99 protein-coding genes and 4 pseudogenes (1 of these 103 running past the window's edge) are annotated in these 115343 nt (G+C 68.0%); 44 read left to right on the forward strand and 59 right to left on the reverse strand.

What is annotated here, in order from left to right; genetic code table 11:
* Positions 1-956: hypothetical protein (locus IPI67_21075; GenBank protein MBK7582676.1), on the reverse strand; the 956-nt coding region annotated here is incomplete at its 3' end.
* 290 nt (positions 957-1246) lie between these two features.
* On the opposite strand from IPI67_21075, the gene IPI67_21080 reads away from it, so the two are divergent.
* A complete protein-coding gene (locus IPI67_21080) occupies positions 1247-2893 on the forward strand; it encodes an SUMF1/EgtB/PvdO family nonheme iron enzyme (protein MBK7582677.1) in 1647 nt (548 codons plus the stop codon).
* A gap of 55 nt (positions 2894-2948) precedes the next feature.
* Positions 2949-3212, forward strand: a complete 264-nt coding sequence (locus tag IPI67_21085) for a hypothetical protein (GenBank protein ID MBK7582678.1) — start codon at positions 2949-2951, stop codon at positions 3210-3212.
* A 43-nt stretch (positions 3213-3255) separates the two neighbouring features.
* Here IPI67_21085 and IPI67_21090 read toward each other — a convergent pair whose 3' ends face one another.
* Complete coding sequence (locus tag IPI67_21090; protein MBK7582679.1) at positions 3256-3852, reverse strand: ankyrin repeat domain-containing protein; 597 nt, start codon at positions 3850-3852, stop codon at positions 3256-3258.
* Between the two features lie 79 nt (positions 3853-3931).
* Between IPI67_21090 and IPI67_21095 the strand changes: the two genes are divergently transcribed.
* From IPI67_21095 to IPI67_21105, 3 genes are read left to right on the forward strand one after another with little or no spacing between them, the layout of a single operon-like run.
* Positions 3932-4096 (forward strand): hypothetical protein, encoded by a 165-nt coding sequence (locus IPI67_21095; protein ID MBK7582680.1) that lies wholly within the window; start codon positions 3932-3934, stop codon positions 4094-4096.
* The gene (locus tag IPI67_21100) at positions 4093-4914 is read left to right on the forward strand and encodes an NAD-dependent protein deacetylase (protein MBK7582681.1); all 822 of its coding nucleotides are present in this window, start codon (positions 4093-4095) and stop codon (positions 4912-4914) included. The genes IPI67_21095 and IPI67_21100 overlap by 4 nt, the downstream gene beginning before the upstream one ends.
* Positions 4915-4950: 36 nt before the next feature.
* Positions 4951-6036 carry a 3-deoxy-7-phosphoheptulonate synthase gene (locus tag IPI67_21105; GenBank protein ID MBK7582682.1) on the forward strand — a complete coding sequence of 362 codons (1086 nt, stop codon included), beginning with the start codon at positions 4951-4953 and terminating at the stop codon, positions 6034-6036.
* On the opposite strand, the gene IPI67_21110 is transcribed toward IPI67_21105, so the two are convergent.
* Positions 6015-6875 (reverse strand): hypothetical protein, encoded by an 861-nt coding sequence (locus IPI67_21110; protein MBK7582683.1) that lies wholly within the window; start codon positions 6873-6875, stop codon positions 6015-6017. The two genes, IPI67_21105 and IPI67_21110, sit on opposite strands and share 22 nt — an antisense overlap.
* A 110-nt stretch (positions 6876-6985) precedes the next feature.
* Here IPI67_21110 and IPI67_21115 point away from each other — a divergent pair, with 110 nt between their 5' ends.
* A complete protein-coding gene (locus IPI67_21115; protein MBK7582684.1) occupies positions 6986-9175 on the forward strand; it encodes a hypothetical protein in 2190 nt (729 codons plus the stop codon).
* 2 nt (positions 9176-9177) lie between these two features.
* On the opposite strand, the gene IPI67_21120 is transcribed toward IPI67_21115, so the two are convergent.
* The 6 genes and pseudogenes from IPI67_21120 to IPI67_21145 all read right to left on the reverse strand — a co-directional run bounded on the left by IPI67_21120 (position 9178) and on the right by IPI67_21145 (position 16092).
* Positions 9178-9546 carry a cupredoxin domain-containing protein gene (locus tag IPI67_21120; protein ID MBK7582685.1) on the reverse strand — a complete coding sequence of 123 codons (369 nt, stop codon included), beginning with the start codon at positions 9544-9546 and terminating at the stop codon, positions 9178-9180.
* 89 nt (positions 9547-9635) lie between these two features.
* Complete coding sequence (locus IPI67_21125) at positions 9636-11135, reverse strand: HEAT repeat domain-containing protein (GenBank protein ID MBK7582686.1); 1500 nt, start codon at positions 11133-11135, stop codon at positions 9636-9638.
* Between the two features lie 296 nt (positions 11136-11431).
* A pseudogene (locus tag IPI67_21130) lies at positions 11432-13189 on the reverse strand (DUF4215 domain-containing protein).
* A gap of 25 nt (positions 13190-13214) precedes the next feature.
* A complete protein-coding gene (locus tag IPI67_21135) occupies positions 13215-14249 on the reverse strand; it encodes a hypothetical protein (GenBank protein MBK7582687.1) in 1035 nt (344 codons plus the stop codon).
* Complete coding sequence (locus IPI67_21140; GenBank protein ID MBK7582688.1) at positions 14210-15583, reverse strand: protein kinase; 1374 nt, start codon at positions 15581-15583, stop codon at positions 14210-14212. The genes IPI67_21135 and IPI67_21140 overlap by 40 nt, the downstream gene beginning before the upstream one ends.
* Before the next feature lie 44 nt (positions 15584-15627).
* On the reverse strand, positions 15628-16092 hold the full coding sequence (locus IPI67_21145; protein ID MBK7582689.1) for a hypothetical protein: 465 nt from the start codon (positions 16090-16092) through the stop codon (positions 15628-15630).
* A gap of 196 nt (positions 16093-16288) precedes the next feature.
* Between IPI67_21145 and IPI67_21150 the strand changes: the two genes are divergently transcribed.
* From IPI67_21150 to IPI67_21160, 3 genes are read left to right on the forward strand one after another with little or no spacing between them, the layout of a single operon-like run.
* Positions 16289-17626 (forward strand): sigma 54-dependent Fis family transcriptional regulator, encoded by a 1338-nt coding sequence (locus IPI67_21150; protein ID MBK7582690.1) that lies wholly within the window; start codon positions 16289-16291, stop codon positions 17624-17626.
* On the forward strand, positions 17626-18279 hold the full coding sequence (locus tag IPI67_21155; GenBank protein MBK7582691.1) for a hypothetical protein: 654 nt from the start codon (positions 17626-17628) through the stop codon (positions 18277-18279). The genes IPI67_21150 and IPI67_21155 overlap by 1 nt, the downstream gene beginning before the upstream one ends.
* The gene (locus IPI67_21160; GenBank protein MBK7582692.1) at positions 18276-19754 is read left to right on the forward strand and encodes a hypothetical protein; all 1479 of its coding nucleotides are present in this window, start codon (positions 18276-18278) and stop codon (positions 19752-19754) included. The genes IPI67_21155 and IPI67_21160 overlap by 4 nt, the downstream gene beginning before the upstream one ends.
* A 153-nt stretch (positions 19755-19907) precedes the next feature.
* Here IPI67_21160 and IPI67_21165 read toward each other — a convergent pair whose 3' ends face one another.
* Positions 19908-21260, reverse strand: coding sequence for a hypothetical protein (locus IPI67_21165; protein ID MBK7582693.1), 1353 nt, complete (start codon positions 21258-21260; stop codon positions 19908-19910).
* 122 nt (positions 21261-21382) lie between these two features.
* Here IPI67_21165 and IPI67_21170 point away from each other — a divergent pair, with 122 nt between their 5' ends.
* Both IPI67_21170 and IPI67_21175 read left to right on the forward strand, forming a co-directional pair.
* On the forward strand, positions 21383-21739 hold the full coding sequence (locus IPI67_21170; protein MBK7582694.1) for a c-type cytochrome: 357 nt from the start codon (positions 21383-21385) through the stop codon (positions 21737-21739).
* Between the two features lie 4 nt (positions 21740-21743).
* Complete coding sequence (locus IPI67_21175) at positions 21744-22709, forward strand: c-type cytochrome (GenBank protein ID MBK7582695.1); 966 nt, start codon at positions 21744-21746, stop codon at positions 22707-22709.
* Here IPI67_21175 and IPI67_21180 read toward each other — a convergent pair.
* From IPI67_21180 to IPI67_21230, 11 genes are all read right to left on the reverse strand, one after another.
* The gene (locus IPI67_21180) at positions 22702-23382 is read right to left on the reverse strand and encodes a hypothetical protein (protein MBK7582696.1); all 681 of its coding nucleotides are present in this window, start codon (positions 23380-23382) and stop codon (positions 22702-22704) included. The two genes, IPI67_21175 and IPI67_21180, sit on opposite strands and share 8 nt — an antisense overlap.
* A 54-nt stretch (positions 23383-23436) precedes the next feature.
* Entirely contained in the window at positions 23437-26526 is a 3090-nt protein-coding gene (locus IPI67_21185; protein ID MBK7582697.1) for a protein kinase, read from the reverse strand.
* 75 nt (positions 26527-26601) lie between these two features.
* Entirely contained in the window at positions 26602-27768 is a 1167-nt protein-coding gene (locus IPI67_21190) for an ABC transporter permease (GenBank protein ID MBK7582698.1), read from the reverse strand.
* Positions 27765-28931 carry an ABC transporter permease gene (locus IPI67_21195; protein MBK7582699.1) on the reverse strand — a complete coding sequence of 389 codons (1167 nt, stop codon included), beginning with the start codon at positions 28929-28931 and terminating at the stop codon, positions 27765-27767. Before IPI67_21195 ends, IPI67_21190 begins: the two co-directional genes overlap by 4 nt.
* A 19-nt stretch (positions 28932-28950) precedes the next feature.
* Entirely contained in the window at positions 28951-29631 is a 681-nt protein-coding gene (locus tag IPI67_21200) for an ABC transporter ATP-binding protein (protein ID MBK7582700.1), read from the reverse strand.
* Positions 29628-30869: an efflux RND transporter periplasmic adaptor subunit gene (locus IPI67_21205; GenBank protein MBK7582701.1), complete on the reverse strand. Its 1242-nt coding sequence runs from the start codon at positions 30867-30869 to the stop codon at positions 29628-29630. The genes IPI67_21200 and IPI67_21205 overlap by 4 nt, the downstream gene beginning before the upstream one ends.
* Before the next feature lie 104 nt (positions 30870-30973).
* A complete protein-coding gene (locus IPI67_21210) occupies positions 30974-31303 on the reverse strand; it encodes a hypothetical protein (protein MBK7582702.1) in 330 nt (109 codons plus the stop codon).
* 41 nt (positions 31304-31344) lie between these two features.
* Positions 31345-32238 (reverse strand): hypothetical protein, encoded by an 894-nt coding sequence (locus IPI67_21215; protein ID MBK7582703.1) that lies wholly within the window; start codon positions 32236-32238, stop codon positions 31345-31347.
* Between the two features lie 8 nt (positions 32239-32246).
* Positions 32247-32903: a hypothetical protein gene (locus IPI67_21220; GenBank protein MBK7582704.1), complete on the reverse strand. Its 657-nt coding sequence runs from the start codon at positions 32901-32903 to the stop codon at positions 32247-32249.
* A gap of 89 nt (positions 32904-32992) precedes the next feature.
* Positions 32993-33685 carry a hypothetical protein gene (locus tag IPI67_21225; GenBank protein ID MBK7582705.1) on the reverse strand — a complete coding sequence of 231 codons (693 nt, stop codon included), beginning with the start codon at positions 33683-33685 and terminating at the stop codon, positions 32993-32995.
* A gap of 170 nt (positions 33686-33855) precedes the next feature.
* Positions 33856-35682, reverse strand: a complete 1827-nt coding sequence (locus IPI67_21230) for a sel1 repeat family protein (protein MBK7582706.1) — start codon at positions 35680-35682, stop codon at positions 33856-33858.
* An 83-nt stretch (positions 35683-35765) separates the two neighbouring features.
* Between IPI67_21230 and IPI67_21235 the strand changes: the two genes are divergently transcribed.
* Together IPI67_21235 and IPI67_21240 are read left to right on the forward strand one after the other, a co-directional pair.
* Entirely contained in the window at positions 35766-36728 is a 963-nt protein-coding gene (locus tag IPI67_21235; GenBank protein ID MBK7582707.1) for a hypothetical protein, read from the forward strand.
* 241 nt (positions 36729-36969) lie between these two features.
* Positions 36970-37791 carry a hypothetical protein gene (locus tag IPI67_21240; GenBank protein ID MBK7582708.1) on the forward strand — a complete coding sequence of 274 codons (822 nt, stop codon included), beginning with the start codon at positions 36970-36972 and terminating at the stop codon, positions 37789-37791.
* 46 nt (positions 37792-37837) lie between these two features.
* On the opposite strand, the gene IPI67_21245 is transcribed toward IPI67_21240, so the two are convergent.
* From IPI67_21245 to IPI67_21255, 3 genes are all read right to left on the reverse strand, one after another.
* Positions 37838-38536: a PDZ domain-containing protein gene (locus tag IPI67_21245; protein MBK7582709.1), complete on the reverse strand. Its 699-nt coding sequence runs from the start codon at positions 38534-38536 to the stop codon at positions 37838-37840.
* A gap of 61 nt (positions 38537-38597) precedes the next feature.
* A complete protein-coding gene (locus tag IPI67_21250; protein MBK7582710.1) occupies positions 38598-38900 on the reverse strand; it encodes a peroxiredoxin in 303 nt (100 codons plus the stop codon).
* 3 nt (positions 38901-38903) lie between these two features.
* Entirely contained in the window at positions 38904-39038 is a 135-nt protein-coding gene (locus IPI67_21255; protein ID MBK7582711.1) for a redoxin domain-containing protein, read from the reverse strand.
* 145 nt (positions 39039-39183) lie between these two features.
* On the opposite strand from IPI67_21255, the gene IPI67_21260 reads away from it, so the two are divergent.
* Complete coding sequence (locus IPI67_21260; GenBank protein MBK7582712.1) at positions 39184-39705, forward strand: VOC family protein; 522 nt, start codon at positions 39184-39186, stop codon at positions 39703-39705.
* A gap of 357 nt (positions 39706-40062) precedes the next feature.
* Positions 40063-40746 carry an SUMF1/EgtB/PvdO family nonheme iron enzyme gene (locus IPI67_21265; GenBank protein ID MBK7582713.1) on the forward strand — a complete coding sequence of 228 codons (684 nt, stop codon included), beginning with the start codon at positions 40063-40065 and terminating at the stop codon, positions 40744-40746.
* A 25-nt stretch (positions 40747-40771) separates the two neighbouring features.
* Here the strand turns inward: IPI67_21265 and IPI67_21270 are convergent, their stop codons facing one another.
* The 4 genes from IPI67_21270 to IPI67_21285 all read right to left on the reverse strand — a co-directional run bounded on the left by IPI67_21270 (position 40772) and on the right by IPI67_21285 (position 45127).
* Positions 40772-41278, reverse strand: a complete 507-nt coding sequence (locus IPI67_21270; protein ID MBK7582714.1) for a hypothetical protein — start codon at positions 41276-41278, stop codon at positions 40772-40774.
* Between the two features lie 7 nt (positions 41279-41285).
* Positions 41286-41876, reverse strand: coding sequence for a TlpA family protein disulfide reductase (locus IPI67_21275; protein MBK7582715.1), 591 nt, complete (start codon positions 41874-41876; stop codon positions 41286-41288).
* Positions 41873-44152 carry a glutamine--tRNA ligase/YqeY domain fusion protein gene (locus IPI67_21280; protein MBK7582716.1) on the reverse strand — a complete coding sequence of 760 codons (2280 nt, stop codon included), beginning with the start codon at positions 44150-44152 and terminating at the stop codon, positions 41873-41875. The genes IPI67_21275 and IPI67_21280 overlap by 4 nt, the downstream gene beginning before the upstream one ends.
* Positions 44153-44275: 123 nt before the next feature.
* Positions 44276-45127 carry a hypothetical protein gene (locus IPI67_21285; protein MBK7582717.1) on the reverse strand — a complete coding sequence of 284 codons (852 nt, stop codon included), beginning with the start codon at positions 45125-45127 and terminating at the stop codon, positions 44276-44278.
* A 201-nt stretch (positions 45128-45328) separates the two neighbouring features.
* On the opposite strand from IPI67_21285, the gene IPI67_21290 reads away from it, so the two are divergent.
* From IPI67_21290 to IPI67_21310, 5 genes are all read left to right on the forward strand, one after another.
* Entirely contained in the window at positions 45329-45982 is a 654-nt protein-coding gene (locus IPI67_21290; protein MBK7582718.1) for a hypothetical protein, read from the forward strand.
* Between the two features lie 112 nt (positions 45983-46094).
* A complete protein-coding gene (locus IPI67_21295) occupies positions 46095-47243 on the forward strand; it encodes a hypothetical protein (protein MBK7582719.1) in 1149 nt (382 codons plus the stop codon).
* Positions 47244-47561: 318 nt separating this feature from the next.
* Positions 47562-48641, forward strand: coding sequence for a DUF362 domain-containing protein (locus tag IPI67_21300; GenBank protein MBK7582720.1), 1080 nt, complete (start codon positions 47562-47564; stop codon positions 48639-48641).
* Between the two features lie 173 nt (positions 48642-48814).
* On the forward strand, positions 48815-49123 hold the full coding sequence (locus IPI67_21305) for a hypothetical protein (GenBank protein MBK7582721.1): 309 nt from the start codon (positions 48815-48817) through the stop codon (positions 49121-49123).
* 217 nt (positions 49124-49340) lie between these two features.
* Positions 49341-50258: a hypothetical protein gene (locus IPI67_21310; GenBank protein ID MBK7582722.1), complete on the forward strand. Its 918-nt coding sequence runs from the start codon at positions 49341-49343 to the stop codon at positions 50256-50258.
* 54 nt (positions 50259-50312) lie between these two features.
* Here the strand turns inward: IPI67_21310 and IPI67_21315 are convergent, their stop codons facing one another.
* The 3 genes and pseudogenes from IPI67_21315 to IPI67_21325 form a co-directional block, all read right to left on the reverse strand.
* Positions 50313-51590, reverse strand: coding sequence for a citrate synthase (locus IPI67_21315; GenBank protein MBK7582723.1), 1278 nt, complete (start codon positions 51588-51590; stop codon positions 50313-50315).
* Positions 51591-51805: 215 nt separating this feature from the next.
* Entirely contained in the window at positions 51806-52366 is a 561-nt protein-coding gene (locus IPI67_21320) for a CDP-alcohol phosphatidyltransferase family protein (GenBank protein MBK7582724.1), read from the reverse strand.
* Between the two features lie 22 nt (positions 52367-52388).
* A pseudogene (locus IPI67_21325) lies at positions 52389-52763 on the reverse strand (helicase).
* 157 nt (positions 52764-52920) lie between these two features.
* Here IPI67_21325 and IPI67_21330 point away from each other — a divergent pair.
* On the forward strand, positions 52921-53148 hold the full coding sequence (locus IPI67_21330) for a hypothetical protein (GenBank protein ID MBK7582725.1): 228 nt from the start codon (positions 52921-52923) through the stop codon (positions 53146-53148).
* A gap of 58 nt (positions 53149-53206) precedes the next feature.
* Positions 53207-53698, forward strand: coding sequence for a hypothetical protein (locus tag IPI67_21335; protein MBK7582726.1), 492 nt, complete (start codon positions 53207-53209; stop codon positions 53696-53698).
* A gap of 3 nt (positions 53699-53701) precedes the next feature.
* Here the strand turns inward: IPI67_21335 and IPI67_21340 are convergent, their stop codons facing one another.
* From IPI67_21340 to IPI67_21350, 3 genes and pseudogenes are all read right to left on the reverse strand, one after another.
* The gene (locus IPI67_21340) at positions 53702-55048 is read right to left on the reverse strand and encodes an AI-2E family transporter (GenBank protein ID MBK7582727.1); all 1347 of its coding nucleotides are present in this window, start codon (positions 55046-55048) and stop codon (positions 53702-53704) included.
* Between the two features lie 76 nt (positions 55049-55124).
* On the reverse strand, positions 55125-56255 hold the full coding sequence (locus IPI67_21345) for a hypothetical protein (GenBank protein MBK7582728.1): 1131 nt from the start codon (positions 56253-56255) through the stop codon (positions 55125-55127).
* A 70-nt stretch (positions 56256-56325) separates the two neighbouring features.
* Positions 56326-57173 (reverse strand): annotated as a pseudogene (locus tag IPI67_21350) (fibro-slime domain-containing protein).
* Positions 57174-57297: 124 nt separating this feature from the next.
* Here IPI67_21350 and rnhA point away from each other — a divergent pair.
* Together rnhA and IPI67_21360 are read left to right on the forward strand one after the other, a co-directional pair.
* Complete coding sequence (rnhA, locus tag IPI67_21355; protein MBK7582729.1) at positions 57298-57753, forward strand: ribonuclease HI; 456 nt, start codon at positions 57298-57300, stop codon at positions 57751-57753.
* 69 nt (positions 57754-57822) lie between these two features.
* Complete coding sequence (locus IPI67_21360; protein MBK7582730.1) at positions 57823-60822, forward strand: penicillin acylase family protein; 3000 nt, start codon at positions 57823-57825, stop codon at positions 60820-60822.
* A 108-nt stretch (positions 60823-60930) separates the two neighbouring features.
* Here IPI67_21360 and IPI67_21365 read toward each other — a convergent pair whose 3' ends face one another.
* Together IPI67_21365 and IPI67_21370 are read right to left on the reverse strand one after the other, a co-directional pair.
* Entirely contained in the window at positions 60931-61401 is a 471-nt protein-coding gene (locus IPI67_21365; GenBank protein MBK7582731.1) for a PH domain-containing protein, read from the reverse strand.
* A 19-nt stretch (positions 61402-61420) separates the two neighbouring features.
* Complete coding sequence (locus tag IPI67_21370; GenBank protein MBK7582732.1) at positions 61421-62200, reverse strand: tetratricopeptide repeat protein; 780 nt, start codon at positions 62198-62200, stop codon at positions 61421-61423.
* A gap of 38 nt (positions 62201-62238) precedes the next feature.
* Here IPI67_21370 and IPI67_21375 point away from each other — a divergent pair, with 38 nt between their 5' ends.
* The 4 genes from IPI67_21375 to upp all read left to right on the forward strand — a co-directional run bounded on the left by IPI67_21375 (position 62239) and on the right by upp (position 67508).
* Complete coding sequence (locus IPI67_21375; GenBank protein ID MBK7582733.1) at positions 62239-63873, forward strand: serine/threonine protein kinase; 1635 nt, start codon at positions 62239-62241, stop codon at positions 63871-63873.
* Between the two features lie 78 nt (positions 63874-63951).
* Entirely contained in the window at positions 63952-66027 is a 2076-nt protein-coding gene (locus IPI67_21380; protein MBK7582734.1) for a YgiQ family radical SAM protein, read from the forward strand.
* Positions 65984-66811: a diguanylate cyclase gene (locus IPI67_21385; protein ID MBK7582735.1), complete on the forward strand. Its 828-nt coding sequence runs from the start codon at positions 65984-65986 to the stop codon at positions 66809-66811. Before IPI67_21380 ends, IPI67_21385 begins: the two co-directional genes overlap by 44 nt.
* A 61-nt stretch (positions 66812-66872) precedes the next feature.
* The gene (upp, locus tag IPI67_21390; protein ID MBK7582736.1) at positions 66873-67508 is read left to right on the forward strand and encodes a uracil phosphoribosyltransferase; all 636 of its coding nucleotides are present in this window, start codon (positions 66873-66875) and stop codon (positions 67506-67508) included.
* Between the two features lie 37 nt (positions 67509-67545).
* Here upp and IPI67_21395 read toward each other — a convergent pair whose 3' ends face one another.
* Both IPI67_21395 and pap read right to left on the reverse strand, forming a co-directional pair.
* Positions 67546-68031, reverse strand: a complete 486-nt coding sequence (locus tag IPI67_21395) for a hypothetical protein (protein MBK7582737.1) — start codon at positions 68029-68031, stop codon at positions 67546-67548.
* 48 nt (positions 68032-68079) lie between these two features.
* Positions 68080-69549: a polyphosphate:AMP phosphotransferase gene (pap, locus tag IPI67_21400; protein ID MBK7582738.1), complete on the reverse strand. Its 1470-nt coding sequence runs from the start codon at positions 69547-69549 to the stop codon at positions 68080-68082.
* A gap of 187 nt (positions 69550-69736) precedes the next feature.
* On the opposite strand from pap, the gene IPI67_21405 reads away from it, so the two are divergent.
* The 3 genes from IPI67_21405 to IPI67_21415 are packed head-to-tail and all read left to right on the forward strand — an operon-like array spanning position 69737 to position 80508.
* Positions 69737-79678, forward strand: a complete 9942-nt coding sequence (locus IPI67_21405; GenBank protein ID MBK7582739.1) for a tetratricopeptide repeat protein — start codon at positions 69737-69739, stop codon at positions 79676-79678.
* A gap of 13 nt (positions 79679-79691) precedes the next feature.
* Complete coding sequence (locus IPI67_21410; protein MBK7582740.1) at positions 79692-80180, forward strand: tetratricopeptide repeat protein; 489 nt, start codon at positions 79692-79694, stop codon at positions 80178-80180.
* Between the two features lie 46 nt (positions 80181-80226).
* Positions 80227-80508, forward strand: coding sequence for a hypothetical protein (locus IPI67_21415; protein MBK7582741.1), 282 nt, complete (start codon positions 80227-80229; stop codon positions 80506-80508).
* A 24-nt stretch (positions 80509-80532) separates the two neighbouring features.
* Here IPI67_21415 and IPI67_21420 read toward each other — a convergent pair whose 3' ends face one another.
* Positions 80533-81633 (reverse strand): LysM peptidoglycan-binding domain-containing protein, encoded by a 1101-nt coding sequence (locus IPI67_21420; GenBank protein MBK7582742.1) that lies wholly within the window; start codon positions 81631-81633, stop codon positions 80533-80535.
* Between the two features lie 252 nt (positions 81634-81885).
* On the opposite strand from IPI67_21420, the gene IPI67_21425 reads away from it, so the two are divergent.
* The gene (locus IPI67_21425) at positions 81886-82482 is read left to right on the forward strand and encodes a CDP-alcohol phosphatidyltransferase family protein (GenBank protein MBK7582743.1); all 597 of its coding nucleotides are present in this window, start codon (positions 81886-81888) and stop codon (positions 82480-82482) included.
* A gap of 12 nt (positions 82483-82494) precedes the next feature.
* On the opposite strand, the gene IPI67_21430 is transcribed toward IPI67_21425, so the two are convergent.
* Complete coding sequence (locus IPI67_21430; GenBank protein MBK7582744.1) at positions 82495-83013, reverse strand: DUF4920 domain-containing protein; 519 nt, start codon at positions 83011-83013, stop codon at positions 82495-82497.
* Positions 83014-83171: 158 nt separating this feature from the next.
* Between IPI67_21430 and IPI67_21435 the strand changes: the two genes are divergently transcribed.
* Positions 83172-83699: a cytochrome c-type biogenesis protein CcmH gene (locus IPI67_21435; protein ID MBK7582745.1), complete on the forward strand. Its 528-nt coding sequence runs from the start codon at positions 83172-83174 to the stop codon at positions 83697-83699.
* Between the two features lie 13 nt (positions 83700-83712).
* Positions 83713-84723, forward strand: a complete 1011-nt coding sequence (locus tag IPI67_21440) for a prenyltransferase (protein MBK7582746.1) — start codon at positions 83713-83715, stop codon at positions 84721-84723.
* Here IPI67_21440 and IPI67_21445 read toward each other — a convergent pair.
* From IPI67_21445 to IPI67_21455, 3 genes are read right to left on the reverse strand one after another with little or no spacing between them, the layout of a single operon-like run.
* Complete coding sequence (locus IPI67_21445; protein ID MBK7582747.1) at positions 84695-85663, reverse strand: CPBP family intramembrane metalloprotease; 969 nt, start codon at positions 85661-85663, stop codon at positions 84695-84697. The genes IPI67_21440 and IPI67_21445 overlap by 29 nt on opposite strands.
* 4 nt (positions 85664-85667) lie before the next feature.
* On the reverse strand, positions 85668-86330 hold the full coding sequence (locus IPI67_21450) for an SDR family oxidoreductase (GenBank protein MBK7582748.1): 663 nt from the start codon (positions 86328-86330) through the stop codon (positions 85668-85670).
* Between the two features lie 19 nt (positions 86331-86349).
* Positions 86350-88470, reverse strand: a complete 2121-nt coding sequence (locus tag IPI67_21455) for a UvrD-helicase domain-containing protein (protein ID MBK7582749.1) — start codon at positions 88468-88470, stop codon at positions 86350-86352.
* Between the two features lie 117 nt (positions 88471-88587).
* Here IPI67_21455 and IPI67_21460 point away from each other — a divergent pair, with 117 nt between their 5' ends.
* From IPI67_21460 to IPI67_21475, 4 genes are read left to right on the forward strand one after another with little or no spacing between them, the layout of a single operon-like run.
* Positions 88588-88938 (forward strand): iron-containing alcohol dehydrogenase, encoded by a 351-nt coding sequence (locus IPI67_21460; GenBank protein MBK7582750.1) that lies wholly within the window; start codon positions 88588-88590, stop codon positions 88936-88938.
* A complete protein-coding gene (locus IPI67_21465; GenBank protein ID MBK7582751.1) occupies positions 88935-89795 on the forward strand; it encodes an alpha/beta fold hydrolase in 861 nt (286 codons plus the stop codon). The genes IPI67_21460 and IPI67_21465 overlap by 4 nt, the downstream gene beginning before the upstream one ends.
* A gap of 10 nt (positions 89796-89805) precedes the next feature.
* A complete protein-coding gene (locus IPI67_21470; protein MBK7582752.1) occupies positions 89806-90759 on the forward strand; it encodes a tetratricopeptide repeat protein in 954 nt (317 codons plus the stop codon).
* The gene (locus IPI67_21475; protein ID MBK7582753.1) at positions 90759-92522 is read left to right on the forward strand and encodes a serine/threonine protein kinase; all 1764 of its coding nucleotides are present in this window, start codon (positions 90759-90761) and stop codon (positions 92520-92522) included. Before IPI67_21470 ends, IPI67_21475 begins: the two co-directional genes overlap by 1 nt.
* A 16-nt stretch (positions 92523-92538) precedes the next feature.
* Here the strand turns inward: IPI67_21475 and IPI67_21480 are convergent, their stop codons facing one another.
* From IPI67_21480 to IPI67_21535, 12 genes are all read right to left on the reverse strand, one after another.
* A complete protein-coding gene (locus IPI67_21480; GenBank protein ID MBK7582754.1) occupies positions 92539-93861 on the reverse strand; it encodes a hypothetical protein in 1323 nt (440 codons plus the stop codon).
* Positions 93862-93892: 31 nt separating this feature from the next.
* Positions 93893-96361: a VCBS repeat-containing protein gene (locus tag IPI67_21485; GenBank protein MBK7582755.1), complete on the reverse strand. Its 2469-nt coding sequence runs from the start codon at positions 96359-96361 to the stop codon at positions 93893-93895.
* A 185-nt stretch (positions 96362-96546) separates the two neighbouring features.
* Positions 96547-97017 (reverse strand): CD225/dispanin family protein, encoded by a 471-nt coding sequence (locus tag IPI67_21490; protein MBK7582756.1) that lies wholly within the window; start codon positions 97015-97017, stop codon positions 96547-96549.
* Between the two features lie 233 nt (positions 97018-97250).
* On the reverse strand, positions 97251-98909 hold the full coding sequence (locus tag IPI67_21495; protein ID MBK7582757.1) for a hypothetical protein: 1659 nt from the start codon (positions 98907-98909) through the stop codon (positions 97251-97253).
* Complete coding sequence (locus tag IPI67_21500) at positions 98906-100198, reverse strand: hypothetical protein (GenBank protein MBK7582758.1); 1293 nt, start codon at positions 100196-100198, stop codon at positions 98906-98908. Before IPI67_21500 ends, IPI67_21495 begins: the two co-directional genes overlap by 4 nt.
* 11 nt (positions 100199-100209) lie before the next feature.
* The gene (locus IPI67_21505; GenBank protein ID MBK7582759.1) at positions 100210-100722 is read right to left on the reverse strand and encodes a Mov34/MPN/PAD-1 family protein; all 513 of its coding nucleotides are present in this window, start codon (positions 100720-100722) and stop codon (positions 100210-100212) included.
* On the reverse strand, positions 100716-101666 hold the full coding sequence (locus IPI67_21510) for a cysteine synthase family protein (protein ID MBK7582760.1): 951 nt from the start codon (positions 101664-101666) through the stop codon (positions 100716-100718). The genes IPI67_21505 and IPI67_21510 overlap by 7 nt, the downstream gene beginning before the upstream one ends.
* On the reverse strand, positions 101663-101956 hold the full coding sequence (locus IPI67_21515; protein MBK7582761.1) for a hypothetical protein: 294 nt from the start codon (positions 101954-101956) through the stop codon (positions 101663-101665). The genes IPI67_21510 and IPI67_21515 overlap by 4 nt, the downstream gene beginning before the upstream one ends.
* The gene (locus IPI67_21520; protein ID MBK7582762.1) at positions 101956-102228 is read right to left on the reverse strand and encodes a MoaD/ThiS family protein; all 273 of its coding nucleotides are present in this window, start codon (positions 102226-102228) and stop codon (positions 101956-101958) included. The genes IPI67_21515 and IPI67_21520 overlap by 1 nt, the downstream gene beginning before the upstream one ends.
* A gap of 9 nt (positions 102229-102237) precedes the next feature.
* Positions 102238-102987, reverse strand: a complete 750-nt coding sequence (locus tag IPI67_21525) for a HesA/MoeB/ThiF family protein (protein ID MBK7582763.1) — start codon at positions 102985-102987, stop codon at positions 102238-102240.
* On the reverse strand, positions 102968-103933 hold the full coding sequence (gene cysK, locus IPI67_21530; protein ID MBK7582764.1) for a cysteine synthase A: 966 nt from the start codon (positions 103931-103933) through the stop codon (positions 102968-102970). Before cysK ends, IPI67_21525 begins: the two co-directional genes overlap by 20 nt.
* Positions 103923-104411 carry an Rrf2 family transcriptional regulator gene (locus IPI67_21535; protein ID MBK7582765.1) on the reverse strand — a complete coding sequence of 163 codons (489 nt, stop codon included), beginning with the start codon at positions 104409-104411 and terminating at the stop codon, positions 103923-103925. Before IPI67_21535 ends, cysK begins: the two co-directional genes overlap by 11 nt.
* A gap of 36 nt (positions 104412-104447) precedes the next feature.
* Between IPI67_21535 and IPI67_21540 the strand changes: the two genes are divergently transcribed.
* The 3 genes from IPI67_21540 (at position 104448) to IPI67_21550 (ending at position 108020) form a co-directional block, all read left to right on the forward strand.
* Positions 104448-105779 carry a C69 family dipeptidase gene (locus tag IPI67_21540; protein ID MBK7582766.1) on the forward strand — a complete coding sequence of 444 codons (1332 nt, stop codon included), beginning with the start codon at positions 104448-104450 and terminating at the stop codon, positions 105777-105779.
* A 100-nt stretch (positions 105780-105879) separates the two neighbouring features.
* The gene (locus IPI67_21545; GenBank protein ID MBK7582767.1) at positions 105880-107550 is read left to right on the forward strand and encodes a hypothetical protein; all 1671 of its coding nucleotides are present in this window, start codon (positions 105880-105882) and stop codon (positions 107548-107550) included.
* Positions 107547-108020: a hypothetical protein gene (locus IPI67_21550; GenBank protein ID MBK7582768.1), complete on the forward strand. Its 474-nt coding sequence runs from the start codon at positions 107547-107549 to the stop codon at positions 108018-108020. Before IPI67_21545 ends, IPI67_21550 begins: the two co-directional genes overlap by 4 nt.
* Positions 108021-108057: 37 nt before the next feature.
* Here IPI67_21550 and IPI67_21555 read toward each other — a convergent pair whose 3' ends face one another.
* A complete protein-coding gene (locus IPI67_21555) occupies positions 108058-108882 on the reverse strand; it encodes a LysR family transcriptional regulator (protein ID MBK7582769.1) in 825 nt (274 codons plus the stop codon).
* 68 nt (positions 108883-108950) lie between these two features.
* Between IPI67_21555 and IPI67_21560 the strand changes: the two genes are divergently transcribed.
* A complete protein-coding gene (locus tag IPI67_21560) occupies positions 108951-109673 on the forward strand; it encodes a sulfite exporter TauE/SafE family protein (GenBank protein ID MBK7582770.1) in 723 nt (240 codons plus the stop codon).
* Between the two features lie 21 nt (positions 109674-109694).
* The gene (locus IPI67_21565; GenBank protein ID MBK7582771.1) at positions 109695-110186 is read left to right on the forward strand and encodes a hypothetical protein; all 492 of its coding nucleotides are present in this window, start codon (positions 109695-109697) and stop codon (positions 110184-110186) included.
* Between the two features lie 7 nt (positions 110187-110193).
* Here the strand turns inward: IPI67_21565 and IPI67_21570 are convergent, their stop codons facing one another.
* The 3 genes and pseudogenes from IPI67_21570 to IPI67_21580 form a co-directional block, all read right to left on the reverse strand.
* Positions 110194-111588 (reverse strand): MATE family efflux transporter, encoded by a 1395-nt coding sequence (locus IPI67_21570; GenBank protein MBK7582772.1) that lies wholly within the window; start codon positions 111586-111588, stop codon positions 110194-110196.
* A 302-nt stretch (positions 111589-111890) separates the two neighbouring features.
* Positions 111891-112856, reverse strand: a complete 966-nt coding sequence (locus tag IPI67_21575) for a hypothetical protein (GenBank protein MBK7582773.1) — start codon at positions 112854-112856, stop codon at positions 111891-111893.
* A 113-nt stretch (positions 112857-112969) separates the two neighbouring features.
* Positions 112970-114732 (reverse strand): annotated as a pseudogene (locus IPI67_21580) (long-chain fatty acid--CoA ligase).
* A gap of 136 nt (positions 114733-114868) precedes the next feature.
* On the opposite strand from IPI67_21580, the gene IPI67_21585 reads away from it, so the two are divergent.
* Positions 114869-115343, forward strand: the start of a protein-coding gene (locus tag IPI67_21585) for a hypothetical protein (protein MBK7582774.1). Its footprint extends 551 nt past the window's final position; 475 of the gene's 1026 nt are visible here — the first part of the coding sequence; it begins with the start codon at positions 114869-114871; its stop codon lies beyond the right edge, outside the window.

Here is a 115343-nt window from a genome sequence, read left to right on the forward strand (position 1 = left end):
GCGGACAGATTGGAGCTGGCGGCCTTCGCCTCGTCGAGGAACCGCGCCTCGATCATCATCTTCGCGTGCGTCTGTTTGTCAGCGTCGAACTGGCCGTTCACGTCGTACGTGTCGAGGTTCAAGCTCTCGAGCGTGTTAAGCACCGCCATGGCCTGGATGCGATTGGTGCCGCTCGTGGCGTTGCCGTACTCGCTGGTCCCGATGAAATCGAAATCGAAGTCACCCTTGTTGGGCAGGGTGACCGTGGCTCGGACCATGCCGAGGCCCGGGTGATACCAGACGGCGGCGTTGAGTGAGTCCCCGCCGATCAAGGTCTTGAGCGCGGGGTTGTCGGCGCTCCCGGTGCCCACGAATTTGCGGGTGCCGTGCAGCACCCCGGCCAGGGTGGTGAGGGTCTCGTTTGCACTCTCCAGGGTGATCGTCGCCGAGATCTTCACGGGCACGTCTTGGCCGAGCACCCGCAGGGTCGTGTCCACGGTGACCGGCACGGCCTGCCCAACGGTGCCAGCAAGATCGATCTTCAACGGTGTGCTGAGCTCGACGCTGGCCGACGGTTGCGTCGGGTCAGGGCTCGGCAAGATGTCTTGTGAATAGATCTCACCCCCGCCAAAGAGCAGGGTGTCGGCGTTCGGCTGGACGATCCAGGCCTCCGAGCCGCTGGGCGCCGCCCCGGAAAAGTCACCGATGCGGGTGCGCCACAGGCTGGTGCCTCCGATGGTCTTCTCTCCGACCACGTGGCTCTCGACGTCGCGATTGGTCCCGTCGGGGTTGGCCCGCTGGAACTTCGACACCGTTTGTTTGGACGGTGGCCCGTAGGTCGCCTTCGGCTCGTCTCCGGGTGCGTTCGTACTGGAAGAGTCGTCGCTGCCGCAGCCGAGCGTGGCACACGCCACCACGCTTACTGCCGCCAAAACTCGCCAAGGTTTTCCAACGCTCGAAAGCTCGATTCGGAACATGGTCGGACCCTTCCCGGCGCACGCGCCGCGGGTCCCGAGACAGGCCCCGCTGAGCCTCTTTGATAACAAGGTCCAAGGGCCGCGGCACGCCAGGAAAACGCGAAAATTCGACGTACTTGACGCCGGTCAAGCGCAGCCGTTACCGGGCCCGGAGCCGCGGGAGTTCCAGCGTCGAGGCCGGGCAAGGGCTCATGGCGTGCTCTGGTGGCGACGCTCTCGAGCGCACGGACGGGTTCGCCCGAGCGCACGCTTTTCGCGTGGCCCAATGCTCGACTGCTACCCTGGCATCCGTGCCGCGCCGACTGGTCCGAGTTGCCCTGCCGCTGCTCGTGCTGTGTGCGATGTGCGGCAAGAAGCGGGAGCCGACTGCGATGGACGATGCAGTCGGTGCGAGCGGCGGAAGCCATGCCGGGGTGGCGGCTGGTGCCGTCGACGCGGCGGCACCGAGCCCGAGCGACGCCGCGGCGGCGAGTGCCCCACCGTCGACGCGGTGCCCGAGTGAGATGGCGCTGATCGATGACCGGTTCTGCGTCGATCGCTGGGAGGCCTCGACCCAGAACCCCGACGGCACTGAGCACTCACCGCACCACGCGGTTGGGCCCCTCAAGGTACACGCGGTGAGTCGCCCCGGCGCGTCGCCGCAGGCCTATATCTCGGCGGAGGAAGGCGAGCTTGCCTGCAAACGCTCCGGTAAACACCTGTGCACGACCCAGGAGTGGCAGGACGCCTGTATGGGCACCACGCGACCCTACCGGATTTACCCCTACGGGACGGAGTTCGAGCAGGGAGCCTGCAACATCGCGCGTCGTTTGCATCCGGTCGTGCGCGTGCACGGGAAGTACCAACACGACTCGGTCATTCTCAACGATCCGAAGTTGAATCAGCTCGACGAGACCGTGGCGAAGACCGGTGAGTTTGCGAAGTGTACGACCCCCGAAGGAGTCCACGACATGCAGGGCAATCTGCTCGAGTGGACCGCGGGTGACAAGAAGGCGCTGCTGATGGGCGGGCACTACCTGGAGGCGAAGCTCCACGGCAAAGGGTGCCGCTACGTGACCGCCGGTCACGGGCCCGAGTATCACGACTTCACCACCGGCTTTCGCTGCTGCAAGAAGGCCGACCGGCTCGCGTCGGGCAGTGACGCGGGTGCGGTGTCCGCCGCGGACGCGGCTGCGCCGTCTGTTCCCGCCGCCGCCGACCTGCCGCGTGACCCGGAAGGGATGCGCGGCTTTGTCAGCGAAACGGGGCGCCTGCCGAAGCTCTCGCCGCCGGCCTACGAGTCCGAGAGTGCCAAGTGCCCCGTGGACATGAGCTTCGTCGAGGGCCTCCGCTGCTCGGTGCCGATGCAGTACTGCAAACGCTGGCTGCCGCGGCTCAGTGCGGGACAGAAGATCGCCTGTGCGGAGTTCGCCGAGCCCGTCGAGTGCAAGAGCTCGAAGGCGCGCATGAGTTACTGCATCGACACCTACGAGCTCACCCCTCCCGGGTACGCCTTCCCGCTGACCCACGTGAACTACGGTGAGGCGCAGAACCTGTGTCGACAGATGGACAAACGTCTGTGCTCGGAGAACGAATGGGAGTTTGCGTGTGAGGGACCGGAAGCGTTGCCGTACCCGTACGGCTACGTCAGAGAGGGCAAGCGCTGCAACCACGACTTCCCGGAAGAGCAGCTGGTCACGGGACCGGATCAGTTCATTGACCGGCGCGTGAAGCGAGACGCCCTGCCCGAATGCAAGAGCCCGTTCGGCGTCTTCAATCTGGTCGGAAACGTCGACGAGTGGACCACGCGAGAGGGACAGGACCCAGGCAAGCGCGCGATCTTACGCGGGGGATGGTGGCTCGTCGGGCGCAACCGCTGCCGCGCGGCGACGGCCAACCACGGCGAGACCTACGCCGGCGTGCAAACGGGGTTTCGGTGCTGCAAGGCCAACCGCTGAGCCAGCGGCGATTTTGCGCTGCCGACCGCGCCGGGTCGCGCCTAGACTGGGGTGCATGGCGAAGGTGGTCGTCAGTGTGAGCGTGAACGTGCGGGGCAAAGACGTTCCGCTCAGCCAGGTCAAGGACGCGTCGGTCGTGCGCGCGCTGAACGAGCTGGCGACTCAGGTGGCGCAGGGCCTGGCGGGCGTCTCCTGTCCCGAGCATCACCAGCCGCCCAGCGCGGTCCGGCTCGTGGTCGACAAGTCTGGCGCTGCGGATCTGCGCTACGACTCGTGCTGTCTCGCGCTCAGGGACGCGATCGGGAAGAAGCTCGGATAGGAAGCTCCGGTCGTGGGCGGGGCCTCGAGCTCTAGCCGCGCGCTCAGCGCCGCGTGAACTGTTTCAGCCGCTCCATGGCGGCCTTCTGCCCGAAGTGCTCGGCCCAGTCCCGCGCGGTGCGGCCGGCGTAGTCCGTGGCGCGGGCATCGGCCTGGTGTGCGATCAGGACGTCGAGGGCTCCGGTGTGCCCGAAGGCGGCGGCGGTCATCAATGCGGTCGTGCCGGAGGCGGTCTGGCGCGAGTGGGGTGCGTGGCGCGCGCTCGCGTCGGCGCCCCGCGACGCCAGCGTCCAGATGATCTCGCCGTGGCCGATGCTGGCGGTGTGCTCCGGCCACGGCCCGCCGCGTAGATCGGTCCGGTCCGGATCGGCGAGGTAGGCGTGCACCGCCGGATGGCCCGCGGCGGCGGCGATGAAGATCGGCGCCACCCCGTGGCGGTCGGATGCGTTCGGGTTCGCTCCGGCGTCGAGCAGGGCGACCACGACGTCGGTGGCGCCGCGGGCAACCGCGAGACACAAGGCATCCGGCGTCACCAGCGCGCCCTCCTGGATCAGCTCGAGCGCGCGGGGGAGATCTCCGACTGCGGCGGCCTCCTCGAGGATCGCCGCCAGGGAGGCCCGTGTTGCCCCCGTGTTGCTCATCCGCGTCAGGGTAGCGCGGGCACGGAAATCCGGCCGAATGAGCTGCAAGGGGGGGGCGACCGTGACATGCTCGGGGTTGATGCGGACGCTGGCCGTGCTCGGGTTTTTCGTTTGTTTTGGCTGCGGTGGCCCGTACACGTTCCGGGTGACGGACGTGTACGGACAGGTACTCACGGACTCCGGGATCGTGCACGCCGAAGCGACCGAGGTCGAAGGCGCCGCGCAGTTTCCTGCCTGCCCATGAGCATCAGCCAGCTCGTCGAGCTCTGCCGTGGGCGCGCGGTGTTGGCGCTGACCGGCGCTGGCTGCAGCACCGAGAGTGGCATCCCGGACTACCGCGGACCGGGGCGCCGCGGGCCTGCGCCCACGCCGGTGCAGTTCCAGGCCTTCAAGCGCGACCCGGAGACTCGGCGAAGGTACTGGGCGCGCAGTGTCGCCGGCTGGCAGCGGTTCCAGGGGGCGAGGCCGAACGGCGCACACCTGGCCCTCGCCGAGCTGGAGCAGCGAGCTCAGCTCGCCGGGCTCATCACCCAGAACGTCGACCGTTTGCACCACGCCGCCGGGAGTCGCCAGGTGATCGAGCTTCACGGTGCGCTCGAGCGGGTGCGGTGTCTCGACTGCGCGGCCCTCGAGGCGCGCAGGGCGCTTCAGCTTCGGCTGCTCGCGCTGAACCCGGGTTGGCCCGAGCTGCCCGCGACCGCGCTCCCGGACGGCGACGCCGAGCTCGAGTCGAGGGACGCTCTGGAGTTCGAGGTCGCCGCCTGCCTCGAGTGTGGCGGAGTGCTCAAACCGGACGTGGTCTTCTTCGGCGAGAACGTGCCGCGAACGACCGTCGATGCGGCTTACGAAATGATCGAGCGGGCCGACGCCCTGCTGGTGGTGGGCTCGTCCCTCAGCGTTTTTTCCGGCTACCGCTTCGTGCGCCGGGCTGCCGAGCGCGGGAAACCCATCGGCATCGTCAACCTCGGGCCGACCCGCGGCGACCCACTCGCCACACTCCGCGTCGACGGCTCCGCTGGCGAAGTTCTCGGTGCGCTCGAGCAGGCGCTCGGTTCGGCTTGACCTCCGAGGCAACTGGCCGCATCCCTCCCGTCTCCCATGTCAGCCAGCGAGCACGATTTCTCGGACGTCCCGGTCGAAAATACCAATCTGACCGGGTTTCTGCCGCTGGTCGCGCCGCGTCGGGTGAAGTCGGAGCTGGTTGCGTCGCCGGTGGTGCTCGAGCAGGTGCTCGCGACGCGGGCTGCCCTGCGCGACGTGATCTTCGGGCGAGATCTCCTGCGGCGCGTGGTGATCGTCGGCCCGTGCTCGATCCACGACCCGGATGCGGCGATCGAATACGCCACGCGGCTCGCGAAGGTCCGAGCGCAGACCCGCGAGCGACTGATCGTGATCATGCGTACCTACTTCGAGAAGCCGCGGACCACCGTCGGCTGGAAGGGTTTGATCAACGACCCGCACCTGGACGGCACTTGTGACATCGGCACCGGCCTCTACCGCGCGCGCCGCACCTTGCTCGCCATCAACGAGCTTGGTGTGCCGTGTGGCAGTGAGCTGCTCGATCCGATCACGCCGCAGTACGTGGCGGACTTGCTGTCGTGGGCCTCGATCGGCGCCCGGACGACGGAGAGCCAGACCCATCGAGAAATGGCCAGCGGAGTCAGCATGCCCGTGGGGTTCAAGAACGGGACCGATGGCAGCCTCGAAGCGTGTGTGAACGCCCTGATCTCGGCCGGCGCTTCGCACCATTTCTTGGGCATCAATTCGGATGGCGCCACCTGCGTGGTGCAGACGCGCGGCAACCCGGATCGCCACGTGGTGCTGCGGGGAGGAGCCGAACCCAACTACTTTCCGGACGACGTGCGTGCGGCGGCGGAGCGAGTCAGCGCCGCGGCGCCGGCCATCGTGCGTTCGATCATGGTCGACACCTCCCACGGCAACTCGATGAAGGACTACCGCCGCCAGCCGGAGGTCTGCCGGGCGGTGCTCGAACAGATGAAACAAGGGCAGATTGCGCTGATGGGGTTCCTGATCGAGAGCAACCTGGAGGAGGGGCGGCAGGACTGGAAACGTGGCGCGCCGCTCGCGCGCGGTGTATCGATCACGGACGGCTGCCTCGGGTGGAGCGCAACGGAGGAGCTGCTATTCGAGATCGCCGAGACTCAGCAGGCGCCGCAGACCTGACACGCGTCCGGGCAGCAGTCGCCACCGAGGGTGCAGAACGTGTCGCACCAGCAGCTGGAGGGGGATTGTTTGTTGCAGTACCCCTGGCAGCAGGGGGTGCCGGGGCAGCTGGTCGGATCGGGGTTCGTGCCGCCGCACTCGCGTTTGAACTTGCCGCTCGGGTCGGAGCCAGTGAAGCCGGTGCCACCACAGGAATAGAACTTGTTGACCGGATCCCAGCCGCACGGGTTGCCCTGACACGAGCCCGGACCGCCCTGGAGCTTGGCGCAGGCCCAGTAGTAGATCTCGTTGTTCGAGCCACAACAGCCGACGTCGCCATGGGCGTCGCCGCAGGTACTGGGGATGATGTTGCCGCCCGTGCCGCCGCCAACGCCGCCGGTTGCGCCAACGCCGCCGGTTGCGCCGACGCCGCCGCTTGCGCCAACGCCGCCGCTCGCACCAACGCCGCCGCTTGCGCCAACGCCGCCGCTTGCACCAACGCCGCCGCTTGCGCCAACGCCGCCGCTCGCGCCAACGCCGCCGCTTGCGCCAACGCCGCCGCTTGCGCCAACGCCGCCGCTTGCACCAACGCCGCCGCTTGCACCAACGCCGCCGCTTGCACCAACGCCGGCGCCCCCGGCGACCCCGCCGCCGCTGTTCGCACCGCCTTGCGCCCAGCCCGCCGCGCCCCCGATGCTGGCGCTTCCAGAGCCGGCGTTGCCGCCGCTGCTCTTGTAGCCACCGATGCCGGAGTCCGACAGATTGCCGCCGCCCAGATCGGCCTCACCCGTGGCGCAGCTCGCCAGGATCAGCGCCGAGAGCCCGAAGAGCGCACCCAAAGCTGCAAGCCGACCTGCCACGGCGGGAGCTTAGCAAGAGACCCGCTCCCGCGCGATGACAGCCGACGGCTCACGAACCCTGGAACCATCGACACAGGTCTGCTGTCCTGGTACGAGCCGTCGGAGCTCCCATGAGAATTTTAGCCTTCTCTTCGCTGATCGGGGCCTTGTCCCTGGTTTCCGGCTGCCATGCCCAGGTCGAGTCCGCCGCGCCGGCGTCGGTGCTGCCCCTCCGATCGCTGAAGTTGTACGAGACCGGGGTTGGCTACTTCGAGCGGTCCGGTCGCCTGAGTCAGGGAGAGCTGACGACCCTGCCGGTCCCGACCGGCCATCTCGATGATGCGCTGAAGACCCTGGTGGTCGCGGGTGATTCCGGCAACGTCACGCTGACCGGGGTCGAGTTCGCCAGCAGTCTGAGTCAAGGCATGGCCCGGGCACTGGCGGGGCTCCCCGCGAACGCCGACGAGGTGATGACGTACCGCACGCTGCTCTCGAGTCTGAAAGGCGCCGAGGTCGAGCTCGAGATCACGGGCAAGAAGAGCGAGACCCTGGTCGCACGTTTGATCGACGTGCTGGAGCCGCCGCCGGCTCCGGCCTCGCCCGCAGCCGCAGACGACGAGGACGACGATCGGAAGAAGCACAAACGGCGCGGGGAGGAGCCCGAGCCCAAGCGTCCGGAGCTGATCCTGCTCGTCGTGAGCAGTGCGGGCGAGCTGCGCAAGCTCGACACGGCCAACGTGCGCAGCGTGCGCCCGACGGATCCGTCCTATGCAACGCGCTTCGGCGCGGCGCTCGATGCCCTGTCGGTGCGAGCCGCGCAGAACCAGCGTGCGCTTCGCCTGCTGGCATCGAGCGACAAACCCGTGACGCTCGGCTATCTCGCCGAGGCGCCCATCTGGCGCATGACCTATCGCCTGGTGCTCGCTGACAACGGCGAGCGTGGCACCCTGCAAGGCTGGGCGTTGATCCACAACGACACCGAGGAGAGCTGGGCCAAGGTGAAGGTCGAGCTGGTGAACGGACAGCCGGACTCGTTCCTGTTTCCCCTGGCGGCGCCGCGTTATTCCCGCCGGCCGCTGGCGGAGCCGGAAGAGCGCCTGGCGACCGTGCCGCAGCTGCAGGACACGACGGTGGATCAGATCTGGGGTGACAACCTGGACATCGGCACGATTGGCCACGGCTCCGGCACGGGCACTGGGCAGGGGTTCGGTTCGGGGCATGGGCGCCTGGGCGGCACCCACAAGACACGGGCGCCAATGGTGCGCATGGGCGCGACCGTCTCCAGCAGCGAATCGCTCAGCGTAGGCAACCTGGCGTCGATCGCCCCCGCGGAGGGGGTCGAGGCCGGCGCGCTGTTCAGCTACAAACTCGCCCAGCCGCTCGATCTGCGCGCGCACGGCTCGGCGCTGGTGCCGTTCCTCGGCTCCCAGGTGATCACCCGGCGCATCAGCTGGTTCGCGACGCCCGGTGAGCCGGCCCGGAGTGCACTCCGCTTCGTGAACGCCACCCGCCAGACGCTGCCCTCGGGGCCCATCGCCATCTACGAGGCCGGTGGCTTCGCTGGCGAAGCTGGGCTCGGCCGGCTCAAGCCGACGGAGCGCGCGTTCTTGCAGTTCGGCGTCGATCTCGACGTCGAGCTCGAGAGTCTGAAGAGTGAATCCAAGGACGAACCGCAGCGGGTGCGCTTCAAGAACGAGGTGCTCGAGGAAGACTTCTTCCGCTCCAGTGTGCGGCTCTACGAGCTCAAGAACCGCGCTCGCGCCATGCGCACCGTGTATCTCGCCCTCGATGTCGTGGACAATTCGGCGGTCGAGGGGGCGGACGAGCTCGACTACGACGTGCAAGACAGAAAGCCCCTGGCGGTGTTCAAGGCGATGCCGGGCAAGAAGCTGGAGCGCACGCTGAAGATCAAGGAGGGCCTGCAGCGCTCGACTCACATGCAGTCGCTCACCGCGGAACGGGTCATGCAGCTCGCGGCGCTGGAGGCCCTGCCGCAGGCAGACCGTGCCCTCTTGAAAGAAGCCGGGGCACGCCTGGAGGAGGCCGAGGCTCGCGGCAAGGACAAGGACGAGGCCCAGGCTGGGGTCGAGGAGGTGAACGAGGATCTAAAACGTCTGCGCGAACACCTCGCGGCGCTCGGCGACAAGAGTGGGCAGGGTCAGAACGCGAACCCGCTCGTGAAGCGCATCCTGGACGCGGAGGACAAACTCACGGCGCTCAGGGCCAAGCTGAAGACGCTGGAGCTTGCCATCAAGGACAAACGCAAGGCCGCGCAGACGGTGCTCGAGAAGCTCAAGAAAGAAGATCTGAAGAAGCCCTGAGGCTACTCAATCACGACCTTGCTCTTGTACATGCCCATGCCGCACTCGAAGCCGACCGTCTTTGCCTCTTTGGTGTCGATGGCGACCTCGACCGGCTGATTCAGCGGCAGCTCTTTTTCGAGCTTCAGCTCGGGAAACACCACCTTGGTGGCGCAGGTCTCGTCGCTGGTGCGCGTGAAGCGCAAGGTCGCGGCCTCGCCCTTCTTCAAGCTGATGCTGCTCGGAGCAAACCCGTTCTCGTCCGCCTTCACGTTGATCGTGCCCGAGCTCGGACCGGTGGGGGCTGCGCTCGCGGCGGCCTGCCCAGGTTTTTCGGCCTTATTGCAGGCGGTTGCAGTGAGGAAGAGAGCGATTGCGATGAGGGTCTTCATGGCGCCGAGCATCTTGGCGTCCGAGGGCGAGGCTGTCCAGGTCCGAAGGCCCAGAGGGTCAGTGGGGCGGGGGGCGCTTCCGCAAGCGGTCAGCGCGTGCGCGGATTTTGCGCAGAGAAGCGCGCGACCTGCAGCTCCGCGTCGAAGCCGCCGAGATCCACCGCGCCCCGTCGCTCCACGCTGAGTCCGTGAGCCTCGAGCCGCTGCGCTGAGAGCCGGGGCAGTGGGGACAGCCAGACCATTCGCCCTCTCGGACTCAGGCAGCGTGCGACGTTGCCGAGGAACGCCTCGACGAGTGACTCGAGCTCGCCGTCCCGCGCCACCCGGCGGCCCATGGGGGGATTGGTCAGGATCAGGGTCACCTCGCCGGCGTCGAAGCTCCGGGCGTCGGCCCGCACGAGCTGTGCTTCGAAGCCCGCGCGGCGCAGGTTCTCCTCGGCGGCGCCGAGCGCCTGCTCCGACAAGTCGGTGCCGATCAGCCGCTGAAACGGCCCCAGGAGCCCACGCTCACACAGCTCGAGCCCGCTGCCCACGAAGGGATCCCAGACCACGTCATCGGGCTGGACACCGCCGATGCGGGCGAGCGCCGCCGCCAGGGTGGGGTGCGAAGCCGCGGGCACGTCGCGGCCGCGATACCCGAAGCGCGCATCCAGGTTCGGGCGCGCCACGAGCAGCAGCCGCTGCCCACGCTCGTCCACTCGTGCTTCCCACGGTGCGCCTTTCGGATCGTTGATCAGCTCAGTGCCGCGCAACGCGTCCGCGACACGGAAGGTGGCCGAGCGCTGATGGCCCGCTCCGAGCCAGGCAAGTCGGAATCGCGGCATGCTTGACGAGAGTGCGACCAAGAGCGGCACCGACTTTCGAAGCGCGGCAACCACGCGGGCGTCGAGCGGGCCGTCGTTGTCGAGTTGCACTTCGAGGCTCACGTCGAGCGCGGTGCGCACCTCGAGCAGCCTGCTCAGCGAGCCGGTCCATTCGAGGCTGACTTCGGTCGGCGACAGCTCCGCAGCGCTCGGGTGGCAGTGCTCGCGGACTTCCTCGAGCAGGGTGGGGGCGACGCCGCTGCGGCAGCGAAAGATCACTCTCACCGGGTGCGGCACCGGACTCTCGACGTCCACGTCGACGTCGACGCGATCGACGCTTCGGCCGAGCATGACGAGCGCGCGAGCACGCCGGCGTTCGAGCTCTGGATCGGCGAGCTTCAGCCCCAGGAGGAAGGTTCGACTCGGGCGGCCGCCGAGCTTGCCGAGCGCCTCGACCAACGCCCGCTGCTCGGGGAGCTCGGCCTTGGCAAACGCGCCGAGCAGCGCCGCTTCGACCTCGGGCCCGCCGATCTTGCCGAGGCCCGAGATCGCGGCGCGCTGCACCCGGGCCTCGGGATCGGCGAGCAGTCCGAGGAGCGGCGCGCGCAGCGCCTCGGCGTGCTCGACCGCCACGCGCGAGAGCACCCGGGCCAGGCGTGCACGCGACCCCGGAGTCGGTTCAGCGAGTGCGCGCCGAGCGGCCTCGGCACCGGCGAGCCCGGCGCGGCCAAGGGCTCGCTCCGCCGCCTCGGCGGTCGTCTCCTCGCTCGACCCGGTGAGGGACACGAGGGCGCCGAGGTGACGAGCCCCGGGGGTGAAGCCCGCGGTCTGCCAGTCGACAGGAAGGTCGCTTGCGGGTTTCAGGCGGGGCCTTCGGTCTTGCAGCTGGCGCTGCAGCCATCCCCGCTCTTCTTGTTGCCGTCGTCGCACTCTTCTTGCGGTGCCTGCTTGATGCCGTCCCCACAGCGAGGCCCGAGCTTGCAACCGGTGTCACACTCCGCATAACCGCCGTCGTTCGTGCCGTCGTCACAGGCTTCCCCGAACAGGCTGTCGACCACGGCGTCGCCGCAGAAGCCGCCCTTCTTGCAGCCCGGCGCGCAGCCGCCGTAGGGCGACAGGTTCACGCCGTCGTCGCACTCTTCCGGTGGAGATTGCAGCAGGCCATCGCCGCAGCTCGGTCCCTGTTTGCAGTCGCTGGTGCAGCTGCCGTAGCTGCCGTCGTTCTTGCCGTCGTCACACGCCTCGTCGGGCGTCTTGATGCCGTCGCCGCACACACTCTTGCAGCTCGAGGTGGTGTTGGTGAAGCCCGAGAGTGTGAGTTTGTAGTTCGACTGGGTGGTGTGGCGCTCGGCCTGAAACACGACGATCTCGTAGACCTTGCCGACCTGCAGCCCGAACTGCGTCGCCTGCGCCGCGCCCAGGGTGATGCCACCGTTCATGGCACCGTGCACGCCGCCCAGATCGACGGCGAGCTGTTTGTTCACGAAAACCCAGACGTCGTCGTCGCCGGTGAAGTCGAGCTGCTCCCCGCCCTTGTACTCGAACCAGTAGCGCACCTCGCTCGTGAAGTGGAAGTTCTGCGAGTTGCCCTCGTTGCCGAAACCGAGGCCCGTGAGCGGGAAGAAGTTGGCGTTGCTGTACTGGTAGGCGCCGCCGGTGATCTGTCCGAGGGTCAGCGTCTGCAGCACCGTCACGTTGACGCTGGGCGCGTCCGAGTACCACTGATCGAAATTCGCGGCGCCGGTCGTGGTCGGAGTCGTGGTCGCGGACTTGTACTGGGGTTTTCCGCTCGCTTTCAGCGTGGCCGCGACGATGCCGGTGTCCACGCCCAGAAACGCCTCGAAATCGGGGTGGGCGGCGTGAAAATCTCGGAGCACGATCGGCAGCTTCAGCTGGGTGCCGCTGCCCGAGGGCGCGTCCGTACACTTGAACCCAGGTTCGAGCTGGCAGGTCGCCGAGCAGCCGTCGCCGCTGACGGTGTTGCCGTCTTCACATTGTTCGTTGTCACTGGGCAGCTTCAATCCGTCGCCGCAAGTGCTGACACAGGCGCCCGCGCTGCAGTTGGGCTCCTTCACGCAGAAGGGGGTGCAACCATCACCCAGGTCGTTGTTGCCGTCGTCGCACTGCTCCGTGCCCTCGGTCTTGCCGTCCCCGCACACGGTCTTTTCGCAGGCCTGCGCCGGAGTCGGGCACTTCCAGCCCACCTCGAGCTTGCAGCTCGGATCACAGCCATCGCCAGCGGTCTTGTTCTTGTCGTCGCACTTCTCGCTGCCCGCCACGATGCCGTCACCGCAGTCTGCCGCCTGACAGGCTGCACCAACGACGGGGCACTTCCAGCCCGCTTCGACGCTGCAGTTCGCGTCGCAGCCGTCGTTTGCGGCCGAGTTGCCGTCGTCACAGGTCTCGCCGCCGCTGATCTTCCCGTCACCGCACTTCACGGTGGAGACACAGGCCTGGCCGGGGGTCGGGCAGGCGAAGTCTTTTTCGATCGCGTCGCAGTTGGCGGCGCAGCCGTCGCCGGACACACCGTTCGCGTCGTCGCACTTTTCACCGGGATCGATCTTGCCGTCTCCACAGGCCGGGCCCGCGTCGGACGCGCAGCCGTCGCCGACGCACGCATCACTGCCCCCGGCCGCGCCCCCGAGCCCCGTGTCCAGGTTGATGCCCCCGCCCGTGCCGCCCGTGCCTCCACCGCCGGTGCCCGCCGAGGCGTCTCCGGCCGTGCCGCCGGTGCCCTTGGGTTTGACCTCGGCGTTCTCGCCGCAGCTGGTCGAGCCGAGAGCAGCGCCGATGAAGAGTGCCAGGGGTCCCAGCACCAGCACGGATCGAGCGAATCGCATGGCTGCGAACGATAACGCGCTCGCCTCAATCCAGCCAGCCGCGGAGGCCGAGAGTTGCTCCACCGGCGGTGGGAGCGAGGCTGAACGCGGTCCGGGGCGGTTGTTTCGCGGTTGGCTTGGCCAAGAGCACGAGCCCGATGCCAGCCGTCACCGCTCCGACACCCAGGCCGACCCAACCTCCGGTGCGGGTGGCTTTCCAGGTTGCTATGGAGTCGACCTCGCTCTGGGCGGCGGATTTTTCGCCCGGGCGGGCAGTGCTGCACGCATCCGGGCCACTTTGCACAGCACACAGCGCTGAGAGCCGATCGCGGTGCGACGACAGATTGCTGCCCGCAATCAATACGGTTGCGCCGCCGAGCACGGCGAGGCCCGCTCCGCCCAGCGTGAGCGACCACGCGAGCGCGCGGCCATTGTCCGGCGGGGCGTCGAGCGGCGCGGTCTGAGCCGCGCGCCCTCCGGGCACCGGACCGGTGGGCCGGGCAACGCGCAGATTGAAGTCGACGGTCTGCTCACTGCCGGCGGCCACACTGAGCTCCCGCTGCTCGCGGTCACCGTGCGCGCGCAGCTCGAGCTTGCGGTTGCCCGTGAACACCACCAACGGTTTGCCGAGCGGAAGACTTGCGCGCCAGCGGCCGGCGATCCAGATCTCCCCGCCCGCCGGTCCAACCACCCGCACGCGGCCCATCTCTGCGCGCTTTTCCCCGATGAAGGCCCGGGCTCTGTCGGCGACGCCGCCATCGAGCCCGAGTGCCAGGGCCGCCTCGTACGCCTCCACCGCGACGTCGTCCTGTTTGAGACGCGCGGCGGCCGCGCCGAGCTCGTACGTACTCTCTTTGGTCGCACGCAGACGCGTCGCCTCCGTGAACAGATCGAGCGCGAGCTGCCAGCGGGCGGGATCGTTCTCGTCGAGCGCGCGCTCCTTGGCGGCGATCGCGCGGGTGAACGCAGCGTCGTACTCGTCGGCCAAGACGTAGCTGCTCCAGCTGAGCAGCGCCAACACGAGACCGATCTGTCGAAGCTTCACTGACAGGTTTCCGCCGCGCAGACCATACTCGCGCACTCTGACGAACGCGTACAGGGGGCACCCTTGGGTTTGCCGGGCGGCGTCGGTCTCGAGGACGGTGCGGGTTTCGCTGACGGCGCAGGTGCGGCCGATGGCGCCGCCGACGCGGCCTGGCCTGCGAGCTTCAGCCGCAGGTGAGTGGCGCTCGCGCCCGCGCCCACGGCCAGCGCGGGCGGGTCGAGGGGGGCCGATGGCTCCGGCAAACCTGTCGGGACGAGCGCCTGGGCGGTGTCGGGCGGCGCGGTCTCGAGGGCCGCGTGGGGCGCGTCGGACGCCGCGGATCCTGGCGAATTCGCCCCGACAGGCGCGCGGGTCGCCAGCACCCCGACGCCCGTGAGGGCCACGAGCAAGACCGCGCCGAGGGCTGCCCACAGACGCACGTGCGCGCGCTGGGTCGGCTCACGCCGACTCTCGATGACCTGTGCGTCCTCGCTGCGCTGAGGTTCCAGAGGCGGCGGTGGGGCGCTGATGCTGGTCGCTGCCGTCACGCGGCTCGTGACCGCGGCTCTCTGGGCGCCCTGACGCACACTCGCCACCAGCGCCGCAACGTCAGCCGGGCGTCGTTCTGGTCGCGTCGAGAGCGCGGCCATCACCGCCGTCGACAGCGCCTCCGGGATCTCCGCGCCTGCCTCGATGGGAGACAGCGGGTTGAGCCGCGCTTGGACGTTGGTCACCTCGCTCCAGGGCAAGCGGCCCATCAGCATCGCGTAGAACACCACCGCGAGCTCGTACACATCCGTGCTCAGGCTGGCGGGCGCTCCGAAAAAACGCTCGGGCGCCATGGTGGCCGGCGTGCCGCGGGCGATGCCGGCCTGGGTCGTGGTCGACGCGGGTGCATCGATCTCTTTTGCGATGCCGAAGTCCAGGAGCTTGAGCGCCCGGCAGTTGTCGACGACGAGCAGGTTCTCGGGTTTCAGATCCCGGTGCAACAAGCCCGCGTCGTGCAGCGCCTGGACCGCGCTCGCCAGCTGTTCGAACAGATCCAGCGCGTGGCTCGTGGTGAGAGCCCCGTGCGCTGCCAGGTACTCCGCGAGGGTCGTGCCCTCGTAGCGGCGCATCACCAGGTAAGGCAGGCCGTCTGGCAGGCGACCGGAGCCGAGGACGTCGACTACGGCGCGATGTCGCACCCGTTCGAGCATCTTGGCTTCTTCCAGAAATCGTTCTTGTTCTTTGGGAGTGAGCTCGCGCTCGCGCGGCACCTTGAGCGCCACCTCGTCGCCGTTCCAGGTTGCGGCGTAGACCACGGCGCTGCCGCCCTCGCCCAGGATCCCCTGAATGGAGAACGGGCCGAGCTCACGCGGCATCGTGGGGGTCGAGTCGGAGTCCGCCACCGCCCGGAGGATAGTTCATCCTGCTGGTCGGGCAACGCAGGCGCTCAACGCAGGGCCAACTGGGTGCAAGAGCCGCTGATTTCGATCTCCCGAGAGTCGGCGCCGACCTGGACGTTGGCCACGCCATTTTCCTTGTCGTCGACGATCCAGAACTGGTCACCCGGCCGGAAGCTGTGACTCTGACGCGAGTTGCTGCTCGCTGACGAGTAGGTGCCGCTGCCGAACTTCGGTTTGTCGCCGTAGAACACCTTCACGGTCTTGCTGCACGAGCTCTTGATCGTGACACTCACACTGCTCGGTGCGCTGGGCTGTGCGGAGCCGCCCGTGGACGGGGTGGCAGCAACCGGAGTACCGGCCGCGGGACTCGAGGGCTCCTGGGTCGAAGCTCCGCCCGGGGCCGGCGCAGAGCCAGCGCCGGGTTGGGCCATGATGCCGCCGTATGGGGCGAGGGAGGTGCAGGCACCGAGTGCGAGCAAGAAGAAAGGGGCGAGTCCAAGGCTGAGCTTCATGGGATGTCTCCGCTCGGGTCGTGCGCCAAAAAGTGGACGCCAGAGTGCCGGGTCGGGTCGCACCTGAGCAACGTGCATGCCAGGCAAAAAGGCGCGTTCTCGCGGGACCCGCGGCCAAAAACACGAGGCGCCGATGCCGCAGGTTGGGCGTGGATTGGGGCGCGGTTGCCACAGCCGGGATATGCTCGCCGCGCGCATGCGCTTCACTCGCACTACGAACCGGATCCCGGTGGCCGCGGGGCCGCGACCGGCGCGGCTCTCGGTGCTGCACGGGCCCGATGCTGGGCTCGAGGTCGCGGTGCCGCCGGTGGGGGTGGTCGTCGGGGCTGATGCGTCGGCGGACGTCGTGCTCGCAGACGAGGCGGTCTCGCGCCGACACTGCTCGCTGGTGCCCAAGGGCGACGGCTTCGAGGTGACGGACCTCGGCTCTCGCAACGGCACCCTGCTCGACGGTGCGTCGATCCAGAAGGCCACGGTGCCGGTCGGCGCGGTGCTCCGCGTGGGTGGGACGCTGATTCAGCTGGTGCCGGCCGACGAATCCGTGCTGATCCCACCCAGCCTTCGGGCGGAGTTCGGGGCGCTGGTCGGTGGCAGCCTGGCGATGCGACAGGTGTACTCGGTGCTCGAGCGCGCCAGCACCTCCACCGCGCCAATCTTGCTGCTCGGCGAGAGTGGGACGGGCAAAGAGCTCGCGGCCCGGGCGGTGCACGAGCACAGCCCGCGCAAGGACGGCTCCTTCGTGGTGTTCGACTGCGGTGCGTCGAGCGAGACCCTGATCGAGAGCGACCTGTTCGGACATCAGCGGGGTGCGTTCACCGGCGCGACCGGAGATCGCCCGGGCGCGTTCGAGCTGGCCCACGGAGGCACGCTGTTCCTGGACGAGATCGGTGATCTGCCGCTGGGCCTCCAACCCAAACTGCTGCGCATGTTGGAGACCGGCGAGGTAACCCCACTCGGCGGGCGCAAGCCGGAGCGCTACGACGTGCGAGTGGTCGCGGCGACCCATCGTGATCTGGCGGAGGAGGTCCTGCGCGGCGGATTTCGCGGGGACCTGTACTACCGGCTGGCTGTGGTGGAGGTGCACCTGCCGCCGCTGCGGCAGCGGCTGGAGGACGTCGAGACCCTGGTGAAGGTGCTGCTCGCCCGCGAGGGGCGCCCCGCGGACGACGTGCGGAGCGACAACCTGGATCGCCTGCTCAGTTATCACTTCCCAGGCAACGTCCGCGAGCTCAGGAACATCATCACGCGCGCGGTCGCACTCTCACCGCCCGGCACGACCTTTTCGGGCATGCCGATCTTGCTCGCCGGCAGCACCGCGAAGCAGGACACCGAGTGGGTGGCGCGGGCCGATCGTCCATTTTCCGAGGCAAAATCCGAGCTCGTTGCGCGCTTCGAGCGCGACTATCTCAAGGACCTGTTGATCCGCGCCGGGGACAACGTGTCGCAGGCGTCGCGCATCTCCGGGGTCGATCGCAAACACCTCTACCGCCTGCTCGAGTCCGCCGGACTGAAACGTCTCAAGTCGGAAGCGTGATGCGCTCGCGGCTGGTGCACGTAGCAGGCGTCCTCTTCGTTCTCTGCGTATCGACGACGCCGGTTCGCGCGCTCGCCGACGACAGCTTGCCCCGCGTCGACGCGAATGCACTCGGTCCGAACGCGGAGTCGTTCGACGACCGCCATCGCCCCGAAGCCAGCCCCTGGGTCGAGCGGCCCTATGCAATCGAGGCGGAGCTCGGGCTGGGCGCGCCGCTCGGGCTCGGGGGCGTGGCGTTCGACTGGAGCCCCAGCCCGGGTTTCTCCTGGAATCTGGGCGCCGGCGTCGGTGAGAGCACAAAGAGTCTACAGCTCGCGAGCAACGTGCGCCTGCGCTTGATCGTCAGCCACGGATTTGCTGCCGGGGCAGAGGGCGGCCTCGCGGTCGGACGCTACGAGGAACACTCGGACTGCCCGAGCGGGCGCTGTCCGCCGGCCTGGCGCTGGGACCACGCGGTCTGGGGCAACATCGGCCTGATGCTCGAGCGCCGCACCGACTCCGGGCTGTCGTTGCGCTGGAGCTTCGGCGCGGCGGGGATCTTCAACCTGACGGCCGCCGAGTGTGTGCGCTGCGACGCCACGGACGAACCGAACCTGTGGCACACGACGGTGCCGTACACCCTCGTGGCGGTGGGTTGGGCGTTCGGCGCATGATCCGCCGCTCTTGGCCGCTCTTGGTGCTCGCGCTCCGCGCCACGCCAGCGTTTGCCGACGGTCCCCTGGGTCCGAACGGTTCGGCACTCCGCACCAGTGACTACAGCGTCGATCTCGCGGGCGGTCCGGTGCTCGCAGGACCGCGCGCGCTCGGGCTAGCTGGTGCGTATGTGGCCATCGCCGAGGGGGTGGACGGGAACCAGCACAATCCCGCTGCGCCCGCCGTGCGCGCGGCGTGGTCGGCGACCCGCGTCGACTACGACGCGAGCTTGGGCCTGCTCTTTCCTGGCACCCTCGCGAGCACGGACTTCTACAACACGGGGCGCGGGCGCACGGATCTGCGTCGCAGCGATCCCCAGGAATTCACGCTGCTCGCGCCGTCCGGAAATCTCCAGGTTGGTCCCTGGGGTGTGGGCGTCGGACTCGAGCTCTTTCGTTATGGGTTGCTCAGAAAACCAGACCCGACCTTGGGGGGGCAGAGTGAGATCATCCGTGCGCAGTTCAGCACCGTGCGCACGTTCCTCGCGCGCGCAGTAGACGACGGTCAGCTGGTGGGGGGCATCGGGTTGCACGTCACCGCGCTCGACGTGACCACCGCGAACGAGATCTTCTCGCGCAAGGGCAACGTGTTCACGACCCGCGGTGTGAGTTTCGAGGGGGGCTTGCTGTGGCGGCCCACCGGCGAGCGTTTTCGCGTCGGAGTCGCGGTCCGCGCGCCGCTCACGACCGACGTCGACGCGCGGGGCGAGCGAGTGGGTGGGGACATCGTGCTGCGTGACCCCACGAGCCCGAACGCCATCTGGCTGCCGCGGCGGGTCAAACGCCCTTGGAGTAGTGACCTTGGTCTGGCGTTGCAGCTTGGCCCACGGCCGCTGAACGTGGCCTGGCTGGATCCGGTGGTCGTGATGCGACGGGTAGATGACTACCTGGAGCGCCGCGAGCGAGCGCGGGCAGAGGAGCTAGACCGAGCGCGGCGCGCGGGGCCCGACGCGGAAGAAGCCGCGCGGCTCGCCGCTGAAGCCGAGGCGAGCAACGACGTGACGTATCGAGCCCAGGAGCGCGAACGCGTCGCTGAGCTGCTGCACCGCCGGTATCTCGCCATGCCGCGGCGTTACCTGCTGCTCTCCGCGCAGCTTCGCATCGACGGTGACGTGAAGAACAGCGTCGGCGTCGAGTCATTCCTGCAAGGCTACGTCGATCGGTCCGGCGAACGGGTCACGTACACTCCGCGGCTCGGTGTCGAGACCGAGGCCATCCCGAACTGGGTCAAGCTGCGCGTCGGAAGTTACCTCGAGCCGACGCGCTTTCGCGAAAACACCCCACGCACCCACGCTACCGTGGGAGTGGACACCCGCCTGTTCGAGTGGAGCCTGTTCGGCCTTCTGCGCGACGACGACAAGCTGGCGCTCGGCGCGGCCCTGGATACGTCGCGTGAGTACCTGGGCTGGGCGGTGTCCTTGGGGATCTGGCGTTGAGCGGGGGAGCGCGGCAAGTGTGGAGCGCTAGCGGCACGAATCCAGCACCAGCTGACCGCCGATTGGGCCAGGGCCGAACAAGTAACCCTCGTCCCCCACCACGAACAGCCTGCGTCGATCGGTGGCCCGGTCCCCGCGGAGCTTGCAAAAAAATTAGGGCGCGGCCTGACCCGACTGAAAGATGTGGAAGACGTTGGGCGCGGTGTCGAAGCTGGCCTCCGAAACGGCGTAACCCATCGCTGCTGCGCCCTCGGCCACGCTGCAGGCGCCCGTGAAGCGCCCGTCGGGTGCGTCGAGCACGCGCTCCACTTTGGGTGCGCCGCTCGTGTCCCGCTGCACGCCTTTGCCCCCGGCCGCGACCGGCATCACGAAACAACCGCGGTAGCCGGTGCCCGCGGGGGGGACCGGGCCCGCGGGGGTTGCGATCAGCCAGGTCTTGCCCTGCGCCACGAACAGCTCGGGTGCGTTGACCTGGGGCAGGCTGCCGCCAAGGCAATGAGCGTCGGAGGCCTCGAGTAGACGGGACGCGTAGAGGAAGGTCTTGGCGTGATCGAACGAACGCAGGAGCTCGATGCGGATCGAGGACGGAGAGCCGAGCTTCACACAGCCGACAGCGAGCTCCAGGACCCCGCCTTGCCGCCACATCACGTCCGGCTCCGTCAAGACCACGCAATCGGCCAGCGCCGGGAAGCTCGTCGCAAGCGTCTTGGCGCCTTTGCTCGAGAACTCGGACTCGCTGTTCCACCCGACGACCTTGCCTTCGTCGGTCCAGGTGAGGTGAGGCTCGGCGGCGGTGAACAAGGAGATGTAGCCGAGGTCGTACTGCAGCTTGTCCTGACCCATGACCAGGTACGAGTGGGCAAAGAGCTTCCAGCGTCGGGTCGTGTCGGGATCATCGGCGTCGAAGACCAGAGACGAGACTTCGTGGATCAGCTGACCGCTGCAGGTCCCGCTCGGACAGCGCGGGGAGCCGACGGGCACCGGCACGGTCGCGGGCTTCGACTGGTTCGCCGCGGCGACGAAGGTCCACGTGGCACCCTGGTCAGTCGAGACGGCGATGCGAGTCGAGATGTCGTTCTGGGCGATCACACCGGAGTAACTCATGGCTCCCGCGGGTGCGCCCAGCGGGTACTCGATGCTGGGATCGAAGATGCCAGCGGCCGCTCCGGGGTCGTTCTTGATCGAGACCTCCTTCGCGGTCTTGGGATCGACGTAGGTCGGCGCCGGCAGGGTGGCCTTGCAAGTCGAACCGCCGCTGCCGCTCGCGCCACCCCCTCCGCTCATGCCGCCGGCGTTGGTCCCGCCGCCGCCCGCGCCGCCGGCGTTGCTGCCACCCGCGCTGGTGCCGCCGCTGCCTCCGCTCGTGCTGCCGCCGGTTCCGCCGCCGCTGCCGCTGCCCGCCTTGCCGCCGTTCGATACCGAGTCCGTGCTGCCGTCGCTTCCGCACGCGGAGGCGAGGCCGAGGCTGAGCACGACGGACACGAGTCGGGTGATGGAGTTCGTCACTTCGACCAGGCTACACCCGCTCCGAGTGGCCGACAAAGCCGGCCCGGGCGTCGTCCGCGGCTGACCCGGGCCGTCGCTTCCGCTTGAATCGCGCGCGGGATCCGAGGCATCCTGCGTGGTCGATGAGGTGGGTGAAGGCCGCTTGGCTGGCGTGCGCAGCGCTCGCATCAATCAGCATCCTGCCGAGCTGCAGCAAGGCTTCGGCGGCCGACGGCGCGCCAGAAGGACCGGCGCTGTTTGCTCAGACCTGCGCGCGCTGTCACGGCCTCTCGGGCAAGGGTGGGCCAGCGCTGGGGCCGGGGCAGCCGGGACCCCGGAACTTCACGGATCCGGTATTTCAGGCGGCGCGCACCGACGAGCAGATCGAGGCGGTGATCCGCGGCGGCAAGGGTGGCGTGATGCCGGCGTTCGGCGCCGTCTACTCGGACGCGCAGATCACCTCGCTCGTCGCCCATGTACGCACGTTCAACGGGAAGTGAAACGATGAAGATTGTGAAGCGGGTCTTGCTGGCGCTGGCAGCGCTGGTCGTTCTGGGTGTGAGCGCGCTCTTGGTGCGGTTCTACGGCATGCTGCCGAAGGCGCGCGCGGCCGAGAACCTGACCGCGCCGAACACTCCCGAGGCCATCGAACGCGGACGTTATCTGGTGCACCACGTGACCGGGTGTGTCGGTTGCCACTCGAAGGTGGACGAGACCCGGCCCGGCGAGCCCCTGGTCGAGGGACACGCGGGCGAAGGCCGCGATTTCGGCGACGTCCCCGGCTTCCCGGGTCACATCCGTGCCGGCAACCTCACACCCGACAAAGCGACGGGCATCGGCGGCTGGACCGACGGCGAAATTGCGCGGGCGATGCGCGAGGGGATCGCCAAGGACGGTCGAGCGCTGTTTCCGATGATGCCGTACCAGTCGTTCGCCAAGACGCTGTCGGACGCCGACACCTTGGCCATCATCGCGTACCTGCGCACGTTGCCGGTGATCAAGAACGACCCCGGGCGCATGGAGGTCAACTTCCCGGTCTCGATGTTCATTCGGGCGGCGCCGGCGCCGCTGAGCCAGCCCAGCGCCGGCGCGCCGCCGGATGGAGTCGACCGCGGCAATTGGTTGCTCACCGCGGCGAGCTGCCACGATTGTCACGACAGCGTGAACCAGCGGCGAGAGCCGCTCCCGGGCATGTCCCTCGCCGGCGGAACCCCGTTCAACGTGCCGGGCAAGGGCCAGGTGCTCTCGGCCAACATCACGAGTGACCCCGCCACCGGGATCGGGAGTTACACCGACGACGACCTGATGCGGGTCTTCAATGAGGGTGTCGGCAAAGATGGCCGGGCGCTCTACGGCATGCCCTGGCCTTATTACAAGGGCATGACCGATGGCGACAAACGAGCGCTCATCGCTGCCCTGCGCACCGTCAAGGCGGTGACCCACGCCGTCGCGCCGCCGCCGTTCAAGTGAGGGGCGGTTCGAGGGCGCCGCACAGTTCGAGCGTCCGGGCGTGCTCTGGCACGCGGTAGAGGAAGCTCTGCCTCAGCTCCGGATCCGAGACCTTGCTCGCGCGGTCGAGCAGGCGGTCTCGCGCGGCCAAGAACAAGGAGCGGGCGCGCTCGGCGTCGCCGGCGGCGGTGAACACCTCTGCGGCGGTCAAGCGCGCCAACCCCTCTCCGTCCTCCACGCTGCCGAGCGTCTGCAACAGCTCCGTGGACTCGTTGGCGTAGCGAACCGCCGCATCGAGCTGACCGCGACCGAGCTCGGCCCGAGCGGCCAACGCGAGCGCCAGCACGCGGTTCGGTCCGTCGGACAGCTCTGCGGCGTGGAGCGCGGACTCGAGCGCCGTGTCGAAGTCCGATGCCAGGTTCAACAGGGCCGCCAGGTACGTGTGCGAGACACACTCGATCCAGCGATCACGCTGGCTGACGGCGTCATCGATGGCCGCCCGCTCGATGCCAATGCCCTCGGCCAGATCCCCGGCGAGCGCGACCGCGTAGCCGAGGTTGTGTTTGGCGATGGCGCGGGTGAGCGCGAGGTTCATGCGCTCGGCGCGGGCCAGCGCGTCGCGCAAGATGGACTCCGCCCGGTCGTACTGGCCCAGCGCGATGTGAGCAAACCCGACGCTGGTCTGAAAGGTCACGCTTTGACGTTCATCCTCTGCGCGGTCGAACTCGCGCACCGCAGCCTCGGTCTCCTACAGGTAGGTCGAGGCGTCTCCGGCGACGAGCGCGGCGTAGCCGCGGGCGCGGGCGATCCAGCCGCGTCCCGCGTGGTCACTCGCCGAGAGATGACTCTCACTCGCCAGCAAGGCGGCGAAGATCCGCTTGGCCAGCTCGTTCTCGCCGGCGCGCAGCGCGGGCACGGACAGCTGCGCGAGCACGAGGGCCCGCGCGGCCGCGGTGAGGGGAGAGTTGTCGGCCGCGATCGTCTCGAACAACTCCTTGAGCGCGGCGTGGCGACCGGAGCGCGAGGCGATCTTCGCCTGTTCGCCCAGCGCCACGTACCAGCGGGGGGACAGCGGCTCGAACAGCTCGGCGGCGCGTCGGGCGGCGGCTTCCCGCGCCTCCGCGGCGCCGCGCCACTGGTGCGCCTGGCTCATCAGCAGGTAGACCTCACCCGCGAGCTCTCCTGTCGCGCCCGCCGCGAGTGAGCGCTCACAGTGTTCGACGGCGCGCTCGAAGTCGTTGCCGCCGATGGCGTGCTCCGCTGCGCGCCGATAGAGCGGCGCGGCCTTGGCGGGTTCTCCGCCGCGCTGCCAGTGCTCGGCCAGGAGCAGAGGTTCGCGCTCCCCGACCGAGAGTAACCAGTCGGCTGCCAGGCGGTGCCCGAGCCGCTGATCTTCGGCGGTGAGCATCGAATAGGCGGTCTCGCGCACGAAGGTGTGGCGAAAGACGTACTCTTCGTGGCCTCCGAAGCGTGAGTCCCGGCGTCGGGTGACCAGCTCGCGCTCGGCGAGGCGAGCCAGCTCCGCGGTCACCGAATCGGGCTGCCGGCCGAGCAACTGCGCCACTCCGGCTGGCCAGAACAGCTGACCGAAGACACTTGCCGCGCGCAAGACCTGTCGCTGCTCCGGATCGAGCTGAGCGACGCGGGCCTCGGCGACCGCCAAGATGCTGCCGGGCAGGGCGTCGTCCTCCGCCCCCTCCGCGACGGCGCGGATCAACTCTTCGAGGAAGAATGCGTTTCCGCTCGCGCGCTCGACCACGGTCTGCACTCGAGCCTTGTCGATGCCGCTGCCCAGCATGCTCTCCACCAGTTGCTCCGCGGCCCGCCGGCCCAGCTCCGACAGCGGCAGAGAGATCGCGCGCCGCTCGGCCCACAAGTTCGGGAAGCGCTCCCTGATCTCGGGGCGCGCCAGCGCCAGCACGAACAGCGGCCGATCGGCGTGCTGGCGCAGCGCCGCGTCCACGAAGCGCACGCTGCCCCAGTCTCCCCAGTGCAGATCTTCCAGCACGAGGATCACGGGGTGCTCCGCCAGCTCGCCTTCCAGGAAGTCCTCCCAGCCCGCGCGCATCTGATCGCCCATTCGCAGAGGGTCGTTGGGGCGGGCGGCTTCGTTTTCACCCACCACGACATCGACCAACGCCTCGGCGATGCGCTCCGCCTGCCCCGAGTCGCGAGCCCGCGCAGCCCGGGAGTGCAACAACCGGAACACGTCACGCCGGTGCGCGCCCAGCGAGACTCCGAGGCCACCGCGCAGCGCACTGCCGAGTACCCCGAAGGGTGAGCCCTCGGCCATGGGATCGGCGCGGCCGAGCCAGATCGCCGGCAGCGAGCTCCCGGCCTCGCGCGCCACCGCCGGCGCCTGGCGCAGCAGCTCGTAGCGGATGCGGCTCTTGCCGATGCCGGCGTCGCCGCTGACGATAGCGACCCGCGCCACGCTGTCCGCGAGGGTCTCGCTGAGCAGTGACTGCAGCACCGCGAGCTCACGCTCGCGCCCGACACACGGGGTTGCGCGACCGAGGAGGCGGCGGAGCGGCGTGGGGTCGGGGCGCTCTCCCAAGACCTGCGCGCGCCCGCTCGAATCGTCGCGCAGCTCGAGATGAAAGCGCGCTTCGAGCAGGCCTCGACTCACTTGATCGACGAAGATCCCGCTGGCACCAGCATCGCTCAGGGCCTGGGCCCGCGCGACCACGCTCTTTTCGGGGTCCTTGAGATCGCTCGTGGGCCCAGCCCCCGTGGCGAGCGCGAGGGTGAGCCCCGGGGCAGTGCTGCGGATCTGAAGCGCAGTGCGCGCTGCGTGTGCCACGACGTCGCTGGCCGTGCCCTGGGTAGCAAACACCAGCGCCAGGTGTTCGCCACGCCGTTCGAGCACGCTGCCGCTGCGTGCGGCGATCGGCGCCAGGTCGAGGGCGGCCCTTGTGCCGTCCTCGACGCCGCTGATCAGCAGCACGCAGGTAAAACGTTGCTCGGCGAGGGTGAGCACCGCGCCATCGCGTGCCGTGCGACTTCTCGGTGGTTCGACGTCCTCCCCGACGAACAGGCTCGAGAGCGCACTCGCCGCGGCGTCGCCGTTGGGCGGGCGGGCCCGGGGCTCCTTGGACAAAAAGAGCGCGGTCAACTCGTCCAGCTCCGGCGGGACGCCGTCGCGCACATCGCTGACGCGTGGCACTGGTGACATCAAGAGCTCCGAGAGCACGAGCTCGATGGGGCCGTCGGCGAGCAGGGGTCGACCTGTCAGGCAGCGAAACAGGATCGCGCCAATGCCCCACACGTCCGCGGTCGGGCCGACGTCATGGGCTCCCCGGGCCTGCTCCGGCGCCATGTAGCGCGGGCTGCCGACGATCACCCCGGTGACGGTGAGATCTCCGGACGTCAGCCCCTGACGTGCGATGCCGAAGTCGAGCACGCGCACGTCGTCCAGCGAACCCTTGACCAGGAAGATGTTCGACGGTTTCAGATCACGATGCACCACCACACGCCGGTGTGCGGCTCCCATCGCGGAGGCAATGCGGGTCGCGACTCGCACGGACTCGGCCGCGCTCAGCTCGGCGCGGTCGAGTCGCTGCGCCAGGCTCTCCCCCTCGAGCCACTCCATCACGAGGTAGGGCCCTTCATCAGAGGTCCCATGCGCGACGTACTTCACGATCCCCGGGTGGTCGAGCTCGGCGAGCAGCTGCGACTCGCGCAGAAAGCGCTCCCCCTCGGCGCCGGCGCGGAGCAGCTTCACCGCGACCGTCTCGCCCGTCTCGCGATCGAGCGCGCGCCACACGATCCCCATCGCGCCGGTGCCGGCGAGGCCCTGGACCTCGAAGCGTCCACCGATGTAGTCCCCGCGCTTCACGGCGCGATCAACATAGCGCCTCTTGCCCTCGGGCCGAGGGCTCTCCGGGGGGCGCCCGGAGAAATCCGCACCCGCTCACTCCCGCATGGCGTCGATGGGGGAGACGGCGGCGGCGCGCAGGGCAGGCAGGAACCCGCCCACGACCCCCATGACACCGCCAAAAACCACACTCAGCCCGATGATCTGCGGCGTGGGGGTGAACTGGAACACGATCTCACTCCAGGTCGCGAAGTTCATCATGGAGAATCGCACGAACCCCATCAGGACGGCGGCGAGCGCACCGACCCCTCCACCGAGCAGGGACAACAGCAGCGACTCGAGCAGGAAGGACAGCACGATGTTGAAGCGCGAGAAGCCGATGGCGCGCAGCACTCCGACCTCTCGGCGGCGGTTGGCGACCGCCGCGTACATCGTGATCATGGCACCAATCATGGCGCCGATGCTGAAGAAGACCGCGATCAGGACGCCCATCACGGTGATGAACAGCGTCGTGCCCTCGCTCTGCTTCTCGTAGAACTCCCGCTCCGGGATGGCGTCGAGGCCGAGGCGTTTGTCGCTCTCGATCGCCGCCTCGAAGGCCTCGAAGCGGCTGGGTGAGTCGAGTCGGACTCGCACACTCGAGACCACGCCGCGGCGGCCGAAGGCCTCGCGCAACATCTCCAGATCGGCCCAGACCTCGCTCTCCGAAGAGGTACCGCCGGCCTCGAAGATCCCCACGACCTTGACCGGTCGATTCTTGCGCAGCTCGAACGAGTCGCCGAGCCGGAGGTTCTTGAACCGGGTGCTGATTGAGCGCCCCACCATGACCTCGTCCGTCCCGGGTTTGATCGGTCGTCCTTCGACGATGTGGACCTCGGGTCGGAAGTCGAGAGCATCGCTGGGCACCCCCCGCATTTGCACGTTGGTGCGTCCCTTGCCGTCGGAGGTCGCCATCAGTGCAACGACCAGCACCTCGCCGACCGCCATCGGCGTGCCGTCACTCTTCATCTTCACGCCCGCTGCGCTGCGCACGATGCCGACCGTGGGGTCGTCGATGGTGCTGCCCAGCTCGGCGTTGTTGCCCTTGCGCAGCACGACCGCGGTGTCCGCCCGGCCGGAGCTGGTCATGGTGCGTTTCAGCCCTTCCGACAGCATCAACGACGCGGCGAGCACAAACACGACCAGCGCGATGCCGCCCGCCGAGGCGATGGTCGTCGCCTTTCGGACGGCCAGGTTGCGCACGTTGTACGAGATGGGGATCAACCGAGCCTCCGGAGCGCATCGACCGGGTCGAGCTTGGAGGCGCGCCAGGCCGGCACGATCGCCGCCACGAGCCCCAAGAGGACCGCGATCACGACGGCCAAGGCGGCCACCGTCGCCGGAATGCGGAAGTAGGGGAACCAGGAGCCCATGTTCTCCTCCAGCCAGCGGCCCATGCCCTGCTGCACGATGGGATAGGACAACGCCAGGCCCGCGACACCGCCCAGGAACCCGACGGCCAGGCTCTCACCGATCACGAAACCCAGGATGTGTTTGGGGCGGAACCCGAGCGCCAACAGCACGCCGTACTCCCGGGTACGCTCCCGCACCCCCATGGCGATGGTGTTGCCCAGGATCAGCATCATGATCGCCAAGATCACGATGCTCACGACGTCGAGTGCGGTCAGGATGGCGGACGCAGCGCCGATGAACTGAGCGTTCAGCGCCCGCTCGCTCATGGTCTGGGTCTGGACCTCTCGCTCGTCGAACACCTTGTCGATGGCCGCGCTGATGGTGCCGCCGCTCGCGGCGTCCCCGATCCGGGTCGTGATCCAGCCGATGTGGTCCTTGCGACCGGCGGGCATGGACTCGTTCATGTACTCCCAGTGGAAGAGAAACTGGGCCTGGTCCACCGAGCGGCGCGCGGCGGTGTAGATGCCCGACACGCGGAACTTCCAGTCGCCGGGATAGATCGTGCCCGTGAGGGTGACCTCGTCTCCAACCTTCCAGCCGAACTGTTTGCTCAGCGAGGCGCCGATGATCGCGCCTTGGCGATCGGCCTTCCAGGCGGTCAGCTGGGCCGGTGGCACGACCATGTCGTCGTACACGTCGAAGAACGTGTCGCTGTCCACCGCCATGTTCGCGAAGAACTCCCGCTCGCGCGTCGGATGTTTGGCGCCGAACCAGTTCAGGAAGGTCGCGCTCTTCACCCCCGGGACCTGGCGCACGTCCTCGAAATAACGCTTGGGCAGCGGCATCACGAAGGTGACCTTGTGCCAGGTCGCCAGTCGATCTTGTGCGGCGTACTCGGCGGCGGAGTTCCAGGCGTCGAGCACGGTGCGCAAGAGCACGAACGACAAGATCGCGACGGCGACCCCGAGCACCGTGAGCACTGTCCGCAGGCGATTGCGGCGGATGTTGCGGAGCGCCAACGTCCCGAGCCTCATGCGCGTAGCACCTCGGGGCTCATACCAGCTGCCCCTTGTCGAGCTTGCGGATGATGGTCGCGCGTTCCGCGGCGGCCGGATCGTGGGTGACCATCAGGATGGTCTTCTCGAATTCTTTGTTGAGCTTCTCGAGCAGGCCCAAGATCTCGTCCGCGCTCTGCCGGTCGAGCTCGCCGGTGGGTTCGTCGGCGACCAAGATCGTCGGGTCGTGGACGATGGCGCGGGCGATTCCGACCCGCTGTTCTTGCCCGCCGGAGAGCTGCTGCGGCCGGTGGTCCATGCGGTCTTCGAGCCCAACCACCCGCAGCGCCGTGGCCGCGCGCTTCCTCCGCTCGGCGCCCGGCAGCTTGGTCAAGAGCAGCGGGAGCTCGACGTTCTCCAGCGCGGTCAGCACCGGGATCAGGTTGAAGTGCTGGAAGATGAAGCCGATGTGCTGAGCTCGCCAGCGCGAGAGCTGCGAATCCCCGAGGGTTCCGATGTCCTGCCCGGCCACCTTCAGCGTGCCGCGCGTCGGCCGATCGAGGCCCGCGATCAGGTTCAGGAGGGTGGTCTTGCCCGAACCGCTCGGCCCCATCAGCGCCTCGAAGGAGGCCTTGGGAATGTCCAGATCGAGGTCACTCAAGACCTCGAGCTTCTCTTTGCCTCGGGTGAAGGTCTTGTTCACTCCGCGGAGCTCGATGATCGCTTGTTCTTCGCTCACGTCCCGCTCTTCTCTTTCACGTCGCGCCCATCCGACAGGTTCGGCGGCGGATCTTTGACCACTCGGGTGCCGCTCGGCGGCCCCTCGACCAGCTCGAACCCATTGGCGATCGGCGCGCCGAGCGTCACAGTACGCATGCGGACCCGACCGTCGTCGATCACGAACACGACCTTCGCGCCGTTCCGATCGGAGACGGCGCTGCTCGGCACGACGAGCTTGGGTGGCTCCGCCATGCTCTTTTCATCCAGCTTTTCGCCGAGAAAATTCACGCGCGCGGCCATGTCGGGCAACAGGCCATCGGTCGGGTCGACGAACTTCACCTTCACGGTGACCGTCGCCTTGGCGCGATCGACCCGCGGGCCGATCTGGACGACCGCGCCTCGGAGACGCCGGCTCGGGAACGCATCGAGCAAGATCTCGGTGTGCCCCCCGACTGCGAGGTTGTGCACTCGGCCCTCGGGCACGTCGGTCTCGACCATGATCGAAGCGAGGTCGACCAGCTTGACGATGGCCCCCACGAACGGTCCGACCATCGCGCCAACCCCCACGGGTTTACCGACGACCGTTCCGTTGATGGGCGCCGTCACGGTCATGTAGTCGAGGTTCACTTGGAGGTTTCGCACCTCGGCGCGTGAGGCTTTGGTCTGGGCCTCCGCGGCCTCGATGACCTTCTTCTGCGCGGCCACCTGCGCCTCGAGGTCGTCTGCCACGGCTGCGCTGCTCACACCCTCCCGGGCCAGGGCGCGCTCGCGCTTGGCTTTGAGCTCCAGGGCCGAGAGATCGGCGCGCGAGACCTGCGCCCGCGCCTCGGAGCTCGTGACCTGAGAGCGCGCGGCCGTGATCGCCGCCTTGCGATCGGCGTTCTCCAGCGTCGCGATGATCTGGCCACGCTCGACCCGATCTCCCTCCTTGACCGTGATGCTCTTGATGCGGCCTGCCACGATGGGCCCGACGTCGCTCGACACCTGAGCCACGACGTAACCGCTCGACGTCAGCTGCACAGCGGCCTGTGCCGGGGTGATGGTGAGGATCTCAGTGACGGCCACCTCGGGTTTGAACAGGGTCGCCTCGAGCTTGGGCAACGCGACCAGGTAACCCCCGGCTCCGACGCCACCGACGACGACCAACCACGCCAGGCGTTTGATCCAGGGCCCGGCGCTCGATACGCCTCCGCCTCCGCCGCCGGTGCTCCGGTCGAGCTTCAGCGAGGCAAGATCATCGCTCAGCCGGTCGCCCATGGGAGCCCGTGACTTAGTGCGCGCGCCGGAGGTGGTCAACGGCCCCAGCGGCCGCGCATCGGCCGGGCGCGACCCCGGCGCCGGCAATTCGTCGGCCCTCTGGCTCACGGCGTGCTCTTGACCAGCAGATCGATCAGCCAAGGGCGCCGTTCGGCGGTCGTCAGCTCGGCGATCGCCAGCGCGATGTGCGCACGGCTCGCGTCCGCTGGGATCCCCAGCATGGCCCAGGTGCCGCTGGGTTCGGTCGCGAGATCACGACCTCGCTCGACCGAAAAGCTGCGCGCGCGTGGGTACACCGCCACCGTCATCTTGGGCCGGAGCAGGCGGAGGGCGCGCATCGCAAACTGAATGCGGTCGAACTGCTCCTCGCTCGTGACGTCGAGAGAGTGCGCCTCTTCGATGACCCAGTGGTGGTCGTCTTTGAGCTGGCTCACGCCGCGTCAGTCTGAACAAAGATGAGTCCAGCCGCCAGCGCTCAGTGCGCCCGGTTCGACTCGTCGGTGAACGAGCCCACGCTGAGGCCAAAGACCACGGTCTCCCGTGGTGAGGCTCCGGAGTCCGTCCGACCCGAAAAGAGTCGGGCGTCGAAGCAGGCGCCCAGGAATCGGGCCCCGCCGCACAACGACGCTGCGACGAGGTCGACGCCGCCGCGGGGTTGGTCGTCGCGCCCCTCGACATGGGTCAATTCGAGCTCGAAGCTCACGGCGCCGGCCCGGAGCGCAGTGTGACCGCCCCACTCGAACCCTCCGCCGAGGCGGCGACGCTCGCCATCGGGATGCATACGCCCGGTGAGCACCGGACCTGCACGCAGCGCGAGCTCGAGGTGCAAAGAGCGAGACAGCCACTGATACCCCAGTTGCAGATCCGGCAGCTCGATGAGGGAAGCGTAGAAGACGGGGTACGACAGCACGAACCCCCGGCCGCCGAGCCGCGAGAACGGCCCGTGGTGCGGGCCGACGGCTTGATACAGACCGATGCCGAGATCGACACCGATGCCACCCTGCATGCCGCCGCGCCCCCCGCCGAGGAACGCGAAATGAGAGGCGCGGGCGCTGACGCCGGCTTGGCGGTCGGTGAGGTACGACGCGGACGTCGAGGACAAACTGACGCCGCCCTTGGTGTCGCTGCCGGCGACGGCCGTCTCGCTCCCGCGCAGGCCAAACAGCGCGACCACCTGCTGCTCGAGGCCTCTTCGGGGGCAGCGTGCGCCGGGCCGCAAGCAGTCGAGCTTCGTGTTGGGCGAGTCCGGATCGAGTTGCGGGGATGCGGTCACCTCGGCCGTCGCGACCACCAGCTCATCGGCTCCTGCACTCGATGACAAGAGCGCGATGCACGACGCAGCCCACAGGCCGGGGACCCGGAGTGCCACGTTTCAGCTCAGCGCCCCGCGGCGGCGCGGATCGCCGCCTCGACGTCTTTGTCCTTGCCGGCCAGATCACCAGGCAGCGCGGCGCAGCTGCCGTAGTCGGGGACTTTCACCACGCGCTCCGCCGGCTCACGAAACCCCACCGTGTCTTGGCTGAGCTTCACCAGGCCGGGTGACCACAGCACGATGCGCTGCGGAGAGGCGCCGGGCGCGCTCACCAGGGCCATGATCGAGCAGCCACCGCTGGCCTTGGCGAACAAGATCCCGAGGGAGACGGACTTGCAGCCCTGTTTCGGGCAGACCCGCTCGGGCTCCGGGCGCATGTCGATCTTCACGTTGCCTAGCACCTTGCGCGCAACGTCGGCGAGGCGCGACTGCACCTGGGCCGCCAGCTTCAGCGTCTCCAGATCGGGTTTGCCGGCGTCCTTGGGCAGCACGATGCGCGGCCAGAGCACGATCGCTCCGCCCTCTACGCCGGCAGAGCGGCTGATCTCGGGCGCGTCGTTCGACTGCGGCGCCGGGTCCTGTCCCGCGCTGGCCGGTCCGGGGGTGTAGGTCTGCTGAACGATTGGCGCTGGCGCCGGGCGCGGCGGTCCCGAGGGCGAGGGGTCGTCGGCCGGTTGGTTGGTCGACGAGTTGCAAGCCCCGAGGGAAAACAAGAACAGCAAGGCTGGCGCAAGAGCGGCGTTTGCGGTCACACGCTCAACGGTGAACGAAACGTGCCCGCGCTGTCAACCGAGTCGGCCGCCGTCTCCCGTCACTGGCCGCGGCCGCGCCTTCGACCGCCGCCGCCAACTCCCAGCTTCTTGTCGTCGTCGAGGCCCTTGTATTTTGCCATCTGTCCGGGGTCGAGCACCTGAGCGAGCTTGGTCTCGGCTTTCTCACGCTCCGCCTTGGCTCGCTGCTGCCACTCGCCGCGACTGGCAGGTGGGCCCGCGTCCGACTCGCGCATCGCCCGCAAGCCTTCGTAGTAGTCCTCCACCACCTTCATGACCTTCTGCTTCTGCGCATCGTTCAAGGCAAGCTCGGTGGCAAGCTCGGTGGTCCAGCCTTCGGCCATGCGCCGACGTCGATCGGCGCGGCGGGTGTCCCGCTCCTCCTTTCGCTCCTCGTCGATCTGATCGATGACATCGCGAACGGCGGTCTCGAACACCGGATCGTCGATGGCGCGAGCGCCCGGGGGTGCTCCCGCGTCCGCGTCGTCGCCGCCGCCGGCCTGTGCCACGGCTCGCTCCAGGCGGCGTGTGCGCTCGGTCTTGGTGGCGTTGCGCTCGAGCTCGGCGACGCGTCGGGCGAGGTCGGTGGTGTCCGCCGGCGCCGCGCCCGGGCCGGCCTCCGCGCTGGCGGCCGCGGTCGGCACCTTGATCGTCATGTTTGCGACGGCGCCGCCGGCCACGCCACCCACCAGCGCCGCGATCAGCGCGATCACCCCGGGATGCAGGTTTCCCATGTCGGGAGCATGCCACGCAGGGCGGGCCCGTTAAACCCGAGCGACGCGGGTCGCACCGCTCTTCGGCTGCCGGTCGGCCCGACTACCAATCAGGGCTGCCGCGGGTCGAGCTGTGCGAAGCAACTCGCTCCGGCTCGCCGCCGCCGTCGGCGGTCAGTGTCGGCGACCGCTCACTTGATGGCTTTGCCCACCAGGCAGGCAAAACCGTCGCCGCTGTTGCAGGCGCGCTGCAGCTCCATGGTTGCACCGGCCTTCTGTCCCGTCGCCGCGTTCAGCGTGCCGAGCCGCGTGCAGGCGCGCAGGTCGCTGCGGGTGCAGGCTTGGCGCCACTCCATCATGTCGCGGACATTCGGGATCACGGTTCCCGTCCCGCCGTAGAGCACCTTCATGGCGGCGCAGCCGAAGCTGTTCATGCGCTGGCACGCCATGTTGAAGCTGCGCTTGGCGCTGTCGGCGTTGCCCCCGGGTTTGCCGGCCTCGACGCGACCGAGATCGGCGCAGGCCTCCGCGTTCCCCATGTAACAGCCGCGCCGATAGTGCATCTCAGCGATGATGAGGTTCTTGCCGGTGCCTTGCCCGGCCTCGTGCATCTGAGCGAGAGAAGCGCACGCCGCGCCATCGGCGCCCCGACAGGCCTTGGTGTAAAGGCCGAGGGCAACGGCCAGATCCTGCGTCACGCCATCGCCCGTTGCGTAGAGTCGCGCGGCCCGTCCGCAGCTCTTGTCGTGTCCGCCCTCGCAGGCGTGTTTCAGCGCCTCCGCGGCCTTGCCGAGGTCCTTGGTGACCCCGCGTCCCTCGAGCAGGAGCACCCCGTGGAACCCGCAGCCCTCCGCGCTGCCGTCGGTGCAGGCCTTCTCGAACAGCTCCGCCGCCTTGGCCTCGTCCTTCGTGACGCCGCTGCCATCCGCGAGCATGTGCCCGCGGTTCACGCAGCTCGGCACGTCACCGCCACCGCAGGCCTTCTCGAACAGCTGCGCCGCACGGCTTGCGTCGCGGGCCATGCCGTCGCCGGTCGCGTACATGACCCCCAGAGCGCCGCAGCTTCCCGCGTGATTCTTGTCACACTGGGTCTGGCACTCTTTCGCGTCGCTGGTCTTGCACTGGTACGCGGGGGCGTCCGCTGCCTTGGTGCATTTGCCCTCCGACATCACCAGCCCCAATGGGCAGCCGCCCTCGTGTTTGGCGAGCTCGACTGCTGGAGCCTTGGCGGGCTTCTCGTCCGCGGGTTTGTCCTTCGCGATCGGCGCCAGCAGCAGGCGCACCGGCGCGCCGCACTGATCCGGCGCACTCGCACCGTTCGACGTCGCCGCCTTGCACGAGCTCATGTCACCTTCTTTGTTCTGGACCTGGCGGTTGCTGGCGGAGGCACCGCTGGTCTCGGCGCCGAAGAAGGCCGCGGCCGCCTTGGCTTCACCACTGGTATTGGTCTCCATCACGAACGCACCGACCGTTGCGCCCCGCACGAAGTGGGTCGCGCCGTCGCAGGTGCCCTTGAGGTCGGCCTTCGTCGGCTCTGTCCAGGTGGTCTTCTGTTTGCCCACCATCACCATGGCGACGTCGAGGGAAGAGCCTCGCTTGAGCTCGGCGCTCAGCTTCACGCCGCTGAGCGGGAGGTTGGCCCGCACCTCGTCGGAGTTGTTGAGCCGCACGACCTGCTCCTTGCGGGTCATGCCCATGTAGCCGTAGCTGCCCTCCAGGTGGCAGTCCTTCAACAGCTTGATGCCCTGGCAGCTGTAGCCGACCACTGCCACGCCCTCTTTCATGGCGATCTCGAGGTCACCCCGCTGGTCCGGCTTCCAGTCGACGACCAGCGGCTCGCCGCCACCGCTCACGCCCTCACACTTGCCCTCTTCGAGCGCATCCGTGGCGCTCGATTCCTTCGGGCGTACGGCGTTGCCGACTCCGCCGGCGCCACACGCGGCGATGCCGCCCAAGGCGGACAGAGCAATCAGACTCGAGAGCAAGCGCACGGTGAAGACTTCGCGTCGGTTCGACATGGCGCGCATGATACGGAAAGCCGGGGCCGTGGGAAGCACCACGACTTTGACGGCCCCAGCCCGATTACGTAGGCTGCCCGTGCATGCGCAAACGCGCTTGGATTTCCCTGGCTTTGACCGCCGGCGCCGGGCTGTTGGCCCTGCGCTTCGGTCCCTCGTCCGCCGAGGCGCAGCCCGCCCGCGGCCCGGGGCAGGGCATGCTCCAGGGTCTGGCGAGACCGGCAATCGCACTGACGGGACCGGCGGTCTCGGAGCTCGAAGCCGCGCGCCATCGTGACCAGCTAGCGCACGCTCGCGCAACGCGGCTGGCGGAGCAGCTGCGGAACATGCCGGATCTGACCCAGACGGATCCCGCGCTCGGTGTGTCCGGCGGGGGTGAGGCCTGGTGTGGACCGGTCGCCATGTCGAACGCACTGATGTGGCTGGCCGAGAACGGGCGCGAGACGCTCGTCCCAACGGGGGAGAGCGAACGCGCCCGTCACCTCGAGCTCGTGCGCAAGCTCGGCTCGGGCCGCTACATGGGCACGACGCCGAACGGCGGCACCGGGGTGAAGAACGTGCTTCAGGGACTGCACGCCTTCATGCGCGACAGCGGTTGGGGTTACAAACGCTTGGCGTATCAGGGTTGGCGTGGCCACCCGGTGCGTTTCACCACCGGCGTGAAGAGCGCCGAGCTCGGGTTCATCGAGCAGGCCCTGGCGCAGGGCGGCATTGCGGTGATTCACGCCGGTTGGTACACCCCGGCGAAGTACGGTGGAGACTTCTACCGCCGTCATGGTGGTCACTGGTTGACCGTGGTCGGCAGCAACATCGACGAAAACGCGGAGCCGACGCCGGACACGCTGGTCGTGCACGACCCCGCGCCGTACGCCGGGGCGGAGGGCGCGCGGCACTTCGTGAAGCTCACTCGCCTCGAGAGTGGCTGGCTGATGGCGGAGGACGGGGCGTTCCCGGCCAAGGGGTTCACGCGGCTCGAGGGTGGCATGAAGATCAAGAAAGACGGCGATCTCGCGGTGCTCGACGGCGCAATCGTGCTCGTGCCCTAGTCTCGACCTGAGCAGCCTCGCGACGCTCGGATCGCGATGGGCATGAGCGGCGAAAACCCGCTTGAACTACCGGCGAGGCCGGCGGATGCCTGCTCTGGCCTGGCATGAGTCGCGAAGTTCTGGCCGGTCGCGCGCCGGGGGTAACCTCGAAGAAACCCTCTGCGGTTTTTGCGCGGGTGAATCGGCCGGCGTGGCGTTCGATGAGTCGCCGAGGCCGGCTCGTTGTTGTAGCTTTCGCTGCATGAAGCTGCTCGGGACCTGGCCTCTTTGCACGTTGCCCGGCGCGCTCTTGCTCGCGTCATTCTTCGCTTGTGGCGGACCTTCGGAGCGTCACTGCGCGGCGGAGGCGCCGTGGAGCGGGACCTGCAATCTCAAGTCGGTGACGAAGATCCGTGAGGTCGAGTTCCCAGCGCCGCACGGGATCTACGAGGTCATCTACGAACCTCAGTCGAACCCGTCGAACACGACCTTCACGCCGCCCATCCTGCGAGAAGAGATCCGGGTGATGTCGTCGCAGGAGGTCGAGCTCGACGGTTTCTTCGCGCAACACCAGACCGCAACCTGCCAGATGGCAGCGCCACCGCCGGGCGTGTGCGAGCCTGGCAAGCTGTCCATCAACCTGCCGCCGTTTCAGCCGACCGGGGCCACCCCGGCGCAGCAGGTCCACGGCTGCGCGCAGATCGAGTCGCAGGCCACGCAAGACAAGCTGCCGGAGCTGAGCAAGAACGCGGCGCAGATGCCCGAGGAGATCCTGTTCAGCGAGGCCTCGGCGGTTGCCACTCCCGAGGCGACGGCGCAGGTCACTGCGGCAGCCGCGCGCATCAAGGCCAACCCCGGCATCGAGTGTGTGGCCATCGTCGGCCAGATCTCGCCCGGGGAACAGCCGGCTGTGGCCATGGAGCGCGCGCGCACCGTGCGGCAGCTCTTGCTTCAAAACGGCGTAGAGGCAACCCGGCTCACGACCCTCACGCTGACCGCGGCCGTCTACGGCGGCGGCAGCGAAGCTCCGCCGCCCGATCCAAAAAAGCGACGCACGACCCTTCGAATCCTGCTCCAGCGCTGAGCGCACACTCATTCCGCGCCCGTGCCCTGGAGCCCGAAATTCCAGGTCAGGGCTTGGTCTTGCCCGGCGCGGGGTGTTGTCGCTTTTCCATTTCCCGGAAACGCTTCTCGAGCTCCTTCATGCGTTGGTCGAGGCGGCCCGCACCGGGCGCGCTGCTCTGGTCGTCGGCTGCATCACTGGGCCACTTCCACTGCCACTGCTTGAAGAAGCGTTTGCTCGCGCCGGGGTTGGCGCCCTTGAACAGGTCACCGAAACCGTCGAAGGAGAAATCGAAATCGAGGCCGGCATCAGCCGGGGGATCGGAGTCGAGCTTGGCCGTCAGCTGCAGCGGTCGACGCCCGCGCACGATGCTGACCGGCACGGTCTCGCCCTTCTTTTTGTCGGCGATGGCCCGGGAGACGTCGCTCGGGCTCTCGACGGAGTCGTTGCCCACACGCGTGATCACGTCGCCCACCTTGAGCCCCGCCTTGGCCGCCGGAGTGCCCGGCTGCACCCGCTGCACCAGCACCCCCGTGGTCTTGGGCGCACCGAAGTAGTCGCGCAGCTCCTCGGTCATGTCGGTCGCCTGGACCCCGAAGCGGCCTCGACCACTCTGGAACGAAAAGCTCCAGGACGAGCTCGGAGGTTTTGCCGGCGCGGCGCTGGCGGGTGGCTTGGCCGGCGGGCGAGCCTTGGGTTTTGGTTGCGCGAGGGCAGGGGCTGCGACCAGGAGCAGTGCGGACAAGATCAGGGTCGGCGTGCGCATGCTGGAGCGAAGCTTAGCATCCGCGGCGGACGCTGCCCGCCCCGCGACGAGCCCGTAGAAATTACAGCTTTCCGAGCACGTCGCCGGCGTGGTTCTTCACGTCGACACTGGCCCAGGCTTCCACGATCACACCGTCCGGCCCGATCAGGTAGCTGATGCGCTTGGCCGCGCCCGAGTCCGCCGACGCCGCCGCTCCGTAGGCGACGCCGATGGCTCGGTCGGTGTCCGACAGGAGCTGGTAGGGAAACGAGAACTTCTCGGCGAAGGCTCGGTTCTCTTCGACGCTGTCGAAGGAGACACCCAAGATCACGGCGCCCTTCTCCTCGAACTCACGGATTCGGTCACGGAACCCGCACCCTTGGATGGTTCAGCCAGGGGTGTCGGCCTTCGGATAAAACCACATCACCACCGGGTGACCGCGGAGGTCCGAGAGGCGCACCGTGCTCCCATCGTGGGCGAGCACCGAGAAATCCGGTGCTTGGGTCCCCGCGGCGAGCAGCATGGGTCGATGGTGACAGACGGGAGTCCGAGCGTGAAGCAAAAAAGATCGGGTCGCGCGTCCACGGCATCACGCCCGTGCTCAACCGTATTCCCGGTCGAGGGGCCGTGATACGCGTGGCCGTCGCACCCACCTTCAAGGAGCGCTCATGGGACACGCAGTGAACTGGTTTCAGATCTCGGGTTCGGATGGAAAATCGCTGCAGAATTTCTACAAGAAGGTCTTCGCCTGGAAGCTCGGCCCGTCGCCAGGTGGTGACGGCATGGGCATGGTGGCAGCGGAGCCCGGGGGGATCCCGGGTGGGATCGCCGCGGCGATGAACGGTCAGAGTCAAGTCACGGTCTACGTGAGCGTCACCGACATCGACGCGCACCTGAAGAAGATCTCCAAGGCGGGCGGCAAACCCGCGATGCCGAAGATGGAGCTGCCCGCGGGCATGGGGTTCATCTCCGGTTTCATCGACCCGGCCGGAAACTGGGTGGGTCTGTGGCAAGCCGGAGCGCCGCCAGTGGCGAAGCGGTCGCGCAAGCCGAGCCCCGCTGCGAAGAAGCCCGCTGCGAAGAAGCCGGCCGCGAAGCAGGCGACTGCCAAGAAGGCCGCCAAGAAATCGGCGAAGGCCGCGGCCAAAGCGCCCGCGAAGCAGAAGGCCTCGAAGAAGCGGCGGCGCTGAGGAAATTGGGCGGCACGCTGCGTCCGTGCCACAACCCGGGGCGTGCGAGTCGAGTCGCGCGCCCCGTTGTGTTTGCTGCTGCTTGCTGGCACGACGGCGCTCGGCTGCCGCTCGGCGCGTGCCGGGGACCCCGAGCCGGCGGGCACCGGAGCATCCGCGAGGGACGCGAGCAAACCCGCGGAGACGGCCCGGGCCGTGCGCTCGGGCGCGAGCGCAGCGCCGCCGGGGAGCTCGGTGAGTGCTCGCCCGTCGGGTCCGTCGGCGAGCGTTCAAGCGCCGGCATCCTCGGCGAGCGGCAGCGCGCCCGGTGCTTCCGCGAACGCACCGGCGGCGGCGTCCGGTAGCTGCCCCGTGGAAATGACCCGCGTCGGAAAGACCTGCGTCGATCGCTGGGAGGCCGTGCTCGTGGTCGAGAGCACCGGTGGAGCTCACCCGTACAACCAACGGCCCGAGCAGGGCGTGCGTTACGTTGCGCGTTCGGCGAGCGGGGTGTCCCCGCAGGCATACATCAATCGCATCGAAGCGGCGGCGGCGTGTGAGGCGGCGGGCAAACGTCTGTGCACGCTGGGCGAGTGGTACCGGGCGTGTCGCGGGCAGAAGGGTGAGACCTGGCCGTACGGGTGGAGCGAAAAACGCGGGGCCTGCAACGTGCTCAAGCCCCACCTGCTCGGCAAGCTCTTTGGTAACGATCCGCGGCGCTGGGACTACATGAAACACTTCAACGCGCCGGAGCTGAACAAAACCCCGGGCTGGTTGAGCAAGACCGGCGAGCACGCGGAGTGCACCAACGCGGCGGGCACTTTCGACATGGTGGGCAACGTGCACGAGTGGGTGAGCGACGTCGTAGACCGAACCCTCGAGCAGAAGCTGCCGCTGCGGGATGACATTCGGCGCAAGCTCGACGTCAACACGGGTCACGGCATCTTCATGGGCGGTTTCTACTCGACCGGCGACGAGCACGGTAAGGGCTGCGGGTTCGTGACCATCGGCCACGAGCCGAAATATCACGACTATTCGACCGGGTTTCGCTGCTGCAAGTGAGGCGGCCCGCGCCCGAACCGTGCGCCTACTTCGGCTGGGTGATGCAGATCCCCGACGTGTTCGTGAAGTTGCCGCAGCTCACGCTCGCAGCAGACGCGTCGCTGACCGTAGTGCCGGCAGGCTGTTCGATTTCGGGTGGACCCGCGGGGCAACCACAGGCCGGGAGGGTTGTGCGCCAGGCGGTCTCGCAGGCCTGAAGCTCCGCGAGGTGGCTGGTGTCGACACCGATCAACAGGGTGTTGCCGCAGCAGTCGGTCTGGTGAACGAGCAGCGTGCACGTGGCTCCCGTGCAGGTCTTCAGATCGTAGGCGGTGAGTTTTCCGGTGGCGTCGAAGCACTTCAGGAAGTCTCCGCCGTCCGCGCTCGAGCCGCCGCTGCCGCTACTGCTCCCCGTCCCACTGCTACCGCCGGTCGCTGCGCCCCCGGTCGATGTGCCACCGCTTGCGTCCGTGTCGGACGAGCCGCCGCAGCCGGCGGGGAGTGTCACGGCGAGGGCGGGGGAGAGCAAGAGCGCGAGCAGTCGGTGCGACATCTGCCCATTATCGCGCGCAGCCGAGGCGCAGATCCATCCCAAACCTGCTGCTCATGCCGACCGTGTGGTCGACGATCTTTCCGGTCTTGTCGAGGAAGTAGTTGGTCGGAAAGGCGCCGACGCGATAGTCGCGCACTACCTTCGCGTCGGCGAGCAGCACCGGGTAGCGGAGCCCGGCCTCCGCCACGTACTTTCGCACCGCGTCCGGGTCTTCCGAATCGGCGACGACACTCAGCAAGACCTCGTCCTTGCCGAGGCCGGCCTGCACCGAGTTGAGCGCAGCGTGCTCCTGCCGGCAGACCCCGCACCAGGTTGCCCAGAAGTGGAGCAGCACGCGTTTGCCGCGCAGCTCGCGGAGCTGCACCCGGCTGCCGTCGAGCGCGGTCAACGAAAACGCCGGAGCGTCGCTGTAGTCGCCCAGCAACTTGCGCTCCTGCCACGACGTCACGCCGACGTAGACCAGGACCACGAGCCCGAGCTCGATGGCGATTCGGAAGACACGTTTGCGCCAGGGGATCCGCGCGGGCTTGGGCTTGGGCTTGGGCGCTGACGGCGGCTGCGGGTCCGCGTCGTCTCGGGCGGGGGCCTCGTCCGTCACGCCAGCTTCTTGGTCAAGAGCTCGTTCACGAGCTTGGGGTTCGCCTGCCCCTTCGACTCCCTCAAGATCATGCCCGTCAGCGCACCGAGCACGTTCTTGTTTCCGGAGCGGTAGCGCGCGACGGCGTCGGCGTTCTCAGCGAGGATCTGGTCGACGATGGGCTCGATTGCCCCCGGATCGGCGATCTGTTTCAGGCCACGCTGCTCCACGATCGCGCGCGGCGCCCTGCCGGTCTCGAGCATCTCGGCGAGCACCTTCTTGGCCATGGCGCCGCTCAGCGTGCCGTCGTCGATCATGGCCACGAGCTCGCCGAGCTCCCGCCCTCCGAAGCCGAGAGTGCCGCCAGTGCGGACGTCCGCCGGAAGCTCGTTGACGATCCAGCTGGCGACGGCGCGGGCGTTCTTGTGCACGCCGAGCGCGGCCTCGAACCAACCGCTGAGCGGAGCCGAGTCGGCGAGCGCCCTGGCGTCCTCCGGGGACAGGCCGTGTTCGTCGAACAGGGCCTTCGCGCTCGGGCTGAGCTCGGCCTGCGCCACGGGGCTCGGCGCGGCTTTCGCAGCGGGTTTGAGCGCACGCGCGGGGGACGGACTCTCGGTCTTGGCGCTGAGCTTGGCCCAGGTGTCCTTGAGCGCGACGATGCGGTTGAACACCGGTGCGCCGGGTTTGGCGTCGACGGGATCGACGAAATAAAATCCTTCACGCTCGAACTGAAATCGCTCACCGGCCTTGGCCGCGCCGAGCCACGCCTCGGCCTTGCAATCCTGGAGCACGAGCAGGGACTCCGGGTTCAGATCGGTGAGGGGATCGCCGCTCTGTGCGCCGGGAAACTCCGAAGAAAATAGGCGATCATACACCCGCACCTCGACGTCGACGGCGTGGGCGGCGCTGACCCAGTGGATCGTGCCCTTCACCTTGCGCGCGCCGCTGTCCCCGCCGCGGGTCGTGGGATCGTAGCTGCAGCGAAGCTCCGTGATTTCCCCGGCCGCGTCCTTCACGACCCGCTCACATCGGATCACGTAGGCGTGTCGAAGGCGCACCTCTTTGCCCGGCGAGAGGCGGAAGAAGTCCTTCGGCGGCGCCTCGGAGAAGTCGTTGCGGTCGAGGTAGAGCTCACGGGAAAACGCCAGCTTGCGGCTGCCCTCGTTGGGCACGTCATGGGGCCAGAGTGGGGCGTCGAGCTCCTCGACCTGCGCCTCGGGGTAGTTCTCGATCACCACCTTCAGCGGGCGGAGCACACACAGCGCTCGCGGCGAGATGGTGTTCAGATCGTCCCGCACCGTATGTTCGAACAGCGCAATCTCGGCGGTGCTGTTGTTCTTTGCGACCCCGACGCGGGTCGCAAACGCACGCATGGCCTCGGGCGTGATGCCCCGGCGCCGCAAGCCGGCGATGGTGGGCATGCGCGGATCGTCCCAGCCGCTCACGTGTTTCTGCTCCACGAGCTGCAGCAGCTTGCGTTTGCTCATCACCGTGTAAGTCAGGTTCAGACGCGCAAATTCATACTGATGTGGCCTGGCGGGCACGTCGAGGTTCTCCATCAACCAGTCGTAGATGTCGCGGTTGTTCTCGAACTCAAGCGTGCAGATCGAGTGGGTGATGCCCTCGATGGCGTCCGATAGCGGGTGCGCGAAATCATACAGCGGATACAGGCACCAGCTGTCCCCGGTGCGGTAGTGATGTGCGTGTTTGATGCGGTAGAGGAGCGGATCGCGCAGCTTCATGTTCGGCGACGCCATGTCGATCTTGGCGCGCAACACCCGGGAGCCGTCCGGGAACTCGCCGCCGCGCATGCGCCGGAGAAGCTCGAGGTTCTCGCCCGGGCTGCGCTCGCGGAACGGGCTGGGTTTGCCCGGCTCGGTCAGGGTGCCGCGGTATTCGCTGATCTGCGTCTCGTCGAGATCACAGACGTACGCACGCCCTTTCGCCACGAGCTCTTCGGCGAAGCTGTACAGGCGCTCGTAGTAGTCCGAGGCGTAGAACAGCTTGTCCTGCCAGTCGAAGCCCAGCCAGCGCACGTCGCGCTCGATGGCCTCGACGTACTCGATGTCCTCGGTGCTCGGGTTCGTGTCGTCGAAGCGCAGGTGGCACGCGCCGCCGTAGTCCTTGGCGATGCCGAAGTTCAGACAAATGCTCTTGGCGTGGCCGATGTGGAGGTACCCGTTGGGCTCGGGCGGAAAGCGCGTCACGACCTCCTGGTGGCGGCCCGCGGCGAGATCGGAGTCGATGATCTCGCGGATGAAGTCCTTGGGGCGATCAGGCTTGAGTTCGGCGGTCACGGGCAACCTCGCGAGCGATGAGCCGCGCACTTTACGCCGACAGCCTCGGCTTCGCGAGCCGCCTCGCAGAGTTTGGCGAGTTTTTCCGGGACAAAGCCAGCCCAAGCGCCGGAACGCTCGGTCTCACTTCTCCGGATGAACCTGGGTCGCCCACCACGACCAGTTCCAGTAGTCGTCGCAGTAGGCCGTCTGGAACGAGCGCTGGTTTCGCACCAGGAAGAAGCCGGAGCCGGCGGACATGCCCAGGGTCTCGCCCATGTGCACGGTCGTGCCGGGATCGCCGGGGCCGACGTTGAAGACCAGCGCGTAGTCGTCGGGAGGATCACCGCCGCAGCCAGGCCCGCCACCTCCACAACCCAGCGCCTTGGCGTTCACGCTGAAGGGTGAGTCGGGCAGAGCTTGAAAGGTGCCATCGGTGGCGAGCAGATAGATCCAGTTGCCGTCGGACACCGGGTTCGGGACACCGCCCCAGTCTTTCACGCTGCGGATCGACATCCGCTCACTGCAGCTGCCCCACGCGGGGGCAACCTCGTGACGCACTTCCACGAACGCTCCGACCGGGATCATGAGGCTCAGGCCCGCGGCAGCGATTTCGATGCTGGTCAGCCCTGGCATGCAGTCCGCGTTGGGTGGGCACTGATCGATGACCAGAGCGGTCGGCGCGGATTTGACGACCGCGCCGGTGCCGGTCCAGTCCGCAGCTGGCCCGCCCGGCGCACAGCTCGCGGGCTCACCCCAGGCCGGAGCGATCTGGGCGCTGAAGTGGTCGGTTGTTCGGGTGCAGGTGCCGGACCCGGCGCTGCCTGCGCTGCCGCCAGTGGAACCGCCAAAGCCAGCGGCTCCCCCCACAGCGCCGCCAACGCCAGCGGCGCCTCCGGGGTTTGAACCGCCGGTGCCGGCATCCTGTCCGACGGAACCGCCACAGGCGAGGAGCAAGGCGGAGACGCTGAACACCGAGGCCGCGCGGAGGGGCATGGCGCGGATGCAGTGCAACGCGTGTGCCGCGGGTAGTGCAGATTTTCTCGCGCGACTCCGGGGTCGGATGGCACAGGCTGCGCCAGGTCAGGGACGTTCGGGTCAGGCGACTGCGCTCGAGTGGCTGCGAAATCACCGAGACAGGGGCGACCCGCACCCGTCGAGTGGTCCAAAGGGCGGGCTCCCCGTATCCTGAGCCCGATGTTGCTCAGCACCTGGCCATCGCGCGCGCTGCTTGCGGCGTCTCTGCTCGTGTGGGTGCCCACGGCCTGCAGCGTCGAGCCCCTCGAGCTGGAGGGCAAAGAGTGCCCCTGCGCCGCGGGCTACACCTGCGACCCCCGGGAGAACCGCTGTGTGATCGGCAAAGCGACGGGCGGTGCAGGGGGCGACGCAGCCGCGGGTGGCAGCGCCGGCACCCTGGCTGGGGGCAGTGGTGGAACCGGCGGCGGTGGTTCGGGGGGAATCGCTGGAGGTGCCGCCTCGGGAGGCACGGGCGCGAGTGATGCGAGCGTCGGCGGCACGAGCAGCGGCGGTGCGGGCGGCAATCCGGGGGGCGGCGGTGCGACCGGAGGTGGCGGCGCACCCGGAGGTGGCGGCGCAACCGGAGGCGGCGGCGCAACCGGAGGCGGCGGCGCACCCGGGGGGGGTGGCACAACCGGAGGCGGCGGCACGGACGGAGGCACCAAGGGCAGCTGCGTCGGCCATTGCGCTCTCGACAACGTCGCGGTCCCGGGCAGCGCCCCTCCCTGCTACTGCGACGCCGCGTGCGAAGGTTTCAACGACTGCTGCAGCGACAAGATCGCAGTTTGTGGCAAGGCACCCCCAGACGCTGGGGCCGACACTGGCCCAGGCTGAGCGCCAGATCACCGCTCGCGCCGCCCTCCTCCGGGGATCCACACACATGGAGGCTGCGTGGAGAAACTCTCGCGTCGGGCAGTGTGAAGCTGCGCCGAGCGTCTAAGCCTCGATGTCGAGCAGACGTTGGGCGGTGCTGGCCGCCGCGAGCGGTGTGATCGTTTCGCTGTGGGCGGTCCCACGTCGGCTCTGCCAGAGCGGCGCTGAAACACTCTGGCGCTCGGACGCCGAGACCAGTGAGGCTTTGTCGAAGAACGTCGACCGGCACCTCGCCGAGCTCGGCTCCGGGAGCTTCCGCACGGGGTCGCGACGCTTCGACGGTGAGTGGCGGTTTGGCACCGCGCTGATGGCGAGCTTGGGCTTCGGGCAGGTCGCGCGGGAGCACCCGCAGCTGACACGGAGCTCCCTGGAACGCATGGATCGCGCCCTCGACGCCGCGATGTCAGAGCGGGCGAGGGCGTTCGACGTCGAAGCGTGGGGCGAGGACCCGCTGACTTCTCTCGACTCCGAACACGGTCACGTCGCGTACCTGGGATATCTGAATCTGGCGCTCTCCGTGCGCCGCTTCGTCCAGCCCGAGTCGCGATTCGCAGCGGTCAACGACCGCCTGAGCAAGGCGCTCGAGCGGCGACTCTCGGCAGCAAGCGCCCACGTTGCCCAGACCTATCCGGGGGAAATCTACCCGGTCGACAACTCGGCGGCCGTGGCGTCGCTCGCGCTCCGGGCCCGCGCGCTCGGAACGGAGCCACCCCCGGTCGTGGCGGAGTTCATCCACGAGCTCGCCACGCGGTTCGTCGATCCCAAGACCGGCCTGCTCCACCAATCTCTGACGAGCGAGCGCGCTCCGGCCGACGCGCCGCGCGGCTCCGGCACTGCCCTTGCTGCCTACTTCCTCTCGTTCGCGGACGAGCCCGCCTCGCTCGCGCTGCATCGCGCCGTGCGCCGCGAGCTTGCGGGCGACGTGCTCGGTTTTGGTGTCGTTCACGAATACGCCGACGGTGCGCGGTTCCGCTCCGGGGACATCGACTCGGGGCCGCTGGTGTTCGGGCTCAGCATCTCGGCCATGGGATTCGGCATGGCGGGTTGTCGTGTGCACGGCGATCGAGCTTCATTCATCGGCCTCTACCGCTCGTTCAACCTGCTGGGCGCGCCGAGCACTCGCGGTTCGGAGCTCAGCTTCGCCGCGGGCGGACCGCTGGGGAACGCCATCGTGTTTGCGATGCTGACCGCGCTCCCGCCCGACCGCTGGAGGAGAGCTTGAAACCGCCGCGGGTTCTGTTGGCGCTCGGGCTGCTCGGCCTCGCGGAGTGGCTGCTGATCTTCATCGCGAGGGAGTGGAGCTTCGTGGCCGCGCTGCTCTCGCCGGGTGAGCACAGCCAGCTCGTGGCGCTGGGGTTCGGCGCCGGGTTCCTGGCTGTTCGGCTGGGTGCGCGAGTGCTTGTGCCCGCATTCGTCGGCGGATACGCGGCTTTTCTTGGGGTTTCTGCCGGGTTCCGATATTTTTCTGGGCGCCTCGGCTCGCCATCTCGCCGGCCTGGCCCTATGCTCAGTGGGCCCAAAAATGGCGCGGAGGAGAAAAATGCCGAATCGAGACCCGTCAAATCCCAGCCTTTCGCGTCGCTCTTTGCTGGGCGGCACCGCCGCGCTGGCCACCGCGTCCCTGGCCCCGAGCGCCGGCGCTGACGAACCCGCGAGCCTCGCGGCGAAGCCCCCGGCGGGCTTCAAACCCATGACCAAGACGGGTCGCATCGTGAAGGTGACGAAGGGGAATGATTTTCCGTCGCTGATGCAGCCCAACCTGCTCTGGCCGAAGGCAGACGTCGCCAAGAACATGGTCGAGCGGGCGCTGATGGAGCTGACCGGCGCGCCGAACCTGGTCGAAGCGTTGGGCAAGTTCATCCACAAGGACGACGTCGTTGCGATCAAGCCGAACGGCATCGCCGGTCAGTCCGGCGCTACCATGGCGGCCAACGCCGAGGTGGTGATGCCGATCATCCACGGGCTGATCGCGCTCGGCGTGCCGCCCGAGAAGATCACCGTGTACGAGCAGTTTCCGAGTTACATGAAGGGCACGCGCATCGGCGGCAAGGGCAACAAACTTCCGGCAGGCGTCAAGACCGGCATTCACATGAACAGCCTGGTCGCGATGCCCGAGACCGTGATCTACAAGAACGTGAAGACGCAGTACGTGAAGTTCCTGACCGAGGCGACGGCGGTGATCGACGTCACGCAGATCAAGGACCACTCGATCTGCGGTTTCACCGGCTGCCTCAAGAACATGACCCACGGCTCCATCACCAATCCGGGCAAACACCACGGCGCCGGGGCGCACGCGCAGATTGCCGCGCTATACAACCACGAGATCATGCGCAGCCGCGTGCGCCTGCACATCGTGGACGCCTTCAAGATCATGTACGACAAGGGGCCGCTCGACAAAGACCCGAAGCGGCGCATTCCTTACGGGGCAGTCTTTGCCACGACGGATCCGGTCGCGATGGACACCATCGGCTGGAAGATCGTGGACAACGCCCGCAAAGAGAACGGCATGAAGTCGCTGGCTCAGGTCGGGCGCGAGCCGAAGTTCATCGCAAAGGCCGCAGATCTGGGGCTAGGAGCCCACGCCGAGAGCAAGATCAAACTCTCGGAAGTCGCGCTCTGATTTCGGGTTTCGGGGCGGAGCGCTCAGCGCTTCCACAGCGCGAGCACCAAGATCAAGAGCGCGACGCCCGCGACGATGGCGAAGATCGCCATCGGGCTCATGCCAGTCTTTGCGCTCGGCTGAGACTTTTCGCGTTTCGCCTTCTTGGGGGAGGGCGTGAGCTTCGGACCGGTGTGCTCGACGTGGTGGTCGTGACGCCGCTCGGAGCGCGTCGCACCTTCAGCTTTGGGTTTGGTCTTGTTTTTTGGCTTTTCGCTGGCGGCCTTGACGGGTTTCTCTTCGGGCGGCGGACGCTCCGCCTCGCGGCGGGCGCGCTCTTCTTCGGCTCGCGCTCGGGCCTCGGCCTGTGCTTGCGCGCGCTGGGCCTGCTCGGCCTTGAGCCGATCGGCGCGCGCAGCCTTCTTCGACTTGCGACGCTCGGCCTTCTTGCCGGCGGCGAGGGCGCGCGCGCGGCGTTGGTGCTCGCGTCGTTCTTGCTTTGATGCTCCGACGGAGCGCGGCCCGCCTCGGGATGCGGGACCGGAGGCGAGAGGGGCTGGTGTCGCGGCCGAGGCTGTGCGCGCGGCGGTTGCACCGAGCGCGACGCCGGGGCGCGCCGCAGGAAGTGACGCGGCCGCTGGCGGTTTGGCGGTGACGCCAGCAGGAGCGGACTCTGATGCCGCGGGCGCGGGAGCGGGAGCGGGCTTTGACGCTGCGGGCGTGGGCGTCGTCGCGGGTGCGGGCTTCGCTGCCGCGGGCGCGGGAGCGGGCTTTGACGCTGCGGGCGTGGGCGTCGTCGCGGGGGCGGGCTTCGCTGGCGCGGGCGCGGGCGTCGCCACAGGAGTGGGCTTCGCTGCCGCGGGCGTCGCCACAGGAGTGGGCTTTGCTGCCGCGGGCGCGGGAGCCGAAGCGGGCGTTGATGGCGCGGGCGCGAGCGCGGGGGTCGTCGCGAGCTTCGATGCCGCGGGAGCGGGCGCGGGTATCGAAGCGGGAGTGCTTGCCGGCCTGGCTGCAACGGCTGGCGCTGGGGCGGCCACCGGCGGCGACGGGGACTCGTCCCAGCCGGCGTCGACCACTGCCACGGGGATGGGCGGTGGCGGCGGCTTGGACGGAGTGGGTGCCGGAATGGACGACGGGGGTCTCGCAGCGGTCGGCAGCGTGGGGGCGGCGGGTCGCGGAGGCGGAATGGATGCGGGGCGGGCGGGCGGTGACCCGGACGCCGCCGCCGGAGTCGGACCTGGAGCGGGAGCGGGCCGCGACGCCGCCCGCGTGGGAACCGGAGCCGGCGCGGGAGCGGGCCGCGACGCTGCCGGAGTCGGACCGGGAGCCGGAGCGGGCCTCGCCGCCGTCGGAGTCGGAACCGCAGCCGGCGTGAGCGCGGGCTTGGGTGGGGCCGCGGCCGGCGCTTGGCTTGGCGCCGCGGCCGTTTTGGCTTCGGCCGCTGGAGCGGGGGTCGCGGGGGCGGGAACGGGAGCCTTGGGCGCCGCCGGGCTCACAACGGCGGGCGCCGGCCCGGGCGCGGGTGCGCCTGCCGGAGCACCTAACCCGGGCGCCGTCGCCGGGGCCCGCGGGCTTTCGTCGTCCGGTACATCAAACAGCCCGTCTAAGTCGTTCTTGCCCACGGACCCGCGACCTTAGCAAACGTTGGCTCCGCTCCGCCAATCGGCCGAGATGGCGCCGATTGGTGGCAGATCACAGCCGGCGGGTTCCCCAGTCCTCGAAGGTGCGCTGCACCTCGCCCGTGTAGATCTGGCGGGGACGGTGGATTCGATACCCGTCCGGGTCGTTGCGCTGCTCCATGTAGTGCGCGATCCAGCCGGGGATGCGCCCCAGGGTGAACATCACCGTGAACATGTCGGTGGGGATGTTCATCGCGCGGTAGATGATGCCGCTGTAGAAGTCGACGTTCGGGTACAGCTTGCGCTGCACGAAGTATTCGTCCTTGAGCGCGATCTCTTCCAGGTTCTTCGCCAGGTCGAGCAGCGGGTCGTGAATGCCGAGCTCGTTGAAGATGCGGTCGGCCGCCGTCTTCAAGAGCTGCGCTCGGGGGTCGAAGTTCTTGTAGATGCGGTGACCGAAACCCATCAGGCGGGTCTTGCTGTCTCCGCTCTTGACGCGATCGAGGAACCCCTTGTAGTCGCCGCCGCTGGCCTGAAGCTGCGCCAGCATTTCGAGCACCGCCTGGTTGGCGCCGCCGTGGCGCGGGCCCCAGAGCGCACAGATCGCCGCGGACAGCGAGGCGTAGAGGTTGGCCTCGCTCGAGCCCACCATGCGCATGGTCGAGGTGGAACAATTCTGTTCGTGGTCGGCGTGCAAGATCAGGAGCAGGTTCATCGCATCTTCGAACGCGCTGGGTACCTCGTATTCGGCCGCGGGAACCGCGAACATCATGCGCAGGAAGTTGGCCGGCCACGACATGTCGTTGCGTGGGTAGACGAACGGCTGACCGATGCTCTTTTTGTAAGCGAAGGCGGCCAGCGTCTTGCTCTTTGCCAGGATACGAATGATGTTGAGGTCCAGATCCTTCTCGGTGTCGGGATAGAAGCTCGACAGCGACGCCACCATCGCCGCCATGATCGCCATGGGGTGGGCGTTCGGCGGGTAGCCTTCGTAGAACTTCTTCATGTCCTCGTGGATGAGCGTGTGCATCGTCATCTTCTGACGAAACGTCGCGAGCTCCTCGAGGCTCGGCCGCTGGCCGTAGATCAGGAGGTAACAAACCTCCGTGAAGCGGGCACGCCCCGCCACTTCTTCGATCGGATACCCGCGGTAGCGCAGGATGCCTTTATCGCCGTCGATGAAGGTGATCGCGCTCTTGCACGAGCCGGTGTTGCCGTAGCCGTCGTCGAAGGTGACGAGGCCGGTTTCTCCCCTCAGCTTTCGAACGTCGATCGCTCTTTCCTTCTCGGAACCTTCGATCAACGGGAGTGGGTACTCTTTGCCGTCGTAAGTGAGCTTGGCTGTGGACATGGCACTCTCGAAGTAGCACGGACGGGGTCGATGGCTCCGCGAAAAATCTACCTTGTTGCTGGCCTGGCTTCCGCACACACCGGCCCCCTACGATCCCCCGCTTTCACGCCATCCCCGCCCAAAATAGACCGCAGAAGTCAGCTCGCTCCCGGCCGCACGCCGCGCAGTTCTGACGCGAAATGCAGCCCGGCCGTCTCGGCCGTCCAGCCTCTCTCTCAGCGGGCGTCGGTGCGGCTCGACGTCGTGCGCAGATCTCTGAGCCAATAGCTGAGCGCTGCGAGCGCTCCTGCGACGGCCGTCACCCAGATCATCTCGGCGGTGTAGGGCGCACGGAACATGGCCATCCCGATGGTGATGAACTGCAACACCGTAGCCAGCTTGCCCGGCACGTTGGCCATGGGTTGCTCCACGCGCGCGCGCCGCTTCGCCTGCGAGAGGGCCCACCAGGCTACCAGCGGGGCCTCGGCAATCTCTCGCGTCGCAAGCAGCAGCACGGAGCCGGGCGTGAGTCGGCTCGTTGCGATCAATGAACCGACCACCGTGAGCACGAACAGTTTGTCCGTGATCGGATCGACCACGGCACCCGTCGCGGTGACCTGTCCATGACGGCGTGCCCAGAACCCGTCGAGCACGTCGGTCGCGCCGGCCGCGGCCAGGATCGCGAGCTCGAGCCACGGGTGGTTGAGCGCCAAGACGAAGCCAACCGCCAAGGGAACACGGGTGAGGCTGAGCAGGCTCGGGACTAGCAGCAGGTCCTTGGCTCGATAGTGCGGCATCGGGTCACTCCGCGCTCGGTGGACCCAAGAACCAGGTCTCGAGCCGCCCGCGCACCGCCAGCAGCCGGTCCGAGAAGACGTGCCCGCGCTCGCGGTGCGCAGCGAGCTGGATCTCGTCGACCGCCAGAAAGTCGACCCGCAGGTCGACGGGCATCGCCTCGACCGTGCAGATGAAGTACGCGGGGCGAGGAGGCACACGCCTTTCTTCGCCGGTGATCAGCGGCACTTGCGCTTCCCCCACTTTGGCGCTGACCCGATCGTAGACCTCGCGGGCAAGCAGCCGCAGGGGTAGCCCGAGCATGCCCGTCTCGTGCTCCAGCATGCGCCCGACGGCCCGGTGGGTCTTGCCGGTGTTCGTCGGCCCGAGCAGGGCGAGCACGGGTGCTCCGTCGGCCACCTTCGAAGCCTAAGGCCGACGGGATTCGAGGGCACCCGGCGCCGTTGGCGGGAAGGCCCGGCGCCGCGAAGCGGAGCGGAAAAAGCCCGGCTTTTGACGGGGCGCCCCCAGGTGGACCCTTGCGGAACAGCCCGCATGTGCTTACCTGATGGGCTTCATGTCCGGCTCCGACTTCATCTTTGGCTTGTTGATCCTCGCCCTCGTTGCGGGGCAAGTGTGGCTGACCGTGCGCGTCTGGCGCAGCAAATCCTACGAGCGCAGCCAGAAGATGCTGCAGTCCAAGCTGATCTGGCTGGTGCCGGTGATCGGCGCGGTGCTGGTCTTCTCGTTGATGCCCGACGAAGACGACGCCCTGCGCCGCCCAAAGAACGAGCTCCGCGGCTGACTCGCGCCCCCCGAAGCGTGGCCGCCGGCGCGCTCCCCGGGGTATGCTTCGCCCGCACATGACGACGCCCCTGCGCTACGTGCTGTGGTTCTGCTCAGTTTGTGCCCTCGGTGCGTGCGGCGGAGCCGCCGCGCCAAAAGCCCCCGGCTCGACTGGCCAGAGTGTCGAGCAGCTGGCGGACGAGCTCGAGCAAGCGGAGCTGGCACTGGGCCGCGAGCTCGGCGGTCTCCCGGCGGCGCAGGCAGGCCCAGCCGACGCCGCGGCGGGCAAGCCTCCCACCCCGGACGCTGAAGAAAAAAAGCCGGAAGACCCCGCGGCGCCAGCGCCACTGCCCGCGCAGCCCGCTCCAACGCCCACCACGGAGGCTGCACCGTCAGCACCCCGTTCGCCGTGTGAGACGGCCTGCAAGGCGCTGGCGTCGATGCGGCGGTCCCAGGAACGGATCTGCGAGATCGCCGGGGATGAACACGAGCGCTGCGGGTGGGCGAAAAAACGCGTCTCGGACGCGAGTGAACGCGTCGAGCACGCCGGCTGCTCCTGCGCCAGCTGAGGGTCAGCTCACGCTATCGGGGTCTTCGCCGTCCGCTGCGTCCGGTTCGGTCTCAGAGGGAGCGGAGCTGTCAGCGCCGTCGGCATCCCGCGCGTCGTCGGCGTCCGGCTCGGCGTCGGGTCCCGGCGCTTCATGTTCTGCGACTGCGCTCGTTTGGTCGGTGAGCGTCGCACCGCCGTCGTCCGCCGGCGGGTCCCTCCCGGACACCCGGTCCGCGTGGGCTCCGATAGCGACGGCCGGGGCCCCCGGCGCCAACCCCTCTGCGGTTGCCGGGGCGAGGAACAGCCCACTCTCTTGGTATGCCTCGATGGCCCTCGACACGAAGATCTTGAGGACCGCCGCCGCCGGAACGGCCAGAAGCACCCCGAGTACTCCGAACACTTCCCCGCCCACGAATAGGGCCAAGAGCACCCAGACCTCGCGCAGGCCGACGCTCTCGCCGACGATGCGTGGGGTGATCACAAAACCTTCGAGGGTCTGCACGACCGCGTAGGCAACGACGACGCCGGCGATCTGACCCGCTCCGCCGCCGCCGAGCAGGGACATCAAGATGCCGGCGACGAGCGCAAAAGCTCCGCCGACGTACGGTACGAAGTTCAAAATCCCGGCGGCGATGCCGATGGGAATGGCCAAACGCACCCCGAGAGCCAAATACGAACCGCCGTACAAGGCCGCGAGGATCACCATGACGGTCAGCTGTCCGCGCATGAACTGGCTGAGCGTGGAATCCACTTCGGTCGCGTACGAAGCCACGGTGTCGCGGTAGCGCAGCGGAACCAGGCGATGGATCCCTTCGACCATGTGGTCGAAGTCCGCGAGCAGATACACGGCGAGAATCGGCACGATCAGCGCTCCAACCGCAGCGCCGATCGCGGACACGGTTCCACCGATCAGCGCCTTGAGCGCGTTGCCCACCGGCGCGAGCTGGCCCGGGGAGAGGGAATCTGCCCGGCTCTTCAGCTGATCGATCCACTCGTCGGCGGTGTGTGGGATCGCGATGCCTTGTTGTTTCAGGATTGGTTCGAGCCTGCTCAGCGCGTTCTTGGCGTGGCCCGGTAGCTCCCGCGCGACGCTGGCAACGTCCTTCGCCACCTCCGGGATCACCAGCAGCAGGAACGCGGTGATGGCGGATGTGAACGACAGGAGCACGATCGCAATGCCGAGCCCCCGAGGCACGCCCCAGCGCTCGAGTCGGGCCACGACCGGCTGAAAGATGTAGGCAATGGTGAACGCCAGGAAGATCGGCGTGAGCACCTCGCGCAGCGCATACAGCCCGAATCCCACCGCCGCGATGGCGGCGATGAAGTAGAAACTTCGGCTGAGGATTATCTCGCGTTTTTGCGGCTGCAAACCAACCCCACGACGCGCTGAGCCTAGCCCGAATCACCCCGCGGCCAACAGGGGCTGCGCAAAAGATTGCCTGTGCTCACTGGCAAACGCCGGCTTTGCAGCTCTGACCGTTGCCGCACGCGATGTTGCAGCCGCCACAGTGCTTCGAGTTGGTCTGCAGATCCGCACAGCCAGCGCCGGGGCAGCAGCTCTCTCCGGAGGCACAGGCGCTGCCACCGTTGCACGTGCACACGGTGGTGCCCGTCTGTTTCCCGCAGGCTTCGCCCGGCGCGCAGTTGTTGCCGTCGCAAATGCAGACGCCGGTCGGTTTGTTGCAACTCGAGTTCGACAGCCCACCGGTGGTCAAACACTGGGAGTCCTCGCTGCAGCCACAGGCGCCCGCCTTGCACACGAAGCCACCCTGGGCGCCCAGCGAGCCGCAGTTGTTACCGCACGTCCCGCAGTTGCCCTTGGAGGTGTCCGTGTTTGTCTCGCAGCCGTTGTCCGGCCCGGCCGCTGGATGGGTGCAATCGGCAAATCCGGCATCGCACTTGTGACGGCAGGTGGAGGTCAGGCAGGCAGACGAGGTGGAGTTCTGTGTGCTGCACTGCCGATTGCACGCGCCGCAGTGGGCGGTGGTATCGAGGGACTGCTCGCAGCCGTTGTTGGGGTTGCTGTCGCAGCTTCCGTAGCTGGCGTTACAGGTCTGCAAAGTGCACTTGTCGCTCGAGCACTGCGCGGTTGCGTTGGCGATCTGGCAGGGGTCACAGGCGGTTGGTCCGCAGCCAAACTTCGGGTCGTTGGTGCCGACGCAGTTCCCGTTGCAAGTCTTCTCGTTGGGCTTACAGGCAGGGCCGCCGCCCACGCCACCGGTTCCACCGGTGGGTAGGCCGCCGCTTCCGCCGCTGGGTAGGCCGCCGCTTCCGCCGCTGGGTGAGCCACCGCTTCCGCCGCTGGGTGCGCCACCCGTTGGCGTGCCGGCAGCCCCGCCGCTCCCTCCGCTGGTCACGCCACCGGAGCCCCCGGAGGTGGAGGCGCCCGTACCCCCCGCTGGTGTGCCCCCGACGTTGCCGCTCCCGCCGCCTCCCGTCACGGCGCCCCCGGTCCCACTGGCGGCGCCTTGGCCGCCGCTCGCCGGGAACGAGAAATCTTCGTAGTCGTTGGTACAGGCCCCGACAAAGAGCGCGACGAGGCCCGAGACTCCCAGCAAACGAGCAGCGGTTCGCATCACCCTGAAGAGTAACACGGGCGCGCGGCAAGCAGGCAAAACCCGCGACGGCGGCCGGCTTTTGTGGGCGTTATTGGACGATCGGCCCGCAGTCGACGAACGAGGCGATGGTGGTGTCGATGCGGAAATTCGACTCGCTGGTGTGGCGTTCGGCGAAGAAGAAGTCGAGCTGGTAGGTCTGCCCCGGCGTGATGCCGAGGGCGCCGGCCTGTGCGTCCAGATCGATGTTGCCCGTCATCGCACCGTGGACCCCGCCCAGATCGATGCCGAGCTTCTTGTTGATGTACACCCAGAGGTCATCGTCACCGGTGAAGGTGAACACTTCGCCGCCGGTGTAGACGAACTTCGTATGCAGCTCGAAGGTGAAGTGGAAGTTGTGCGGATTGCCTTCGTTACCCCAGAGCTCGTTGTCGATGGGGAAGAAGGCGGAGTTGGCGTAGGTGTAGACGTTGCCGCCGACCTTGGTTAGCGTGACCGGCAGGAGCTTCTTCTGGTTCACGCCCGCAACGTCGTTGAACCACTGATTGAAGTTCGCCTGGCCCGTGGTCGTGTCGTTGCCGGCCTGACCGGCGTAGGCGGGTTTTCCGTCGCTGCCCAGATCGGGCAGCACGATCCCTGGGTCCGAGTTGATCTTGTATTCGAAGTCCGGGTGGTCGACCTTGAAGTCGCGGATGGTGCCCGTGAGCTTGCTGCCGCAATAGTCGTTGCCGCCCCCGCCGCCGGCAGCGCTGCCGCCGCCGCTCGCGTTCGCCGCGCCGCCGCCGACGTTGAGGCCGCCCGAGCCGCCGACCCCGCTGGTTCCACCCAGATTCAGCTTGCCCCCGTGCCGTTGGACGCGACGTCCCCGCCGTCGTCGCCGCCACAAGCGGAAACCATGAAGAGCGCCAGGGCGCTCATCGACAAGCTCAGAGATCGCATGAGCACCTCACACCTTGCAGGATATCAGCCTTCATCGCCGCCGGCCACGACGCGAGAGCGGGATCGAGCCTGCCTGGATGATTCTCGCCAGAGCAGACGGGTGCTAGAAGCTCGGCACATCGAAATGACCAAGGCGGCAGCGGACGACGGCAGCGTCGAGATCTACACGGACGGCGCGTGCTCGGGAAATCCGGGGCCCGGGGGCTGGGGCGCACTCCTGCAGTTTCGCGGCTCGGAACGCGAGCTGCACGGAGGCGAACCGGGGACCACCAACAATCGCATGGAGCTGATGGCCGCCATCATGGCGCTCGAGTCCCTCACGCGACCCGTGAAGGTGAGGCTGCATACGGACAGCAAGTACGTCCGGGACGGCATCACCGAGTGGCTGCCGCGCTGGAAGGCGCGGGGCTGGAAGACCGCCGACAAGAAGCCCGTCAAGAACGTGGACCTCTGGCAGCGGCTCGAGGCAGCCATCGGCGACCACCAGGTCGAGTGGCGCTGGGTAAAGGGGCATTCCGGCCATCCGGAGAACGAGCGGGCCGACGCCCTCGCTCGGCTGGGTGTCGAAGAGCAGCGCTGACGCACGCGGTTCGGGGGAGAATGAGGCAGGAGCTTGTCTCCCCAGCGGGTCTGGGGAAGAACGTGGCGCATGTCGCGCCTTCGCCAGCATCTTGCCTGGGGTCTCGTGTGTGTGTCTCCGCTCGCTGCCATGGGCGGTTGCGGCAACGATGACGAGGACCTCGCCGGCACTGGCGGCACGGGCGGCACCGGCGGCACCGGCGGCACCAGTGGCACCGGCGGAAGTGCGGGCGTGGATGCCGGCCTCGACAAGGGTGTGTTCGGTGAGCGGGTCCCCGTCACCGAGATGCGCGCCATCACGGGTCTGACCGGATCGGTCAACGCCGTCCGCGACAAGTACGGCTGGATGCACATCTACGCGCGCAACCTCGAGGACGCGATGCGGGTCGAAGGTTTCTTGATGGCGCGTGATCGAGGCTACCAACTCGAGATCGCCCGGCGCCTGGCCACGGGGCGGTTAGCGGAGCTCTTCGCCGAGGCGGATCCGGGGCAGGTCGAGGACGACATCACGATGCGCACCATCGGCCTGCACCGGGCAGCCAAGGCCATCTACGATGGACTGGATCCGACCAGCGACGACAAGAAGGCCATCGACGCCTTCGCTGACGGCGTGACGCAGTGGAACGCCGGATTCCGAAGCGGCAAGCTGAAGCCGCCGCAGGTGCTCGAAGGCATGCCGGCGAGCGCGTTCACCGATTGGTCACCGGTGGACAGCTTGGCGATGGCGCGGCTGCAAACCTGGTCTCTCTCTTACGACGCAGACGACGACATCAGCCGCAGCGAGAAGGTCGAGAAGATCCGGGGTGTGTTCAACTCCACGGCGAGCGACGCGGCGGCCAAGGCCAGGGCCGGGATCCTGGTCGACGTCTTCCGCTTCGATCCCGTCGAGCCCGCCAACCCGCTCAAGGGTTTCAAGGACGTCCCGCTGCCTGCGGATCTCGGCTGGGGCTCCGGCGCCGCCAAGCTCCGCAGCGGCAAGCCGAACCGCAATTCGCCCAAGCAATCGCCGAAGGTCGCCACTCCGGCTCTCCCTGTCGCCCTGACCGCCGCCGCGGCGCCCTTCGTGCGCTCGGTGGGCCGCATCCGAGATTTCTTCGGCGGCGACGAGTTCTTCGGTTCGAACAACTGGGCCGTCATGGGCAGCAAGACCGCGACCGGTAACGCCATGGTGGCGAGTGATCCCCATCTGGGTCTGAGCTCGCCGATGGTGTTCTGGCCGACGCACCTCTACATCGGCAGCGAGACGGAGCCCGAGGTGGAGATCTCCGGCGCCGCGTTCCCCGGCATCCCGGGCGTCGTGCTCGGCGCAAACCGCAACCTGGCCTGGGGCTCGACCGTGGCTGCCTACGACGTCACGGACGTGTGGAAAGAGAAGGTCGCGGCGGACGGCAGCGGTGTGATGTTCAAGGGCCAGAAGGTCGCGTTCGAGAAGGTCAAAGAGACGATCAAGATCGCAGGTCGCCCGGACTACACCTGGGACGTGCTGATCGTCCCGCATCACGGGCCGGTCGTGCCCGAGATTGACACGGATCAGAAGGTCAAGCCGGCACCCGCGGACGGCAACGTGCTCAGTGTGCGCTGGACGGGACACCAGCCGACCGGCGAGTACAAAGCCGTGATGGCGCTGGCCCGCGCCAAGAACGTCGACGAGGCGCGGATCGCGCTCCAGCCCTTCGGCACCGGCGCGCAAAACTGGATGTTCGGCGACGCGAGCGGCGACATCTTAATGTTCGCACAAGCCAACATCCCGTACCGCGACGAGAAGGCCTACACCTGGGATCCCGCCAGCTTCAGCGGCACGATGCCGTGTTTCGTGCTGGACGGCGAGCAGGGTGAGAGCGAGTGGACCGGGCAATTCCTCGAAGAAAAGTACGTGCCGAAGGTCAAAGATCCGAGCGAGGGTTGGGTCGCGACCGCCAACGCCGATCAGGTCGGGACTACCAACGACAACGACCCGACGAATGACCTGTTGCCGAACGGCAAGCGCTTCTATCTCGGCTGTGATTTCGAGGAGGGCCTGCGCCAGAACCGGATCCACGAGCGGCTCGGTGCCAAGGTGGGGTCGATGACCCTCGACGAGATGTCGAGCATCCAAGGCGACCATCGCTCGGCGCTGGGCTCACGGCTCGCCAAGTACTTGGTCGCGGCGCTCGAGAAGGCCGAGGCGGAGAAGGCCACCCCCGGAGCGAATCCGGGGCTCGCCGCGGTGGTCGCTGACCCGCGTTATGCGACGGCGAACGTGGCAGACGTGATCGACACCCTGAAGAAGTGGGAGAGCGAGGCTCAGTTCGAAGCGGCCTCGGGCATCAACGCCGAAGACAACACGTTGAACGTCGATGCCAAACAGGCCCTGGCGAGCAAGGGCGCGTTGCTCTTCAACGCCTGGATGGTGCGGGCGATCGCGCGAACCTTGGAGGACGAGATGGTCGCGGCGGACGTCGGTTCGCTCGGCACGCCCAAGATGGTCAAAGGTTTCATCCGCCTCCTGACTCAAGACCCGACCAAGCTCGCCACCTACGACGCGGTCTCGGGTCAGAGTGCGCTGTGGGACGACATGAGCACGACGAGTGTCGTCGAGACGCGGGACGACCGACTCGCCACCGCGATGCTCGACGCCCTCGACGACCTGGTGAAGCTGCTCGGCAGCGACCGCACGGCTTGGCGCTGGGGTGCCCTGCACCGGGTCAAGTTCAAGGGCCTGAACCCGGTCTGGTTCGTCGACCTACCGGGGTTCGACGACCCGGTCTTCAAGCAGGGTTTCCCGCGCCCGGGCGATCAGTGGAACATTGACGCCTGTAACTACGGCGTCTCTCGCAGCCTCGCGACTCCGCTCGATTTCAACTACGGGTCCGGGCCGGTTCAACGCTTCGTTGCCGAGCTGACCAAGACCGGACCGAAGCTCCGAAACGGCATGCCCGGAGGCACGGTGCTCGCCAAGGACAGCCCGTTCTTCCGCAACGAGGCCGAGCTCTGGCGCAAGAACCAGACCCACGACGTGCCGTTCGAGATCGACGACGTGCAAGCGGCGGCGGTCGCCCCCGGCGGCGAGCACGTGCTCTTCACCCCGTGAGCCCGGAGGGGCGGGTCGCGCAAGCGCGCGGGGCGCTTGCGGTGATGCGCCGTTGGGCGTTCCAGGCCGCGTCACGGCCAGGCCCGGCGCACGCTGCAAGCCATGCCGTCAGCTGATGGGTACGCCCGGCTCGCCGTAGTCCACCACACGCACGCCGCGTCGCTGTTTGGCGGCCTCGGTCGCGGTTCGGATCTTCTCGTACAGGAGCACGACGTCCGTCTTGAGCCCGGCCAGCCGAACCATCGGACTCGTGCTGTCGATGGCCTCCAGGAGCAAATTGCCAGTGCCCATGATGCGCTGGCCGAAGGGTCGCTCGACCACGTAGTCAGTGATGCGATAGAGGTCGACCTGCTCCATCGTTTTCGAGAACAGCCCGAGCTCGATCACGATGCGCTGGTTGGTGATCTTGTAGCGTTTACCGCGCGCTCTCAGCCACAGCACGGGGAGCGCCAGACCCAGCGTCAGAATGGCGACCAGGAGCAGCCCGACGCTCGGCACGACCGCGGGCGAACCCTCGAAGAGCACGTCCTCGGTCTGCGGATCCGGCGGCGGGGTAGGGGTCAGCGCGGTGTTGGGCATGCGAATCGGCTGCTCGGGATCACAGCCGGCCGCCGATGCGGAAGCCGCCTGGCGTCACTGTGAAATGCAGAGGCGCCGCCGCGGCGGGTTCGGACTTCTTCCTCGACAAGAGCGCCCACGTGACTCCGCCGGCCGCCACCACGGTCCCGGCGATCAAGAGCACGTTGGCTGTCGTTGCCATGCTCTTGGCGCTGTCGTAGTCCTCTTGCGCCGCTCGTGACTCGGGATTGTCCTGCGCGTCGTCCCGCTTGCTCTTGGCTTGCAGCCCCACGAACAAGCCAGCGCCAACCGCCGCGACACCCACGCCTGCGACGACCCATGGCAGGACGCCGGGGCCACGGCTCGGTGGTGGCCGGTCGGGTTCCGGCGCGACGGGTTTGGCGGGCACGACGGGCTCGGGTTGTTTGTCGGGCAGCGGTTTGTTCTGTTGCGCGAGCTGAGCCTTCAACGTCTCCATGCGCCGCTCGAGCGCGCCACGGTCCTTCGCTTTGGGAGCCTTCTCGAGGTACTTGGTATAGGCGTCGATGGCCTTCTGGTTCTCACCCAAACCCTCGTAGGCTCGGCCCAGGTTGTAGAGCAGCACCGCCTCGTCGTGGAGGGAGTAGGCCCGCTCGAGGAGCTGGGCGGCCTCGTCGAACTTCCCCTGGCGGTACAGGTCAGCGCTCTTCTCGAACAGCTCCAACGCCTCGGTTTTTGGGTCTTTCTTGGCGTTCGGCTGCGCTTCGGCGGAAACTGTCGGAAAGCCAACCAGAGACAGAGCCAGGAGGACTGGCAGAACCCTTGTGACGATGCGAGTCATTTTGCTAGGCTTATACGCTTGAAAGCATAGCTGGGGGAATGGGCGCCGCGGAATCGACAACGACAGAGACCATCGGCCGGTATGAGGTCGTCGGCCGCCTCGCAGTAGGCGGCATGGCGGAGATCTTGCTCGGAAGGCTGCGGGGGCCAAGCGGTTTCGAACGGGCGGTGGTCATCAAGCGGATTTTGCCCCACCTGGCCGAGCAGCCGGCGTTCGTCGACATGTTCCTGGACGAGGCCCGCCTGGCGGCCCGGATCCAGCACCGGAACGTGGTCCAGGTCCACGAGCTTGGGCAGGACGGGGTGAACCTGTTCCTGACCATGGAGTACCTGGAGGGGGAGAACACCGCGGGCATCGTGCGCCGCAGCCTGGTCAAGGAGGAAGAGCTGGGGGTGGCGGTTTGCGCGTACATCGTGGCAGAGGCGTGCGCCGGCCTGCACGCCGCCCACGAGCTCACCGACGCCGAGGGGCGCCCGCTCGGCCTCGTGCACCGTGACGTCTCCCCGCAGAATATCTTCGTCACCTACGGCGGAGGGGTCCGGGTGCTCGACTTCGGCATTGCCAAGGCCGCCGACCGCAGCGCGCACACCGAGGTCGGACAGCTCAAGGGCAAGTTCGAATACATGTCGCCGGAGCAGTGCCGCGGCAAGGCCATCGATCGGCGCTGTGACGTGTTCGCGCTCGGCATCGTGCTCTACGAGCTCTTGACGCGCCGGCGCCTCTTCAAGCGCGACAACAAACTCGCCGTGCTCGAGGCCGTGTGTCGCGAAATGCCCCTGGCCCCCAGCAAGGTCATCGAGGGTTGCCCGGAGTCACTGGACCGCGTGGTGATGAAGGCGCTGTCCAAACATGCCGACGATCGTTACCCCACCGCGGCTGAGCTGCGTCGCGACCTGATGGCCGTGGTCCGGGAGCTGATGGGGACCAACGACCCGGAAGAGGAGCTGGTCGCGGTAATGCGCCGCTTGTTCGGCGATCGCATCGCAGAAAAGAACGAGATGCTGCGCTGCGTCCGGGCCGGCGACGCGGTCGGCGTGGTGCCCAACGCCGAGGCGGACTCGGCGGTGGAAATCCCCGAGCTCGAGGGCATGGAGCCGTCGAGCGAGCTTTCGGGCATGAACTCGATCCCGCGAGCCCGGCTCGAGAGCGGCTTCACCCTCGGTGGCGTGCACGCGGGGTCCGGCGTCGACGCGCTGGCCGCCGAGGCGGCCAGGCTGAAGCGCAAGAAGCTCACGACTCTGGTCGCGGGTGGTGGTGCGGGGCTCATGCTGTTGATCCTCTTGCTGGTGTGGCTGAGCGCGCCCGAACCCAACGGGGTGTTCCTGACCCAGGGCACCTTCGCGCTCAGGGTCCCGCGCTCGGCGATGCCGCGGCGCGGCCCGCCGCTGCCGCCCGCGGTCACGGAGGTGGTGATCAAGGTGATCAGCGAGCCCGACGGAGCCGCGGTGCTCGTTGCCGGGGAGGACCGAGGCAAGACTCCCATCGAGTTCAAGCTCGCTCGTGGAACCGACCCAGTGGAAATTACTCTCAGACGCGACGGTTATCTCGACGCGGTCGAGAAGGTGATGCCGGACGAGAATCAGCGCTTCCGGGTGTCGCTGACCAAGGCCAAGGTCAAGACGGGTGGCGGACCCGTGCCCAAGACGGGCGGCGGCTTTCATCGCTTCGACTGAGTGAGCAGTGCCGGCGGCGGCCACCGGTACGAAGTGGCACGGGTCGACGGGTGAGGCCTCCGGTGCCATACGGGGCGCATGGGCTTGGTTGAGCTGAGGCGCGGTCGGCAGGCGCCGTCGTCGGCGGACCTGCGGAGCTTCTTGCCGACGAGGCGCGCCGAGATGGACGCGCGGGGTTGGGCCGAGCTCGACATCCTGATCGTCACGGGTGACGCCTACGTCGATCACCCCGCGTTTGGCCCCATTCTCATCGCGCGCTTCCTCGAGGGGCGTGGATACCGCGTCGGGATCGCGGCCCAGCCCCGCTGGGACGAGCCGTCCGACCTTCTGGTCATGGGGCGCCCGCGCCTGTTCGTCGGTGTCAGCGCCGGGAACCTCGACAGCATGCTCAACAAACTCACGGCGCAGAAGAAGGTGCGCTCGGACGACCAGTATTCCCCCGGCGGTCGCCCGAACCAGCGCCCCAATCGAGCCAGCATCGTCTACGCGAACCTGTGCCGCCAAGCGTTCCCGGGTCTGCCCGTGGTCCTCGGCGGCATCGAGGCCTCGCTCCGCCGCATCGCGCACTACGACTACTGGTCCGACTCGGTTCGGCGCTCGCTGCTCCTGGACGCAAAGGCCGATCTCTTGGTCTTTGGCATGGGCGAGCGGGCCGCGTGGGAGATCGCCAAGCGCCTGGACGCCGGGGAGAAGATCTCCGAGCTCAGCGACGTGCGCGGCACCGCCCGGGTCCTGAACAGTCCAGCACAATGGCGGCCGTTGGCCGACGCTCCGAGCCGTTTCACCACCGATGGCAAGGCCGTGATCTTGCCCGCGTACGAAGAGGTCCTGGAAGACAAGCGCGCGTTCGCGAAGATGACGGCGGCGTTTCAGAAGGAGACCAACGCTCACAACGCACGCCCGCTGCTGCAGGTCCACGGCAAACAGGCCGTGTACATGAACCCGCCGGCGCTGCCGCTCGAGGAGGGGGAAATGGATGGGCTCTACGCCCTGCCGTTCCTGCGGAAGCCGCATTTTTCCTACGGCGAAGCGCGCATTCCGGCCTTCGAGACCGTCAAACACTCCATCGTCACCATGCGCGGGTGTTTCGGCGGCTGCAGCTTCTGCAGCATCACGGAGCACGAAGGCCGCATCATTCAGAGCCGCTCCGAACAGAGTGTGCTCCACGAGGTGCGCCAGCTCTCGCGCATGTCTGGCTTCTCCGGCGTGGTGACCGACGTGGGGGGACCCACCGCCAACATGTACAAACTCGCCTGCCGCGAGCCGAAGATCGAGGCGGCCTGTCGCCGCCTGTCCTGCGTGCACCCGGGTGTGTGCGAGAACCTGCAGACGGACCACAAACCGCTGGTGCGGTTGCTGCGCAAGGTGCGCGCCGAGAAGGGCATCAAGCGGGTCTTCATCGCGTCCGGTGTGCGCTACGACCTGGCGGAGAAGAGCCCCGAGTTCATCCGGGAGCTGGCGGCGCACCACACCGGTGGGCAGCTGTCGGTGGCGCCCGAACACGTCGACCCGGACGTGCTCGACAAGATGCGGAAACCTGGCGTCGAGTCCTACGAGCGTTTTGCCCAGGCCTTCTGCGCGGCGAGCGAGGCCGCGGGCAAGGAGCAATACCTGGTGCCGTACTACATCACCGGGCACCCCGGCTCGACCCTCACCGACACCATCGCGCTCGCGCGCTACCTGAAACGGAACGACATGCGCCCGCGCCAGGTGCAAGACTTCATCCCGACGCCGATGGCCGTCGCCACGGCCATGTTCCACACCGGGCTCGATCCCTTCACCGGGAAGGCCGTGCCCGTGGCACGCGACCTCCGGGAGAAACGCCGGATGAAGGCGCTGATCTTGTGGTGGGACCCCGAACACTGGCCGCTGGCCCGCGAGGCCCTGCAGAAGGCCGGCAGAACCGACCTGATTGGCACCACGCCGAACTCGCTGATTCCGCCGGCGCACGCCGCTCTGAGCGCGGCCTCCGGGGGGGGCCCTTCGGGCTCGCGCGGTGGGGGGTGGTATAAGCCAGGGGGTGGCGAGCGACGACCGCGGTCAGCGTCCTCAGGGCGTGCCCGCAACGCTGAAGGCGGACGCGGGGGTCGCGAGCGAGGTGATGCGCCGCGTGAAGGCGCCCCATCGCCCCGTCCTGGTCGTCGTCTCCGGTAACGAAAAGGACGTCGGTCGCCGGGTCCTCGTCGAGCGCACGCTGCTGCTCGGGCGTGACCCCGACGCGGGGCTGCCGCTCTCCGACGGGTTGGTGTCGTGGCATCACGCGAGCATCGACGACCGCGGCGACGGCTGGGCGCTGGTCGATCTAGGGAGCACCAACGGCGTCGCACTGAACGGTGAGAAGGTCACCGATGCGGTCTTGTCTCCGAACGACACGGTGCTGCTCGGCTCGACGGTGGTGCGGTTCGAGAAGGAGGACGGGGTCGCGCAGGCCTACAATCAGGTGGTCGAGCGCCTGCTGAACATCGACGACCTCTCGGGCCTGTTCGTGCGACGGAAATTCGACGCGGAGCTCGAGACGCTGCTGGAGGTTGCGCGCAAACAGCAACGAAGTGTGGCCCTCTTGGTGATGGATCTCGATGGTGTGAAGAAGATCAACGACACCCACGGGCACCTGTTCGGCGCCTACGTGATCGGGGCGAGCGGCAAGCTGATCGGTGAGGTGGTCGGGCGGCGGGGCATTGGCTCACGCTTCGGCGGGGACGAGTTCCTGGCCGCGTTGCCCGGGCTCGACCGAGCGGCAGCCCTGGCGGTGGCCGAGGAGATCCGCGCCAAGCTGAACGAACATCCGTTCGAGAAGGACGGGATCGCGCTTCGGCCCGGGATCTCCATCGGGGTCGCGCTCTTTCCGGAGGACGCCGACGAAAAATCTCTGTTCCAGCGGGCCGACGAGGCGCTGTATCGGGCCAAAGTTGGTGGTAAGAACCGCGTGTGTTCCTGAGCCCGCCCGTTCGCCGGTACGGGTTCGGAAATCACAAGCGCCCCCACGCCGGAGATCCGTCATGCCTGCCGACAACGTCTTTGTGATCGACCACCCGCTGATCCAGCACAAGCTGACCTTGATGCGGCAAAAGGACACGAGCACGAGCGATTTTCGCGCGCTCCTGTCCGAGCTCAGCATGCTGATGGCCTACGAGGTCACGCGCGACATGCAGATCGTGATGCACGAGATCGAGACCCCGCTGGCGAAGATGCAGGCGCCGCTACTCGAGGGGAAGAAGATCGTGTTCATCAGTGTGCTGCGGGCCGGGACCGGCATGCTCGACGGCATGCTGCGCATCGTGCCGAGCGCCCGCGTCGGGCACATTGGCCTCTACCGCGATCCAAAGACGCTGAAGCCGGTGGAGTACTTCTTCAAGGTGCCGAGCGAGATGGAGGACCGCGACGCCATCGTCATGGATCCGATGCTCGCCACCGGCAACAGCGCGGTCGCGGCGGTGGCGCGAGTGAAGGCGACCTCACCGAAGAGTGTGAAATACGTGTGTTTGCTGGCGGCGCCCGAGGGCATCCGGACGTTGCAAGCCGAACACCCCGACGTGCCGATTTACACCCCCGCCATCGACGAGCGCTTGAACGACCACGGCTACATCTTGCCGGGTCTCGGAGACGCCGGCGATCGCATCTACGGCACCAAGTAGCCCCGACAGGTTTTCGACCGAAAGGGCGAGAGCCGAGTCACAGGCACTCCTTCTTCGGCCAGCGTCGCCCCTGCGCATCGACCGAGTAGGGGGGATCACACGGGCCCACCTGCAGACACTCCGGCTTGATGCTGCGTTTCCCCTTGGTGTCGACGGTGTACGGCGGGTCACAGGGGTCGTCGATCGGCCTCGAGGGCGGGGCGGCGGGGATCACCGAGACCCGTCCGTCGCGAGCGATCTCGACCCGAGCGCCGTTGAGGGTGAGCACGTAGCTCCCGTCGGTCTGGGCGGTCGCGCCGACCCGCTCGAACACGCCGAGCCGCTGCTCGAGTGAGTGGACCTTCTGCTCCAGCAGCGCGACCCGGGCGCTGACGGCGACGGGCTGCTCGGCCGGGAACCGCACTGCAGGCGGTGTCACCGGTCGGACGGGTGCCGGAGTCTGCGAGCTGGCCTCGCCGTCGGAGAGCAGCAAGACCGCACCCAGCGCGAGCGCGACCGACCACACCATCGAAACACGCAACATGACTCGGAGCTTACTCCGAGTCGTTGAGCCGCACAGGTAGGGGACGCATCAGAGCGCGGCTTCGAGCCGGGCGCAGGCCTCGCGCAGGGTCTTGATCCGCGAATACCGCTTGTCTTCCGCCTCGATCAGGGTCCACGGAGCAAACTCGGTGCTGGTGCGCTCGATCATATCGTTGGCCGCGCCCTCGTAGGCGTTGGTCTTGGCTCGGTTCCGGTAGTCCTCGGGGCCGATCTTGTACTGCTTGTACGACTCCCGTTCCCGCTCCTGGAATCTGCGCAGCTGTTCATCGCGGCTGATGTGCAGCCAGAACTTCATCACGATGAGTCCGCTCTCGACCAGGTGCTCCTCGAAGTCGTTGATCTCTTTGTAGGCCCGCATCCAGGTGCGTTCGCTGGCGAACCCCTCGATGCGCTCGACCAGCACGCGTCCATACCAGCTGCGATCGTAGATGGTGAATTTCCCGAGTCGTGGCAGGTGGCGCCAGAACCTCCACAGGTAGTGGTGCGCGCGCTCCTCGTCGGTGGGAGCCGCGATGGGGATCACGCGGTAGGCGCGGGCATCGAGCGCGCTCGTGATGCGCCGGATCGCGCCGCCCTTGCCCGCGGCGTCCCAGCCCTCGAACACCATCAACACCCCGCGCTGCCGCTTGGCCACCTGTCGCGCCAGGCGATTCATGCGCCCCTGCAGCAACTCGAGCTCGTGCCCGTAGGCCTTGGCGTCGATGGTCTGCGTCAGATCGAGCGAGTCGAGGATCGTGTGAGGGTCGGGCAGATCGACGGAAGCGGCCGTTTTTTGCGACACAGGCGGGGCGTTTTCGAGGCGGTAGCGGATGCGCTCGAGCACGTGTTCGGCCACGGTGACGTCGCGGTACCGTGCGTCCTCACTCTCGATCACCGTCCACGGTGCGTCGCCAGTGCTGGTCTCGCGGATCACGCGCTCGCAGGTGCGACGAATGTCGGCGTAGGCGGCGTGACGCTCCCAGTCTCGTCGTGTCACACGCCAGGCGGTGTCCCGGTTCTTCTCCAGCTTGGTGAGCCGCTTCTTCTGCACCTTCTTGCTGATGTGCAGCCAGAGCTTGATGATGAGCGCACCGTCATCGGTGAGGTTCTTCTCGAACGCGACCGCACGCCGCAGCGCAGCGCCGAGGTGATCGTCGCTCGAGTCGCCCGAGACGTGGCTCTCGACGGCGGGCGCGTACCAGGCGCCGAGGAACACCCCGACGAATCCCTTGGGCGGCAGCGCCATCCAGTAGCGCCAGTACTCCGGGCGTTCGCGCTCGTCCTGGGTCGGCTCGTCCGTCGCGTAGCTCGAGAGCCCGCGCGCATCCATCCACTCGAACAAGCGGTTCTGCACCTCCCCCTTGCCGGCGCCGTCGACGCCGCCGATCACGATGAGCACGGGGAAGTCGGCGGTCGCCAGCTCCCGCTGGATCGACAAGAGTGCGGTCCGGAGGCTCCGTGCCCGCTCGGAGAAGTCGGACTTCGTGAGGGTGCGTCCCAGCTCGGCGGTCTCGAACATGCTTCGAGTCTTAGCCCCTCGGCCGGGGTCGCCGGGTCGCTAAATGGTCCCCGATTAGCGCAATTTCTGCTGCGGCCGAGGACGCCCGTCGGAAGACAGGGCGCAAATGCTCAGCCCGCACGGCCCGGCTCCGCAAACCCCGCGAGTCTGTTAGCGTTGCTGGCCCGGGGATCGGTCGAAGGGACGCATGTCGAACACGAAGACGGGTAGGGCACCAGCCGGCAAAATCCTGCGCATCGAGGAGCTCGACGAGATCCTCGACAGCAACCCCGACAACTTGCAGTCGGTGCTCGACACCCTGGTCAACGCTGCCGCCAAGGGGCAGCAGTACCCGGCGTTGTTCGAGAAGCTGCACTCGGTCGCCACGACCCAAGACAAACTCGCGGATTTGGCGTTCGCGTACGAGAACCTGTCTCAGGACCGCCGGGCCAAGCTGCTGGCGCCGGAGCACCAGGCCGCCATCTTCCTGCACGCCGCGAGTTTTTTTGCGGATGTCTTCGGTGATCCGGACGGCGCGGTCAGCTACGCCGAACGGGTGCTGTCGCTTCAGCCGGGCAACCCCGCCGCGGTGAGTCGCCTCGAGAAGATCTTCGGTGATAACGACGATAGCGCGCGGCTCTCGAAGCTTTATCTGGAGCTCGCCACGCACGAGCGTGACCCCGGGGCGCAGATGCGCCGTCTGCGCCAGGCCGTCGAGGTGGCCGCGGACGTGCCGGCGCTCGGCGACGTGGTGATCGACGCACTTCAGCGCTTGAACAAGCTCGACCCCGGTGACGCCTGGGTGCGCGAGTCGCTCGAGCAGCGGTTCGTTGCGGCGGGCAAACCTCGCGAAGCGGTCAAGCTGCTGGAGGCGGCGCTGAATCGCGAACCGCCGCCGTCGGGGGTCGAGGCCTTGCAGCTCCGAACACGGCTGCTGGGGCTTTACACCCGAGATGTCGCTGAGCCGCACCGCGCGGTGCCCCACATCGAGGCGCTCCTGGCGGATGCCCCTGATCATGCGGACGCACGCCGCGCGGCCGAGGCCTTGATCGACAACCGTGCGGTCGCCGCCCGGGTGGCCGCCGCGCTCTCGGACGCGTACTTCAAGCTCGGCCTGGCCGAACAGGCCGCAGCGATGCTCAACCTCGAGCTGAAGACCGTCCGCGGTCCGCGACGCCTGGAGGTTCAGCGCCGGCTCGCGTTCATCAAACAAGACGCGGGCGATCCCGCGGGTGCGCTCGAGTTGCTCGGGCCCGTCGTGAGCGCCGAGCCCGGCGAGGACGAAGCACGGCGGCGCTTCGTCGAGCTCAGCTTGAGTCTCAACCAACCGACCGAGGCGGCCAAGCTGCTCAATCGTGCGCTGGGGAGCTGCAAGGACCCAGCGGTGCGAGCCCGGGTTGGCGCCGAGATCGGCGAGGTCTACCTGCGTTCGGGTGAGGTCAAGCGGGCCGAGGCCGCCTTCAAACAGGTCATCGAGGATGGCAGTGATCCCGGGGCTACGCTCGTTGCCGCGGGCCAGCTGGCGCAGCTCGACGAAAAGACCGGCGACCTGAAGGCACTCGCGACCCACCTGGAGATGGTCGTGCGCCTCGAACAGGACGCCGAGAAACGCAACGCTTCGGCGCGGAAACTGGCGAAGCTCGCCGAAGGGGAGCTCAACGATCCCGCCAAGGCCATCTCCGCCTACCGCGCGCTGATCGACTCACCGTGGGCCGACGACGCGCTGAAGAAGCTTTTCGGCTTGTTCGAAGAGGTGGGCGATTTCGAGGGGCTGATTGACGTTACCGAGCGCCGGGCGGCGCGGGCGAAGGAGCCCGGCGAGGGGCGACACCTGACCTACCGAGCCGCGGAGCTCCGCACCACCAAGGGCCGGGACAAACTCGAGGCGCTCGCGGCGTGGCGCGCGTACCTGGCCCGCTTCGGCGCCGCGCGCGACGCGCACGCACAGATGATCCCGCTGCTCGAGCAAGAGAAGCAGTGGAAAGAGCTGGCTTGGGTGCTCGAGCGCGATATCGAACAGGCCCCGCTCGAGGAGTGGGTCGGGCTGCTGAATCGCCTTGCTCAGCTCAGGATCTCACGGCTGGACGACGTGAGCGGCGGGCTCGAGGCCTACAAGAAGGCGCTCGAGACCGACTCGACGGACAAGGTGAGCCGCGCCGCAGTCGAGAAGCTGCTGTCGAGCGGCGACGCGCGTCTGCGCGCAGCCGACATCTTGGAGGGTGTGTATCGGGAGGAGGAGCCCGGACCGGGCCTGTTGCGTGTGCTCGAGACGCGCGCGGAGCTCGAGCCGGAGCCCGCGAGGCGCCTGGCCGCCCTCGAGGAGGCGCTGCGGATCGCCGAGCAGAACCTCAAGGATCCGGCGCGTGCGCTCGAGCTCTCGGGCCGCGGTTTGCAGCTCGTCGTCGACAGCCAGCGAGATCAGATCCCGAGCTGGCTCGAGCGCGTGCGCCTGCACGGGATCGAGGCGGGGCGTCCGGCGGAGCGTGCACAGGTCCTGTTCGATGCGCTCGGTGACCACCCGGTCGATGGCCCCGAGCGGCTGGCGCTGGCCATCCAAGCCGCGGAAGCCGCCGTGGCCAATGGAGACGGTGCCAAGGCCATCGCGGCGTACCGAAGCGCGCTGGAGTTCGAGCCGTCGAACGTCGAGCTGCTGACCCGCATCGACGAGCTGCTCGCCGAGCAGGGCAGCCCCGAGGAACGCCTCACGCTGTACCGGGACGCACTCGCGCGCTCACCCGAGGGGGAGCGCCGCCGCCAGCTGTTGCACTCGATGGCGCGCTTGCTGGGGGCCGAGCTCGGACGGCCCGAGGAGTCCGTCGCGGTGTGGCGCGGCGTGCTCGAGGAGGACCCCAAGGACGCCGTCGCGCATCAGGCGCTGGTCGAGAGTTATGGGCGAGCGCGGGAGTGGAAGCTGCTCTACGCCGAGCTCACCCGTGCCCTCGCGCTGCACGAGGGGGAGCGCCGCAACACGACCTTGCTCAAGATGGCGGAGGTTGCGACGGAGAACGGCGACATCCAGCGGGCGCTGGATCACTACCGCGAGCTCCTGACGACCGCCGAGCTCTCCGACACGGTGCTCGAGAACATCGAGCTGCTTGCGCACTCCAACAACGACGCGGAGATGATGCGCAGCGTGCTCGAGCGGCGCATCGCCGTGGCCGGCGCGCCGGAAGACCGTGCGGGGTTGCTCGAGAAGCTGGGTCTGGTGCAGGCCAAACAGCTGGCCGACGCCGGGGCCGCGGCGGCGTCGTGGTTAGCCGGTGCTCGGGCTGCGGACGCCGCCGGTGACGATGAGCGTGCCCGCAGAATGTACGAGCGAGTGCTCGGCGTGAGCCCCGACGACGCCGAGGCCGCCCGGCGTTTGATCGAGCTGTACGCGGCGAACGGCGCCTGGGACAAAGTGCCCGAGGCGTTCGAGGTCCTGCATCGCTCCGGCACGGACGAGCGCGACGTCGTTGCGCTACTCTTGTCGCTCGAACCGGCCGCTGCAGGCGCGGGAGCGCTGGAAGTGTTCGTGGTCCTGACCGACGGAGTGCTTGCGCGGGAGGGCCTCGATGCCGCCCGCACGCGCCAGGTGCTCCTGGCGCGCGCCCGTGTGCTTGGCGGCGCGGTTCAGCATCGCGACGAGGTCGCGGCCATCTATCGCCGGGTGCTCGAGAGCGGCACCGACGACATTCAGCCCGCGGCCGACGCATTCAACGTATTTTTGGCGACGGGTGAGCTAACCCCCGCGCGCATTGCGGACCGGCGTTGGCTGTTCGAGTGGCGTGCAGGGCGTGCTGCCGATCCCACGACGGTGTTGATCGCGTGGGCGCTCGCTGAAGAGACCACGCTCGGCAACCCGGCCGCCGCCATCGAACTCTACAAACGCGTGCTCGATCGCGATGCCGAGCGCCTCGACGCGCTGGCCCAGCTGGCGCGACTGCAATCAGTGCACGGCGACCCCGAGGGCGCGCTGATCACGCTGCAGAACCTCCGCGATCGCACCGAGGGTGAACAGCGCACCACCGCAGAGCTTGGCATGGTGTCGCTGTGGATCGAGCGGCTGGCACGTCCGAAGGACGCGCTCGCGACCCTCGAGCACCTGTTGGACGTCGCGCCGCAAGACCCAGAGGTGATGCGGCTGGTCCGCGCGGCGCTCTCGTTCGACGACGCCCGGGCCGAGGCTGCCGTGCTGCTCGAACGCGTCGCCGAAGGAGCAGAGACCCGGGAGGCCCGGGCGGAGATGTTGCAGTCGCTGCTGCAGGTGTCGCGTGGCGTCGAGGCGCTGCAGGAAGCGCGGGTTCGCTGGTTCCGAAAGCTGCTCGAGTCCGTCGAAGACGACGACGAGTCGACGCTCGAAGTCGCGCTGAATGGCGCCCAAGAGGACCCGGCGCAGTTCGACCTGTGGGAGGCCGCCGAGAAGGTCGCGCGGCGACTCAATCGTCCCGACCCGGTGGCCGAAGCCTACGGTCGCGTGTTGGACGGCGAGCTGAGCTCCGAGATCGCAGAGGAGCTCGGGCGACGCTTCATCGAGTTCAACGAAGAGTGGTTCGACGATCCCGAGCGGGTGGTCGCGCTCTTGACCCGAGTGCTGGCGTTGTGCCCAGCGGCGGACTGGGCCTTCGATCGACTGAAGCTCGCATTCAACAGCACGGCGCGCTGGCCAGCGCTCTTCGAGCTGTATGACCGCGCCCTCGAGCGTGAATCGAACCAGGAGCGCCAGGCGGATCTCTTGCGCGAAGCCTCGATGGCGGCGAAGGATTTCGCCAACGACGCAAACCGCGCCATCGACTACCTCGAACGCCTGGACCAGCTCTCGCCTGGGGATGCCCGGATCGAGGCGTCCCTGGAGCGACTCTACGAACGCGAGGAGCGGACGGAGCCGCTCATCAAGTTGCTCTCGCGCCGGCTCGCTGACGCGAGCAACGGCGGTCGCTCGGAGCTCTTGGTGCGAGTCGCCCAGCTGTGGCTCGACGTCGGTGATCCGGTCGAATGTTACGGATTGCTCGACAAACTACTGCAGTCGGACCCCCAGCGTGCCGAGCTGCCCGAGCTGCTCGAACGACTGGTTGCGCTGCCGTCGTCCCGGGAGTCTCTCGCGCCCAACGAAGAGTCCAAGAAGAAGAAGAAGAAGGCCAAGAGTGTGCGGCACGCGGCGGCCGAGCTCTTGCGCAAGCGTTATGAGGCGGCCGACCAAGTCGGCGACGTGGCACGCATGCTCGAGATCGAGCTGGAGCTGGCCGACACCGCCGCCGATCGAGTCGCGCGTCTGCAGGAGATCATCGAGCTGCGCGTGGAGCGCATGGGAGACTTCAGCGGCGCGTTCGAGGGTGTGGCCCAGCTGGCGGCCATCGAACCCGAGGTGGCGGAGCACCGGCAGCGACTGGCCGAGCTGGCGTCGAAGCTCGGAGACCACCAGCGGCGAGCGGAGCTCTTGGCGGGGATCGCGGATGGCGCGGCTGAACCTTCGGTCCGACTCGACCTGCTGCTGGAGGCCGCGGAGGCACGCCGCACGGAGCTTGGGGACGCCGCCGGAGCGATCGAGCTCTTTCAGCGCGTGCTGTCGGAGGCGAAAGAGGACAAAGAGCGCGCTCTCTTGGCGGCGCGCGAGCTGGACCCGCTGCTCGACGCGGCAGCGCGCGGCGCCGAGCGCGCGGACGTGCTGGAACAGTTGGCCGAGCTCGAGACCGCTCCCGAGCGCCGCAAGGCCGCGCTCGGAGCCACCGCCCGCGTGGCTGGCAAGGTGCTTCGAGATTGGCAGCGCGCGGTGCGGGCGTGGCGCGCTCGACTGGCCGACGACGCCAAAGACATGGAGGCGCTGGACGGGCTCGCCGACGCGGTGGCAGCGTCCGGTAGCTGGTCCGAGCTCATTCTGGTGCTCGAAGCGCGCGCGGCGCTTTCGGCGCCGGACGCTGCGCGCCGCGATCGAACCTTCGTTGCTCGCCTCTGGGGTGATCAGCTGGGTGATACGGACAAAGCCATCGCTGCCTGGCGGGCGCTGCGTGCCGAGCTCGGCGCTGATCCCGAGAGCTACGAGGTCCTGTCGCAGCTCTTGCGCACCGCCGCTCGCTTCGAGGAGCTTAGCGCTCTGGCCGAGGAAGAGGCGGAGCTCGAACAAGACCGCGCGCGCCGGACCGCGCTTCGGGTCGAGCTCGGCTCCATTCATCTCGAGCACACGGGCGAGCTGGAGCAAGCCCTGGCTGCGTTCATCGCAGCGGATGCCTGGGCCCAGGCGTTGTCGGTACTGGAGGCGCCTGCGGAGCGCGAGCGCGCCAAGTTGCTGGCCGAGACCCTGCTTCAGGCCGCGACTACGACCTGGCTCGAAGGCGTCGAATCAAACGCGGGCGCCGAGGCGAGCAAAGCAGCGCGCCTCACCCTCGAAGCACTGAGCCGGCGTCTGACCGACGAAGCCGAACACGCCGCCGTCGTCGAGCTCTACCTGCGCGGCGCCGACCTACCGTTTCCGAAGCTCGAGCGGCGCCAACTGCTGGCTGACGCAGCTTGTCTTTGCTCCGATCAGCTTGGGGACGGCGCTCGCGCGCTCGTGCTGTTCCGGCGGCTGTTCGCCGAAGAGCCCGCGGATCGGGTGGCTCAGGGCGCCGTCACTCGATTTTCACTCTTGCTCGAGGAGCAGAAGCTCGACGAGGAGATCGCTCAGCTGTGGGAGATCCAGGCGCAGGCGCGCGCGGGTCTCGGTGACGTCGGGGCTGCGACCGCGCTCTACGCACGAGCCGCCGACATCGCGGAGAATCGGCTCGCGAGCCCGGAGCGTGCGCTGGAGAATCACAAACAAGCCGCCGAGCTCGGTAGTGAGTCCGCGCTCGAATCACTGGCTCGCATCCACAGCGCCCACGGGCGTCCGAAGGAAGCAGCCAAGGCGCTCGAGCAGCTGTGCGAGCGGTCCAGTCGCGACGGGCTCGCGCCTCGCGCGCTCCAGCTCGCCGAGGCCTACCTGGCCGCAGGGCAGAAGGATCTCGCGCGGGCGCGCCTGGAGCACGCGGCATCGACTGCGCTCGATGCCGGGGCGGTTCGGCAGCGCCTGGCCGAGCTGTACCGGGCGGAGCGCGCGTTCGGGCCCCTCGCCGAGCTCTTGGCTACGGAGGCCGCGCGCGCCCCGGACGCCAAGGCGCGCCTCAAGTTGCTGCAAGAGACCGCCCGCATCCACCTCGACCGACTGAACCAGCCGGAGGCCGCAGTGCCGTTGCTGGAGCAGGCCATCGAGCTCGCCCCGGACGAACCGGCGCTGCGCCTGGGACTGGCGGCGGCGTTCAGCAAGGCGGGCCGTTTCGAGGACGCGCTCGTGGTGCTTCGGTCGCAGCTCGAACAGTATGGCACTCGCAAACCGAAGGACCGGGCGCTGGTGCATTTTCAGCTCGCGCGGGTGTCCCTGGCCGCGGGCCGCCGCGCCGAGGCCATCGCCGAGCTCGATCTCGCCAACAAGATCGATCCCGCCCACCCCGGGATCTTGCAGGCGCTCGCCAAGCTCGCCTTCGAAGAGGGCCAGCTCGACCGGGCAGAGAAACAGTACCGCGCCCTGCTCTTGGTGCTCGGACGTGATGACGAGGATGCGCCGAGCCGCGCCGAAGCGTTGCTCGATCTGGCCGAGATCGCTGGTCGCGGCGACGACGCCGTGCGCGCGGCGGAGCTCGTGGACTCCGCGTTCGAGGCGGCGCTGGAGAATCAGCGCGAGGCCGACTGCCTCGAGGCCGCTCTGCGCGCTCGCGACCGCTATGATCTCTTGGCCCGCGCGCTGGAAACCCGCCTCACGCGCGCAGAGGACCCGGCGGAAGCGGCGCGGGCCCTGGCCGATCTGGCGTTCTTGCACGCGGAGCATCTGGGGGGCTCGCGCGCCGCAGAGGATCGCATTCGCGAGCGGGCCGAGGTCATTCACCGCGGTCTGGACGAGGCCGCCGCCGTCGACGACAACGCCTGGGCTGCTCTGGGTCGCGTCTACGACTGGCTCGGTGACGCCAGCGCAGAGGCCGACGTGCTCGAGCGACGGGTGTCGGCGGCGCTATCGAGCGGAGCTGCGTCCGTCGAGGCGGATGCCTTCTATCGCCTCGCCGAGATCCGTTTGGCGGATCCACCCACGGTGTCTCGGGGACTCGAGGTGCTGGAACGGGCGCTGGAGCTCGCGCCGGATCTCGAACGCGCCGAGCGACTGCTGCGCTCTGCGATCGCCGAGCGCGCGGGGGACGAGGCGCTGGTGCAGTTGTTCGAGCGCATTGCCCGGGCCAAGGCGGACGATGCGACCCTGATCGAAGCTCTGGGGATGGTCGTGCAGTTGCCGGGGGTGCACCCCGAGGCGCTGCGTGAGGGGGTCAACCTCGCGGAGCACCTCGATCGCGCGGATCTCAGCCGGGCGTTGCTCGAGACGGCGCTGAAAGATGGCGGCACCGGGCTGTCGGAGCGGGATGCGGCGTGGGCACTGTGTGAGCTGGCCGCCCTGTGTGACGAGGCGGGTGAGCTGAAACGCGCCCTTCAGCTGCGGGAGCTCGCGTCGAAGCAACTGCCGCCGGACGAGTCTCGCGCGCTCTTGCTCTCGGTCGCGCGGCGGGCGCTGGCTGACGCCGACGACGCGGCCCGCGCCCGGCGCATCTACGAGGCGCTGGCCGAGGACGATCCCGCGGACCGCGAGGTCTGGGAGCCGCTGGCCGCGGTCTACCGCAAGCTCGGGGCAACGGAGGAGCTCGTGCACCTCATCGAGCAGACGGTGCCGTTGGTCGAGCAGCGTGACGACCGCGCCCAGCTGCGGCTGGAGCAGGCCGAGATCCTGCTGGACGAGGGCCGGTCTCTGGACGCAACCACGATCTTGCAGGAGATCTTGGACGAGGATCCGACGCAGCAGCGCGCCGCGGAGCGCCTGCTCGGGATCCTCGAGGCGGAGGGCTCGACCGATCAGGTGGTGGTGCTCCTGTCGACGCAGATCGACACCGCCAAGGACCGTCAGGACATCACCAAGCTCGTTGCGTATTCGACGCGGCTCGGCCGATTGCTCGAGGCCCAGGACCGGACCGATGACGCCTACGACGTCTACGTGGCGGTGCTCGAATGGGACAAACGCAGCGCCGATGTGCTCGGCGCAGTGCTGCGGCTGGCCGAGATGAGAGACGATGCGTACGTCGTTGCCGACGTGCTCGAGGCACTCTTGGCCATCGAGCGCGGAGAGGCCGCAGTCGAGATCGCGCTGCGCCTGCTGACTTTGCGGACGGAACAGGCGGACGAGCCGGCGGCGCAGCGGGCGCTGGAGCTCGGGTTCGTCGCCAGCCCGACCACCGCCGAGCTACGTGATCCGCTGCTCGAGCGCTACGCGGCTGGCGAAGACTGGGCCGGAGCCGCGCGGGTGCTGCGCGAAGCCGTGCGCGTGGTTCCGGACGACCGCGAGCTGCTCGGGCGACTGATCGAGGCCCATCAACGAGCAGGGGAGTCCGAGGCGGCGCTCGAGGTGCTCGGGGAACTGCCCGAAGAACTGGCGGACGCGCCCGACGTCAACCGCGCGCGGGCTGCGCTGCTCTCGGATGTTGGGCGGGACGACGAGGCGGTCGCGGCGCTCGAGCGCGCGTTCTTGGTGGATCCGGATGCGGCCTACGATCTGGTCGCCGCGCTCGATCGGGCCGTGGCCCGCGCCGAGGCGGACTCGGCGCGCACCCTCGGCCTCAGGCTGGCCGAGGTGCTCGTTCAGTCGGGTGACGTCGATGGTGCCCGCTTGCGTCTGGTCGAGCTCGGCAAACAGTTGCCGAAGGACAGCGAGCTCGTCCGACGCCTGGCGGAGCTCGAGGCCGGCGCCGAGCGCTGGGACGCGGCCAGCATGGCGTATCGAAAGCTGATCGCCATCGAGGAAGGGGAGGCTCTGACGGACGCTGCCCTCGCGCTGGCGGATGCGTGTGAGAGGGCGGGTCGTTTCGGGGACGCCCGCGGCGGACTCGAGCGCGCTCGCAAACTAGCGCCGAGCGAACCGCGGCTCAGGGAGCGTCTGCGCGCGCTCTACGAGGCCATTGGTGACAACCGCGAGCTCGCCCAGTTCGTGCTCGACGAGGCCGCGAACGAACAGCAAGTGACCCGCAAGTTCGAGCTGTTGCTGCAGGCCGGGAACTTGCTCTTGATGCCCGACGGAGCCGGCGCGCGCGCTCGAAGTGCTCGAGGTGGCGCGGGGGATCAGCCCCGATAGCGTCGATGGCGCCGTGCTGTCAGCCCGCGCGTATGCGGCCGTCGGGCGCGCGGAAGAAGCGATGGCGCTCTTGTCCGAGGTGATCGCGGGTTACCGCGGCCGAAGGTCCAAAGAGCTCGGGCCGATCTACCGGGAAATCAGCCGCATCCAGCTGGCTGAGGGATTCTTGTCCGACGCGCTGGGTTCGCTGACCAAGGCCTTCGAGATGGACATGAAAAATGGCGTGCTCGCGATGGAGCTCGGGCAACTCGCGCTCGACATGGACGAGCTCGAGGTCGCGGGTCGGGCGTTCCGTGGTGTGACGATGTTGCGACCCGGAGACGAAGAAGACGGCGAGGCGGTCAGCGTCGAAATGAAGGCTCATGCCCAGTACCAGCTCGCGCTCCTTGCGCAGCGCGCGGGTGACCCCCGGCGCGCGCGGGTGCTGGCGAGCAAGGCGCTCAGCGACAATCCCGAACACGACCTCGCCCGGCAGCTGCTTGCCGAGCTGGACGGCGCTTGAGCCCGCTTGACGATGCGGCTGGGGTCGGCTCTGATGGCGTCCCCCAATGAAGCGGCAGAAGCGCCTCACCAAGCGCGAGAAGAAGGCTCTCGATCCCACCCACCGACCTGGCCCCAACACCAAGTCGCAGCACATTCACTGCATTGCGTGCGGGCGCCACATCGATGGCGAGGAGTTCAGCGGCTCGCCTGCGACCGCCACCGTGATCACCTGTGATCACGGCTCGCAATTTCCGTCCTGCACGAGCTGCATGCAGGATGCGGAGCGCCTGGTCGCGACCCACGACAAGACGGGTCAACCCGTCCAGACCGCGGCCGCCTGGCACTGACTTCGAGCAGCCCCGCCGGCGCGCTCAGCGCTTGCGCGCGGCCTTGGATGCGGCGGCCTTTTTGCTCCGTCGGGCGCCTTTGGAGCCGCCGGCCCCGCGATCGAGCCAGTGCAGCGCGGCGCGGTACATGCCGCTCTTTTTCTCCAGCAGCACCTCGTGGCCCATGTCCTTCGGGGTCGAGACCCGGGTGGCGACCTTGTGTCGTTCGAGCCACTCCTCCAGCTGATGAGTGCCTTCGATCACGCTGTCGGCTTCACCGGTGATCAAGTACACACGCTTGAGTGCCGCCGCGCTCTTCTTGAGCTCCTCGAGACCCGAACCTCCCCAGTAGGAGGTGTTGCCCGCCAAGATCAACCAGCGGTTGAACGTCCGCGGCTCACGCACTCCCACGTTGAGCGCGACGTAGGCCCCCTCGCTGAATCCGATCAGGGTGTTGCCAACCAGCTGAACCCGGCGGCCATGCTCCTTGCGTAGCGCCTTCAGGGTGGCCAGCGTTATCTGCTGCCCGCTGTACCAGTTGTTGCTCCAGTCGCGCCCGTCGCCGTGGGCGCTCGGCCCGCTCGGGCACACCAGCCAGCCGAAGCGGCGGGCAACGGGCGCCCAACGCCGGCAATCCCTGAGCGGGCTGCCCCCGCGACCGTGCAGATACATCACCACGGGCTTCATGCCCTTGCGGCCCGGACCCACCGGTTCGTAATAATAAGCGTCCTCGTGCCCAGGCACTGCGAGGATGCGCATTCCGTCCCTGCCGAAGCTGCGGCTCTTTGGATCGCTGTCCTCTGCGGCGTCACCGCGGTCTTCCTTCGAGGTCTCGGCCTTCGCGGGCTTCTTCGGCTTTTCGTCCTCTTCGTCGGAATCGTCCGCGGCGTCATCCGACGCGCTGGCCTCCTTGGTGTCCCCAGTGGCTTTGTCGTCGTCGGCGTCGGGGATGACGAGCTTTTCGCCGACCTTGAGCCGTGCCTTGCGGTCGATGCCGTTCGCCTTGCACAGGTCGTCGATGCTCACGTGATAGCGCTTGGCGATCTTGCCGAGGGTGTGTCCCTTGCCAATCACGTGGGTGCGCTGCGCGGCGCCCGCTTCACCGGAGAGGGCGAAGACGAAGCAGAAACAGAGGAGGAGGAGCACAATCCGTCGCATGGGCGGCCCCAGCGCTAGCACAACCCGGCCTGCGAGGGGAAAGGCTTGGTGGATTCCAAGCCGCCGGCGGCGTGGCCCGGCGCAAATCCTGGAAAGTCGCGGCAAACGCCCGGAGAATCCCTGGCCGCCGAACGGCCTTTCGCCCGCCCGCCGGTCGTGCTGAAGGAGTCGCTCGTGTCGAACCCCGACAGCCAGCGCGCGGGACCGCGGCCGGACCAGAAGGCCCGCCGTCACTTCAGCATGCTGAGGGAGTTCAGTCTGGCCGACTTGATCACCCTCGGCAACGGGTTCGCAGGCATGGCCAGCGTGCTGTCGGTCATGAAGTACCTCGAGACCCAAGCTCCACGCTTCCTGTGGTTCGCCTTCGGGCTCTTGCCGTTCGCGATGGTGTTCGATTTCCTGGACGGCCGCGTCGCGCGCTGGCGGCGCAAGAATTCGGCGCTCGGTGCTGACCTGGACTCGCTCGCGGATCTGATCTCGTTTGGCGTGGCTCCCGCGGCGCTGGCGTTTGCCGTCGGTATGCGGGGCGGAGTCGACGCCGCGGTGCTGGTCTACTTCGTCGGCTGCGGGATCAGCCGCCTGGCGCGGTACAACGCCACGGCCGACCAGCTCAGCGACGAGAGCGGGAAGGTCCGCTACTTCGAGGGAACCCCGATCCCGACCAGCATGGTGTTGGTCATGGTGCTGGCGTTCCTGGCCAAAGAAGGGCGCATCGGCGCAGCGTTACCCTTCGGCCAGCTCGAGCTCGCTGGCTTCGTGTTCCACCCGCTCGCTCTGATGTACTTCGTGAGCGGGAGCGCGATGATCAGCAAGACCCTGCGCATCCCCAAACCTTGACGCGAGGGACGCTCAGCGAGTGAGCTCGACGCCGGTCGCCACGAACTGAACTTCGCGCACCGTTCCGTCCGGATTCTTGTTGGCGAACTTGGCGCCCTCTTCTTCGAGGTGCTCGACGTGGCCCTTCTTCATGGTCTGCACATTCACCACGCCCTCGAGCTTGGCGTGGGCTCCAGCAGAGTTGGTCGGGACGAAGAACCCGTAGTCCTTGAACGTCACGCGGGCGCCCCGTGCTTCGTTGCTCGTGCTCTCCGCGAGCTCCATCCAGCAGCCCTTCCGAGAACAGGCGCGTCGGACCTCGCCCTCGACGACGACCGTCTTGCCCTCGTACGATTCGGGTTTGCCGAGCACTTCCCCCAGCTGAACGGGCGCGGCCGGCGCGATGGCGGCGCCATAGGTCTTGGTCTCGGCAGCGGCGGTCTTGGTGGTCGCAGCCGGGGGAGCACCTGCGTTTAGTGCGGGTTCCACCGGGGTCGACTCACACGCGAGGGCGGCCAGGGCCGTCGCCAGCAGCAGGGCTCGGGGGCTCATGTCCGAGCGAATTATCGCACGCCGGGCGCTCACGCAAGGCAGCGCCCGCTGCTGGATCCGGGGCATCGGGGCCAGGCTGCGCGCTACAAACCGCCACCGGCACTCCAGAACCCCGTTCGAGCCTGGACGGCCAGGGTGAACCGCGCCAGATTCTGCCCATGCCAATCGGCCGTGCCATCTCCGCGGGCGCCATCCTTGCCCTCGCGCTCGCTGCAACGAGCGCCTTCGCCGCCGCCGACGAGGAGCACGAGTCGGCAGCCCAGTCGGACTTCAGCGCGCCCGTGGAGGGCGCGGCCGCGCTCGAGGGACGCATCCTCGGGCCGTGCTGCTGGACCCAGACCCTGGACATCCACGGGTCGCCCATTTCGAACGATCTCCGGCGTGAGCTTCGCAGGCGCCTCTTGGCGGGGGAATCCGCCGACGCGATCCAGGCGGACTTCGTGCGCCGCTACGGCGAGCGCATCCTGGCAGTGCCGCCAGGCAACCCGCTGAAGGACGTCGGCGTGCTGCTCTCACTCGCGTTCGGCGCGGCCGGAATCGGGGCAGGCGCGATGCTGCTCAGGTGGCGACGACGCGCTCAGGCCGATCAGGCAAACCGTCTCGACGAGGACGCTGGCGCCGGGAAAAAGCCGCGCAAGCGCGACGCCTACGACGACCAGATCGACTCCGAGTTGGAAAAACTGTGAGGCCTCGCGGGACATGAACGTCGCCATGTGGGGACGCGCGCTCAGCGTGATCCCCCGCGTCAGCAAGGAAGAGTGGGCAACCCTCGACGTGGTGAGCCGTTGGCTCATCGCCACGCGGTCCGCCGTGATCATCATGACGGTGATCGCCAGCGGCATCGCGGGACTGTTGGCGTATCGAGACGGGGCGTTCGACGCCGTGCTCTGGGGGCTGTGCACCGTGGGGCTTGCCTTTGCGCACGCGACCAACAACCTGATCAACGATCTGACCGACCACAAGAAGGGCGTCGACAAAGGGAACTACTTCCGGACGCAGTACGGGCCGCAGCCCCTCGAACACGGCTTGATGACCGTCCGGCAGGTGCTCGTGTACATCGCGTTCACCGGGCTGGTTGCCCTCGCCGCCGGCGCGCTCTTGGTGTCGCAGCGCGGGCAGATCACCCTGACCCTGTTCGGCGTCGGCATCTTCTTCGTGCTCTTTTACACCTGGCCGCTGAAATACATCGGCATGGGGGAGCCCGCGGTCCTGGTCGTTTGGGGGCCCCTCATGGTCGGCGGCACTTACTACGTAGTGACGGGGCGTTTCGACTGGCACGTGGCGCTTGCCAGCCTGCCGTTTGCCCTCGGCGCGACCTCCGTGCTGTTTGGAAAACACATCGACAAGCTCGAGGCCGATCAGGGGAAGGGCATCCGCACGCTGCCGGTGCTGCTCGGTGAGTCAATCTCCCGCTACACCACCATCGGCATGGTCTTCGCGCAGTACGCGCTGGTCTTGTACATGATCGTGACGCGCTACCTTTCGCCGGTGATGTTGATCGTGTTCGTCGCGGCTCCGACCTTCCTGCTCTTGACCAAGGCGTACCGGGCGAAACGCCCTCCCCAGCCGCCGCCGGAGTTCCCGCCCAACATCTGGCCGCTGTGGTTCGTGGCCTTTGCCTTCCACCACACCCGCCGCTTTGGCATGTTGTACGTGCTCGGGCTGTGTGCCGACGTTGTGCTCACGAAGAGCGGCGTCGTCGGCCGCTGAGGGCGATCCCGAGCGCAGCCACGCCGGCGATCGCGGCGATCAGCGAGAGCAGCGTCGGCACTCCCAGCTTCTGACCGAAGGTCTCGCCCACGAGCCAGCGACGGGTGGTGGCCAGGGCACACAGATTGAACACGACGTGCACGACCATGGCGCCGGCGACCCCGCCGCTCAGCTGACGCGCCGTGCCGGCGGCGAGACCCAGTCCGAGCGCCGAGACCCAGCGCACGATCCCGAGGCCGCCGGGCATGTCCGCGTGCATGGCGGCGAAGACCGCCGCGCTCACCAGCGTGGCAAGACCCCCGCCCAGGAGACCGCCCGACAGCATCCGCCAGGCCTTGAGCCCCGAGCCCGTCTCGAGCACCCCCTCGGGAAGGGCGTTCGAGCTCGCTGCGAGCTCGGGCCGCGCCAGCCGCTCCCGGAGCGCGTTGATGCCCGTCTGCGCGGCGGACCACACACCACCGCGGAACATCAGCTCCTCGCAGACGGGCGAGACCACTACACCCCAGACAATGGCCAAGAGCAGGCCCGAGCCGACCAGCTCGCGGCCGAACTCGCCGCTCGACTGCTGCACCGCTTGCCGACCACCGGCGCGCAGCTCCTCGAGCAGCGTCGGCAAGGCGGCGTAGATGGCGGCATAACTCGCCGCGACGTACACGGCGACGGCGCTGAAGGTCAGCACGAGGAGTCGACGGGCGGGAGCGGCCTCGAGGCCGAGTGAAGCGCGCGGCCGCGGTAGGACGAGCGCGGCGAGGCCCAGGCCAAGACCCGCGGTCACGAGCTGCGCCAACGTCAGGTAGGTCTGCAGGCTGAGTTGCCGCGCCACTGCCAGCGGGATCAGGCGCACCGCGTGCTCCGCCACCAGGCGAAACGCCGCCACCCAGAGCGCCGCAACGAGCAGGTGCCGAAGGACGTCCGAGCCCGAAGTGCGCCCCGTGTTCATGCGCTCACCAGGGCAAGGTTTCGCCGTTTTGGTGCAGGAATCGGCCAGTGTTGCCGAGCTCGAGCTCGTCGATGCGGGCGAGCAGGCCGCGGACCGACTCCTCCGCATCGATCATGCCGTGCCCCGAGGTCATCTCCGTGCGCACGGAGCCGGGGTGCAGGATCGCCACCGCAATACCTTGCGGAGCGAGGTCTCGCGCCAGCGATACGCCGGCCGCATTCAGCGCCGCCTTGCTCATGCGGTAACCGTAGAAGCGGCCCGAGCCGTTGTCGGCAATGGACCCCATACGACTGGTGATCAGCGCCACCTTGCTGCCCTTGGCCATTCGGCCCGCCAGCGCGCGGGTGAGAAACAGCGGGGCGACGGCGTTCAGCTCGAGCTGCCGCATCACGTTCTCGAGCTCGAGGTTCTCCAGGCTGTCGGGTAAGAGCACGCCGGCGTTCTGGATCAGGAGCTCGATCTCATCCTTCGCCAGCCGCTCGGCCAGCTTGGCCCGAGCGTCGGCCTGGGTGACGTCGATCCCCGATTCGACCCGTGCTCCGAGCGAGTCGAGCTCCGCTGAGCTTTGTCTGCACACCGCGACGACGTCTTTGCCGCGTGCGCGGAGCTGCCGGCAGAGCTCGAGGCCAATGCCGCGGTTTGCGCCGGTGACGACTGAGATCCCCATGTTCAACTGCCTTTCGGGTTCAAGCCTCGCGGCTCTTCGTGCGCCGCTTCGTGCCGGTGGAACTGCGTTTCTTCCGGGCCGCGGGCTCGGCCGCGCCCTCGGCTGCCGGCTGTTCGACCGCCGGTGTCGCCTCGTCGCTGTGGACCTCGCCTCGAAACAGCTCCTCCGCCGCTTCGGCTGCGCGGCGCGCCTTCTCGGTCTCGCCGCGCATTTCCATCAAGAATCGACTCGGGATCTGCGCCCGGGCTTTGCCCCATTTCATCCGGGTCTTACACAGGGTCAGGCTCAAGTTGTCCTTGGCCCGGGTGACACCGACATAGCACAGCCGCCGCTCTTCCTCGATGCTGCGCCCGTCGATGATCGAACGGCTGTGCGGCAAGAGGCCCTCTTCCATGCCGACCATGTAGACGTGCGGGTACTCGAGCCCTTTGGCGCTGTGCAGCGTCATCAGAGTGATGGCGTGAAGCTGACGTTTGTCCTTCTGGTCATCCTTCTGATCCTCGCGCCCGGCCAGCGTCGTGACCTCCAGAAAACCGAGCAGAGACGGCTGTTCCTCCCGGGCCTCGTACTGAGCGACGGCGTTGACCATCTCCTCGAGCGACTGCCAGCGGGCCTCGACGTCCCCGGCGTTCTTGTAGACCCGCTCGAGCTCCGACTTGTAGTTGACGGTGCTGATCAGCTCGCGCACCAGCTCGCCGAGCGGCTCCTGCCCCAGGCGCTGGCGAAAGCCCTCGATCATGCGGCGAAAGGCCTCGATGCGCTCGCCGGCGTAGTGGGGAATGTCGCCGCTCGCGATGGCCTCGGGCAACACCGACCACAGCGGCTGCCCGGCCGCCACGGCCTGCTCGAGCAAGACCTCGACCGTGCTCGCGCCGATGCCGCGGGGTGGGGTGTTCAAGATCCTGAGCAGGGACACCTCGTCCGAGGGGTTGGCCAGCACCTTCAGGTAGGCGAGCACGTCCCGGATCTCCTTGCGGTCGTAGAAGCTCATGCCACCGACCAGCTGATACGGAACTCGCTCTCTTCGCAGCTCCAGCTCGAACGCCCGGGGTTGTTCGTTGGTGCGAAACAAGATGGCGATGTCGCTGGGTGACACGCGATCGGACTTCTCCGGGTCGATGCGCGACTTGATCTCGCGGACCACACTCTCGGCCTCGCTGGTCTCGTCTTCGAAGCGGATGAAACGCGGTGGCTCGCCGCCTTCGCGAAATGGCCTGAGCACCTTGTCGTGGCGCGTGGTGTTGTGGCGGATCAGGGTGTTGGCGAGGGCGAGGATCGGTGCGCGCGAGCGGTAGTTGTCCTCGAGCCGCACCACCTTGGCGTCGCTCCAGTCGCGCTGAAAGCTGAGAATGTGGGTGACCTCCGCGCCGCGCCAGCCGTAGATCGATTGGTCGTCATCGCCGACCACACACAGATTCCGATGCCGGTCGGCGAGCGCCTTGACGATGCGGTACTGCAGGCCGTTGGTGTCCTGGTACTCGTCGATCAGGAGGTGGTCGAAGCGAGTGGCCTCGGCGAAGCGCGCCTCGGGGAAGCGCGCGAACAGCTCCTCGGTCTTGAGCAAGAGGTCGTCGAAGTCCATCGCCCCGCTGGTGCGCAGGTGCTCCTGGTAACGACGGTAGGCCATGGCCGCGAGCTGGGCCTTGTCGTTCTCGGCGGTCTCCTCCGCGGCGTCCGGCCGGGTGGAGGTGCCCTTCCAAGCGCTGATGGCGGCGATCAGATCTCCGGGGCGCAGCTTCTCGTGTCCGACCCGGATGTCGCGCAAGGCGGAGCGGGCGACCGTCTCCTGATCACCGCGGTCGTAGATGGAAAACTCCTTGGGGTAGCCGAGTTTGTCGGCGTGCCGCCGGAGCACGCGCACACACAAGGAGTGAAAGGTGGAGATCTCGGGGCCGGCCTCGCCGCGCCGGCGTTTGGTCTTGATCAGGGCCATCGCGCGCTCTTTCATCTCGCGCGCGGCCTTGTTGGTGAAGGTGACGGCCAGGATGCGACTGGGTTTGATCCCGCTCTTTATCAGCGCCGCGATGCGGAAGGTGATCACGCGGGTCTTGCCGGTGCCGGCGCCGGCGAGCACGAGCAGCGGCCCCGACAGCGTGGTCACGGCGGCGCGCTGCGGCGGGTTCAGCTTGGGTTCGGGCATCAAGGCGGAGTCAGCCGAATAGGGACGGTGGCTCCGAGGGTCAAGCCCCATCGTCGACTTGATGGGCCCGAGATGTCAGTATGCTGCGGCTCGACGATTTTTGATTTTCTGGCGCGCATGCTGAGCGATAACGTGTTCGAAATTCGCCCGGGTGTGCGGACACACTTCGGCTGCGGCAGCGTCGAGCGTCTGGCGCGCGCCTGTGAGGCGCGCTACGCCCAGCTCGCGATCGCGCTGGGGGTGGCGGCACCCGGCGTCAGCGACGCCGAGAACGCCATCCGAGCCACCAACGAGGTCGAGCGACTGTCGATGCGGCTCGGTACGGCCCGAACCGCCACCGCGCTCGGCGTGGTCCGCGAGCGGGTGCCCACGCGGGTCGAAGACGCGATGGCTGACTTCGCGCTGTCGGGGACGCCGCGCTTCCCGGATGCGAACGACGTCTTGGCCCTGTACGAGGCTGCGCTGTGACGGCGCCGCAGCGCCTCAGCGTCGAGTCCGGTGCGCACTCGATCTACGCCGAGGTCTGGGGGAGCGCGGGTCCCACGCTGATCCTGGGACACGGTTTCGGGGGGAGCGCGCGCAACTTTCGCCCCCAAGCCCGCGCCCTCGCGAGGGAAAATCGCGTCGTTTTGTTCGACGCGCGCGGGCACGCTCGCAGCTCGGCCCCGCGGGACGCCGAGGCTTACCAACCCGAGTGTTTTGTCGCAGACGTCCTGGCCGTGCTCGACCGAGTCGGCGCAGCGCGGGCCATCGTTGGAGGTCTCAGCATGGGGGCGGGCGTCGCCCTCCGGTTCGCCATCTCACATCCCGAGCGGGTCTCGGGTCTCGTGCTGTCGGCGTTTCCGCGGGCCGTGGAAGAGCCGGCGCACGTGCCCTGGGCCCTCGGCTTCGCGGACGCGATCGAGAAGCATGGCATCGAGTCGGCGGGCGCCGAGTTGATCTGGCGGCGCTTCGACGACAAGACCGCCGATCTGATCCGGCGCGGGTTCATCGAGCACTCGCCGCACGGGTTGGTCAACACGCTGCGAGAGCTGATCGCCGTGCAGCCGGGACCGGCCTCGATGCCAGAGTTGCCGGGCCTGGCCATTCCGACGTTGGTCGTCGTCGGCTCCCTCGACAGCGCGTCCCTCGCTCCCTGTCGGGTGCTCGCCGAGCGCATTCCGGGCGCGGAGTGGGTCGAGATCGCAGGGGGGGGGCACATCATCAACCTCAGCCACGGCGCCGAATACAACGGCGCTCTTCGGGGTTTCCTCTCACGAATTGCCCGGCCTGCCGGGGCCGCAGGGTCCCCATCTGGCCCTCCTGACGAGCGGGCGGTACGATGAGAGACGCGCCGTGGTCCGCCTTCCCAAGCTAGCGCTCGCCGTTACTGCCGGCGCCCTCTTCTTGGGCAGTCCCGTCGCCGCGCGGGCGGCGGACGACGCTGCGAAGGCGGATGCGGCTCGTAAGTTCAAGGCCGGAGAGAAGGCCTTCAAGCGCCACGAGTATGCGGCCGCGGCCCGGGCCTTCGAGGAGGCCTACACGATCGCGCCGCATCCGGCCGCGCTGTTCAACGCTGCGACCGCGTATCAAAAGGCAGGGCAGCTGACCCGGGCGGCCAACCTCTGCGCGCGTTATCTCCGCGACGCCCCTGAAGACGACTCCCGGCGCGAAAAAGCCAACGGCTTGATCGGCGAGTTGATCCCCAAGCTCGGGCGCATCCAGGTGATGGATCACGGGGCCAAGAACGTCGAGATCGACGGCAAGGCGTTGGAATCGGAGCTGACCTACGTCGACCCTGGCGATCACCTGGTGAGCGGTGAGTTCGGCGATCGCACCGTGCAGCGCAAGCTGACGATCGTCGCCGGCAGTGTGGTCAAGGTCGCGATCGATCCGCCCAAACACAAGGCCAGCGGACTGGAAGAGGAGGGCGTGCCCGATGAGCCTGCGCCCAAACCGGATGTCGAACGCGACGCCGGCAGTGACAAGGGCATGGGTCCGACGTTGTTCTACGTCGGGCTGGGGCTCACCGCGGTGCTCGGCGGAGTGTCGGCGTGGAGCGGTCTCGACACCAACTCCGCCCGGAAGGACTACGACGCGAACCCAACCCCGGACGGCCTGGACGATGGCCGCGCCAAACAACGCCGGACCAACTTGCTGATCGGCACGACGGCCGTGGTCGGGGTCAGTACGGTCGTCGTCGGCGTATTTTTCACCAACTGGAAAGGGCGCAAGCAGCCGGCCTCGGCCCCGGAAGACACGGCGCTCGTCTTGGGCCCCGGCTTTGTCGGCGCGCGGGGCCGCTTCTGATGGCCACGGACCTCGATCCCGACGCCGCAGCTTCGCTGGAAGAGCTCACGATGAGCGAGATCGAGCTGACTCGGGCGCTCGATGCCCGGGACGCTCAGCCGTCGAGCCCCACCCACACCCAGCCGGCAATGCGCGCACCCCAGGTGCAGCAGGTCGGGCGCTACGAGCTCTTGATCGAAGTCGCCTCCGGCGGCATGGCGACCGTGTACGTCGGCCGTCAGCACGGCGCCGGTGGGTTCGAGCGCTTGGTTGCGATCAAGCGCATGCACCCGCACATCGGCGCGGATCCCGAGCTGGCCGCGTCGTTCATGGACGAGGCGCGCATCGCGTCCCTGATCCGGCACCCCAACGTCGTCAACGTCCAGGACGTGCACGATGCCGGCGGCGAGCACCTGTTGGTGATGGACTACGTCGACGGGCCGAGCCTCGCGGGTGTGATGCGGGCGGCGCGCAAGCGGGGCGAGCGCATCTCGCGCCCGGCGGCCATCCGTATCCTCGTGGACTCGCTGGCCGGGCTCCACGCTGCGCATGAGCTCCTGAACATGGATGGCGTGCCCCTCGGCGTGGTTCATCGCGACGCGACTCCGCACAACCTCTTGCTCGGCAGCGACGGCACCGTGCGGCTCACCGACTTCGGGATCGCCAAGGCCGCGGAGCGTTCGGTGCACACCGCCACGGGCCTGGCCAAGGGGAAGTTTCGCTACATGGCGCCGGAGCAGGCGCGGGGCGGAGCGATCGATCGGCGCGTGGACATCTTCGCGATGGGGATCGTCGCGTGGGAGCTGCTGGTCGGGGAGCGGATGTTCCTGGCCGAAAATGACGCGCAGATCCTGCTCGAGGTCGCCGAGGGCAACTATCGCCGACCGATCAGCGTCGACCCGAACATTCCCCCGGAGCTCGATCAAATCGTGATGCGGGCACTCTCGGTGAGCCCAAACGATCGCTGGCCGACCGCCGCCGCCTTCGCCGAGGCGCTCGAGAGCTGGGCCTACCTCCACGCGGAGCTGTCGAGCAGCGCCGAGGTGGCGCGCCTGGTGCACGAGTTCTGCGGCGCGATGATCGTCGAGCGACGCAAGGCCCTCGCCGCGGTGCTCTCGGGTGCGCGGCAAGCAGCGGGTTTCGCGGCCGCGCGCCACACTCAGGGTTCGGGGACTGGCTCGACGGCAGGGACCTCGGCGCCGCTCACGCTCGACAGCGTGAAGATCGTCCCAGCCGTGACGGCGGAAGAGCTGGCCTACCATCAGCGAAAGAAGAAGATGGGACTGGTCGCGCTGGCCAGCGCGCTCGCCACCATCGCAGTCGGGCTGCTGGTCGTGTTCGCGACGTTCATGACGGGGCAGAAGGAGGCCAAGACCGTCGAGGCCGTCGAGCCCAGCCCGGCGAACCGCCCCGCGCCGCCGGTCTCGGCTGTGCCCGCTCAGCCGAGCGCCAGGGTTCGGGTCGTGGTCACCAGCGACACCGACATCTCGGAGGTGCGCGGCCCGGGCGTGAGCAACGTCGAGTTCAAGGACAAGAGCGCCGAGCTCGAGCTGCCGCGATCCAAGATCAGTGTGACCTTGCTGGTGCGCCTGGCCGATGGCAGCGAGATCAGCGAGACCATCACCCCCGAGGACAACACGGCGATCCGCGTGCGCAGCGTCAGTGGCGCGCCCGTGAAACCCGGGGATCTGCCCACGGCTCCGGCCGGAAAGCGGCCACCCGGCGGCGGCGTGCCGGGCGGGAAACCGGCCGGCGGGGGCCTCGAGGCGAATCCCTACGAGTGAGGCCGCGGGCAGGAGCTCACAGCTTCTTGCAGCTGGCGGAGTTGTTGGAACAACAGCTGCTGCCGCATGACGAGCTGTAGCTGAAGCTCTGCGCGGTGTAACCGCTGGGGCACGACAGGCCGCATTGCGAGAAACTCGTGCCAGTGTCCGGCGCGCACGAGGCGGAGTTGTTGGAGCAACAGCTGCTGCCGCACGACGAGCTGTAGTTGTACGAGGTCGCGTGCCAACCGCTCGGACAGCTGAGCCCGCACTGACTGAAGGTCCCGCTGTTCTTGCCGCAGGAGGCAGCGTTGTTGGAGCAACAACTGCTGCCGCACGACGAGCTGTAGTTGTAGGAGCTCGGGTGGTACCCGCTGGGGCAGCTGAGCCCGCACTGCGAGAAGCTGTTGCCACAGTTGTACTGACACGAGGCGGAGTTGTTGGAGCAACAACCGCCGCCGCACGACGAGCTGTAGCTGTAAGAGCCCGGGTGATAGCCGCTGGGGCAGCTGAGCCCGCACTGCGAAATGGGCGAAATCGAGGTGTGTTTCACGCCCGTCGTCGGGCTGCAGCTGTCGGTCGTGCAGTCGTTGCCGTCGTCGATGTTGACGGGAGTGTGGCTGATCGCCCCGCTCTGCGCGTTGCAGCTGTCGGTCGTACAGGCGTCGTTGTCGTTGACGCTCACGGCCGTGTGTTTGACCCCGGTCACCGGATCGCAGCTGTCGATCGTGCAGGCGTCGTTGTCGTTCACCTGCGGTGGAGTGCCGGGCTTGCAGTTGCCGGCCCCGTCGCAGGTCTCGACGCCGTCACACACGGTGTTATTGCCGCACCCGGTGCCCGAGCTGACGAACGTCGCGACGCATTTGCCGCTGGTGCAGGCGTTGTTGGTGCAGGCGTTGCCATCCGCACAATCGGCCGCACCCACACACTGGGGTGGTGCGCCGCCGCCACCGGGTGAGCCGCCGCCGCTCGGCACGCCGCCGCCACCGGGTGAGCCGCCGCCGCTCGGCACGCCGCCGCCGCCGGGAGCCCCGCCGCTCGGTGTGCCACCTCCGCCACTTGGCACGCCGCCGCCACCGGGTGCGCCGCCGCCGCTCGAGACACCGCCGCCGCTCGGAGCGCCGCCGCCACTCGAAGTGCCGCCGCTCGGCTGGCCACCTCCACCGGGTGCGGCGCCGCTGCCCGGGCTCGACCCGGTGCCCGGCCAGCCTGCCGCGCCCGAGATCCCCGCGTCAGCGCCGCTACCCCCGACGCCGGCGTCCGACCCGGCGTCGTCGAGCAATTCTTCGGCGCCGTCGAAGGCGGCGCATGCGGGCCAGGCGAACCCGATCAGGAGGAGCGCAAGACCCACGCGGCGCATGGGCTGATGCTACCGCGGATCGGGCCGGGTTTCACGCCGGGCCACATTTCGCTTTGACGATGGCGCTCTGGTTGTTGTCGTCCCGGCACTCGTTGAAGGTCTTGTTGGTCGGATCGATGAGCACCTTGGCGAAGAACCCGTCGCTCGACTTCGCCGCGCCCGCGGGCACGCTGAAGTCGATGACCTCGGTCTGACCTGGCAAGAGTGGCTTGGTGGTGATCACCGTTCCGAGCTGAGTCTGGGTGCCGCCGGCATCCACATACACCCCGACGGTGACACCAGCAGGGAGCCCGGCGAGTCCGATGTTACGCACCGACACGTGCACGACGATCGGGTTCGTGCAGGCAACGTCGACCTTCACGGTCACGTCCGGCGCGTCGAAGATCCCCTTGTCTTGCACGTTCTGTCGGAAGTTGTTCAGCCAGGGCTGGGTCCAGTTGGGTTTCTGCGCCTTGGGGATCGAGCCGTAGATGTTCGGTGGGTCACAGGCGCTGTCGCGCGAGTCACACACGTTCGAGACTGAATAGGCGTGCTGATTCCAGACCGTGCGGGTCCCGACCCAGCTGTTGGCCTTGTCGCCCAGGGCGGTGATGCCGCGGTAGGCGGGTTTGCCCGCCGGAGGAACCCATGCGGGGCGGTTGTTGGCGGCGTCGGGCTGATTCCACGGGGCCATGTCGCACTTCCAGCCGGCACTGCTGGGATCGGCGCCGTTGGAGACCATCAGGATCTCCGAGTGTCCGTCGCCGTCGACGTCCGCCACCACCGACGCCTCGGTGGCGGTGAACGACGTCGTGAGCGCGGCGTACAGCACCTTGCCGGTCTGCCCGTCGTACACCCAGAGGAAGCACTCGTCGTTGTACACGACCTCGGCTCGGCCATCGCCTTCGAAGTCGAACACACTCGAGCCGGTGACACTCGAGGACAGATCGTGATTGGGTGCGGTCCAGACCACGTCCAGCTTCTTGCCGACGTAGTCCGGTTTGACCATCGCGTATTTCGCCTGCTGCGCGACGCCGATCTCGCGCTTGCCGTCGCCATCGAAGTCAGCGACCGTGGGCGGTCCGCCCTCGCCCGTGCTCGGGAGGGTGAGGGGACCGAGCTCGATCACCCCGGTGGCTCCCTCGAGCACCCAGAGTTTGCCGGCCTGAACCACGACGACCTCGGGTTTGCCGTCCCCGTCGAAGTCCGCCACGGCGTTGAAGCCGTTGCCGACGCTGGCGGTGGTCCAGAGCGCCGTGCCGTCCAGCTTGTACGCCGTGTTGCCGGCCAAGAGCTCGAGCTTGCCGTCGTTGTTCAGGTCGACGAAGAACGAGAGCTCCCGTGCGGCGGCCCCGCCGCTTCCACCCGTGCCGACCCACAGCCGAGTGATGACTCCGCCCTTGGTCGAGAACAGGTTTCGGCCGTAGGCGATCTCCGGGGCGCCATCTCCGTCCATGTCGCCGATGGCAATGCCTCCGCCCCAACCGAAGGCGCCGGCACCCGCGCTGTCCACGGGTTTGTCGCTCACTCCGAGGACCTTGCCCTGGTTGTCGATGACGGCGATGTAGCCGTCGCCGGTCATGGCGACGATGTCGAGCTTCTGATCCCCGTCCACGTCGCCAAGGGCCACCGACAGGCCCGCAAAACCGAGCGCCCCGGCCTTGCCTTTGGCGAGGCTCCAGATCTCCTGACCGTTGCGCCCGTCGAGAACGCGAAGTTTTCCGGTCAAGCAGGTGCTTGGCGTGGCGCTACCGCAGGAACAGCAGGTCTTCTGCGCGTCGCCCGACACGAAGATCACGTTCGGCGGATCCGTCTCGTCGACCTTGCCGTCGCAGTTTGCGTCGACGACGCGAGCGACGGTGGGCGTCGACCAGACGTCGGCGAACGCTGGGAACTGCGTGGGCGCCTGATCCGTGCCCCACTGCCACTTCTTGACCGCCGAGAGGGTGCCCGCTGGTGGGTGGTATTCACACTTCTCCACGCAGGTACCGCCGTCGGGTGCACCGGCGTCGCCCTCGCAGATGGGCGGCAGCTTCACGCATTTGCCGTTGGCCGGCACCGGCTGGGTGCAGACCGAAGCCGCGTCGCTCGCTCCGCTGTCAGCGACGCCGCCGTCCGCCGGCGCGGTCCCGAGTGCCGTCTCGCAGTATTCACCCGTCGCGCAGTCGTTCGCGGTCTGGCACGACTTGCCCGGAACGATGCACTGCTCGAACAGGCAGACCTCGCTGGTTGCGCAGCAGGCGCTGCCACAAGCTTGCTCGACCGAGGCGCAGCATTTCCCGCTGACGCACACCCCGGCGTCACAGGGTTTCTGATCGCTGCACTCGTCGCCGGTCCCGGTATCGATGTTGACCCCGCCGCCGGTTCCGCCGCCGCCCGTGGCCGCGCTGCCGTCGAGCGAAGCGTCCCCGTTTTTACCCCCCAGGCTGGGTCCCGCGGTGCCCCCGTCGTCGCCACCGCACGCGTTGGCGCTCACGGCGCCCACGCCAATCAGACCGAACGCAAAGCGCCACTTCGACATGCTCGCCACCGGGGTCAGGGGGGCACGGTGTGCGCCCAAGCTCGGATGGTACCGCGACTTCCGCGCCCGAACCTCGTGTTTCGTGCGCACCGGAAAAAGCGAGCCACGGCGCACAAAAAACTGAGGGGCGCCGCCTTTCGAGCGACGCCCCATTCGTGAGCTGTCTATCCGACTACCCGCGGTGCTCAGCTCATCGCGACGGCCATGATGATGGCGTACACGATACCAAGAACCACGTTCAGGCCGAGCAAGACGTAGCCGACGATGCACAACATGCGCGCCGTCTTGATCTTGTCCGCAGCCGTGGCCGTGTCACCCTTGGCGAGTGCGTCCTTGGCTTGCATTGCCATCCAGACGTTGATCAAGCCGAGGAGGCCGCAACCGCAGAAGATCGAGACGATCGACAGCGTGAACCACTTCTTGACGTGTGCCTCGAGGTCCGGCGGACCTCCGCCTCCGCCCGGCATTCCCATTCCGGGTGGCATGCCGCCACCGGGCGGTGCCATCGGCATTCCACCTGGGGGTCCCATCGGAGCACCAGGCATTCCGGGAGGCGCGCCGTACCCACCGGGCTGTCCGCCCGGAGGACCGTAGCCGCCCGGAGGCGGTCCATAGCCTCCACCCTGTGCCTGAATGCCGGTCTGCTGCTCCATCATCTTGTGTGCTCCTCTTCCGCAGTCTGCTTTCGCTCTGCTAACTCAGTCCCAGAACCCGCCTGAATATCGATGCACTGGCGTCAGTGCGGCCGCAGGGTAGACCGAAAGCTCGGGAAAGCGCCACTACCCGCATGCGGATGTCCGGACGATTGACTCGATTTCCCCCGCCGGGCATCAAACCCCCTGTAATTACCACCGCTTGTGCTCTCGGTAGGCGAGCGGACACGCAGGAATTACTGGGCTGGCGCGAGTTGCCGCGTGAGCACCAGAGCCTGCGTGGTGCCGCTCGTCGTTCGCAGCTCGACGCGCACGCGCAGCTTCGGCTTGCCCCCGAACGCACACACCCTCGCGGCGGCGGCGTGACGCCCGTAACCGCGCTCGACCTCGAGCCCGGTATCCAGATCGACGATACGCACCTCGGCTCCGGATGCCGCGACTCCGAGCGCGAGCACGACGTCGACGCAGCGGGTGAGCGGGACCTCCAGCTCGAAGGTGGCGCGCTTCGCCTCACTGAGGTCGATGACCTTCGGCAATCCGAGCTGATCGAAGCGCTGAGTGGTGCCGCGTGCCAGCACCCGCGTCAGCAAGCGGCTCGCCGCGAGCGGGTGACTGTTCAGCAGCTCGGGGGTCTGGCGCAAACGTCGCTGTTCGACGCTGAAGGGACCAGGACGCGCCAACGCCTCGAGATCGATGCGTGCTGCGCCGCCGGCTCCGCATGTGAAGAGGGTCGTGTGTCCACTCGAGCCGTCGTGCGCGAGCAGCGCCTCGTCGTCGGACCAGAGCCACGCCTCCATGCCCGACAGCGGACGTCCGCCGAGGGCATCGATACGTGTGCAGCCGGGTCGCAGCTGGAGGGTGATGCTGGTGCGCTCTGCCACCGGCAGCGAGCCCGTGGCGAGGGTCTTGGCTGCTTCGTATCCGCCTCCGTCGAGTCGCGCGGCGAGGGCGGTGCTGGCCTCGCCGACCGACACACTCGGTGTGCTCTCGATCACCGGTATGCGCGCGTCGAGCTCGGACCGCCCGCCATCGCGACTCTGCGCCAGCACGACCATCACTTGCCCGCGGCCCGCTTGGGGCCGAACCTCCAGCGTGAAAGCGCGCTTTTCCTGGGCGCAGACCAGCAGAAAACGCGTCCTGCCATGGGCCAGAGCGCGCCCGAGGGTTCTCCCGTCGGAGTCGAGCAACGCCACGTCGAGGTGAGAGACCTCTTCGCTCGGCGCGACCCAAGCATCGACACACCGTTCAGGCTCGACCACAAAAGACACGAGGCTCGGGGTGCCAGGCTCCACGGGCAGCGCGTTGCGCCGGATGTCCTGCCAGCGCCCGCCGATGCCGCGTCGGTGTTCGGCCAGGGCCTGTTCGAGGCGCGGAGTGACCTCGGGCAGCCCCGCTGCGGCGCCGCCGATGCCAAACAGAACACCCAGCTTGGTGGCGTCTGCCTTCGCAACCGACTGGGCGCCGAGCGCAACCAGTCCAGACCCCGAGGAGACCCGGGCGCTCACGTAGATCCGTTCCGGGTGGGGTGGGCACACGAGCAGCGTCGGGGACTTGTTCGGGCGCTCGTCGGAGCCGAGGGACGTCCCGTCGTCGCTGAACGCAAACAGATCGATGTCGTCGACCTCCGCCGACCCCCGCGCAAGCAGCAGCGTGCAGCGATCACCCGGCACGCGCAGGAAGCCGGAGATGCGATCGCCCGCGGCGCCCGCATCGACGGCGATCATCTGGAGCTCGAGGGCCCCGGCCTCTCGAGCGCGCCGGGCGTCGCCGAGCAGCAGCCTCTCGCCGCTGAGCGCCGCGCTGGTCGGCGTGACGTCGACGTCGTGCGCGGGCCTGCCGCCGGGCAAGAGCGCACAGCTGCTCGAGAGCAGCAGAAGCACAGCGAGCGCCCTCATTCTGCGGGCTCTCCTGGTGGCGAGTGTCCCGAGCGAAACAGGGCAAAAAGCCAGGCAAGACCCGGCCCACGCGCCTCGATCGTGAGCTCGGGGGTGGCGTCCCCGTCGACGCAGAATGCGAGGGTCGTCCCGGCGCCGTCCGGGCCGATCTGGTTCTGGAACTGACGACCTGCGAGTGTGAGGGAGAGGGCCACGCCGAGGCTGCGACCCCGCACCGCAGCGACGGCCGCCACGTAACAGGCGCCGGGCTCGAGCTCGACGGGCACGAGCGTGACTCCCGACACACCTCGGGCCGTCATCACGGGTGCATCGACCCGGCGCGCGCCGCGCCGATGCGTGAGGGCCTCGGCGATGGCCGCGCGTTCTGCTCCTGCCCAGCGACCCGGCAGTGCCGCATCGATGGGACGCGTGAAGGTGAGCAGGCTCACTCGACTCGACGCGGGAGCGCCCTGAAACGCCACGCTGGCCTTCGTGCGCTCGGCGATGCAGAGCTGGAAATGTGCGTCCGGAGCCTCGGCGCGGTTGCTGCGCGCGGGTTCGAGCGAAGCGCCAAGGAACAGCTCGGCATCGATATCGAGCTCCGCGCCGTCGACCTCGCTGCCAAGCACGTCGAGCCGGTGGCAGCCAGGCGCCAGCGTAAAACGGAGCACGCCGCGTCCGCCCGGATCTGCGTCCTCAGCGCGGCTGTTTGCGACCGTGAAACCCGCGCGCTTCGCCGTCAGCACCCGCGTCCGCAGTCGCGCTTCGAGGGGACCGGGTCGAGCGCGCGCACCGGTGAACGAGGGCGCCGGCAGGGGACCCGGGTTGCGCGTCGGCAGGACACCCGCCAGGGGCGGAAACGGCCGATCGCCCCTGGCCACGATCACCTCGATTACCCCGCGAGGTGAGCGCATTTCGAGGGCGAGCCTCCCCAGCATGGCCTTGCGCACGCCGCAGCGCACGAGCTGGGCCGCGCCGGCAACGGCGAGCTCTGGATGTTCACCGTCGGGCCAGACCAACGCTCCCCGACCTGGCAGGAAACGCAGCACGAACGTGGCGGTGGGTACGCCGAGCACGGCGACGGTCACGCAGTCCTCGCTCAGTGGATCGACGAACTCCGGCGGCAGGAGCAGCGGCAAGAAACCTCCGCGCTCGACGAAGCGTGGCTCGAGCCGCCGAACGCTGCCGGACTTGGCGAGCTCGGTCCGCAGTCGCTCGGCGTCGGCGTCCAGATCCGCGTGAGCCGGCGCCGCCCGCAGCGTCAAGAACGCGCCGCTCGCCAGCGCGAGCCCGATCGCGATCCGTCGCACGGCGGCGGCCATCAATCCTCGACGACGCTGAACGGGGCCTCGACGAACTTGCGAGTCGGGTCGTCCCACACGAACAGCTTGTGCGCGCTGACCTCACCCTGGTCGACGGCGGTCACGAGATACGCGAGCGCGTGACTAGGAGCCCCGTCGCCTCCCATCGTCATGCTCGCCGCGTCTTCGGCGCTGAAATAGGCGCCGCAGTCGAGGTGTGAGTGGAAGAAGACCTTCACCGCGCGTCCGGTCTGCTCTGCGGCCGTGATGGCCCTCTCGAACTTGAGGGCGTTGATCTTGAAGTACTCGCGCCCGGTCCGCGGGTGGCCGTCAGGATCGACCGCGTGGTATTTGTTGGCCAGGTTCTCGAGCTCGACCGCCCGGTCGACGGCCAGCGGCTCGCTGAGCGGGCCCTCCAGGTAACCACAGGCCTCCTCGTCCCGGGCGTACGCGAGCTTCCCCGCCTGCGCGACGACCTCGAGCACTCGTCTCGGGACTACGACGCCCCCGTGTATCCAAACTGGGTCTACCACCGGTATTTCCTCTCCCATTTCAGCGGCGCGAAGTAGCGATCCCCGCGGTCGCACGCGATGGTGACGACACAACCGCCGCGCCCCTCTGCGTGCATGCGTTCGGCCAGCTTCACCGCACCGAAGATGTTCGCGCCGGAAGAGTGCCCGACGAACAGCCCCTCCTGCTCGGCGACTCGATCCGCCATGTCCCAGCCGTCGTCGGTGGTCACCGGCATGATCTCGTCTGGCAGCTCGCGGTCGTAGATCTCCGGAACCAGGCTCGAGCCCATGTGTTTCATGCCCTCGAGACCGTGCAGCGCCTCCGCTGGCTCCACCGCGACGCAGTGGATCTTTCTTGGGTGTTCGTGCAGGCGCCGGGTGGTCCCCATCATCGTGCCGCTGGTACCGAGGCCGGTCACGAAGCTGGTGATGCGATCGCCGAGCGCGTCGAGGATCTCGGCCGCCGTGCCGTGATAGTGCGCGAGGGGATTCGACGGATTTCCGTACTGATCGGCGTAGAAGTATCGTTCGGGCTGCTCGGTCACGAGCTCGCGCACCTTGCGGATTGCGCCGTCGGATCCTTCCATCGGGCTGGAGTAGATGAGCTCGGCACCGTAGGCCTGCGTGATGTCCTTGCGGGCTCGGCTGACGTTGCTGGGCATCACGAGCGCCACGCGAAATCCGAGCGCCGCGCCGACCATGCTGTACGCCACCCCGGTGTTGCCGCTGGTCGCGTCGATCAGGATCTTGTCCGGGGTCAGGCGCCCGTCGGCGATCGCATCCTTCACGATGCGGAGCGCCGGGCGATCCTTCACGGAGCCGCCCGGATTCAGGTACTCGAGCTTGACGTAGACCTCGACGCTAGGTGCAGACCGGGCGACCTGGTTGAGGCGCATCAGCGGAGTTTGCCCGACGGCGTCGGCCACACCCGCGAGCAACCGGGAGCGAACCAGGCGGGTCGTCATTCGGTCGCCACTCCCAGCGCACGACGGAGCCCACGCAGCGCGCGCCAGGCTCCCGCGCCCAGCTCCCGGGAGGCGCTGAACCGGAAGTTCTCCGCGTGCCGGAACGGCACCGCCTCGAGCTCATCCGAGCGGTGCAGCGTGAGTGCGCCGGCGCGTTCGAGATAGAGCGCCTCGATGTCGCCGTCGCTGCCGGCGGCGATCTCGAAAACGGCGGCGCAGATCTTGGCTTGTCCTTCCGCGCCGACCTCGGGCAAGAGAACCTGGCGAGAGACCGCGGCTTCCGACGACATCATCCACCTGCGATGGCGGGGACGATGCTGATCTCCTGGCCAGCCGTCAGGGCGGTATCGAGGCCATCCAAGAAGCGGATATCCTCTTCGCCGACATAGATGTTCACGAAGCGCCGGACGCCTTTGTCGTCCAGCAAGCGCTCGCGCATTCCGGGATGGGATTTCTCCAGCGCCTCGATGACGTCGCGCACCGTGGCGCCGCTGATCTTTACCGCTTCTTCGCCTCCGGTCAGGGAACGAAGTGGGGTGGGGATACGAACCGTGACTTCCATTCTCTTCTCCTATGAAGCGGTGCAGAGACCGCTGACGTAGCGTGATTCGAGCAGATCCGCGATCTTCCTCTGACCGCAGAGCGGACATTGTTGCCGTGGCCGGACCGCGACGCTTCGCAAGCGGTCGCTCTTGCCGTCGTAGGTCGTGATTTGGCCGGCACCGCTCTCGTCCCCGGACAGGAAGCGGAGCGCCAGATCCGCCATCAAGGCCCCCACCAGGCCCACCACCGGACCCATCACCCCGGCCTCGTTGCAGCTCGCCTGAGCGCCCCGCGGCACGTCCTCGAACAGGCAGCGGTAGCAGGGTTCCCCTCCCGGAAGCACGAGCCAGGCGGTGCCCTGCCAGCGGATGGCGGCGCCGTGCACCGCGGCGCGACGCTCGATGGCGCAGGCGTCGGCGGTCAGGAACTTGGTGGCGAAGTTGTCCGAGCCCTCGACCACGACGTCGACGGAGCGCACCAGCTGCCGGGCGTTGTCCGGCAACAGGCGGCTCGGGTGAAGCTCGATCGTGCTCGCCGGGGCCGCGCGTTCGAGCGCCTCTCTTGCGACCTCGAGCTTGGGCCGCCCCACGTCTTGTTGCCGAAACAGGATCTGTCGATTCAGGTTGGCCTCTTCGATCACGTCGTCATCGGCGAGCACGATGCGGCCGACGCCGGCGCGAGCGAGCGCGAGCGCTGCGGGGCAGCCGAGGCCACCCACGCCCACGACGAGCGCGCTCTTCATGCCGAGCGGGCTGGGTTCAGTCCTGAAAGTACTCATCGAGGCTGAAGTAGCGTTCTCCGGTGTCGCACAGGATGGTGATCACGTTCTTGCCCGGGCCAAGCTCTCGCGCCACGTCGAGGGCCACCGCCACGTTGGCCCCCGCGCTGATGCCGACCAGGAGCCCTTCGCGGCGGGCGAGCTCGAGCTTCACTCGATAAGCGCGCTCGTCCGACACCGTGCGCACGGCGTGGGGCACCTTCGGGTCGTAATTCTTGGGCACAAAGCCCGCGGCGATCCCCTGGATCTTGCTGGGGCCGCGCTCGCCTCGGGAAATCGTGGCCGACGACTCCGGCTCGACGGCGATCACCAGACAGGCGGGGAACTTCTCGCGCAGCGCGCGCCCGACCCCGCTCACCGTGCCGCCGGTGCCGACGGCTGCGACAAAAGCATCGATGCTCTCTCGTCCGATGGCGTGAACGATCTCGCGAAACGTCGCGCCGTAGTGGGCGTCCGGGTTGGCCTCGTTCTCGAACTGCTGCGGCATGAACGCGCCCTCGATGCTGGACGCGAGCTCGCGTGCCTTGTTTATCGCACCCTCCATCTGCTCCGCCTCGGGAGTCAGCACGAGCTCTGCGCCGAGCGCCTTGAGCAGCTGCCTCCGCTCGAGGCTCATGCTCTCGGGCATGGTCAGGATGCAGCGATACCCGCGTCGGTGCGCGACCAGCGCGAGACCAATGCCGGTGTTGCCACTCGTGGGCTCCACCACGGTGCCGCCGCTGCGGAGCAGGCCGTCGGCCTCGGCGCGTTCGATCATCGCGAGGCAGATGCGGTCCTTGACCGAACCACCCGGATTGATGTGCTCCATCTTGGCGAGCACTCGACCGCGGGGTGTCTCGGTCTCGAGCCGGGCCACGTTCACGAGCGGCGTGTCGCCGATCAGCTCGAGCACGCTGCCGTAGACGCGCGGGTGGTCGGGCAGGGGAGGGAGGGACTCAGATGACATAGACATAACGCTGTCCTCGCGGGCGCTGCACACCGAGCTCCTCGGCGCGCCCGCAGATGTCGGCGACGGTCACGGCGTCGAAACACGCCTCGACCCGGGCGGACAGATCGCGGAACACCGCGTCGGTCACGGCGCGGCCGTCCGCCAGTGTCCTGCCTGAACGGGCGCCACGCTCACTCTGATCCGCCAGCGCAATGGGACCCTCGAGGGCGCGCACGATGTCACCCAGGCGGATCTCCGCGGGGCGCTTGGCCAAGCTGTAGCCGCCTTGGGGACCGCGCTTGCTGCCCACGATGGCGGCACGCTTGAGGTCCTGGAAGATCTGCTCCAGAAATCGCGGAGGAATGCCCTGGCGCTCCGCGATGTCCTTGACCTGAGTGGGGCGTCCGTCGTTGTAGAATGCGATGTCGAACAGTGCCCGGACGGCGTAGCGGCTCTTGTTCGAGAGCTTCACGGGGAGTTTTGTGCATTCCCCCATCGGATTTGTCAAGAACCTTCTCGGGCAGCAGAATTCATGTGTGACACGCTGGTAGCCACGCCCGAGACGACCGCCCGAGGGCGCATGCTGTTCGCCAAGAACAGCGACCGCGAGGCGAGCGAACCGGAGGTCGTGGAGCTCGTTCCGGCGGCGGAACACGACCCGAGCGGCAGGACCGCCTGCACCTATCTGAGTGTGCCGGCCGCGCCGACGACGCGCCGCGCGCTCCTGTGTCGTCCGTATTGGATGTGGGGCGCAGAGATGGGGGTGAACGACGCCGGCGTCGCGATCGGCAACGAGGCCGTGTTCACCCGCGCGCCGCACGCTCCGACCGGGTTGACCGGCATGGACCTGGTGCGGCTCGGTCTCGAACGGGCGAGCTCCGCGCGCGGAGCAGTGGAGCTCATCGGTGAGCTGCTCGAGACCCATGGCCAAGGAGGCAACTCCGGTCATCGCCACGTGTTCCGGTATCACAACAGCTTCTTGATCGCCGATCCGTCCGAGGCGTGGGTGCTCGAGACCGCGGCTCGGATCTGGGTTGCAAAACGGGTGCGCGGCGTGCGCGCGATCTCCAATGGGCTCACCCTCGGCGACGACTGGGAGCTCGCGAGCGAAGGGCTCGCGGCGCGCGCTCGGGACTACGGACTTTCGCCGGGCAAATCCCGGCTGAATTTCGCGGAGGTCTTTGCCGATCGCTGGGTGACGCTGGCGGCGGCGGCGGATCGGCGGCGGAGCTGTAGCGAGAGATTTCTCCGGGCCAGGCGAGGGGAGCTCTCTCTGCCCCGAGTCTTCGCGGCACTGCGTCAGCACGGCAGCCCCGATCGCCCGAGCGCCGCGCTCGGCGGCTTGCGACAGACGGTCTGCGCTCACGCGGGCTGGTTGCCGACTCGAGCGCATGGCCAGACGACCGGCTCGTTCGTCGTCGAGCTCGGTGATGATGGTGTGCGCCCGTTCGTCACCGCCACGTCCAGCCCGTGCATATCCCTCTTCAAGCCGCTCTCGCTGGCTGACGCAGTGCCAAACATCGGCGTGCCGTCGCGTCGTTACGATCCGACGTCACTCTGGTGGCGGCATGAGCTCCTGCATCGGGCGGCGCTTACTGATCTGGAGCGCGCGCTCGAGCACCTCCGCCCGGCGCAGGAGGCCTTCGAGCAGGCTCAGGTCGAGGCGTCGCTGAGCGGGCCGGCTGGCGGCGCTCAGGAACGGAGCCGCGCGGCGTTCGAGGTCGCCGATGGGGTCGAGGCCGAGTGGCTACGGGCGCTCGAGCGTCGTCCAAGCTCGAAATTGCCAGGATTCTGGCGTCGCCTGGACGCCGACTCCGGCCTGGCTCGAGCCCGAGCGGCGGCGCCGCCCTTCCGAGCTGACTGAAAAATTCCAGGCTGGTTCCCCAAAATTCTGCACCGGCGCCCGGAGTTGGCGGCTCGTGCGCCCCCGAGCCATGCTCCAATGTCCGCGCTTCGGAGGCTCGATGCTGCGCACCCTTTCCGTTTCTTTTTTCTTGGCGTTCGGGCTGACGGCCCTGGCCTGCGGTTCCTCGGACGGAAACTCCGCGAACCCAAACTGCTCGAACAACTCGTGCAGCGCTTGCACGAGCTGTTACGAGCTCTGCATCTGCACGACCGGCGACACTGCGCAGTGTGCACCGGCCTGCGGGATTGCAAACGTCGGCGGGGCGCCGGGCGGCGGAGGCGCGTCCGGCGGCGGCGGTGGGCCGGTCGGGGGTGCGAGCGGCGCTGGGGGAAGCGGTGGGACTGTCGCTGCCGGAGGTCCCGCAGCTGGGATCTCGATCAGCGAGATCAGTCTGTATCAAGCGGTCAAGGTGCCGCTGATGCAGAACTGGAGCGAGCCGCCGCGCAACGCGCCGGTGGTCGCAGATCGCGAGGCGGTACTCCGCGTGTTCGTCAATCCCGCGGCGGAGTACCAGCCGCGCGAGCTCGTGGCGCGGGTCGAGCTCGCCGGTTCGTCGAGCGGCTCGTTCGATGGCAAGGCCTTCATCGGCGGTCCGTCGTCGGATGCGGATTCCAACTCGACGATTCAGGTGTCGATCCCGCCGAACACGATCAAGCCCAACTCTACCTACACGGTGAGCTTGCTCGAGGCCGCGGCTGGTTCGTTCCCGGGCGCGAGCGACCAGTCCAAGTTCGGCGCGGTCAATCTGGGCGCGCAGAACGCAGGGGTGTTCAACGTCGTGCTCGTGCCCATCGTGGTCAACGGCATCACGCCGCTCACGGGAGCCAACGAGGTTCAGGCCTACCACGACCGGCTCATGCGGCTGTATCCGGCGCCAGACATCAACATTCAGGTGCGCGCGGCCGCGAATTACCCCGGATCGTCGCCCCAAGGGAGCGGCAACGGCTGGAACCAGCTGTTGAATTGGCTCCAGTCGCTGCGAGCGCAGGATAACCCCCCGGCCAACAGCTACTACTACGGAGTCTTCACCCCGACGCAGTCGTTCGGGCAGTTCTGCGGCGGTGCTTGTGTTGCCGGTCTGTCCAACCTTCCGTCCGCCAACGACGTGAAGGGTCGCGTGGGCTCCGGATTGGGATTTTTTCCGGTCGGCGGCAATCCGGGCAGCTCGGACACGATGGCGCACGAGGTGGGTCACACGCTCGGCATGGCGCATGCGCCCTGTGGACCCGTGCAGGGCGCGGATCCGGCGTTCCCCTACGCCGGTGGCGGCATTGGTGCCTGGGGGTGGGATATCTTCACCAAGAACTTCCTGAACCCGAGCGGCTACAAAGACGTCATGGGGTACTGTAACCCCAACTGGATCGCCGACTGGTCGTTCAACAAGATGTACAAACGCATCTCGTACGCCAACGGCGCCGGTGATCTCTTCGTCTCGAACGATCCCAACCGGGCGCCGGGCCTGTTCCAGACCGCCATCATCGACGAGGACGGAACACTCTCCTGGGGTTACCCCATCAACACCCCGTGGCCGGTGACGGACGACGAGCGCACGGTCGAGGTGCTCGATGGCGCCGGCAAGGTCATCGGGAAACTCACCGGCTACGAGTCTTCGGTGGGCCACCATGGCGAGATCAAGTTCCTGTTGATCCGCGGCTCGGCCGTGAACCTGGCGGCCGGCGCGGCGGCCATCCGGCCTTCCGGATCGATGCTGAGTTTGCCGCTCCCATGAGCCGGATCACGCGCGAATCCCTGCTCGTCACCCTGGGCGCGCTGCTCGCGGGCTGCTCCCGGGGCGAACAGCCCAAACCCGAGCCTGCCGGCGAAACCCCAGCGGCGACGGCGACGGCGAACCCGACGACAGCGAGCAGTGCTGCCGCGGCTGAAGCCCCGGCGGCGTCCGTTGCGCCCGCAGCTCCGCAGGCGCCACCGGGCAACGCCTCCAAGTCGGCGACGGTCGCACCCAAGCCGGGGGATCCCAAACAAGTCGTGGCCACCGAGGTCCCGCCGTCGCCGTCGTCGGGGCGCCGCATGCAAGACTCGCCGCTGCCGCCGCCCAACCTGCCCGGTGTGACGGCGCCCGTCGCGCCCGCGAAACCCACGGCCACGCCGACTCCTCCGCCACCACCGCCAGCGACGGCAACCGCCGCCAGGCCGAAGTCGCAAATGAAATGCGCCGCCGGCAAGTGCGGCGCGAGCTGACGTCGAGGGTCGCGCAGGCCGCTCCCGCTCCGCGACTTCAGCCCTTGGCGCCGGCCCCGAGCAACAGCTCCCTGAGCGCCGCCGCCGCCGGGGGCAGGCGCTCGACGCCCCGGTGAAACAGCACGAGCTGCCGCGGGATCGGCGTCGCTGCGTGTCGCAGCACCACCAGGCGGCCGAGGCTGAGATCGCGCGTGATCGCCGCGCGGCTGAGCAGCGCCACTCCGATGCCTTCGGCCACGTGCCCCTTGATGGCAGCGATGCTGCCGAGCTCCATCACGATCTCGGCCTCGGGGAAATGTCGATCGAGCGCCTCCCGCGTCACCGTGCCCTTGGGAAAGGTCAGGAATGACGAGCCGCGGAGCCGCACTCCCGGCGCAGCAACGAGCACGAACGCGTCGTCGCGCCAGGGCTCCCCGCCCGGGCCGGTGAGCACGGCCAGATCGAGCTCGCCGCGCTCGAGCTGATCTTCGGCGTCACCCCGGGTCATCTCCCGGAGCACGATGCGCACTCCGGGATACTTCTTTCTGTACCTGGCGAGCAGCGGCGGCAGCAGATACGTCGCGGTCGTTGCGCCGGCGCCGATCCGCACCTCGCCCTTTGCCAGGCCTTCGAGCTCGGACACCGCACGCCGTGCGTCCTCGATGGTCGAGAGCGCGACGCGCGCGCGCGTCAGCACCTCGCGACCCGCCGCCGTCAGCTCGGCCCCGTGGCGCCCGCGATTCAGCAGCCGTGCACCAAAACTCTGCTCGAGCCGGCGCACCGAGACACTGAGCGCCGGTTGGGTCAGGTGCGCCGCCCGGGCCGCCGCCGTGAACGTGCCGCGCTCGACGATCAGCAGGAAGTTCTTCAGATCATCCATCATGGGAATTTATGGAAAGTAGCAAAACAATCAATTGGCGCAAAGGTTCGGGCGGGCGCAGGGTGTGAGCCATGACGCTCGTATTCGTGGTGTTTGGCCTGGGTCTCGCGGCGGGAGCCCTGACGACCGTGGCCGGCATGGGCGGCGGCCTCATGCTCCTGCTCTCGCTGTCGCTGCTGCTCGGCCCGGCGCCGGCACTTGCGGCCACTGCGCCCGCGCTCCTGGTTGGCAACCTGCATCGCACCTGGATGTTTCGGTCCGAGGTGAACTGGAGTGTGGCGCGCGCCTTTGCGCTGGGCGCCGTGCCCGGTGCGCTCCTGGGTGCGGGCCTCGCCGTGAGTGTGCCGCCCGCGCTGATCAGCGGGTTGATGGTGCTCATCACCTTGCTGAGTGTCGTCAGAGCGCTCGGCAAGTTCCAGCTCCGGGCGCCGCCGGGAGTGATGACCCCCGCAGGGTTTCTCATCGGCGGCCTCACGGGCAGCGCCGGAGGAGCGGCAGTGCTCACGTCGCCGCTCTTCCTGTCGACCGGCCTGGTCGGAGAAGCGTACACGGCGACCACTGCGGTCTCGGCGGTCGCGATGCACCTGGGCCGGATCGCCGGCTATGGCGCGGGCGGTTTGTTCACCCGAGAGGTGTGGCAGTGGGCAGCAGTCCTGGCGCTCGCGGTCGTTGCCGGCAACAACCTGGGTCGGCGTGTACGGAAACTCACCCGACGTGTTCCGGAGGGCATCATCGAACACAGCGTCCTGGTGCTCAGTGTGGTGCTGGCGTTGTCCGGCCTCGCTCACCGCTGAGCGTGTGTTACGCTCGACGAAGTGCGCTTCGCCTCGCTGTTTGCCGTCGTCGCCCTGCTCGGTCTCACGGCTTGTTCGCCCAGTCAGGCCGAGCCGAAGCCGGACGACGGCCCGCGCTGTGAGCCGAGCCTCGCGGCGCCGAGCGCTGCGCCGGCGCTGGAAGTGCTGCGCGAGACGAGCACGCAGGAGTTCGTCCCCGTCGCTGACGACGACATGCTGACCCGACACTGGGGCAATCAGGGCGGCACTCACTTCTGGATCTACCCGCGGGTCTTCACGGAGAGCGGCGAGATCTGGTTCATCGACGCGAAGCTCGTCGGAGCGGATGGGACGACCCTCGCCGCGGGCGGGCAGGGGTTCACTGCGTGCGCGCTGCAATGGACCAAACCGCGGCAGGTGACAGTGTTCCTCGAAGCCAGCGGTGACCTTGCCGGGACGCTCACCGTTTCGGCAAAACCCCAACAAGGTGCACCGCTCACATTCGAGGCGCCGATCAAAGTCGGCAGCCTGTGACCCCCAATCATGGGGTGACCGCTACGCCGGCCAGTTCGCTCGCCTCGGGCTCCGACGCGAGCCGTTCCCGCGACGCCGCGGCGGACTTGCGCCAGCCACCGCGCTCGAGCCGCCACCAGAGCAGACTCGACCCGACCACGATTTCCGCAGCCAATCCCAGCCAGCCGCCGACGGCGCCCCAGCCGAGGTGGATGCCGAGCCACCACGCGAGGGGGGGAGTCGACACCCAGGCAATGAGCACCGCGATCACGGCCGGGTAACGCACGTCACCCGTGCCGCGCAGCACCGAGCGCGCGACGGCGTTGCCGCCGTCGAACACCTGGAACGCTGCCGCCACCCACAGGAGCTTCACGGTCATGGCACGCACCGCGAGATCCGTGGTGAAGACGCCGGCGATCACGTGAGCCAGCCCGACGAAGGCGAGAGCGCAGAGGCCGGTGTAGACACTGGTGACGAGGAGCGCTCGTCGCGCAACGATCTTCACCAGGCCGTCCTCGCCCGCACCCACTGCCTGACCGACCAGCACGCTGGCCGCCTCGCCGACCGCGAGCGCCGGCAAGAATGACAGGTGAGTCACCTGCAGGGCAATCTGGTGCGCTGCGAGATCCACCGCGCCCACCTGCGCGAGCACCGCGACCAGCACGGCGAACGCGCCGACCTCCAGCACGAACTGCAGGCCCAGCGGGACTCCCAGCTTGAAGAGGGCCCGCACGTGGCGGAAACGGATGCGTGCGAAGGCGAAGCCCGGATGCCTCGAGGCGCCGATCAGGAACGCAGCCTCCACCACGTGGCTCAGCGCAGTTGCCGCGCCGGCCCCGCGTACCCCGAGGCCGAGGCCCAGGATGAACAGTGTGTCGAGCGCAACGTTGGTGACGTTGGCGGCCAGCGCCGAGACCAGCGGCGAACGAGAGTCCGAGAGTCCGTAGCGGGCCTCGCGCAGCACGACTGCAACGAGCACGAACGGGGCTCCCAGATTTCTCCACCACAGGTAATCGGCGGCAAAAACCCCGGTTTCCGGGCTGCCCGCAAAGCGTGGCAGGACCGCGGCCAGCCAGCGCCCAGTCGTGACACTGACCAGCCCCAGGGCCAGCGCCAGAAGCACGCCGGTCGCGATGTAGACGCTGAGCTCGCTGCTCCGGCCGGCGCCGGTGGCTTGACTGACCACCACCTTCACCGCTCTGAGCAGACCAAAGCCAAAGACGATCAGCCCGAAGGCCGCGATGCCTCCGAGACCCACACCAGCCAGTGCATTCGCCCCGAGCCGGCCGACGAACAGCGTGCTCACCAGGGTCATGATGCTGTACGAGAGCATCGAGACCGCGATCGGCCACGCCAGTCGCACCAACTCGGGGATGGGTTTCTGTTTCCAGCGCAGCGCTTCTCTTTGTCGTTGTGTGTTCATGACGGTCCTCTTCGGGTTGCAGAAAAAATAAAAAAAGCCGCGGGGCCATTGGGCGCCGCGGCAGGAAATCGAGGTCTTTTTGGGCTATTTCAGCAAATCAGCCGACCTCCTGCCGCGCAGGCAATCTGAACGCACGCGTCGCCGAACGACTTCGTGGTCAGCATGTTGTGGCGCGGGAGGGGGTTCATCAGGTAACTCCGGTTACTCCGACCGTGTCCCACGACTTCGACGCTTGGTCAAGAGTGCGTGCACGGTCGCGAAACCGAAACGCGGGTTTTGCCGAAGGAGCACGTGAGGTTGACTCACTCGGTTTTGTTTGGGCAGCGCACGCGCTCGCGGCTGGGTGCCATGCAGCGTTTGTTCGGCGCGCACGGATAGGTGAGCGTTCGCCAGCAGCTGCCATCGACTTCCCAGCGGTCCACGTGCTCGTCGGCTTCTGCTTCGGGCAAAGCCGGCGCGGAGAGCGCCCGCGGAAACAGCGCGAGCTCGAGGCGCGCGCTCGTCGTGACGTCCTTCGGCAGGTTCACCGCTGAAAACGCCCGCTTGGCGCAGTCCTTCATGGCGTCGTCGCCGGCGCCGGTGATCACGATCGCTGGCTCCGGTAGATCGACCCGCAGGGTCAACGTTCCGCCCGAGCCCGCTTCGCGCGCGAGCCACTCGAGGTAACAGGCGTGGAGCTGGGGCAGCGCGGCGAGCCAACGCGTCGTCACCGGCGGTGCGACGCTGGCGCCGGCCGTCTGTTCCGCCGTCACGCGCAGGAGCGGGCCTTCGGGATCCCCGCTGCGCGTCCAACCGCTGTCGCCGCTCTGGAGTCTGGTGTCCGGCGGCGGCGCCGCGGGAGCGAAGCGAGTTCTTGCGGCCGCAGGGGCACACAAGAGCCAGGCGTCAGCCTGCTCGAAGGCTCGTTCGAGCCACGCCTTCGGAATGCTCGCGAGCGGCTCTTGGAGCGCCATCGCCGCCGCGGTCTTCTGGTCGATGCCGGGGAACGACTTCAGCGGTGTGGGGTGGCCGCGCAGCGCCGCCACCCGATAGAACTTGAAAGCGCGCACGTAGTCGGCTTCGTCCGCGGGCTCGGGCGCGTGGTCGGTGAACAGAAAGCCGAAGACCACGTTGGCGTAGCGGTATTGCCCCTCGAGGTTGCCGTTCTCGGCGGCCTCGAGCAGATCCCGCACGCCGCGCTCGAACAGATCGCTCGGCGGATGTTCTTCCTTGCGGATCAGCTCCAGAAACGCCCGCGCTCGTTCGAAGGCCGCGTCTGCGCGGGCCACGTCGACCGGTCGGCAGTGGGGCGCCGCGGCGTCCGGCTGCTCGGGTAATACCGTGGGCCCTGCGCCGGGAGCTCCGGCGCAGCCGACCACGAAGAGAGCAGCGAACGCGCGCCTCAATTGTACAGGGCGTCGAGGGCGGGCTCGTACTTCGAGAGCACACTCCGCCGCTTCAACTTGAGGGTGGGCGTCAGCATGCCGTTGTCGGTGGTGAAGTCCTCGGCCGTGACCACGAATTTTTCCGGGCGCTCGAAACCCTTGAAGCTCTTGCCGTACTTCTTGAGCTCCTCGGCGATCAGCGCTTTCACGTCCGCGCTCTTCTCGACGTCGTCCAGCTTCTTGCCGCTCTCGCTCGCCCATTTCTCGAGCGCCGCCTTGTCGGGCACGACCAGCGCCACGTTGTACGGTTTGTTCGCGCCGTGGATCATCACGTTCGCGATGTAGGGAGAGAGCTTCAGCTCCTCTTCGAGCGGCGACGGGACCACGTACTTGCCGTTCTCGAGCTTGTACTGCTCCTTGATGCGACCCGTGATGTAGAGGTACCCGTCGTCGTCCACGAAACCCATGTCGCCGCTGCGGAAGGTCCGGTCTTCCATCAGCACGGCGGAGTTCTCGTCCGCGCGGTTGTGGTAGCCCTGCATGATGTTCGGGCCCTTGATCAGGATCTCACCGTTCTTCGGGTCGGAGGTCACCGTCTTGTCGATGATGATGCTGACGCCCGGGATGGGCTTGCCGACGCTGCCGATCTTGCGGTTGCCGGGGAAGTTGGCGGTGGCGATCGGCGAGGTCTCGGTGAGGCCGTAGCCCTCGTAGACCTGGATGCCGAGCGCGTCGATGAACTCGCCGACCTCTTTCGACAAGGCAGCGCTGCCGCTGACGGCGTACTTGAGCCGGCCGCCAAACTTCTGCCGGATCTTGGAGAAGATGATCGAGTCGGCCAGGGAGATCCCCATGCCCGACCAGACGCCGACGTCCTCGCCGCGGGACTTCTTGGTGCGGTTTGCGACGGCGTTGCGGAACAGCGACTGGATGAAGCCCGGCTTCTCCGTCATCTGTTTGTTCACCCCGTCGTAGATGCGATTGAAGATGCGGGGCACGGCGAACAAGATCGTCGGCTGAACCTCGGCCAGGTTCGACACCAGGTTCTCGACCGCGTCGTTGATCCGAGGGAGCAGCCCATGCTGAGCATGGCGTGCAGCTCGCAGGTCTGTCCGAAGGAGTGCGCCCAGGGCAAGAACGACAGCGACCGATCGCTCGCGCTGAACGGGAAGATGGTGTGAATGGCGTTGATGTTGCTGCACAGGTTGTCGTGGCTCAGGATCACGCCCTTGGGATTGCCCGTCGTGCCCGAGGTGTAGATGAAGCCGGCGATGTCACTCGGCGCGGGGTGGATGGCCTTGGCGGGTGACGCCTCGCCCTTCTTCAGGAGCGCTGCGTACGAGTGGTCGTCGCTCTCGTCAGCCTCGAAACCCACCACGTGCTCGAGGGAAGACACCTGGTCCTTCACACCCTTGAGCTTCTCGTAGATGTCGTTGGTCGCCCCGATGGCGACCTTCGCCCCGCAGTCGTCGAGGATGAAGCGCCACTCGTCGGCCTTCTGGGCTTCGTACATGGGCACGAAGGCGGCACCGAGCCCGTAGGTTGCGTAGGCGGCGACCGCCCACTCCACGCGGTTGTTGGCCACGATGCCGACCTTGTCGCCCGCTTTGACTCCGAGGCTGGCGAGCCCGCCGCGGAAGGCGTCGACGAGCTTGCCGAACTCGCCGTAGGTATTCCACTTCCACGCGCCGTCGGTCTTGGTCCCGAACAGCTCGCGGCTGGCGTGTTTTTCGCAGCTCTTTTCACACAAATCGACCAGGTTCTTGAATTGCTCGGTCATGCGTATTTCTCCCCGCGTTGCGGGCTCCCTCGATCACGAGCATGGGTCATGCGCGTGTCTCAAATCGGCGCGCAACATAGGGAAGGCTGGCCACCCGGTCAATGACGGCGGGCCGAGCGGGTGGCATGATTTGCCGGTGTCTCGCCTACTCTTCGTGACTCTGGCGTTCTCAGGGAGTTTTCTCGCCTGCGGCGGCCCGGCTCGTGACGCCTCGCTGCCGCCGCCCCCCGAGCCGATCCCGGTCGTTCCGGCGGAGCCGGAGCCCGAACCGCTCCACATCGTCGAGACGTCGAGCCCGGAGCCGGCGCTCGTGGCGACGGCTCCGACAACTCCCGCACCAGCCCCGTTCATCGCTTGCGGTTTTCCGAGTGGTCCACCGCCGGCGCGCAGTGCGGGCGGGCTCACCGTGCCGACGACCCCGGGCAAACGACGCTTCGAGTTCGCCGGCCGGCTGCGCACACACACCGACGGCTCGCTCGGCGCAAAGAGCAAGCGGGTCTGGGTCGGGCCGCCGGTGCCGGCGTTCGTGCCGCTGAGCAACGGCACGCTGGAGCTGTTCCTGCTCGACCCGTCGCCAGCTGGGTATTTCGCCCTGTATCGTGATCCGTACG

It is taken from the genome of Myxococcales bacterium, from assembly GCA_016706225.1.
Taxonomy (GTDB): domain Bacteria; phylum Myxococcota_A; class Polyangia; order Polyangiales; family Polyangiaceae; genus JADJKB01.

What these genes read in the sequence shown, in the direction of transcription:
- IPI67_21095 (MBK7582680.1), top strand. Translation starts at nt 3,932, where the DNA reads ATGCGGACGCTGGCCGTGCTCGGGTTTTTCGTTTGTTTTGGCTGCGGT.
- IPI67_21510 (MBK7582760.1), bottom strand. Translation starts at nt 101,666, where the DNA reads ATGACGACCCGCCTGGTTCGCTCCCGGTTGCTCGCGGGTGTGGCCGAC.
- IPI67_21345 (MBK7582728.1), bottom strand. Translation starts at nt 56,255, where the DNA reads ATGCGAACCGCTGCTCGTTTGCTGGGAGTCTCGGGCCTCGTCGCGCTC.
- IPI67_21085 (MBK7582678.1), top strand. Translation starts at nt 2,949, where the DNA reads ATGGCGAAGGTGGTCGTCAGTGTGAGCGTGAACGTGCGGGGCAAAGAC.
- IPI67_21175 (MBK7582695.1), top strand. Translation starts at nt 21,744, where the DNA reads ATGAAGATTGTGAAGCGGGTCTTGCTGGCGCTGGCAGCGCTGGTCGTT.
- IPI67_21475 (MBK7582753.1), top strand. Translation starts at nt 90,759, where the DNA reads ATGGCCACGGACCTCGATCCCGACGCCGCAGCTTCGCTGGAAGAGCTC.
- IPI67_21315 (MBK7582723.1), bottom strand. Translation starts at nt 51,590, where the DNA reads ATGTCCACAGCCAAGCTCACTTACGACGGCAAAGAGTACCCACTCCCG.
- IPI67_21425 (MBK7582743.1), top strand. Translation starts at nt 81,886, where the DNA reads ATGCTGAGGGAGTTCAGTCTGGCCGACTTGATCACCCTCGGCAACGGG.
- IPI67_21365 (MBK7582731.1), bottom strand. Translation starts at nt 61,401, where the DNA reads ATGCCCAACACCGCGCTGACCCCTACCCCGCCGCCGGATCCGCAGACC.
- IPI67_21360 (MBK7582730.1), top strand. Translation starts at nt 57,823, where the DNA reads ATGTCGCGCCTTCGCCAGCATCTTGCCTGGGGTCTCGTGTGTGTGTCT.
- IPI67_21115 (MBK7582684.1), top strand. Translation starts at nt 6,986, where the DNA reads ATGAGAATTTTAGCCTTCTCTTCGCTGATCGGGGCCTTGTCCCTGGTT.
- IPI67_21155 (MBK7582691.1), top strand. Translation starts at nt 17,626, where the DNA reads ATGCGCTCGCGGCTGGTGCACGTAGCAGGCGTCCTCTTCGTTCTCTGC.
- IPI67_21515 (MBK7582761.1), bottom strand. Translation starts at nt 101,956, where the DNA reads ATGTCGTCGGAAGCCGCGGTCTCTCGCCAGGTTCTCTTGCCCGAGGTC.
- IPI67_21300 (MBK7582720.1), top strand. Translation starts at nt 47,562, where the DNA reads ATGCCGAATCGAGACCCGTCAAATCCCAGCCTTTCGCGTCGCTCTTTG.
- IPI67_21370 (MBK7582732.1), bottom strand. Translation starts at nt 62,200, where the DNA reads ATGACTCGCATCGTCACAAGGGTTCTGCCAGTCCTCCTGGCTCTGTCT.
- IPI67_21535 (MBK7582765.1), bottom strand. Translation starts at nt 104,411, where the DNA reads ATGGGGGAATGCACAAAACTCCCCGTGAAGCTCTCGAACAAGAGCCGC.
- IPI67_21120 (MBK7582685.1), bottom strand. Translation starts at nt 9,546, where the DNA reads ATGAAGACCCTCATCGCAATCGCTCTCTTCCTCACTGCAACCGCCTGC.
- IPI67_21145 (MBK7582689.1), bottom strand. Translation starts at nt 16,092, where the DNA reads ATGAAGCTCAGCCTTGGACTCGCCCCTTTCTTCTTGCTCGCACTCGGT.
- IPI67_21150 (MBK7582690.1), top strand. Translation starts at nt 16,289, where the DNA reads ATGCGCTTCACTCGCACTACGAACCGGATCCCGGTGGCCGCGGGGCCG.
- IPI67_21105 (MBK7582682.1), top strand. Translation starts at nt 4,951, where the DNA reads ATGTCAGCCAGCGAGCACGATTTCTCGGACGTCCCGGTCGAAAATACC.
- IPI67_21485 (MBK7582755.1), bottom strand. Translation starts at nt 96,361, where the DNA reads ATGTCGAAGTGGCGCTTTGCGTTCGGTCTGATTGGCGTGGGCGCCGTG.
- IPI67_21255 (MBK7582711.1), bottom strand. Translation starts at nt 39,038, where the DNA reads ATGCTGCTCGCCGCGGGGACCCAAGCACCGGATTTCTCGGTGCTCGCC.
- pap (MBK7582738.1), bottom strand. Translation starts at nt 69,549, where the DNA reads ATGTTCGAGACCGCCGAGCTGGGACGCACCCTCACGAAGTCCGACTTC.
- IPI67_21490 (MBK7582756.1), bottom strand. Translation starts at nt 97,017, where the DNA reads ATGATGGAGCAGCAGACCGGCATTCAGGCACAGGGTGGAGGCTATGGA.
- IPI67_21090 (MBK7582679.1), bottom strand. Translation starts at nt 3,852, where the DNA reads ATGAGCAACACGGGGGCAACACGGGCCTCCCTGGCGGCGATCCTCGAG.
- IPI67_21435 (MBK7582745.1), top strand. Translation starts at nt 83,172, where the DNA reads ATGCCAATCGGCCGTGCCATCTCCGCGGGCGCCATCCTTGCCCTCGCG.
- IPI67_21160 (MBK7582692.1), top strand. Translation starts at nt 18,276, where the DNA reads ATGATCCGCCGCTCTTGGCCGCTCTTGGTGCTCGCGCTCCGCGCCACG.
- cysK (MBK7582764.1), bottom strand. Translation starts at nt 103,933, where the DNA reads ATGTCATCTGAGTCCCTCCCTCCCCTGCCCGACCACCCGCGCGTCTAC.
- IPI67_21395 (MBK7582737.1), bottom strand. Translation starts at nt 68,031, where the DNA reads ATGTTGCGTGTTTCGATGGTGTGGTCGGTCGCGCTCGCGCTGGGTGCG.
- IPI67_21195 (MBK7582699.1), bottom strand. Translation starts at nt 28,931, where the DNA reads ATGAGGCTCGGGACGTTGGCGCTCCGCAACATCCGCCGCAATCGCCTG.
- IPI67_21545 (MBK7582767.1), top strand. Translation starts at nt 105,880, where the DNA reads ATGCTGCGCACCCTTTCCGTTTCTTTTTTCTTGGCGTTCGGGCTGACG.
- IPI67_21460 (MBK7582750.1), top strand. Translation starts at nt 88,588, where the DNA reads ATGCTGAGCGATAACGTGTTCGAAATTCGCCCGGGTGTGCGGACACAC.
- IPI67_21170 (MBK7582694.1), top strand. Translation starts at nt 21,383, where the DNA reads ATGAGGTGGGTGAAGGCCGCTTGGCTGGCGTGCGCAGCGCTCGCATCA.
- IPI67_21235 (MBK7582707.1), top strand. Translation starts at nt 35,766, where the DNA reads ATGCGCAAACGCGCTTGGATTTCCCTGGCTTTGACCGCCGGCGCCGGG.
- IPI67_21295 (MBK7582719.1), top strand. Translation starts at nt 46,095, where the DNA reads ATGTCGAGCAGACGTTGGGCGGTGCTGGCCGCCGCGAGCGGTGTGATC.
- IPI67_21290 (MBK7582718.1), top strand. Translation starts at nt 45,329, where the DNA reads ATGTTGCTCAGCACCTGGCCATCGCGCGCGCTGCTTGCGGCGTCTCTG.
- IPI67_21100 (MBK7582681.1), top strand. Translation starts at nt 4,093, where the DNA reads ATGAGCATCAGCCAGCTCGTCGAGCTCTGCCGTGGGCGCGCGGTGTTG.
- IPI67_21335 (MBK7582726.1), top strand. Translation starts at nt 53,207, where the DNA reads ATGACGACGCCCCTGCGCTACGTGCTGTGGTTCTGCTCAGTTTGTGCC.
- IPI67_21440 (MBK7582746.1), top strand. Translation starts at nt 83,713, where the DNA reads ATGAACGTCGCCATGTGGGGACGCGCGCTCAGCGTGATCCCCCGCGTC.
- IPI67_21570 (MBK7582772.1), bottom strand. Translation starts at nt 111,588, where the DNA reads ATGAACACACAACGACAAAGAGAAGCGCTGCGCTGGAAACAGAAACCC.
- IPI67_21320 (MBK7582724.1), bottom strand. Translation starts at nt 52,366, where the DNA reads ATGCCGCACTATCGAGCCAAGGACCTGCTGCTAGTCCCGAGCCTGCTC.
- IPI67_21450 (MBK7582748.1), bottom strand. Translation starts at nt 86,330, where the DNA reads ATGGGGATCTCAGTCGTCACCGGCGCAAACCGCGGCATTGGCCTCGAG.
- IPI67_21560 (MBK7582770.1), top strand. Translation starts at nt 108,951, where the DNA reads ATGACGCTCGTATTCGTGGTGTTTGGCCTGGGTCTCGCGGCGGGAGCC.
- IPI67_21540 (MBK7582766.1), top strand. Translation starts at nt 104,448, where the DNA reads ATGTGTGACACGCTGGTAGCCACGCCCGAGACGACCGCCCGAGGGCGC.
- IPI67_21270 (MBK7582714.1), bottom strand. Translation starts at nt 41,278, where the DNA reads ATGTCGCACCGACTGCTCGCGCTCTTGCTCTCCCCCGCCCTCGCCGTG.
- IPI67_21380 (MBK7582734.1), top strand. Translation starts at nt 63,952, where the DNA reads ATGGGCTTGGTTGAGCTGAGGCGCGGTCGGCAGGCGCCGTCGTCGGCG.
- IPI67_21225 (MBK7582705.1), bottom strand. Translation starts at nt 33,685, where the DNA reads ATGGGAAACCTGCATCCCGGGGTGATCGCGCTGATCGCGGCGCTGGTG.
- IPI67_21455 (MBK7582749.1), bottom strand. Translation starts at nt 88,470, where the DNA reads ATGCCCGAACCCAAGCTGAACCCGCCGCAGCGCGCCGCCGTGACCACG.
- IPI67_21415 (MBK7582741.1), top strand. Translation starts at nt 80,227, where the DNA reads ATGAAGCGGCAGAAGCGCCTCACCAAGCGCGAGAAGAAGGCTCTCGAT.
- IPI67_21430 (MBK7582744.1), bottom strand. Translation starts at nt 83,013, where the DNA reads ATGAGCCCCCGAGCCCTGCTGCTGGCGACGGCCCTGGCCGCCCTCGCG.
- IPI67_21265 (MBK7582713.1), top strand. Translation starts at nt 40,063, where the DNA reads ATGACCCGCGTCGGAAAGACCTGCGTCGATCGCTGGGAGGCCGTGCTC.
- IPI67_21480 (MBK7582754.1), bottom strand. Translation starts at nt 93,861, where the DNA reads ATGCGCCGCGTGGGTCTTGCGCTCCTCCTGATCGGGTTCGCCTGGCCC.
- IPI67_21405 (MBK7582739.1), top strand. Translation starts at nt 69,737, where the DNA reads ATGTCGAACACGAAGACGGGTAGGGCACCAGCCGGCAAAATCCTGCGC.
- IPI67_21445 (MBK7582747.1), bottom strand. Translation starts at nt 85,663, where the DNA reads ATGAACACGGGGCGCACTTCGGGCTCGGACGTCCTTCGGCACCTGCTC.
- IPI67_21245 (MBK7582709.1), bottom strand. Translation starts at nt 38,536, where the DNA reads ATGCGCACGCCGACCCTGATCTTGTCCGCACTGCTCCTGGTCGCAGCC.
- rnhA (MBK7582729.1), top strand. Translation starts at nt 57,298, where the DNA reads ATGACCAAGGCGGCAGCGGACGACGGCAGCGTCGAGATCTACACGGAC.
- IPI67_21260 (MBK7582712.1), top strand. Translation starts at nt 39,184, where the DNA reads ATGGGACACGCAGTGAACTGGTTTCAGATCTCGGGTTCGGATGGAAAA.
- IPI67_21285 (MBK7582717.1), bottom strand. Translation starts at nt 45,127, where the DNA reads ATGCCCCTCCGCGCGGCCTCGGTGTTCAGCGTCTCCGCCTTGCTCCTC.
- upp (MBK7582736.1), top strand. Translation starts at nt 66,873, where the DNA reads ATGCCTGCCGACAACGTCTTTGTGATCGACCACCCGCTGATCCAGCAC.
- IPI67_21550 (MBK7582768.1), top strand. Translation starts at nt 107,547, where the DNA reads ATGAGCCGGATCACGCGCGAATCCCTGCTCGTCACCCTGGGCGCGCTG.
- IPI67_21520 (MBK7582762.1), bottom strand. Translation starts at nt 102,228, where the DNA reads ATGGAAGTCACGGTTCGTATCCCCACCCCACTTCGTTCCCTGACCGGA.
- IPI67_21525 (MBK7582763.1), bottom strand. Translation starts at nt 102,987, where the DNA reads ATGAGTACTTTCAGGACTGAACCCAGCCCGCTCGGCATGAAGAGCGCG.
- IPI67_21240 (MBK7582708.1), top strand. Translation starts at nt 36,970, where the DNA reads ATGAAGCTGCTCGGGACCTGGCCTCTTTGCACGTTGCCCGGCGCGCTC.
- IPI67_21230 (MBK7582706.1), bottom strand. Translation starts at nt 35,682, where the DNA reads ATGTCGAACCGACGCGAAGTCTTCACCGTGCGCTTGCTCTCGAGTCTG.
- IPI67_21375 (MBK7582733.1), top strand. Translation starts at nt 62,239, where the DNA reads ATGGGCGCCGCGGAATCGACAACGACAGAGACCATCGGCCGGTATGAG.
- IPI67_21495 (MBK7582757.1), bottom strand. Translation starts at nt 98,909, where the DNA reads ATGAGGGCGCTCGCTGTGCTTCTGCTGCTCTCGAGCAGCTGTGCGCTC.
- IPI67_21555 (MBK7582769.1), bottom strand. Translation starts at nt 108,882, where the DNA reads ATGATGGATGATCTGAAGAACTTCCTGCTGATCGTCGAGCGCGGCACG.
- IPI67_21330 (MBK7582725.1), top strand. Translation starts at nt 52,921, where the DNA reads ATGTCCGGCTCCGACTTCATCTTTGGCTTGTTGATCCTCGCCCTCGTT.
- IPI67_21205 (MBK7582701.1), bottom strand. Translation starts at nt 30,869, where the DNA reads ATGGGCGACCGGCTGAGCGATGATCTTGCCTCGCTGAAGCTCGACCGG.